At 60.9% G+C, this 115,343-nt stretch carries 84 protein-coding genes (2 of these 84 cut by a window edge); 34 read left to right on the top strand and 50 right to left on the bottom strand.

Annotation, left to right across the window (positions count from 1 at the left end):
- The 3 genes from BMZ66_RS18200 to BMZ66_RS18190 form a co-directional block, all read right to left on the bottom strand.
- Positions 1-585 carry the beginning of a T9SS type A sorting domain-containing protein gene (locus BMZ66_RS18200; protein ID WP_092676922.1) on the bottom strand. The gene continues 3,663 nt to the left of window position 1, outside the view, so only the first 585 of its 4,248 coding nucleotides appear in the window; its start codon is at positions 583-585; its stop codon lies off the left edge, out of view.
- 112 nt (positions 586-697) lie between these two features.
- On the bottom strand, positions 698-2,041 hold the full coding sequence (locus tag BMZ66_RS26140; protein ID WP_234795151.1) for a DNA/RNA non-specific endonuclease: 1,344 nt from the start codon (positions 2,039-2,041) through the stop codon (positions 698-700).
- A 469-nt stretch (positions 2,042-2,510) separates the two neighbouring features.
- Positions 2,511-5,438: a glycoside hydrolase family 2 protein gene (locus BMZ66_RS18190; RefSeq protein ID WP_092677132.1), complete on the bottom strand. Its 2,928-nt coding sequence runs from the start codon at positions 5,436-5,438 to the stop codon at positions 2,511-2,513.
- Between the two features lie 517 nt (positions 5,439-5,955).
- On the opposite strand from BMZ66_RS18190, the gene BMZ66_RS18185 reads away from it, so the two are divergent.
- The 3 genes from BMZ66_RS18185 to BMZ66_RS18175 all read left to right on the top strand — a co-directional run bounded on the left by BMZ66_RS18185 (position 5,956) and on the right by BMZ66_RS18175 (position 9,780).
- A complete protein-coding gene (locus tag BMZ66_RS18185; RefSeq protein ID WP_092676920.1) occupies positions 5,956-7,293 on the top strand; it encodes a rhamnogalacturonan acetylesterase in 1,338 nt (445 codons plus the stop codon).
- A gap of 345 nt (positions 7,294-7,638) precedes the next feature.
- Positions 7,639-8,580 (top strand): glycoside hydrolase family 43 protein, encoded by a 942-nt coding sequence (locus tag BMZ66_RS18180; protein ID WP_092676918.1) that lies wholly within the window; start codon positions 7,639-7,641, stop codon positions 8,578-8,580.
- A gap of 156 nt (positions 8,581-8,736) precedes the next feature.
- Positions 8,737-9,780: a glycoside hydrolase family protein gene (locus BMZ66_RS18175; RefSeq protein WP_143080274.1), complete on the top strand. Its 1,044-nt coding sequence runs from the start codon at positions 8,737-8,739 to the stop codon at positions 9,778-9,780.
- 324 nt (positions 9,781-10,104) lie between these two features.
- On the opposite strand, the gene BMZ66_RS18170 is transcribed toward BMZ66_RS18175, so the two are convergent.
- From BMZ66_RS18170 to rhaT, 10 genes are all read right to left on the bottom strand, one after another.
- Positions 10,105-12,984 (bottom strand): glycoside hydrolase family 2 protein, encoded by a 2,880-nt coding sequence (locus BMZ66_RS18170; protein WP_092676916.1) that lies wholly within the window; start codon positions 12,982-12,984, stop codon positions 10,105-10,107.
- 360 nt (positions 12,985-13,344) lie between these two features.
- On the bottom strand, positions 13,345-14,346 hold the full coding sequence (mgrA, locus tag BMZ66_RS18165) for an L-glyceraldehyde 3-phosphate reductase (protein ID WP_092676914.1): 1,002 nt from the start codon (positions 14,344-14,346) through the stop codon (positions 13,345-13,347).
- Positions 14,347-14,405: 59 nt separating this feature from the next.
- Complete coding sequence (locus BMZ66_RS18160) at positions 14,406-15,212, bottom strand: rhamnogalacturonan acetylesterase (protein ID WP_092676912.1); 807 nt, start codon at positions 15,210-15,212, stop codon at positions 14,406-14,408.
- A 235-nt stretch (positions 15,213-15,447) separates the two neighbouring features.
- Positions 15,448-16,221 carry a rhamnogalacturonan acetylesterase gene (locus BMZ66_RS18155; protein ID WP_092676909.1) on the bottom strand — a complete coding sequence of 258 codons (774 nt, stop codon included), beginning with the start codon at positions 16,219-16,221 and terminating at the stop codon, positions 15,448-15,450.
- A gap of 462 nt (positions 16,222-16,683) precedes the next feature.
- Positions 16,684-18,603, bottom strand: coding sequence for a RagB/SusD family nutrient uptake outer membrane protein (locus BMZ66_RS18150; protein WP_092676907.1), 1,920 nt, complete (start codon positions 18,601-18,603; stop codon positions 16,684-16,686).
- A 33-nt stretch (positions 18,604-18,636) separates the two neighbouring features.
- Positions 18,637-21,804: a SusC/RagA family TonB-linked outer membrane protein gene (locus tag BMZ66_RS18145; protein ID WP_092676905.1), complete on the bottom strand. Its 3,168-nt coding sequence runs from the start codon at positions 21,802-21,804 to the stop codon at positions 18,637-18,639.
- A gap of 342 nt (positions 21,805-22,146) precedes the next feature.
- Positions 22,147-24,165 (bottom strand): rhamnogalacturonan lyase, encoded by a 2,019-nt coding sequence (locus BMZ66_RS18140; protein WP_304608024.1) that lies wholly within the window; start codon positions 24,163-24,165, stop codon positions 22,147-22,149.
- A gap of 176 nt (positions 24,166-24,341) precedes the next feature.
- Complete coding sequence (locus tag BMZ66_RS18135; RefSeq protein ID WP_092676903.1) at positions 24,342-25,859, bottom strand: RagB/SusD family nutrient uptake outer membrane protein; 1,518 nt, start codon at positions 25,857-25,859, stop codon at positions 24,342-24,344.
- A gap of 29 nt (positions 25,860-25,888) precedes the next feature.
- Positions 25,889-29,005, bottom strand: coding sequence for a SusC/RagA family TonB-linked outer membrane protein (locus tag BMZ66_RS18130; protein WP_092676901.1), 3,117 nt, complete (start codon positions 29,003-29,005; stop codon positions 25,889-25,891).
- Between the two features lie 405 nt (positions 29,006-29,410).
- Positions 29,411-30,493: an L-rhamnose/proton symporter RhaT gene (gene rhaT, locus BMZ66_RS18125; protein ID WP_092676899.1), complete on the bottom strand. Its 1,083-nt coding sequence runs from the start codon at positions 30,491-30,493 to the stop codon at positions 29,411-29,413.
- Positions 30,494-30,951: 458 nt separating this feature from the next.
- Between rhaT and BMZ66_RS18120 the strand changes: the two genes are divergently transcribed.
- The 7 genes from BMZ66_RS18120 (at position 30,952) to BMZ66_RS18090 (ending at position 40,548) form a co-directional block, all read left to right on the top strand.
- Complete coding sequence (locus BMZ66_RS18120) at positions 30,952-33,060, top strand: bifunctional aldolase/short-chain dehydrogenase (RefSeq protein ID WP_092676897.1); 2,109 nt, start codon at positions 30,952-30,954, stop codon at positions 33,058-33,060.
- A gap of 332 nt (positions 33,061-33,392) precedes the next feature.
- Entirely contained in the window at positions 33,393-34,421 is a 1,029-nt protein-coding gene (locus BMZ66_RS18115; RefSeq protein WP_234795150.1) for a GntR family transcriptional regulator, read from the top strand.
- A gap of 442 nt (positions 34,422-34,863) precedes the next feature.
- The gene (locus tag BMZ66_RS18110) at positions 34,864-36,144 is read left to right on the top strand and encodes a sugar isomerase (protein ID WP_092676895.1); all 1,281 of its coding nucleotides are present in this window, start codon (positions 34,864-34,866) and stop codon (positions 36,142-36,144) included.
- Positions 36,141-37,526 (top strand): FGGY-family carbohydrate kinase, encoded by a 1,386-nt coding sequence (locus BMZ66_RS18105; protein ID WP_092676893.1) that lies wholly within the window; start codon positions 36,141-36,143, stop codon positions 37,524-37,526. The genes BMZ66_RS18110 and BMZ66_RS18105 overlap by 4 nt, the downstream gene beginning before the upstream one ends.
- 318 nt (positions 37,527-37,844) lie before the next feature.
- Positions 37,845-38,585 carry a (Fe-S)-binding protein gene (locus tag BMZ66_RS18100; protein WP_092676891.1) on the top strand — a complete coding sequence of 247 codons (741 nt, stop codon included), beginning with the start codon at positions 37,845-37,847 and terminating at the stop codon, positions 38,583-38,585.
- Entirely contained in the window at positions 38,582-39,982 is a 1,401-nt protein-coding gene (locus BMZ66_RS18095) for a lactate utilization protein B (protein ID WP_092676889.1), read from the top strand. The genes BMZ66_RS18100 and BMZ66_RS18095 overlap by 4 nt, the downstream gene beginning before the upstream one ends.
- On the top strand, positions 39,979-40,548 hold the full coding sequence (locus BMZ66_RS18090; RefSeq protein ID WP_234795149.1) for a LutC/YkgG family protein: 570 nt from the start codon (positions 39,979-39,981) through the stop codon (positions 40,546-40,548). Before BMZ66_RS18095 ends, BMZ66_RS18090 begins: the two co-directional genes overlap by 4 nt.
- 697 nt (positions 40,549-41,245) lie before the next feature.
- Here the strand turns inward: BMZ66_RS18090 and rhaM are convergent.
- The 3 genes from rhaM to BMZ66_RS18075 form a co-directional block, all read right to left on the bottom strand.
- A complete protein-coding gene (gene rhaM / locus BMZ66_RS18085) occupies positions 41,246-41,560 on the bottom strand; it encodes an L-rhamnose mutarotase (RefSeq protein WP_092676885.1) in 315 nt (104 codons plus the stop codon).
- Between the two features lie 8 nt (positions 41,561-41,568).
- Positions 41,569-44,427 carry a glycosyl hydrolase gene (locus tag BMZ66_RS18080; RefSeq protein ID WP_092676883.1) on the bottom strand — a complete coding sequence of 953 codons (2,859 nt, stop codon included), beginning with the start codon at positions 44,425-44,427 and terminating at the stop codon, positions 41,569-41,571.
- 177 nt (positions 44,428-44,604) lie between these two features.
- Positions 44,605-45,738, bottom strand: coding sequence for a glycoside hydrolase family 88/105 protein (locus tag BMZ66_RS18075; protein WP_092676881.1), 1,134 nt, complete (start codon positions 45,736-45,738; stop codon positions 44,605-44,607).
- A 454-nt stretch (positions 45,739-46,192) separates the two neighbouring features.
- Here BMZ66_RS18075 and BMZ66_RS18070 point away from each other — a divergent pair, with 454 nt between their 5' ends.
- The 7 genes from BMZ66_RS18070 (at position 46,193) to BMZ66_RS18040 (ending at position 55,409) form a co-directional block, all read left to right on the top strand.
- Entirely contained in the window at positions 46,193-46,681 is a 489-nt protein-coding gene (locus BMZ66_RS18070) for a hypothetical protein (RefSeq protein ID WP_092676879.1), read from the top strand.
- Positions 46,682-46,914: 233 nt separating this feature from the next.
- On the top strand, positions 46,915-47,856 hold the full coding sequence (locus BMZ66_RS18065) for a DUF8832 domain-containing protein (RefSeq protein WP_092676877.1): 942 nt from the start codon (positions 46,915-46,917) through the stop codon (positions 47,854-47,856).
- Between the two features lie 149 nt (positions 47,857-48,005).
- The gene (locus tag BMZ66_RS18060) at positions 48,006-48,809 is read left to right on the top strand and encodes a DUF305 domain-containing protein (protein ID WP_177204794.1); all 804 of its coding nucleotides are present in this window, start codon (positions 48,006-48,008) and stop codon (positions 48,807-48,809) included.
- Between the two features lie 243 nt (positions 48,810-49,052).
- Positions 49,053-50,249, top strand: coding sequence for a TolC family protein (locus tag BMZ66_RS18055; protein ID WP_177204793.1), 1,197 nt, complete (start codon positions 49,053-49,055; stop codon positions 50,247-50,249).
- Positions 50,249-50,854 carry a hypothetical protein gene (locus tag BMZ66_RS18050; RefSeq protein WP_092676871.1) on the top strand — a complete coding sequence of 202 codons (606 nt, stop codon included), beginning with the start codon at positions 50,249-50,251 and terminating at the stop codon, positions 50,852-50,854. Before BMZ66_RS18055 ends, BMZ66_RS18050 begins: the two co-directional genes overlap by 1 nt.
- Positions 50,838-51,983 (top strand): efflux RND transporter periplasmic adaptor subunit, encoded by a 1,146-nt coding sequence (locus BMZ66_RS18045; RefSeq protein WP_092676869.1) that lies wholly within the window; start codon positions 50,838-50,840, stop codon positions 51,981-51,983. Before BMZ66_RS18050 ends, BMZ66_RS18045 begins: the two co-directional genes overlap by 17 nt.
- Positions 51,984-52,190: 207 nt before the next feature.
- Positions 52,191-55,409: an efflux RND transporter permease subunit gene (locus tag BMZ66_RS18040; protein ID WP_092676867.1), complete on the top strand. Its 3,219-nt coding sequence runs from the start codon at positions 52,191-52,193 to the stop codon at positions 55,407-55,409.
- Between the two features lie 124 nt (positions 55,410-55,533).
- Here the strand turns inward: BMZ66_RS18040 and BMZ66_RS18035 are convergent, their stop codons facing one another.
- The 8 genes from BMZ66_RS18035 to BMZ66_RS18000 form a co-directional block, all read right to left on the bottom strand.
- Positions 55,534-56,550, bottom strand: a complete 1,017-nt coding sequence (locus BMZ66_RS18035) for a YeiH family protein (RefSeq protein WP_439645766.1) — start codon at positions 56,548-56,550, stop codon at positions 55,534-55,536.
- A 166-nt stretch (positions 56,551-56,716) separates the two neighbouring features.
- Positions 56,717-57,628 (bottom strand): LysR substrate-binding domain-containing protein, encoded by a 912-nt coding sequence (locus BMZ66_RS18030; protein WP_092676864.1) that lies wholly within the window; start codon positions 57,626-57,628, stop codon positions 56,717-56,719.
- Between the two features lie 61 nt (positions 57,629-57,689).
- Positions 57,690-58,097 (bottom strand): response regulator, encoded by a 408-nt coding sequence (locus tag BMZ66_RS18025; RefSeq protein WP_092676861.1) that lies wholly within the window; start codon positions 58,095-58,097, stop codon positions 57,690-57,692.
- 50 nt (positions 58,098-58,147) lie between these two features.
- Entirely contained in the window at positions 58,148-59,866 is a 1,719-nt protein-coding gene (locus tag BMZ66_RS18020; protein ID WP_092676859.1) for a PAS domain-containing sensor histidine kinase, read from the bottom strand.
- 4 nt (positions 59,867-59,870) lie between these two features.
- Complete coding sequence (locus BMZ66_RS18015; protein WP_234795147.1) at positions 59,871-60,221, bottom strand: circadian clock KaiB family protein; 351 nt, start codon at positions 60,219-60,221, stop codon at positions 59,871-59,873.
- Between the two features lie 9 nt (positions 60,222-60,230).
- Complete coding sequence (locus tag BMZ66_RS18010; RefSeq protein ID WP_092676857.1) at positions 60,231-60,533, bottom strand: circadian clock KaiB family protein; 303 nt, start codon at positions 60,531-60,533, stop codon at positions 60,231-60,233.
- Between the two features lie 47 nt (positions 60,534-60,580).
- Positions 60,581-62,290, bottom strand: a complete 1,710-nt coding sequence (gene kaiC, locus BMZ66_RS18005) for a circadian clock protein KaiC (RefSeq protein WP_234795146.1) — start codon at positions 62,288-62,290, stop codon at positions 60,581-60,583.
- A 239-nt stretch (positions 62,291-62,529) separates the two neighbouring features.
- Positions 62,530-62,754: a DUF1153 domain-containing protein gene (locus BMZ66_RS18000; protein WP_092676853.1), complete on the bottom strand. Its 225-nt coding sequence runs from the start codon at positions 62,752-62,754 to the stop codon at positions 62,530-62,532.
- 422 nt (positions 62,755-63,176) lie between these two features.
- On the opposite strand from BMZ66_RS18000, the gene BMZ66_RS17995 reads away from it, so the two are divergent.
- Together BMZ66_RS17995 and fbaA are read left to right on the top strand one after the other, a co-directional pair.
- Positions 63,177-63,677, top strand: a complete 501-nt coding sequence (locus BMZ66_RS17995) for a hypothetical protein (RefSeq protein ID WP_092676851.1) — start codon at positions 63,177-63,179, stop codon at positions 63,675-63,677.
- Between the two features lie 263 nt (positions 63,678-63,940).
- On the top strand, positions 63,941-65,023 hold the full coding sequence (gene fbaA / locus BMZ66_RS17990) for a class II fructose-bisphosphate aldolase (protein ID WP_092676848.1): 1,083 nt from the start codon (positions 63,941-63,943) through the stop codon (positions 65,021-65,023).
- A 101-nt stretch (positions 65,024-65,124) separates the two neighbouring features.
- Here the strand turns inward: fbaA and BMZ66_RS17985 are convergent, their stop codons facing one another.
- The 8 genes from BMZ66_RS17985 to BMZ66_RS17950 form a co-directional block, all read right to left on the bottom strand.
- Entirely contained in the window at positions 65,125-66,624 is a 1,500-nt protein-coding gene (locus BMZ66_RS17985) for a L,D-transpeptidase scaffold domain-containing protein (RefSeq protein ID WP_092676846.1), read from the bottom strand.
- 367 nt (positions 66,625-66,991) lie between these two features.
- The gene (locus BMZ66_RS17980; protein WP_143080273.1) at positions 66,992-67,651 is read right to left on the bottom strand and encodes a hypothetical protein; all 660 of its coding nucleotides are present in this window, start codon (positions 67,649-67,651) and stop codon (positions 66,992-66,994) included.
- Between the two features lie 133 nt (positions 67,652-67,784).
- A complete protein-coding gene (locus tag BMZ66_RS17975; RefSeq protein ID WP_092676842.1) occupies positions 67,785-69,278 on the bottom strand; it encodes a coiled-coil domain-containing protein in 1,494 nt (497 codons plus the stop codon).
- Positions 69,279-69,356: 78 nt separating this feature from the next.
- A complete protein-coding gene (locus BMZ66_RS17970; RefSeq protein WP_143080272.1) occupies positions 69,357-70,499 on the bottom strand; it encodes a hypothetical protein in 1,143 nt (380 codons plus the stop codon).
- Positions 70,456-73,863 carry an acetate and sugar kinases/Hsc70/actin family protein gene (locus tag BMZ66_RS17965; RefSeq protein ID WP_092676838.1) on the bottom strand — a complete coding sequence of 1,136 codons (3,408 nt, stop codon included), beginning with the start codon at positions 73,861-73,863 and terminating at the stop codon, positions 70,456-70,458. The genes BMZ66_RS17970 and BMZ66_RS17965 overlap by 44 nt, the downstream gene beginning before the upstream one ends.
- 186 nt (positions 73,864-74,049) lie before the next feature.
- Complete coding sequence (locus tag BMZ66_RS17960; RefSeq protein ID WP_092676836.1) at positions 74,050-75,531, bottom strand: hypothetical protein; 1,482 nt, start codon at positions 75,529-75,531, stop codon at positions 74,050-74,052.
- Positions 75,532-75,689: 158 nt separating this feature from the next.
- Entirely contained in the window at positions 75,690-76,100 is a 411-nt protein-coding gene (locus tag BMZ66_RS17955) for a hypothetical protein (protein ID WP_092676834.1), read from the bottom strand.
- Positions 76,101-76,118: 18 nt separating this feature from the next.
- Positions 76,119-77,387, bottom strand: a complete 1,269-nt coding sequence (locus BMZ66_RS17950; protein WP_092676832.1) for a hypothetical protein — start codon at positions 77,385-77,387, stop codon at positions 76,119-76,121.
- Positions 77,388-77,658: 271 nt separating this feature from the next.
- Between BMZ66_RS17950 and BMZ66_RS17945 the strand changes: the two genes are divergently transcribed.
- The 4 genes from BMZ66_RS17945 to BMZ66_RS17930 all read left to right on the top strand — a co-directional run bounded on the left by BMZ66_RS17945 (position 77,659) and on the right by BMZ66_RS17930 (position 80,881).
- Positions 77,659-78,759 carry a porin gene (locus BMZ66_RS17945; protein WP_177204791.1) on the top strand — a complete coding sequence of 367 codons (1,101 nt, stop codon included), beginning with the start codon at positions 77,659-77,661 and terminating at the stop codon, positions 78,757-78,759.
- 102 nt (positions 78,760-78,861) lie between these two features.
- Positions 78,862-79,251: a hypothetical protein gene (locus tag BMZ66_RS17940; RefSeq protein WP_092676828.1), complete on the top strand. Its 390-nt coding sequence runs from the start codon at positions 78,862-78,864 to the stop codon at positions 79,249-79,251.
- Positions 79,252-79,448: 197 nt separating this feature from the next.
- The gene (locus tag BMZ66_RS17935) at positions 79,449-80,465 is read left to right on the top strand and encodes an NAD(P)/FAD-dependent oxidoreductase (RefSeq protein WP_092676826.1); all 1,017 of its coding nucleotides are present in this window, start codon (positions 79,449-79,451) and stop codon (positions 80,463-80,465) included.
- Positions 80,466-80,554: 89 nt separating this feature from the next.
- Entirely contained in the window at positions 80,555-80,881 is a 327-nt protein-coding gene (locus BMZ66_RS17930; protein ID WP_092676824.1) for a 2Fe-2S iron-sulfur cluster-binding protein, read from the top strand.
- A 101-nt stretch (positions 80,882-80,982) separates the two neighbouring features.
- On the opposite strand, the gene BMZ66_RS17925 is transcribed toward BMZ66_RS17930, so the two are convergent.
- Entirely contained in the window at positions 80,983-81,915 is a 933-nt protein-coding gene (locus BMZ66_RS17925; protein WP_143080271.1) for a DUF4440 domain-containing protein, read from the bottom strand.
- Between the two features lie 160 nt (positions 81,916-82,075).
- Here BMZ66_RS17925 and BMZ66_RS17920 point away from each other — a divergent pair, with 160 nt between their 5' ends.
- A complete protein-coding gene (locus BMZ66_RS17920; RefSeq protein WP_092676820.1) occupies positions 82,076-82,588 on the top strand; it encodes a KdsC family phosphatase in 513 nt (170 codons plus the stop codon).
- 55 nt (positions 82,589-82,643) lie between these two features.
- Here BMZ66_RS17920 and BMZ66_RS17915 read toward each other — a convergent pair whose 3' ends face one another.
- Positions 82,644-83,291: a LuxR C-terminal-related transcriptional regulator gene (locus BMZ66_RS17915; protein ID WP_092676818.1), complete on the bottom strand. Its 648-nt coding sequence runs from the start codon at positions 83,289-83,291 to the stop codon at positions 82,644-82,646.
- Between the two features lie 258 nt (positions 83,292-83,549).
- Here BMZ66_RS17915 and BMZ66_RS17910 point away from each other — a divergent pair, with 258 nt between their 5' ends.
- Positions 83,550-84,206 (top strand): response regulator, encoded by a 657-nt coding sequence (locus BMZ66_RS17910; RefSeq protein ID WP_092676816.1) that lies wholly within the window; start codon positions 83,550-83,552, stop codon positions 84,204-84,206.
- 63 nt (positions 84,207-84,269) lie between these two features.
- Here the strand turns inward: BMZ66_RS17910 and BMZ66_RS17905 are convergent, their stop codons facing one another.
- Entirely contained in the window at positions 84,270-84,962 is a 693-nt protein-coding gene (locus tag BMZ66_RS17905; RefSeq protein ID WP_177204790.1) for a DUF1345 domain-containing protein, read from the bottom strand.
- A 101-nt stretch (positions 84,963-85,063) separates the two neighbouring features.
- Here BMZ66_RS17905 and BMZ66_RS17900 point away from each other — a divergent pair, with 101 nt between their 5' ends.
- Positions 85,064-86,554 carry a nicotinate phosphoribosyltransferase gene (locus BMZ66_RS17900; protein WP_092676812.1) on the top strand — a complete coding sequence of 497 codons (1,491 nt, stop codon included), beginning with the start codon at positions 85,064-85,066 and terminating at the stop codon, positions 86,552-86,554.
- Between the two features lie 27 nt (positions 86,555-86,581).
- Positions 86,582-87,034 (top strand): hypothetical protein, encoded by a 453-nt coding sequence (locus BMZ66_RS17895; RefSeq protein ID WP_092676810.1) that lies wholly within the window; start codon positions 86,582-86,584, stop codon positions 87,032-87,034.
- Here BMZ66_RS17895 and BMZ66_RS17890 read toward each other — a convergent pair.
- The 11 genes from BMZ66_RS17890 to BMZ66_RS17840 form a co-directional block, all read right to left on the bottom strand.
- Positions 87,031-88,128: an AIR synthase-related protein gene (locus tag BMZ66_RS17890; protein WP_092676808.1), complete on the bottom strand. Its 1,098-nt coding sequence runs from the start codon at positions 88,126-88,128 to the stop codon at positions 87,031-87,033. The two genes, BMZ66_RS17895 and BMZ66_RS17890, sit on opposite strands and share 4 nt — an antisense overlap.
- Before the next feature lie 236 nt (positions 88,129-88,364).
- On the bottom strand, positions 88,365-89,867 hold the full coding sequence (gene purF / locus BMZ66_RS17885) for an amidophosphoribosyltransferase (protein ID WP_092676806.1): 1,503 nt from the start codon (positions 89,865-89,867) through the stop codon (positions 88,365-88,367).
- Positions 89,868-89,943: 76 nt separating this feature from the next.
- Positions 89,944-90,651, bottom strand: a complete 708-nt coding sequence (purN, locus tag BMZ66_RS17880) for a phosphoribosylglycinamide formyltransferase (protein WP_092677120.1) — start codon at positions 90,649-90,651, stop codon at positions 89,944-89,946.
- Positions 90,652-90,668: 17 nt separating this feature from the next.
- Positions 90,669-91,958, bottom strand: a complete 1,290-nt coding sequence (purD, locus tag BMZ66_RS17875; protein ID WP_177204789.1) for a phosphoribosylamine--glycine ligase — start codon at positions 91,956-91,958, stop codon at positions 90,669-90,671.
- Between the two features lie 30 nt (positions 91,959-91,988).
- Entirely contained in the window at positions 91,989-92,375 is a 387-nt protein-coding gene (locus tag BMZ66_RS17870) for a nuclear transport factor 2 family protein (RefSeq protein ID WP_234795145.1), read from the bottom strand.
- Positions 92,376-92,384: 9 nt separating this feature from the next.
- Positions 92,385-93,803: a phosphoribosylaminoimidazolesuccinocarboxamide synthase gene (locus tag BMZ66_RS17865; protein WP_092676800.1), complete on the bottom strand. Its 1,419-nt coding sequence runs from the start codon at positions 93,801-93,803 to the stop codon at positions 92,385-92,387.
- Positions 93,804-93,840: 37 nt separating this feature from the next.
- On the bottom strand, positions 93,841-94,698 hold the full coding sequence (locus tag BMZ66_RS17860) for a phosphoribosylformylglycinamidine synthase subunit PurQ (RefSeq protein ID WP_214607026.1): 858 nt from the start codon (positions 94,696-94,698) through the stop codon (positions 93,841-93,843).
- A 119-nt stretch (positions 94,699-94,817) separates the two neighbouring features.
- Positions 94,818-97,904, bottom strand: a complete 3,087-nt coding sequence (locus tag BMZ66_RS17855; protein WP_234795144.1) for a phosphoribosylformylglycinamidine synthase subunit PurL — start codon at positions 97,902-97,904, stop codon at positions 94,818-94,820.
- A gap of 120 nt (positions 97,905-98,024) precedes the next feature.
- On the bottom strand, positions 98,025-98,654 hold the full coding sequence (gene pyrE / locus BMZ66_RS17850; protein WP_092676793.1) for an orotate phosphoribosyltransferase: 630 nt from the start codon (positions 98,652-98,654) through the stop codon (positions 98,025-98,027).
- Between the two features lie 50 nt (positions 98,655-98,704).
- Positions 98,705-99,484: an orotidine-5'-phosphate decarboxylase gene (gene pyrF / locus BMZ66_RS17845; protein ID WP_092676790.1), complete on the bottom strand. Its 780-nt coding sequence runs from the start codon at positions 99,482-99,484 to the stop codon at positions 98,705-98,707.
- Positions 99,485-99,524: 40 nt separating this feature from the next.
- Positions 99,525-100,334, bottom strand: a complete 810-nt coding sequence (locus BMZ66_RS17840) for a dihydroorotate dehydrogenase (protein WP_177204788.1) — start codon at positions 100,332-100,334, stop codon at positions 99,525-99,527.
- A gap of 216 nt (positions 100,335-100,550) precedes the next feature.
- Here BMZ66_RS17840 and BMZ66_RS25215 point away from each other — a divergent pair, with 216 nt between their 5' ends.
- On the top strand, positions 100,551-101,021 hold the full coding sequence (locus tag BMZ66_RS25215) for a hypothetical protein (protein WP_143080270.1): 471 nt from the start codon (positions 100,551-100,553) through the stop codon (positions 101,019-101,021).
- Between the two features lie 48 nt (positions 101,022-101,069).
- Here BMZ66_RS25215 and BMZ66_RS17835 read toward each other — a convergent pair whose 3' ends face one another.
- Both BMZ66_RS17835 and BMZ66_RS17830 read right to left on the bottom strand, forming a co-directional pair.
- Positions 101,070-101,951 carry a DNA/RNA non-specific endonuclease gene (locus BMZ66_RS17835; protein WP_092676786.1) on the bottom strand — a complete coding sequence of 294 codons (882 nt, stop codon included), beginning with the start codon at positions 101,949-101,951 and terminating at the stop codon, positions 101,070-101,072.
- A gap of 310 nt (positions 101,952-102,261) precedes the next feature.
- Positions 102,262-104,505, bottom strand: a complete 2,244-nt coding sequence (locus BMZ66_RS17830; protein ID WP_143080269.1) for a T9SS type A sorting domain-containing protein — start codon at positions 104,503-104,505, stop codon at positions 102,262-102,264.
- Positions 104,506-104,862: 357 nt separating this feature from the next.
- Here BMZ66_RS17830 and BMZ66_RS17825 point away from each other — a divergent pair, with 357 nt between their 5' ends.
- From BMZ66_RS17825 to BMZ66_RS17815, 3 genes are all read left to right on the top strand, one after another.
- Complete coding sequence (locus BMZ66_RS17825) at positions 104,863-106,221, top strand: sigma-54-dependent transcriptional regulator (RefSeq protein WP_092676781.1); 1,359 nt, start codon at positions 104,863-104,865, stop codon at positions 106,219-106,221.
- A gap of 72 nt (positions 106,222-106,293) precedes the next feature.
- The gene (locus BMZ66_RS17820) at positions 106,294-109,188 is read left to right on the top strand and encodes a PAS domain-containing hybrid sensor histidine kinase/response regulator (RefSeq protein WP_092676779.1); all 2,895 of its coding nucleotides are present in this window, start codon (positions 106,294-106,296) and stop codon (positions 109,186-109,188) included.
- 3 nt (positions 109,189-109,191) lie between these two features.
- Complete coding sequence (locus BMZ66_RS17815; protein WP_092676777.1) at positions 109,192-110,271, top strand: flavin-containing monooxygenase; 1,080 nt, start codon at positions 109,192-109,194, stop codon at positions 110,269-110,271.
- A gap of 286 nt (positions 110,272-110,557) precedes the next feature.
- Here the strand turns inward: BMZ66_RS17815 and BMZ66_RS17810 are convergent, their stop codons facing one another.
- The gene (locus tag BMZ66_RS17810; RefSeq protein WP_092676775.1) at positions 110,558-110,944 is read right to left on the bottom strand and encodes a T9SS type A sorting domain-containing protein; all 387 of its coding nucleotides are present in this window, start codon (positions 110,942-110,944) and stop codon (positions 110,558-110,560) included.
- A 162-nt stretch (positions 110,945-111,106) separates the two neighbouring features.
- Here BMZ66_RS17810 and BMZ66_RS17805 point away from each other — a divergent pair, with 162 nt between their 5' ends.
- The 3 genes from BMZ66_RS17805 to BMZ66_RS17795 all read left to right on the top strand — a co-directional run bounded on the left by BMZ66_RS17805 (position 111,107) and on the right by BMZ66_RS17795 (position 114,359).
- Positions 111,107-112,237 carry an NAD(P)/FAD-dependent oxidoreductase gene (locus BMZ66_RS17805; RefSeq protein WP_234795143.1) on the top strand — a complete coding sequence of 377 codons (1,131 nt, stop codon included), beginning with the start codon at positions 111,107-111,109 and terminating at the stop codon, positions 112,235-112,237.
- Between the two features lie 213 nt (positions 112,238-112,450).
- Complete coding sequence (locus BMZ66_RS17800; RefSeq protein WP_092676773.1) at positions 112,451-113,647, top strand: type III polyketide synthase; 1,197 nt, start codon at positions 112,451-112,453, stop codon at positions 113,645-113,647.
- Positions 113,648-113,657: 10 nt separating this feature from the next.
- A complete protein-coding gene (locus tag BMZ66_RS17795; RefSeq protein ID WP_092676771.1) occupies positions 113,658-114,359 on the top strand; it encodes a methyltransferase domain-containing protein in 702 nt (233 codons plus the stop codon).
- Positions 114,360-114,602: 243 nt separating this feature from the next.
- Here BMZ66_RS17795 and BMZ66_RS17790 read toward each other — a convergent pair whose 3' ends face one another.
- Positions 114,603-115,343, bottom strand: the 3' portion of a protein-coding gene (locus BMZ66_RS17790) for a histone deacetylase family protein (RefSeq protein ID WP_092676769.1). Its footprint extends 162 nt past the window's final position; the window shows 741 of its 903 coding nt (coding positions 163-903); the start codon falls outside the window, past its right edge; it ends in the stop codon at positions 114,603-114,605.

The following is a 115,343-nucleotide window of genomic DNA, read 5'->3' as shown; positions in this document are numbered from 1 at the left end:
CGATTCGCCGCTCTGGTAGCTCCACCGCAGGTAGTAAATAGCATCTGGCGCAAGGTTCACGCCCAGGATTGCCACTTGCTTAGTAGTTGAAACGGGGGGATAGTGGTAGGTACTGGTTCCGGCGTCAAACCGCTCGTCGCCATTTGGCTGCGAAGTCCAAGTCGTGCCATCGAGGCCCGTAAAAAACTTCCAATCGTAAGGCCGTGTGTTAGTGCGGTATTTTTCTACCGCAAATTGAATTTCTAAGTCTTGGATGACCGCGCCCGTTGTATTCTGAATAGCCAGCAGAATGTGGCGGGGCGGCATGTAGGTACCACTAGCCAGAAAGCCAATGGCGCGGTCAGTAGAACCAGTAGCCGCCGCAAAGTTGTAGGTGCCACCAGCAGTGAAATTGTTGCCGTTTGCCACGACCGTGGTGGTGGTGTAATTAGTGCTGAAGTTGTAGGCTGGCGCCGCTTCGCTGGAAAAGACAAAGCCTGCTGGCACAGTGGCCGTGGCGGTGGTGCCTATCGCATCGAAGGTTTGGGTGTAAGTACCCGTCGTCAGCTTAACCGGGGTTTGCGCCCAAGCCTGCTGCCCGCCCATGAAGAGTAGAAAAATCAGGAGAGCTGACCAATTCCTGAAACCCGAATTTTTATTATAAAAAACTGCCATACAGACGTTTGTATCGATTCAAAAAAGAGAGGCAAGAAAGAGTCTAGTTGGTCGGACCGGTGTCCGTGCGCGCTTCAATGGCGGCCTGCACTTCCAGGGGCAGGTTCGAAAGCAGGTCGTAGCCGGTGCTGGCCTCAATGGCATCGACGCTGGTGCGGTAGACGCCCCAGTTCGTGTTGAGGGTGTTGATGTTGGGCATGTCCACGGCAATGACGCGGGTGTTGCTCGTGACGCGGGCCACGTCGTTGTCGCCCACGGGCAGAATGACAATCACCTTCCAGGTGCGGTTGGGCACCGTGACACGGCCCTGGTCGAGGGTGTTGGTGACGCCGCCGTTGCTGCCGGTGCCGCCCACGCCGTAGCTGCCGGCAATGATATAAACCTCGTTGTTGGGCAGGAAAGTGCGGGTGTAATTTTCCAGGTTGCCCCAGGTAACCTGGTTGTTCTGAGGCGCCTGGGGCATCATGTTGGTCATGTAGAACGTGGCCGAGTTGTTTTCCAGGCTCGACGTGCGGTCAGCCGAGGGGCACAAGTGGCCGCGGTCGAAACCCGAGCCCGAATAGCTGGTTTGAGTCACCTGATACCAGCCGGCGGGCAGTTGCGGGTCGGGCCGGAAGTCGTCCTGGCGGTCGATGCCATTGCGGTCGCCGATGTCGAGGTGCCAGCTCACCCAGTTGGGAATGCCGCGGTCGCGGTGGTAGCTCATTACGTACTGGGGCTTCACCAGCAGGTAGTTGGTGGGGTAGCTGATGTCGGTGATGGCGCCACTGGGGTTGCCAAGGGCCATGTTGTCGTTGTCGACGGAGGGCTGTGCCACGCCGAAGTCGACCACCGAGAAGTCGTCGATGTTCAGCCGCGCAGCCCCGCCCGAGGTCTTGCGAATCTCGAACTTGACGTTGCCCGAAATATTAACGGTGAAGGACGTGGCCTGCAGCACGTTGGTGGTGGTGAGCACCGTGTTGCCCACCTTGGTCCACTTATCGCAGTTGCAGGAGGCGGCCTGTGCCCATAGCTCCCAGCTGCTGCTGGCATCGGTGCCGAAAATGGCGTGCTGCACCGTGACGGTGGAAGCGCCATTGGGCAGGAAAAACTCCATGGTGAGCTTGCCGTTTTGCTGCAGGCGGGCGGACTGGGCGCCGTTTTTGCGGTCGGCGGGGCTGCTGCCCAGTACGGCGTCGGTAAAGGTCCAGCTGCCAGTGCCGAGGGCTACCGTGCCAGCCGGGTAATTGGGTTTGCTGCCGGTGTCAAACGACTCTTGCGTGGTGGTCGCCGCCGGGGCAACTGCAACTAAGGAACTGGGGCTACCATCACCGGCGCGGGCCGGCTGGAAAGCCAGGCTTGAAAGCAGTAATAATGACCGAAGCGAACTACGTAAGTATTTGGGCATAAACCAGCAATAAGAAGAAAGTACAAACAGGCTCCCGATTAATAAATCCTTGACCTTGGAACAGTGCTATCCCAAAGTTAGAATGCTGGCACTACGCAATTGTTATGTACAATGGTTCCTTATAAGCCGAACTTGTTAAAGTTTAATATGCAATTCTATCGGAATGCTATGCTGAAGTCCAGCGCTAAGCCTGTTTGAGGAGAGTGTATAGAGGTTACCCCGGGTGGCTCGACCTTGCTCAATTAACCCTTGTAAAGCTTTATTTTCTAGCCAAATAGAGGAGGTTATCGGGATAGTGCCGCACAGCCGAGCATCCTGCCGCGTGGCCGCACGTATGAGCTCCTCCCCTACGCGAGCAGCTGCGTCGAGCTCTGCCCCATGGGCAGAGTTCTCCTGTGTTAACAATTGGTTACCCCTAACGGCGCGGACGACGAGGCGCCAAGTGTGGCGACTCTACACCGTTCAGTATTTAGTTTGCTTTGCTGGCAGCTGGCTTCTCGTACACTTCTACCTCCACCAAGCCGAGGGTGCCGGGCAGGCCGGCCTGGTCGGTGACGGGCGCGCCCGGTTTGGCGGCATCCAGCTCCGTGATGTTGAAGGCATCTTTGGCCTGGGTGGCGCCCACCAACTCGATGCGCAGCGTTTGGCCGGTGCGCGGGGCAAAGGTGGCCGTGTAATAGCCCAGGCTGCGCTCGGTGGTGCCCCGGAAAACCTCCTGGCCATCTACCAAGATGCGGATGGGGTACGTGCTGTTGCGCCAGCCGGTCAGCTTCATGGCTACTTCGCCGATGCTGGCGGGGCGGGCCAGGGCGTACTCTATCCAGGGGCCGGCCGGCTGGCGGGCGCTCACCCAGCTTGTGAGCTCGTTGTCGTCGAAGCTCAGGGCCGCGGCGGCGGGGTTGGAGTTCGCCGTCACGCTTTTTATCGGAACTGCCACCCGCGACACCCGGAATGCCGGGCCCGCGGGCGTAGGGCCGCGCCCCAAACTTACCGGCAAATCGGTACCGGGCAGTTGGGCGGCCAAGCCGTGCTGCACCGCCACGGGCTGCGACCTCAGGCTGACAGTAGCGGTTTTCAAGCCGGCTGCAGTGGCTTTAAGGGTGATTTTGCCCGCCTTGGTGGTGGTGCGAATGAGCACGCGGTTTACGCCGCCTTCTACGGGCAGGCTCTTGGCCAGAATGTAGTTGTTGGGACCCTGGGCCAAGCCCCCGCGCCATTCGGCTGGCCCGCTGAGGCTGAAATTGACCATGTTGAGCGCCGTGGGACAGCGCCGGCCCTGGGCATCCACGGCCTCTACCTGCACCAGGGCTAGGTCGGTACCGTCGGCCCGCAGGCCAGTGGGGCTGGTAATGGGCGTGAGGCGCAGGGCCACGGGGGGCCCAGTGGTTTGGTGCTCGGCTTCGCTGGCTGGCTGGCCCGTCGCATTGTAGCTCACGGCCCGCAGGGTGCCGGGCTGCCAGGCCACGTTCTTGAACGTAAACATAAAACGGTGGCTTTGCTGGCCCAAGCCTAGTGACTTGCCATTGAGAAACAGCTCTACCCGCTCGCCGTTCGACACCACCGTCACGTCCTTGGCCACGCCCGGCTGGTAGTTCCAGTGGCCGATGACGTGGGTGCGGGCCCGCTCGGGGTCCACCCAGCCGTCCCACATTACCTGGTGGGCGTAGAAGCCATCTTTGGCAATGCGCAGGGCGTCGACCTCGCCGCTGCGGCGGTAGTTTTCCTCGCCGCGGTAGTGGGTGTTGGTATCCGAAAACACGATGTTGACGCCGCCCGCGCTGCTGCGGGTGCCGGTGCCGGGCCGCTCGCGCCAGTATTCGTACCAACGGACGACGTTTTCGCGGGCGTGGGTGTCCTGGTTGCGGTTGTACTCGGCGGCGGGGGCGTTTTTGTAGCGCGGGCCGGCGCCGTCCTTGTGGAAGGGCGGCGACAGCTCGTCCCAGTACTTGCGCAGGCCTTCGTCGCGCGAGTACTCCATAGCCCAGAGCGGCTTGCCGGCGCTTTTGTTGATGTAGAGCATCTCACCGCCGTACTCGGCTTGGGCAATGTCGAGCATTTCGCGCGAGCCAATGGCCCGGCCGCCGTGGGGGTCGTATTGGTTGCGAATGTCCTTGAGCTCCTGCATGTGGGCGGCGCTGATGCTCTCGTTGCCGCCCTCGTAAAACAGAATGCTCGGGTTGTTGCGGTTGTAGATAATGGCGTCGCGCATAAGGGCCAGGCGCTGGTCCCAGCGGGGGCCGGTCACGTCTTTTTCGGCGTCGCCGGCGGGCATGGCCTGGGGCAGGCCCACCCGGTCGCAGCTCTCAATGTCCTGTTTCCAGGGCGTCACGTGCATCCAGCGCACCAGGTTGGCGTTGCTGCTCACCATGAGGCCGTTGCTGAAATCCGAGAGCCAGGCCGGTACGCCCAGGCCCACGGCGGGCCACTCGTTGCTGGTGCGTTGGGCGTAGCCGTGCACCTGCATCACCCGGTCGTTGAGTTTGATGTGGCCGTTGGCAAATTCGGTTTTGCGGAAACCGGTGCGGATTTGCACTTCGTCCGTCACCTTATTATCAATCAGCAGGCGGGTCCGGACGGTGTACAAGTAGCCGTAGCCCCAACTCCAGAAATTGAGTCCGGTGAGCCGGGCGCGGGCCTGCACCGTCTTGGTTTCGCCGGGAGCCAGGGTGGTTTCGAGCCCGCGCATGGTGCCGATGATTTTGCCGTTCTTATCGGCCACTGTGGCTTCGTAGGCGAAGGTTTGGGCAGCGGAACCGTCGTTTCGCACCTGCGATTCGGCTGTTATTGTCGCCTCGCCGGCGGCCACATCGAAGTCCTGAGCATACACATACACGCCGGTGGTGCCCAGTCCCGCAAACAGCGGCAGCGTCTGGTGCAGCGGACTGGTGACGTGCAGGTACACGTTTTTGGGAATACCGCCGTAGTTGGCGTTGAAGTTGCGGTTGCTCCACTGGTAGCCTTGGCCGCTGGCCGCTTCCTTGTAGTCCCAGTCGTTGTCGATGCGCACGGCCAGCACGTTTTCTGCCGGCGCCGGGCGCAGATGCTGGGTTATATCGAAGCCGAAAGCCATCACTCCGTTTTCGTGCTTGCCAATGAGCTGGCCGTTCACGTAAAAATCGCCGGCCTGCCGGATGCCTTCAAACTCCAAAAATACCTTCTGGCCCTGGCTGGCAGCGGGCAGCCGGAAGCGCTTGCGGTACCAGGCAATGCCCGTGCTCAGGTCCTTGATGTCTTTTTGGAAGGCTTCGTCCTCGTTCCAGGCGTAGGGCAGCGTTACGGTCTTCCATTTGGCATCGTCGAAACCAATGGCCTCCGCGCCGGGTGCATCGCCCACCAGCACCTCCCAGCCGGGGTTGAAATTGTATTTCATCCGCGGCGGGGCCGGACTGGCTGCCATGGCGGTGGCGGCAAGGACCCACAACGCGAATAGGCCAAGCGCCCGCACACATAGGAAGTGGTGGCAAGCAGCGTGGCAGCGCAATTTGAGAGTTTGGAGCAGCGGCATATGTGGACAGGTGGGTGGATATTGAGCAGGGGTGGTCGGCAGGCGGCGCGGGGGAACCTCACCCCCTGACCCCCTCTCCAAAAAAGAGGGGGCACCGGCCCGTGAGGACGACTCCATTGCTAAATCCGCCAGGAGCATTTCCGGTGCCCCCTCTTTTTTGGAGAGGGGGTCAGGGGGTGAGGTTCCCCCGCCAGGAGTTGCCCCCACGCCCCTTGACCATCTCAAGCCCACTCAGTAAAAGAAAACGCCAAGCCTAGACTCACTCTCCTGCACTCTTCCGGGCTGCCGGCCATGGCACCGCGCAGCCCTGTAGCCCCTAGGTCGCGCCCCGGGCATGACAGTGCAGGAAAGCCCAACCCTAGGCGGCCGGTACTTTTAGCCCACCGGTCCTTCCCATCTATTCAGTTTTATGAAAAGGCTTTTTCTCGCGCCGGTTTTGGTTGGTGCGCTCCTGCGCGCGGCCCCGGCCACCGCGCAGGCCCTCAGCACCTCGTTTAAGTTCGACTTTGGCCCCGGCAAAGCGGCGCCCGGCTACCGGCAGGTGATGCCCACCGCCACCTACAGCGCCGCCATGGGCTACGGCTTCGATTTTGAAACCTCAGTTTCGGGCCGAGACCACGGCGGCAAGGACGCGCTGAAAGGCGACTTCGTGACCAGCGACAAGCCGTTCTACTTCTCCGTGGATTTGCCCGAGGGCAACTACAACGTGACCGTGACCCTGGGCGACCTGAAAGGCCCCTCCTCCACCAGCCTGCGAGCCGAATCGCGCCGGCTGCTGCTGCAAAAAACTGAAACCGCCCCTAGTAAATTCGTTACCCACACCTTCACCGTCAACGTTAAAAGCCGCCAGATTTCGCCCACCGCCACAGTACAGCTCAAGCCCCGTGAACTCACCAAGCTCGACTGGGACGACAAGCTCACGCTGGAATTCAACGGCTCGCGCACCTGCCTGGCTGCGCTGGAAATAACCCCCGCCCCTGCTTCCACCGTAACCGTGTTTTTGTCCGGCAACTCCACGGTGGTAAACCAGGAAGACGAACCCTGGGCGTCGTGGGGCCAGATGATTCCGCGCTTCTTCAAGCCCGGCGTGGCCGTGGCCAACCACGCCGAATCGGGCCTAAGCCTGGGCAGCTTCCTGGGCTCGAAACGACTGGAAAAGGTGCTGAGCGTAATGAAGCCCGGCGACTACCTCTTCGTAGAGTTCGGCCACAACGACCAGAAGGAGAAAGGTGAGAACGACGGTCCCTGGAAATCCTACACCGAGCGGCTGCGGCTGTTTGTGCAGGAAACCAAAAAGAAAGGCGGCATTCCGGTCATCGTCACTTCCACTAGCCGCCGCTCGTTCGGGGCCGCTGGCAAGATTGAAAATAGCCTCGGCGACTACCCCGCCGCCGCCCGCAAAGTGGCCCAGGAAGAAGGCGTGGCCCTAATTGACCTCAACGCCATGACCACGCAGCTCTACGAAGCCATCGGCCCCGAAGAGTCGAAGAAAGCTTTCGTGCACTACCTGGCCAACACCTACCCCGGCCAAACCCAGGACCTGGCCGACAACACCCACTTTAACCCCTACGGCGCCTTTGAGATTGCCAAGTGCGTGGTGGAAGGCATCAAAGCCAACAAGCTGGGGCTGGTGAAGTTTCTGCGCAACGACTTGCCGGCGTTTGACCCCGCCAAGCCTGACGCCCTGGCCAGCTGGCAGTGGCCCGACAGCCCCCGCAGCACAGTGGTGAAGCCGGATGGGAATTAACGTGTGGACGTTTTGCTATTGAGGCGGCCATGCTGGATGGCTCGTCATGCTGAGCGGAGTCGAACCGCAGGTCGCTTTAGGCAAGCATCTCGCTCGGAGTAGTAATCCAACCGCCTGTCATGCTGAGCTTGCGAAGCATCTTATCGCCGCTGAACGAATCGTTGTGGCGTGAGAAGATGCTTCGCAAGCTCAGCATGACAGACGATTGACTGGGTTTACTGCTGCACGCGAGATGCATCGGCTACGCTCGGCTTGACGTGCTTTCTTCAACATGGCCGTTCAAATTATGACCGCATTTTGCGCACCGCTCCTTGAAAAAGGCATAACCCGTTTACCTCAACCTCAATGAAATCCCTCCTATTCCTCGCTGCGCTCAGCTTAGCAACTGCCACCACCCACGCACAGGCCCCGCTGAAAAAGAACGAAGCCCTTGTTTTCTGCTACTTCAAAGGCAACGGCCAAGACGGCCTGCACCTGGCCAGCAGCCGCGACGGCTACACCTGGACGGCTCTGAAAGGCGACAGCACGTTCCTGCGCCCCACCGTGGCCAAGGACAAGCTCATGCGCGACCCCTGCATCATTCGCGGGCAGGACGGGCTGTTTCACATGGTCTGGACGGTGAGCTGGCAGGACAAGGGCATTGGCTACGCCAGCTCCAAAGACCTCATCAACTGGTCGGAGCAGCAGTTTTTGCCCGTGATGCAGCAGGAAGCCGGCGCCCGCAACTGCTGGGCCCCGGAAATCACCTACGACCCCAGCACCAAAACCTACCTCATTTACTGGGCCACCACCATCACCGGCAAGTTTCCGGAAACCCAGAGCACTGCTGACGCCGGCTACAACCACCGCATCTACTCGACCACGACCAAGGACTTCAAAACCTACACCCTAACCACGCTGCTCTACGAGCCGGGCTTCAATGTAATTGACTCCAGCATTCAGCCCGACGGCAAGCGGTTTGTGATGTTTCTGAAGGACGAAACCCGCGAGCCGGCCCAGAAAAATCTGCGCGTGGCGTTCAGCGACCAGCTTACCGGGCCGTATGGCAAGGCCTCGGCCCCCATCACCGGCAACTACTGGGCCGAGGGCCCGGCCCCCGTTAAGCTCGGCAAGGAGTGGCTGGTGTGTTTCGACAAGTACCGTGACCACAAATACGGCCTCATAAAATCGACGGACCTCGTGAACTGGACTGATATTTCCGACCAGCTCACCGTGCCCAAAGGACTGCGCCACGGCACGGTGTTCCGCGTGTCGGCCAAAGAGCTGAAGCTGCTGGAGCAGCAGTAACCGCCCATGAAACTGGATGAAACCAGAGAGAACAGAGTGGAGCTCGGCCGTCATGTCGAGCGCAGCCGAGACATCTCGCGTGAGGTAGTAATCTAATCGTTTCAACGATGCGAGCGAGATGTCTCGGCTGCGCTCGACATGACCGTTCTGTAATTAATGAAACCCCTCTACATTTTTCTGTGCTTCGCCCTGTTGGCAACTTCTACCCAAGTCGTAGCCCAAAAATCAATTGCCACTGCTCAAGCTGCAAAAGCTTCCCGAGCAGTTAAGCCCGCGCCCAAGCCGTTGTTTCGCGACCCCATATTTGATGGCGCAGCCGACCCGGTCATTATCTGGAACAAGCAGGTTGGGAAGTGGTGGATGTTCTACACCAACCGCCGGGCCACCGATACCACTGCTACCGGGGTCACGTGGGTGCACGGCACCCGCATCGGCATCGCCGAATCGGCGGACGGCGGCACCACCTGGCAATACCGCGACACGGCCAACATAGCCTACCGCCCCCACCCCGGCTACACCCACTGGGCCCCGGATATTGTGGAGGACAAGGGCACCTACCACATGTTCCTGACCTACGTGCCCGGCACGTTCAACGACTGGAACCACCCGCGCGTCATCGTCCAGCTTAGCAGCTCCGATTTGCGGAATTGGCGCTACGTGCAAACCCTGCCCCTGGTCACCGACAAAGTGATTGATGCCAGCGTGTTCCGGCTGCCCGACGGCACCTGGCGCCTGTGGTACAACAACGAGCGGGACCACAAATCCATCTACTACGCCGACAGCCCCGACCTGCAGCGATGGACCGACCACGGCCAAGCCCTGAACGAGCGCGGCGAAGGCCCCAAAGTCTTCCGCTGGCACAACCAGTACTGGATGATTATCGACAAGTGGCAGGGCCTGGCCGTGTACCACTCCACCGACCTCCAACACTGGCAGCCCCAGCCCGAACGCCTGCTCGAAGCCCCCGGCAAAGGGCCGGACGACCAGGCCATCGGCGGCCACCCCGACGTGGTGGTGAGCGGCAACCGCGCTTTCCTGTTCTACTTCACGCATCCCGGCCGTAGCAAAGCCAGCCCCGCGCCGGCTAACAGCATTGTCGCTAAGCGCAGCGTGATTCAGGTGGTGGAGTTGGAGTTTAAGGACGGTAAGCTGACATGTGACCGGGACAAACTGACGTTTGTGCGGCTGCTCCGGCCGTGAAGAGCCGCACGCGGGGGAACCTCACCCCCGGCCCCTCTCCAAAAGAGAGGGGAGCCTGACGCCTGTCATTGCGAGCGTAGCGCGGCAATCCGTCCTGACAAAACCAGACACTTCACTGAAACGACAAGCCCTACCGGGTACGACCCCGGCACTGCGCAGTGCCGGGGTCGTACCCGGTAGGGCTTGTCGCATTATAAACTTCGTCGCTGAGACCAGGACGGATTGCTTCGTCGTGCCTCCTCGCAATGACAAAGGCGCTACCGTGGCTCCCCTTTCTTTTGGAGAGGGGTCGGGGGTGAGGTTCCCCCGTGTGAGGCCCCGCCCCTAGAACAAATCGTCCTTCACCGGCGCGGTATAAGGCTGCGGCTTGCTATCGGCCGGGGCCAGGCCGAAGTAGAAGAACAGCGTGCGCTTCATTGGCGCGCCGCTCAGGTGGTTGGTTTCGCTGTCGGGGCCCAGGTTCTTGGGGTTGTTGTCGATGTTCAGGCCCAGCTTGGTGCCGATGGGCGGGATGGCGTCGAGGAAGGAAATATCGCCGTTGGGCAGGCCGGGCGCGGGCTTGATACCGGACAAACCGTAGAAGTTGAACCGGCGAATGAATAAGCCTTTATCGGGGCTGGCGATGAGGAACTTGCCCTCCACGGTGTTCATCTCCATCCAGGCAATGTCGGCGAAGTAGCCTTTGAACTCGGGGTAAATCCAGGGGGCGGCGGCCGTGTGGGTGTTGTTGTTGGCATTTTCCCACACGTTGGTGCTCACGCCCTGCAGGCGGTTTTTCCACACGCGGTACGGGCCCTGGCCCAGCCACTTGGCCCCAATCACGAAGTTCTCGGGGTAAGTGAAGCTGATGCCGGCAAAGGCATGGTCGCCGCTGAGGGCGTATTCGTACTCCATGCGCAGCCAGCCGTTGCCGTGCATTTTCCAGCGCACGGCCTTCAGGTCGCCGGTGTAGCTGGCTTCGATTACCTCGCCGTCGGCCTCGGTGCGGTGCTGCAGGCCGGTGAATTTGGAAGTACCGGCCACCAGCACGGGGCCGTTGGTGAAGGAAAGGCGGTCGCCGTTGTTGCCGGTCACGGCCATGATGCGGCCATTGGTTTTGCTGAACGTAACGGTGATGTTGCTGGCTTTCACCGTCAGGGCAGTGTCGATTTCTGTGACTTCAACGGCCTTGGTGTCCTTGGCCTGCAGGGCCAGCACGCCGTCGAGCAGTTTGGCGTTGCTGCCGGTTTTCCAGGTCCATTTATACACCAGGTTCTTAAATGGGTCGTAGGCCGAAAGCACCAGGGCATCGTAGTTTTTCCAGTCTTTGGGCAGCTCCAGCTTCAGCTTGCCGACGGCCAGCGGGGCCACGGCAGGGCTTTTGATGCGGCTTTTCTTGCCCGTGATGCTGCCCGCAAACGGGTCGTTGGGCTTACGGTAGTTCACCAGCTCCCACTGAAAAAAGCACTGGTTGAGGTTGGTGTGGTGGTAGCGGTTTTCCACGTCCACGCTGCCGTTGAACTTGGCGGGCAACTCCTTCAGACGGATTTTTATCGGTGAGAAAATCTCCCGAATGGCGTAGAAGCTCCCCTCCTTCTCGCGGTGCGGGCCAACCACGCCGTCGGGCGCGTTCACGGCGTTCACATCGATGATGTTGTTCTGATCGGTGCGCACAATGCCCTCATCCACCAGGGCCCACAGGAAGCCGCCGGCCGAGCGCTGGGCCTTCCAGTGCAGTTCCCACAGGTCGGCCAGGCCGGCCCCGCCCCCGCCGTCGTCCTGGCTGTGCAGGAATTCGGTGGGCATGTAAATGAGCGAGTCGGCCAGGATTTTCTGGGTGCTGTAGAAGTTCTCGTAGTGGTTGGTGTCGATGCCGTTGTGCTCGTTGCCGGGCTTGTGGTGGGCGTGAATCACGGGCCGGTTCGAGAAGTCGTAGCGGCCATAGTCGTCGTCCAGCTCCTTGTTGGTGCCGCCTTCGTTGCCGTTGCTCCAGAAGATGATGCTGGGGTGGTTCTGGTCTTTGAGCACCATTTCGCGCACCAACGGCTCGCCGGCCTTGGTGCTGTAGGCCGTTTGCCAGCCGGCCAGCTCGTCGAGCACGTACAGGCCCAGCGAGTCGCAGAGCTGAAGAAACTTGGCGTCGGGCGGGTAGTGCGACATGCGCACGGCGTTCATGTTCATCTCCTTAATCAACTTCACATCGGCCAGGTGGATGGAGTCGTTGAGGGTGCGGCCGGTTTCGGGCCACCAGCTGTGGCGGTTGGTGCCTTTCAGTTTCACCTGCGTGCCGTTCACGTAAACGCCCTTGCCACGCCGGATTTCGATGGTGCGGAAGCCGAACTGCTCGGTGGTCTGGTACTGGGTTTCGGAGCCGTTGCGCAGCGTGAGGCGGGTGCGGTAGAGGTTGGGCGTTTCGGCCGTCCACTGGCGCGGGTTGCGGAGCGTAGTGGCCAAGCGCACCACGGTATCATTGGCCGCCACCTCGGCGCGGGCGGTTCTCACCACCTGGCCGGTGGCGTCGAGAATATCGGCCTGCACTTGCCCGGCCTGGCGCAGGTTGCGCACGTTGGCGCGCACCGCAAACGAGCCGTTGGCCTTGGCATCAATGCCCACATTCTCCAAAAACTGCTGCGGGTAAGACTGCAGATACACCGGCCGGAAAATGCCGCCAAACACCCAGTAGTCGGCTAGGCGCTCGGCGTTGTTCACGGTGGGCTCGGCCGACATCTTGCTCACTTTCACTTCGAGCACATTGGGCGCATCGTATTTCAGCTTGTCGGTGATGTCGTACTTGAAGCGGTAGAACGCGCCCTGGTGCACGGCCCCGGCCACCTGCCCGTTCACCTTCACTTCGGTGTCGGTCATCGAGCCTTCAAATACGATTTCGATGCGGCGCCCGCGCCAGCTGGCCGGCACCGTGAAGCTGTGCTTGTAAAGCCCCTGCTCGTCGGCGAAGCGGAAGTTCTTGCCGTAGGTTTTGTAGTCGCGGCCGTAGTTGTAGAGGCCAAAACCTTCCTGCTCCCAACACGAGGGCACGGCAATAGTGGTCCAGTAGCCGCTTTTGCGCCCGCCGGTGCAGTAAAAATCCCACTTCACGGTCCGGCGGTTGTCGGTACCGGAGAGGTACTGGATTTGCTTTTGGGTAGCCGGCTGCTGGGCTTTGGCGGCCAATGGCAACAGCAGAACCAGGCTTAACAGGAAAGAGCAGAATGTTTTAGCAAGCATAAGACGGTAGTGAGTGGACCTCGCGGTGGCCCGCTCGGTGCACCGAAGAAACCAGCTGCTAGCAGTCCCGGCTTCCTGTACCTTCCTGCCATTTGGCTTTTGGTGGGTTTCGCTTGGGCTTTTGCTGTTGGGGGATGGAACGTCATGCAGAGCGCAGCGAAGCATCTCGCGTGTGGTGGCAAACCCAATCGCCTGTCATGCTGACGAAGGAAGCATCTTATCCCCGCAAAACGAATCGTTGAGACGTGAGAAGGTGCTTCGCAAGCTCAGCATGACAGACGGGGCGAGCGAGATGCTTCGCTGCGCTTTGCATGACGTTCTTCCCGCAGCACAACCTGCATAACTAGACTTTCAAATTTTCTACATCGCCTCCGGCTGCAGAATCCCCTCTATTAACCCCAGCTCCTCAACGCTAAAACTGATATTACCCAAGCAGCCCAGCGAATCGGTAAGCTGCTCGGGGCGGCTGGCACCGATGAGCACGGAAGTAACCCGCTCGTCTTTGAGCAGCCAGGCCAGCGCCATTTGAGCCAGGCTCTGGCTGCGGGCCTGGGCCACCTCATTCAGGCGGCGCACCTGGTCGAGGCGCTCGGGCGTGAGCTGGCTTTCCTGCAAGAAGCCCACGCCTTTGGCCACACGCGAATCGGCGGGAATGCCGTGCAGGTACTTGTCGGTGAGCAGGCCCTGGGCCAGCGGCGAAAACGGGATGCAGCCCACGCCTTCTTCCTCCAACAAGTCGAGCAGGCCGCCTTCCACCCAACGCTCAAACATCGAGTATTTGGGCTGATGAATGAGGCAGGGCGTGCCAAGCTCGCGCAGCAGGCGGAAGGCCTCGCGGGCCTCGGCAGGCTGGTAGTTCGACAGGCCTACGTACAGGGCCTTGCCCTGGCGCACCACATGGTCGAGGGCGGCCATGGTTTCGGCCAGGGGCGTGTCGGGGTCGGGGCGGTGGTGGTAGAAAATGTCGACGTATTCCAGGCCCATGCGCTTCAGGCTCTGGTCGAGGCTGGAGACGAGGTATTTGCGGGAGCCCCATTCGCCGTACGGGCCGGGCCACATGAGGTAGCCGGCTTTGGTGGAGATAATCAGCTCGTCGCGGTAGCTGGCAAAGTCTTCGCGCAGGACCCGGCCAAAGTTGGTTTCAGCCGAGCCGGGCGGCGGGCCGTAGTTGTTGGCCAAATCGAAGTGGGTAACGCCGCTGTCGAAGGCCCGGTGCAGGGTGCGGCGCCCGGTGGCCAGCACGTCGACCTCGCCGAAGTTGTGCCACAAACCCAGCGACAGAGCCGGCAGCTTTAGCCCGCTGCGGCCGCAGCGGCGGTAGGGCATATCGTGGTAGCGGGCGGCATTGGGCAGGTAGTGCATGGGCTGTGGAGCAAAAGGAGTGGCGGCCGGAGCGCCCGCCGCGTTTTGGAAAGCCGAGATTAAGACTTTTTGCGCAAATACCCACGCAGCTTCAGCTTCTTGTTGGACCTGATTCCCTTGGCCACGGCCTTGGCGTTGAGCCGGGCCCCGGCCTCGATGGTGTGGGTGTGGTCGGTGGTGTTGAAATAGGTGCTCCGCACCAGAGCCTCCCCGTCCTGGTCGTACTGGTCGGCCACGCGCTGGTTGAGGTCGATGAAGTAAGCGTCGCCTTGTTTAGCGGCTTCGGCGGCCCATTTGGTGTAGCCGTTGGTGGCGCGGGTCACCTTGCCGCCCTGCCAGGAGTTGCGCGGAATGGGCGAGCACACCACCGGCGTGGCGTTTTTGGCTCGGGTGTCGGCAATGAATTTGCGCAGGTACCAGCCGTAGGTGTGCACCACTTCCTGCTTTTTCAAGATGGGGTTGTACACTTCCTGGCTTTCCTCGCCGTTGCCCTTGATGGTGCCGCGGGCGCGGGCGGTATCGGCCAGGGGCCCGTCGTCGTTGTGCCCAAACTGCATGATAACGAAGTCGCCGGGCTGGATTCTGGCCTCCACGGCGTCCCACAGCCCGCGGGTTTGAAAGGTGCGGCTGCTGGTGCCGCCCAAGGCGTGGTTTTCGATGTGGATGCGGGTGGTATCGAAGCTGGCAGGCAGGAAATTGCCCCAGCCCCAGAGGCCGCCGTCGCCCTTGCCCTTGCCATTTTTCACGGTCGAGTCGCCGATGAGAAAGAGCGTGGGCTTGCGCTGGGCCTGGGGCATCCGCATACAGGCCGAGCCCAGCACCACCAGCAGCAAGCCGAGGACTAAATTGATTTTAGTTGATTTCATAATTTATTCAGAACGGCTGTAGAGACGCCATACTTGGCGTCTCGGCGTTGAACGAGTTGGCTGAATGACATTTTTAGTTACACCGCACCTGCAAACGTAGCGCGGACTTTTAGTCCGCGAACCGCTTGGCCGAGAAGAGTCGCGGACTAAAAGTCCGCGCTACGCGGTGCTTACTTCCTATTCATTTCAACGGCGCGGTATCGGAGACGCAAAATTTTGCGTCTCTACATCCGTTCTATTTTTTCAGGTACTTCTTGAGAGCGATTTTTCGGTTGCTTTTAATGCCGTCGACTACCGATTCGGCGTTGACGCGGGCGCCGGCTTCGTTGGTGTGGGTGTGGTCGCCGGGGAAGAAGTTCCTTACCTCCTCGGGGCCCAGCTTGTCGTATTTCAGGGCCGTGAGTTCGTTGAGGTTGATGAAGGCCACGCCCTCCTGCTGGGCTACTTCGGCGGCCCACTTGCCGAAGTCGCTGCTGGCCCGAATTACCTTGCCGTCCTTCCACTCGTTGCGCGGAATCATGGAAGCTACAATGGGCGTGGCGCCCTTGGCCCGGGCTTCGCGTATGAATTTGCGCAGGTACCAGCCGTAGGTGTTCACAGTTTCGGGGCGGCCGTCGGGCCATACCAGGGCCTTGGTTTCGGGGCCGGTGCCGCGCAGCACGCCGCGGCGGCCGGCCTTGCTGGTGTCAGGCGCGCTGCCCTCGTTGTGGCCGAATTGCATGATGAGGAAGTCGCCGGGCCGGAGGGCGGCCACCGTCTTGTCCCAACGCCCCTCGCTGATGAAGGTGCGGGTGCTGCGGCCAGCCATGGCATTGTTCTGCACTCGCAGGCGCGTGGTGTCGAAGTGCGCAGCAATGACATTGCCCCAGCCCATTTGGGGGGCATTGGTGTTGCGCACCGTGGAGTCGCCGATGAGGAAGAGCGTGGGGCGCGGCCGTGGCTTAGCGAAGCCCAGCAGCAGGAAAAGCAGGCTGGCTGCAGCGAAGTAGTAGAGGGGTTTGGCGAGCATAAATGCGAAGGAGATTTCGGCAGCAGCGCGGGGCAGGAAGTTTCGGGAGCTGCTTCAGCACCCAAATGTTGGCTGTAAAGCAAGCTGACGTGTCCTGCACCTACCTGTAGCTGGAGAATCAGGTTTTCGGAGGCCTGTTATTGCCGTGCGGGGCAGGCAATAAAAAAGGAGTGCGCCACTGGCGCACTCCTTTTGCGAATCAACAGTTTTGTTAAGCCCGAGTCTATAAAATATAGACGGTCATGCTGAGCTTGTCGAAGCATCTCGCTCGCTTCGTCTAAAAATCGCCTGTCATGCTGAGCTTGCGAAGCATCTTATCCCCACCGAACGAGTCGTTAAAACGTGAGAAGATGCTTCGCAAGCTCAGCATGACAGGCGATTGGTTTACTCCCCATGCAAGACGCCTCGGCTGCGCTCGGCAGGCTGCGCTCGGCTTGACTGTTCGAGAGGAAATACTACCGCCTAATACCCAGGATTCTGCTCCGACTGGCGCTGCTCGTTAGTAAGCGGCTGGCCGTTGCGGAAAATGCGCTCCAGGTGCGTTTGCGGAATGGGGCGCAGCTTGTGGATGGGCCGAATGGCGGCGGCGTCAGGGTTGAAGTAGGGCGCGCGCACCAACAGGGTTTCGGTGCGGGCCAGGTCTTCCCAGCGGTGCAGCTCGCCGAGCAGCTCGCGGGTGCGCTCGTTCAGGATGAAGTGAACGAACCGGTCCTGCGTCGAGGTCACCGAGGGCGGGTACATCTCCTTGGGGTCGTTGGTCGAGAAGTTGGCCATGGTGGCCGTGAGCGCCGGTAGCGTGCTGGTCACGTCGCCGCGGGTGCCGCCTTCGAAGCGGTAGTTCACGTTGGGGCGCACCTCGCCGGCTTTGTAGGCGGCGCGGGCCCGCAGGATGTTCACGTACTGCAGGGCTTTGGTGTAGTCGCCCTTGCGGCCGTAGGCTTCGGCGGCAATGAGGTAAGTCTCCGCGAAGCGGGCCAGGATGCCATCTTTGGTGCCGGCCTCTTCGGCCACGCTGGGGCGGAAGGGGTCGATGTACTTCACCAGTTGTGGGAATTTATTGCGCAGGCCCACGTCGGCGGTGGGGCTAAAGCCGGGCACTACGTTGCCAGCGGCGTTGCGCACGTAGCGGGCAAAAATTCTGTAGCGGGTCCGGTTGATGGTGGCTTGCGGCACGGGGTTCTGGGGAGTGTTTACTACCACGAAGAAGGCCGTGTCGCCGACCGCGAACTTGCGCTGGCCCACCTGGGCGGGCGTGGGGGCATTGGCGGCGGTCCAGGTCTCGATGTTGCCGGCGTTATTCGCAATCCAGGCCGTCTTCATCATCTTGTAGAAGCGCGAGTCGTTGCGCCGGTCGAAGATGTCCATGGCGTAGTTGGTGGGCATGATGCGGCGGAAAGGCCGGTCGTTGAGCAAGTCGCGGGTCATGCCGGGCTCGGTGTCGTACTGCAAGGTGAAGTACGAGTGCACCCGGTTGCCGAAGCGGCCGGCCAGCGCCACCACGTTGTTAAACTGCGAAGAGAAGATGATTTCGCGACTGGTTTGGGCGGCCACGCTGTTGGCGTAGCTCGAAATGTCAAACAGGCGTGCGTAGTCGTTTTCCAGCACGTAGCGGCCGCCGGTTATCACTTGGTCGGCGTAGAAGGCGGCACTGTCGATGTCGGTGGGGCGCTGGCCGCGCTGGTCGGCCACGGCGCTGCCGCGGGTCAGGTAGGCTTTAGCCAGGTAGTGCTGGGCCGCGCCCTGGGTGGCCCGGCCAAACTCTGCCGTGGTGGGGGCCAGGTTGGTGGCCGCAAACCGCAGGTCGGAGATGATGGCGCGGTACACGTCGGGCACGGGAGCGCGGGTGTACTCCAGCTGCACGCCCTCGGAGGGCTGCAGCACCAGCGGAATGGCGCCGTATTGCTGCACCAGCTGGAAGTAGTAGTAGGCCCGCAGGAAGCGAAGCTCGGCCACGCGCTGGGTTTTCTGGGCATCGGTGCGCAGCGTGGTGGTGCCCTGAATGCCGGGAATGCGGGCAATGCCGATGTTGCAGCGGTTGATGCCATCGTAGTTGGCCGTCCACACCCCGTCCACAAAGCCGTCGGAAGGGTTCAGGCGGGCATCATAAATATTCCACCAGTAAACATTTATTTGGTCGGCGTGGGTCATTTCGTCCACGCCGAAGTTGAACATGGCGTAGGAATGCTCGTTGGCGAATTTGTAGCGGGTCTGCTCGTAGCCGGCTTTCACCAGGTCTTCCAGGCCCTGCTCGGTGTTGAAGTAGTCGTTGGTTAGCGTGGCCACCTGCTCTTCTTCGAGGAAATCCTTGCAGGAGCTCAGGCCCAGGCCCATCCCCAGAAGGGAGAGGAAGCCGGCCACGCGAAGGGTGCGATTAATGTTCATGTCGTTCGGCGATAAAAAGTCCTGATTCCTGAATTAAAAACCTAAGCGCAAGCCCACCACCAAGCTCTTGGTGCCCAGGTTGCGGGCCTGGGCCAGCTCGCCTGAAGTAGAACCGATGTCAGTAGCCTCGGGGTCGAGGCCTCTGAACTTGGTGAACAGAAAGGGATTCACGGCATTCACGTACACGTTCAGGTTGTTGGCGTAGAATTTCGAGCTGATGGCCTGCGGAATGGTATAGCTCAGCGAGATGTTGCGCACCCGCACAAAGCTGCCGCTCTGGAAGGGGTAGCCGCTGTTGTTCTTGGCCGCATCCTGCCCAATGGCGGGACGGGGGAATTCGTTGTTGGGGTTGGTGGGCGTCCAGTAGTCCACGGCCAGGCCGGGGTAGCGGCCGCCCAGGCCCGGGGAGTAGCCGGTGGCCAGCAGCTGGCCCACGCGGGCATACACCAGGGCGCTCAGCTCGAAGCCTTTGTAGGAAACGGTGTTGTTGATGCTGCCGCTCCACTTGGGGCGGTTCGAGCCCAGCACCACGAAGTCGTTGGCGTTAATCACCTTGTCGCCGTTCTGGTCCACCACCCGGATTTCGCCGGGACGGGCGCCGTATTCGGCAGCCAGGGTGGCTTGGTCGGCCTGCCAAATGCCGTTGTTCTGGTAGTTGTAGTACACGCCCAGCGGCTGCCCGATAAACCAGCGGTTGCCGATGTCGTCCTGCGTGCCCGAGGCCAGCTTCACAAATTCCTCCTTGTTGCGGGTGAAGATAAAGTCCGAGCTCCAGCGGAAGTTGGAAGCGGTTTCGACGTTGATGGTGGTCAGGCTCACTTCCACGCCGCGGTTGCGGGTTTCGCCAATGTTCTGCAGAATGCTCACCACGCCGCTCACGGCCGGCAGCGCGCGGGGCAGCAGCAGGTCGGTGGTGTTGGCTTGGTACACTTCTACCGAGCCGCTGAGGCGGTTTTTGAAGAAGCCGAAGTCCAGGCCGGCGTTGAGGGTGGTGGTGCGCTCCCACTTTAGGTTGGGGTTGGGAATACCGCCGAGGGTGTTGGGCAGGGTGCCGGGCGTGGGCGAGTAGCCGTAGGCCGGCGTTTCGTTCCAGGCGTAGGGCGACTGCTGCAGGGTGCCGCCGGTGGTGTAGGGGTCTACCGATGCCTGGCCCACGGTGCCGTAGCCGCCGCGCAGCTTAAACTCGGTCACAGCTGCCACGTTGCGCAGGAAATTCTCCTGCTGCACTTTCCAGGCCACGGCCACCGAGGGGAAGAAGCTCCACTTGTTGCCGGGGGCCAGCACCGAGGCGCCGTCGGCGCGGCCAGTGGCCGTGAGCACGTAGCGGTCGAGGAAGCTGTAGTTGATGCGGCCCATCCACGACATGAGTTGCCGCTGCGAAAAGCCGGTTCCGAAGTTGTTGGCCGCCGCGCGGTAGGTCGAGCCCAGGTTGTACCACTTCTGGCTGTCGTAGGGCAGGTTGAGCGCGCTGATGGAAGAGCTTTCGCCCCGGTCCTGCTGCACGCTTTGCAGCGCCGTGAGGCCGATGCTGTGCTTCTCGCTGAGCTGCTTGTCGTAGAACAGCAGGTTCTCGACCACGTAGGTAAAGTTCTGGCTCTGGTCGTACTGCCCAAAGGACACCGAGTTTACGCCGCCCGCGTCGCGGGCAATGGCCCGGGCCGACTGGAACTGGCCGGTGCGGCCGTTGCGGAAGTCGGGGCCCACGTTGAGGCGGTAGCGCAGGCCCTCAATCGGCAGCTTCACTTCAGCATACAGGCTGCCGAAGAAGCGTGTGGTGCGGCGCTCGTTAAACGCGTTGTCAACTTCGCGCAGCGGGTTGAAGATAAGCGGGTCGCCGCCGGGGTTGGTAATAAACGAACCGTCCGGGGCGTAGGGCACGGCGTAGGGAATCTGGCCGGCGGCGCGGCCGTACACGTCGGGCCCGTAGTTCTGAATGGCCAGGCTGGCGTTGGTAGAAGCGCCCAGCGTCACGATGCTGTTCACGTTGTAGTCCAGGGTGACGCGGGCGTTGTAGCGCGAGAAGTCCTGCCCGGGCTGGATGCCGCCCTGCTTCAGGTAGCCCACCGACATGGAAGCGCGCACCTTGTCGGTGCCGCCGCTGGCGCTGAGCTGGTGATTTTGGACGATGCCCGTGCGCAGGGCCAGCTTCTGCCAGTCGGTGGTGCGCACCTTGCTGGGGTCGTAAATCGGAATTTCGGTTACGCTGGCGCCGAAGCGGGCGCGCTCTTCGGCGGTGGTGGGGCGGGTGGCCACCACGCGGTTGGGGCGGTCTACCCACTGGTAGCCGTCGGCAATGCCCTCCCAGGCGTTGGGGTCGCGCGAGCCGAAGAGGGTGAAGTCGCGGGCGGGGTCGGCGTAGAGGGGCGCGTAGGTGCCGTTGGTACGGTTGGCCTCGCGCTGCACCTCCAGAAAGCCGGCGCCGTCGAACAGGTCCAGCGTGCGCGAGGCGCGGTCGGCGCTCACGTAGGTGTTGTAGTTGAGGCTAAACTTGCCGGCCTGGCCGCGCTTGGTGGTCACGATGAGCACGCCGTTGGCACCGCGTGAGCCATAGATGGCCGTGGCTGAGGCGTCCTTCAAAATCTCGACCGACTGAATGTCCTGGGGGTTAAAGTCGTTCAGGCCCGTGCCCTGGGCCAGCGGAATGCCGTCGACCACGTACAGCGGCTCGTTGGAGGCCCGCACCGAGCGGTTGCCCCGGATGCGGATGGCCGGCACCTCGCCGGGCCGGAAGTTGCCGCCGGCCACGTCGACGCCCGCCGCCCGGCCCTGCAGGGCCTGGGTGACGTTTTGGGTGGTCACCTGCTGAATCTGGCCTTCCGAAACCGACGACAGGGCTCCGGTCACGTCGCTCTTTTTCTGAGTGCCGTAGCCCACTACCACTACTTCGCCCAAGGCTTTGGCATCGGTGCTCAGCACAATGGATACTTCCGAGCGGCCGTCAATCGGCACTTCCTGCGTGGCGTAGCCCACAAAGGAGAACACCAGCGTGCCCTGGCGGTTGGGCACGTTCAGCGTAAAAGCTCCATCGCCACCCGAAGCCGTGCCCACCGTGGTGCCCTTGAGCAACACCGTAACGCCGGGCAGGGGCCCGTCGCTGGAGGTAACCTTGCCGGACACTGCCTGGGCCATTGCCGCAGGCGCCAGCAGCAGCAGCCACGCCACGGCCGAAAGCTGCCGAATCAAGCCATAAAACTTTTGCATGATACTAAGGAGTTTGGTGAGAAAAACGAAGGGCCAAACGAGGCCTGCGCAGACCTTGAAAGCGATGCTGAGGGTGAAATTATCGGAATCGTTTGCGGGCACCTCCCTGTGCTCTCCTGATTTTTACACAAATCACCCCTGCCTTCTTACCATAGCTCCGCACGCAGCAAAGCCCGGCCCTCCCCTACTGCGGGCGAGCCGGGCTTAGCCGGGCCGTGGAGCCGGAGCTGAGCGTTGAGTAGCCGCGCAACCAATTAAAACTGCCCGCGCAACGCGGCAAAGCAGCCTTTTGCGGCGCGGCCCTTGTGTGGTGTACTGCACCTACCTGCGCCGGGCGTGGGCTCAGTTCACTTTCGGGCTGGCTCCGCTCCCTTTCATGCCCTCGCCCAAGAAAAAGCCGGGGTGCGGGGGCTGGTTGTAGCCGGCGTTTTCGCGGGCCACGCCCAGGCGGTAGCTGCGGTCCTGCATCAAGGTCACAAAGCGGTGCGTGGTGGCGATGGTGGTGCTCACAATCAGCAGCTCTTGGTTGTTGGCGTTGCGCCAGATTACTTCCTCGCGCCAGTCGCCCAGCAGGTCGGCGCTGAGGGAGGGCGTGGCTTTGGTGCCATTGCACGAGGCCGCGCCAAGGGGCTTACCGTCGAGCAGGGTGCTGAGCTGGCCGGCCTGGTAGTCCCACTTCTCAATGCGCGTGTCGTTGAGCAGCTCGCGCAGCAAGTCGCCGTCCCACCACAAGCCGAAGTTGACGGAGCGCGGCGCGGGGCCAATTTTCTCGCCCTTGGCCGAGAGCAAGCCTAGCTCCGGCGGGTTGGCCCACACCTCGGCGCCGGGGTAGCGCGGGTCGATGTCGGCGGCCATGCCCCGGCCCACGTCCGTGCCCGGCAGCCCCGAGAAGAGGATTTTGCCGGTGCGGGCGTCGAACATGGCCACGCCCGGGCCGTTTTCGTGGCCGGGCACTTTGTCTTCGTTTTCGTGCACGCCCCACACTTCCAGGCCGGGGTTGGCGGGGTCGAGGTCGGTCACGTGCAGGGCGTCGCCGTGGCGCAGGCCGGTGCTGTAGAGGCCGGTGCCGTTGTCGTCGACCACCATGGCGCCGTAGATGATTTCGTCGCGGCCGTCGCCGTCCACGTCGTTCACACTCAAGCCGTGGTTGCCCATGCCCGAAAAAGGGTTTTTGTCGTCTTTGGAGTCGAACACCCAGCGCGAAGTGAGCTTGCCGCCGCGCCAGTCCCAGGCGGCCAGCACGGTGCGGCCGTAGTAGCCGCGGCACATCACCACGCTGGGGCGCTGCCCGTCGAGGTAGGCCACGGCGGCCACGAAGCGGTCGGCGCGGTTGCCGTGGCTGTCGTTGCCGCCATTGCCGCCGATGCCGCCCCAGCCGCCCAGGTCGCCGCGACCGGGCAGGTAGGCGGTGGTGGCGAGCACGCCGCCGGTTTGGCCATTGAAGACGGTGAAATACTCCGGCCCGGCCAGCACGCGGCCGTACTTGCTGTCGCGAGGCGAGGCCACGCTGGGCGCGTCGGTGGGCACGGTGAGAGTGCGGTAGTCCTTGCTGGCATCGCCGATGACTTTGCCGCGGCCGTCCACGGTGCCGTCGGCGGTTTTGCAGGCCACTTCGGCTTTGCCATCGCCGTCGAGGTCATACACCATAAACTGGGTGTAGTGCGCCCCGGCGCGAATGTTCTTGCCCAAATTGATGCGCCACAGGCGGGTGCCGTCGAGGCGGTAGGCGTCGAGCAGCACCGGCCCGGTAATGCCGGCCGAGCCATTATCACGGGCATTGGTGGGCTCCCACTTTAGCACAATCTCATAAGTGCCGTCGCCGTCGAGGTCGGCCACGGAGGCGTCGTTGGCGGTGTAGGTGTAGGCGCTGGTTTCGGTGCCGCTGCTCACGGTGCCGCCCGCGGGCTGCTGCAGTGGTATTCGCAGCAGACCGTCGTTCCACACCTTGGCAGTGGCGGAGGGGTCTTTGGGGGCGGCTTTGCTACCGGCCAGGCGCACGGAGTACGTGGCCTGAGGGGCCTGAGCGGCGGTTTCGTCCAGCCAGTTGGTGCCGACAGCCAGGGGTTTGGGGTTCAGTTTTACGGGTGTGGTCTTGCCGGTTTGCCGATACACGTCGAAGGCGGCGGCGGGCGCATCGGACAGCAGCAAACGCCAGCTGACGAACACCTTGCCATCGGGCCGGGCCAGGGCTACCACGCCGCGGCCCAGGCGCTCGGGCTGGGCGGTTGGTGAGGCTTGGGTGGGTTCGGCGGGCGGAGCAGACGCTAGTAGTGCGCTTAGCATCAGGGCGGCCAGCGGCAGGCTGACGCGCCAGCTAAGGCTGCGCCGTGCTGCTGGTGGTGTAGAAACGGTAAAGCTCATATCAGGAATCTGGGCCGGTCCGACCGCCCTAGGCGGTCCGACCGGTTGTCGGTGGTAGCATTCGCGCTATTTGGCTGGTGGTGCTTCAACCGGTCGGACCGCCTAGGGCGGTCGGACCGGCGGGCGGTTAAAAACAACGGGCAGCTTTTATCAAGCTGCCCGTTGAAAAATTTAGCCTAGTTGTAACCGGGGTTCTGCTGCCAGAAGCCGGGGTTGATGCGGAGCTCCACCAGCGGAATTGGGAAGAGCAGGTCGTGGTCGTCGAGTTGGCGGAAAGTTGGCGAAACGGTTTCGCGCTTGTACTGCGTCATCACCGACAGGGCCGTGCCCGTGCGCACCAAGTCGAACCAGCGGATACCTTCGGCGGCAAACTCGTACTTGCGCTCTTTCAGAATAGCCGCAATGAAGGCGGCTTTTGAAGCGGTTTCGGGCGAGGTGGCGGTGTAGGCCGCGATGCCCGAGCGGGTCCGAATCTGGTTCACGAGCGTGAGAGCCAGCGGCGGCACCGAGCCGCTTTCCTCGGTCAGTACCTCGGCATACATCAGCATCACGTCTTCGAAGCGGATGATGTGGAAGTTGTTGGAGTAGTCGCGGTTGTTCTGGGGAGCGGTGGTGCCTTTCTCCAAGAACTTGGTGAACTGCGCCCGAGTCACGGTAATCACACCGGAAGTCGGGTTCACGTGCACGGTGTCGAGGGTGGCGCGGCGGCGCAGGTCCCGAATGGGCCAGTTGCGGCCCAGGAAGGCCGGGCTGGGCGTGATATCGGTCTGGCTGGGCGGGAAGGGCGACCAGAACGGGGGAAACACGCTGCCCTGGTCCCAGGGAATGGTGCTGCCCAGGCCAACCCCACCCGAAGCATACTGAATTTCAAACACCGAAAAGCGGTTGTCATTCACGGTTCTGAAGATATCGGCGAAGTTGGCGGCCATAGAGAAAGTACCCGGGCTGGCGGCGGCGTACACTTCCATGAGCTGCTGTTTGGCCAAGGGCAGGGCGCTGGCATCGCGCAGCGGGAACCCGTACATGGTCAGGTACACGCGGGCCAGCATGGCCTTGGCGGCCCATTTGGTGGCCCGGCCTTTTTCGAGGGTACTGTAGGAGGCCGGCAGGTTTTCGGCGGCAAACTTCAGGTCTTCCACAATGAATTTATAGACGTCGGCAATAGGTGCGCGCGGGATAATTTTCGACTCCTGAATGCCGAGCACTTTGTCGGCGATGGGCACCGGGCCCCAGTAGCGCACCAGGTCGAGGTAGGCGTAGGCGCGCAGGAACCGGGCTTCGCCCTTGAACTGGTTGACGCGGGCGAAGGTGAAGGGCTGAATTTTTTCCAGCAGAATGTTCGAACGATACACTACTTCGAACAGGTCGGTCCAGGTGGCTTGGAGCTGGCCCAGCTGTGAGGTAACCGTGTAGTTGCTGATGTCGCTGAAGTCGCGCTGCACCGTCTGAATCTGGGCATTGATATTGTCGGAGCGAAACTCCGACATGTTCCAGTTCGAGCTTTGCGGGAACGAGAGGCAGCCGTTGTAAATGGCCATTACGCCTTGGTTTACCTGCGCCTCGGTCTTGTAAAATTCGTCGGCCGTGTTGTTGGCCACGGGCGGGATGTAGAGTTCTTTTTCGCTGCAAGCCGAAGTAAGAAGCGAGCCCAGGCCCAACGCGGCGGAGTACGCCAGCAATTTTAGTGCTTTCATCAAAGTAATAATTAGAGGGTGGGGCGCGCTTAAATCGACAGGTTGAAGCCGAGGGTGTAGGTGCGGGCCTGGGGGTAGCTGCCGTTGTCGAAGCCGCCGGGTTGCAGTGCCTCCGGCGAGAAGCCGCCGGTGTAGTTGTGCCAGATGTAGGCATTTTCCAGGGCCAGGTACACGCGGGCGCCGGAGTAGAAGCGCTTCTTGGGCAGGGTGTAGCCCAGGGTGATGTTCTTCACGCGAACGTAGTCGGAGCTATACAGCCAGCGCGAGTCGAAGTACGCGCCGGTGGTGGCGCCGATGGCCGGCGTCATGCCGTCGCCGGGGTTGGCTTCGGAGCGCCAGCGGTTGTTCCAGTTAGTGGAGTGGTTGTAGAGGTAGCCCATGCCCGGCCGGTCGATGGAGCGGCCAATGACGGAGTATAGGTCGCCGCCCTGCTGGGCGTTCACCAGCACGTTCAAATCGAAGTTTTTGTAAACGAAGTTGTTGGTCACGCCGAAGATGAACTTGGGCTGGGGGTTGCCCAGGATGGTGCGGTCGTCGTTGTTGATGATGCCGTCGCCGTTCACGTCGCGGTACTGGGTGTCGCCCACGCGGCTGTTAGTCATTCGGGGGTTCGCATCCAGCTCGGCCTGGGTCTTGTACACGCCAATGGCTTCGTAGAGGTAGAAGGAGTTGATGGGCACGCCCACTTGCAGCAGGCTGGTCAGGCCCATGAAGCCGCCGGGCACGGGGGTGTCGTCGGTGCCGAGCTTCAGCACCTTGTTGTCGTTGTAGGAAGCGTTAAAGGAAGTGTTCCACTGGAAGGCGCCCACGAGGTTGCGGGAGTTGAGGCCCAGCTCGACGCCCACGTTGCGCACGTTGCCGATGTTCTGCAAGCTGCGGGTGAAGCCGGTGATGGACGACACCGGCACGGTGTAGAGCAGGTCGGTGGTGTTCTTGATGTAGTAGTCGGCCGTCACCTGCAGGCGGTTGCCGAGCATGCCGAAGTCCAGGCCGTAGTTGTAGCTGGCCGTTTGCTCCCAGCCCAGCACGTCGTTCTGGAAATTACCGGGGCTGTAGCCGGTGGTGGGGGTGCCGTTGCCTAAGGGGTAGTTGTTTACGCCCAGGGTGGCAAACTGCGAGTTGCTGGGAATGCGGTTGTTGCCGGTGACGCCCCAGCTGGCCCGGAATTTCAGGTCGCTGATGGCCGTTACGCCCTGCATAAAGTTCTCGCCCGACACGCGCCAGCCCACCGACACGGCCGGGAAGTAGCCAAACGGGCGGTTGCTGCCAAACTTAGACGAGCCGTCGCGGCGCAAGCTGGCCGACAGCAGGTACTTCTCCTTGTAATCGTACTGCGCCCGGGTGAAGTAGGACAGCAGCATGTCCTTCACGGGCACGGCAATGTTGTTTTGGTTGGTGGTGGAGTTGCCACGGTCGAAGAGGTAAGTCCAGTCGTTGGGCAGCTGGGTGTTTTCCTGCTGCGACCGGTCTTCCTGGGTGCGCTCGACGGAGTAGCCTAGGATGGCGCTCAGGTTGTGGTCGCCGAAGCGGCGGGTGTAGTTCAGCACGCTCTGAAAGAGGTAGCGCGTGTTAAAGGTCTGGTAGTAGCGCGAGCGGCTCAGGGCGCCGTCGTTGGCGGCGTTGAACCAGTTGCGGTCGGTGTTGGTGGGGAAAAACTGCTGGTCTTGGTAGTAGCCGTTGTCCATGGCGCCCAGCAGCTGCATTTGCAGGCCTTTATATAGGTCCACGTTCAGGCCCATGTTGGCGTTGAGGCGGGTGCGGGTGCCGTTCACCTCGCTGCGCTCCAGCACCGCCACCGGGCTGATGTAGTTGCCCGAGTAGTTATAGGTGCGGAAGGGCTGGGCGCCCACGTACACGCCGGCATCTTTGGGACCCACGGGAGGCATCTGGGCGGCGTTGAGGGCCTGCCCGCCGGTGCCGTCTACGCGGCCCAGGCTGGCCCACTCCATGCTGGGGGCCAGGGTCATAAATAGCTTGATGCCTTTGCTAATCTGGGCATCGAAGTTGGCCCGCAGCGTGGCCCGCTTCAGGTTGGTGCCGATGATGATGCCCTCCTGGTCGAGGTACGAGCCGTTGATGTTGTAGGTCACGTTGTCGGTCCCGCCCGACGCGCCGATGGTGTACTGCTGCATGCGGGCGCGGCGAAAGAGGGCATCCTGCCAGTCGGTGTAGGCCAGGCTGTCTTGGCCGTACTGCCACTTGGGGTCGTGGGTGTAGCGAATTACGTTGGCTGCGCTTGGCGCCACGCCGTTCACGGTCAGGCGTTGGAGGCGCGTGGCCCGCGTGTCTTCGATGCGGTTGGCGGGGTTCTGGCGCAGCCAGTCTTCGTCGATGCCCTCTTTGCGCATCTGTATCCACTCTTCGGCCGACTGCACCTGCAGCTTGCTTTCCACGTTTTGCAAGCCCGCAAAGCCCGAGAAGTTGAGCTTGGCAGGGCCCTTGCGGCCGCGCTTGGTGGTCACGAGCACCACGCCGTTGGAGCCGCGCGAGCCGTAGATAGCGGCCGAAGCAGCATCTTTCAGTACCTCAATGTTAGCAACGTCGGTGGGGTTGATGCCGCGCAGGTTGTCCACGGGCACACCATCTACTACATACAATGGCTCGTTGGAAGCGTTGATGGAGGCCCCGCCCCGCACCCGAATCTGCAGCTCGGCGCCCGGCTCGCCCGAGGGCGTTTGCACGTACACGCCGGGCATCTGGCCCACCAGCGCATTCTCGATGCGGTTGACGGGCCGCTCCTCTATCTCCTTGGCCGTGACGCTGGCAATGGCACCGGTTACATTGGAGGCCTTCTGGGTGCCGTAGCCTACCACCACCACTTCTTCCAGGGCTTTCTGGTCGGTCACGAGCACCACGTTCACCGTGGATTGACCGGTGAGGGCCACTTCCTGGGTCGTGTAGCCCACGAAGGAAAAGACCAGCGTGCCGCCCGTTGCCGGAACCTCTAGGGAGTAAGAACCATCGGCGCCGGTGCCAGTGCCGTTGGAGGTGCCTTTAAGCAGCACAGTCACGCCGGGCAGCGACTCTTTGGTGTCAGCAGTGGTGACCTTGCCGCTCACCGTGCGGCCCTGGGCCCACACCGCCGAGGCATGAAAGCCCGCCAGCAGCAGTAACAGGCATGTTAGTTGGTAAATTTTGTGTTTCATAATAAAAAAGGACTGTGTGCAAGTAGGTGGGGATGTTGAGCACGAGCTGCGGTGAGCGAGGCCCTAGCTTCTCATCAAAACTATTGGAATCGATTGCGTACACATACCTGTGCTTACCTGCATTTTTAAAATAATCTATCTTTTATTCCTATTCACCTAAAACGGTAATAAAGGTGCTGATGGCATAATGCGGAGGGTTTCGAGGCAGTTTGATGCTACCTCCCTCCTGCCCGGTTTTGTGTACTTATTAATTGGCGAGCGGCGCTCAGCTGCCGAGCTACACAGCGTTCGCTACCACGACCCAAGTGGAATGCCCGGGCCTAAAAAAAGGCAGGCACTACCGGACCCCAGAGTCCAATAGTGCCTGCCCATTTGCTTCGCGAAACCTCGTTTGCCGGCGCTTTTCTACTCCGTGGCGCTCACCGAAGCTTGCACGTCGGTGCCAGGCTTTTCGGAGCCCAGGTAATTGCCGTAGCCCACAATAACGGTGGACAGCACCACTGCCATAATCCCCACCGACACCGTGCGCATGGTGAGCTTATTGGCACCCTTCCACTCGTGCAGGTACAGGCCCCAGAAGCTGCTGAAGGCAATGATGAAGGCCATGTGCAGTGTCCAGCCCGAGAACTTGTAAGCGCCCATCTGGCTGTCGCCCATGCCGTAGAAGAAGAACTGCAGATACCACGTAAAACCGGCCAGCGCGCAGAAAATAACGTTGCGCAGCGCCGGAAACGACGGGTTCAGGTAGTCGGTGTAAGTCTTGTTTTTGATGTTGAGGTAGATGCACCACACCGCGTTGGTGGTGAGGCCGCCGAGCAGAATCACCACCAGAATGGCGTTGTTGGCAAAGAGCTCACTGGTGCCGGTGCGGGCGGCAATCTCAGCAATGGGCTGGCCGGCCGTGAGGCCAAACGACATGCAGGCACTCATAACGCCCGAGAAAATGGCCACGAAAATCCCCTTCTTCAGGTCGAACTCCGCAATGGCTTCCTTTTTCTGCTCGCTCGACAGGGACTTTTCTTTCATGAAGCCTGCCAGGCCGCACACCAGAATGCCCATCACGCACACCACCAGCCCCATCATTATCACCTGGCCAGAGGCCGAGCGAATCAGCTCCGGAAAGGTGCCCAGCCACAGCGGCGGCACCACCGTGCCAAACACCGCGCACAACCCCAGCGTGACGGCCATCCCCAAAGACAAGCCCAAATACCGCATGGCCAAGCCAAACGTGAGGCCGCCAAAGCCCCAAAGCACGCCCCACACATAAGTCCAGAGCAGCGTGGTGGTATCGGCCTGGGCTATCACGCCAAACAGATTTTGCACCGTGAGCGAACCCATGATGATGGGCGCAAACACCCACGACACAATGCCGCCCACCAGCCAGTAGCTCTCCCAGGCCCAGCCGTTGATTTTCTTGTAGGGCAAGTAAAAACTGCCGGAGGCGAAGCCGCCCAGCGCGTGAAGGATAACTCCCCAGATGACAGCCATAGTGTTTCGGTAAGGTTTAAGGCAAAGCTGCCGGGTTGCGCTACGCGAACCCTCCTGTGCTCTCCTGAGCACTAAATAACGCGGTATGCGGCGGGTATGTGCGGAGGGGGAATATTGGGGGTTGAAATACTGATGTGCGGTATTGTAGCGCGGCACCTCACCCCCTGACCCCCTCTCCAAAAAAGAGGGGGCACCGGATATGCTTCTTGCGCCGCCGTGGCTCCCCTCTTTTTTGGAGAGGGGCTGGGGGTGAGGTTCCCCAGGCGAGATGCTTTACTGCACCCTGCGATGCCCCAACCCAGCACCCTAATTTCCCTTACTTTTCACCCAACATCTCACCTAACATATTTTTTATAAGCAAGCAGGAGAGTGCAGGAGGTTGCCCCGCCCCTACCCCAACACCTTTGTAAAAAAGCAACACTATCCCGTTTCCTGGTTACCGAAACAGAAGCACTATTATGGAAAAAACCCTCACTTTCCAGCACGTCAGCTACCTCTGGGACGAGGCAAAGGCACTGGAGCTCGGCAGCGACGAAGTAGCCCTGTTCCTCTACCGTTCTAATCTACTAGGTGCCGACCTGCGCCTGACCAACTATGCCGGCGGCAACACTTCCTGCAAAATCACCGAAACCGACCCCGTCACCGGCCAGCCCGCCGAAGTAATGTGGGTGAAAGGCTCGGGTGGCGACATCGGCACGCTCACCAAAGCCGGCTGCGCCAACCTCTACGTGGAGAAGCTGCACCAGCTTAAGAACCGCTACCGCGGCCTGGCCCACGAAGACGAGATGGTGGCCCTGTTCGAGTACTGCCTTTTCGACCCCAAGTGCGCCACGCCTTCCATCGATACGCCGCTGCACGGCCTGCTGCCCTTCAAGCACATCGACCACCTGCACCCCGACGCCCTCATTGCCATTGCGGCCAGCGCCGACGGCGAGCAGATTATGAAAGAAATCTGGGGCGACAGCATGGCCTGGCTGCCCTGGCAGAAGCCGGGCTTCGACCTGGGCCTGCAGCTCGAGAAAGTAGTGGCCGAAAACCCCGGCCTGCGCGGCGTCATCCTCGGCGGCCACGGCCTGTTCACCTGGGGCGACACCAGCTACGAATCATACATCAACACATTGGAGGTGATTGAGCAGGCCGCAGCCTACCTCGAAGCCAACTATGGCAAGAAGCGCCCCGTGCTTGGCGGCGTGCAGCGCGAGCAAACCCTCGACGGCGAGGCCCGCCGCAAAGCTGCCGCCGCGGTAATGCCGGTGCTGCGCGGCCTGGCCTCGGGCCACCGCCGCATGCTGGGCCACTACACTGACGACGCCCGCGTGCTCGAGTTTGTAAACTCGCACGACCTGGCCCGCTTGGCCGCCAAGGGCACCTCCTGCCCCGACCACTTCCTGCGCACCAAAATCCGCCCGCTGGTGCTCGACCCCGACACCATGCAAGGCGACGCCAAGAGCGTGAAAGCCTATCTCGAAGGCCAGTTTGAGGACTACCGGGCCGACTACGCGGCCTACTACGAGCGCAGCAAGCATGCCAACTCGCCCGCCATTCGCGACCCCAACCCGGTTATCATTCTGTGGCCCGGCGTGGGCATGTTTGCTTTCGCCAAAGACAAGCAGACCGCCCGCGTGGCCGCCGAATTTTACACCAACGCCATCAATGTGATGAAGGGCGCCGAGGCCGTGAGCACCTACCAGGGCCTGCCCGAGCAGGAAGCATTTAACATTGAGTACTGGCTGCTGGAAGAAGCCAAGCTGCAGCGCATGGCCCCGCCCAAAGCCCTCTCGGGCAAGGTGGCCTACGTGACCGGCGGCACCGGCGGCATTGGCAAAGCCATCTGCGAGGAGCTGCTGAAATTCGGCGCCTGCGTGGTGGCCGTGGACCGCGACCGCCTGGAAGAAACTCAGGACGAGCTGCGCAAGAAATTCGGCAAAGACAGCGCCCTGACCGCGCCCATCAACGTGACCGATGCCGACAGCATCGCGGAGTCGCTGCGCCAGTCGGTGCTACAGTTTGGCGGTGTCGACATCGTGGTAAACTGCGCCGGCCTGAGCATCAGCAAGCCGCTGGCCGACACCACGCAGGCCGACTGGGACATCCTCAATGATGTGCTGGTGAAGGGCCAGTTCCTGGTGAGCCAGTGCGCCGTGGAAATCATGCGCCAGCAAGCCCTGGGCGGCGACATTGTGAACATCGCCAGCAAAAACGGCCTCGTGGCCGGCCCCAACAACGTGGCCTACGGCACGGCCAAAGCCGCGCAGCTGCACATGAGCCGCCTGCTGGCCGCCGAGCTCGGCGCCGACAAAATCCGCGTAAACACCGTGAACCCCGACGCCGTGCTCCGCGGCTCCAAAATCTGGGAAGGCGACTGGGCCGCCGGCCGCGCCAAGGCCTACGGCATTTCGGTTGAAGAGCTGCCCCAGCACTACGCCAAGCGCACGCTGCTAGGCGAAGAGCTGCTGGCCGAAGACATTGCCAAGGCCGTGCGCGTATTTGTGGATGGCTCTCTGAGCAAGAGCACCGGTAACGTGCTCAATGTGGACGGCGGCGTGGCCATGGCTTTTGTGCGGTAGCTACTTGCTGACAGGCCGTTATCAAGAAAACCATCAGGCCACGGAACGTCATGCAGAGCGGAGCGAAGCATCTCGCTCGGAGCAGTAATCCTATCAATTGGGTTACTACCCCGAGCGAGATGCTTCGCTCCGCTCTGCATGACGTTCCGCTCCAAATGATGGTCTTTTCCCAAACCACCACCCCAAAAATTTATGCCCTTGCAAATGCCCTAAGCAGCGTCAAAAAAGCTACATTTGACGCAGCCTCTTCTATCACCTTTTCGGAAGGCAATTGCGTCACGCACTTACGAGCGGTTGTTCAACCCCGCTCTTAAAGCCTCAGCAACCCTGATATGCCCACCACCGCCGGGATGTACCAACTCCAACTAAAGCCCCTTGATAAAACCCCGAAGTACAAGCAGATTGTGCAGTCGGTCATCATGGATATTGAGCGCGGCGTCCTGAAGAATGGCGACCACCTCCCCAGCATCAGCGAGCTGAGCGTGGAGCACTACCTGGCCCGCGACACCGTAGAAAAAGCCTACCGCGAGCTGCGCGAGCGCGGCTTCATCACGTCGGTGCAGGGCAAGGGGTACTACGTAGAAAGCAACGACACCTCGAAGCTGAAGATTTTGCTGGTTTTCAACAAGCTCAGCTCCTACAAAAAAATCATCTACTACGCCTTCCTCGAGGCCCTCGGCGACAGCGCCACCGTCGACCTGCAGATTCACCACTACAACGTGAACTTGTTCCAGGAAATCATCGAGAAGAACCTCGGCAAGTATAACTACTACGTGGTGATGCCGCACTTTACCCTCGACACCGACAAGGCGCAGTACCACGCTATTCTGAACACCATTCCCTCGCAGGAATTGGTGCTGCTCGACAAGGACATTCCCGAGCTGAAGCACGACTGCCTGCGCGTGTTTCAGGACTTCGACAAAGACATTTTCACGGCCCTGGAAAAGGCCGAAGACCTGCTCGAAAAATACTCCCGCCTGGTGCTGGTGCTCCCCTCCGATGCCAACCACCCCGAGGAGCTGCCCTGGGGTTTCCGCTCTTTCTGCCTCATGCGCAACAAGGAGTTTTCGGTGGTGGAAAACGCCATGAACGAAGTGGTGCAGGCCGGCACCGCCTACGTGGTAATCCGCGAAACCGACCTGGTGGAATTGGTGAAGAAAATCCGCCAAACCAGCTACCTGCTGGGCCGCGAAGTAGGCATCATTTCCTTCAATGAAACGCCACTGAAAGAGCTGCTGAACATGACGGTAATCACCACCGACTTCGAAGCCATGGGCCAGACCGCCGCCACTCTGCTGCTGGAGAAGCAGCGCGTGAAGGTGAAGAACCCATTTTATACGATTCGGCGGGGGTCGTTGTAAGGGATGGGAACCGCACCTACCGGGGAACCTCACCCCCCGGCCCCCTCTCCCGCGGAGAGGGGGAGCCTAACGCCATCTGTCATTGCGAGCGGAGCGAAGCAATCCGTCCTGTAAGAACCAACCCCTTGAATGAAACGACAAGCCTCAGTTCTGCGCAGAACCGAGGCTTTTTCACATTATAAACCTGGTCGCTGAGACCAGGACGGATTGCTTCGCTCCGCTCGCAATGACAAAAGCGCTGCCGTGGCTCCCCCTCTCCGCGGGAGAGGGGGCCGGGGGGTGAGGTTCCCCCGCGTGAGGCCCCCGCTCAGCAAAGCCTATGCCCCACGCACGAAGTTTTTCCCTTCAAACAGGAGACCCCAGAAGAGTTTCAATTACCACAAGCGGGTAATTTGCTCTCCATAAAACGCCGGCCAATTTTCCACAAATCCCGCCCTTGCGCATGTTCTCCGACCAACGCCTTGCCGACCTCAACCAGCCGCTGCTTGCCGAGCACCAGCTGCACTTCCAGCACCTTGCCGATTCGCCGCGCCTGCGCTACCAGGACGTGCAGGCCGTGGTGCAAAAGCTGATTGAATTTCAGGTGGCCATTCCGAGCTGGGCCCTGGGCACGGGCGGCACCCGCTTCGGCCGGTTTGCGCTGGGCGGCGAGCCCCGCACGCTGGAAGAAAAGATTGGCGACGTGGGCATTCTGCAGAGCCTAAACCGCTCTTCCAATTCCATTTCCCTGCACATTCCCTGGGACATTCCGCAGGACATTGCCGGCCTGCAGCAGCTCCTGAAGCAGCAGGGCCTGGTGATTGATTCGGTGAATTCCAACACCTTTCAGGACCAGAAAGACCAGCCCCAGTCCTACAAATTTGGCTCGCTCAGCCACACCGAAAAGGCCGTGCGCGAGCAGGCCATTCAGCACAACATCGACTGCGTGCGCTACGGCGAGCAGCTCGATGCCAAAACCCTGACCGTGTGGCTGGCCGATGGCTCCAACTTCCCCGGCCAGCAGCACCTGCGCCGCGCGTTTCTGCGCACGCAGGAGTCGCTGGCGGCCATCTACGAAGCCATGCCCACCGACTGGACCATGTTGGTGGAGTACAAGCCTTACGAGCCCAACTTCTACTCCATGGTGATTCCCGACTGGGGCACCTCACTGGCCCTGTGCCAGGCCATTGGGGCCAACGCGCAGGTGCTCGTCGACCTGGGCCACCACCTGCCCAACACCAACATCGAGCAGATTGTGGGCCGCCTGCGCCAGTTTGGCCGCCTGGGCGGTTTCCACTTCAACGGCTCCATGTACGGCGATGACGACCTGACCACCGGCAGCACCAAGCCCTTCCAACTCTTCCTCATCTTCAATGAGCTGGTGGACAGCGCCCTCGACCAGACCGTGCCCGCCGCAGCCGTGGCCTACATGATAGACGCCAGCCACAACGTAAAAGACCCGCTGGAAGACTTGCTGCAGTCCGTCGAGAACATTCTCTCGGCCTACGCCAAGGCCCTGCTCGTGGACCGCAATGCCCTGAACGAGGCCCAGGAAAGCAACGACGTGGTGCGCGCCGAGGAAATTCTGCGCGACGCCTTCCTCTCCGATGTGCGCCCGCTGGTGGCCGAAGCCTACCGCCAGAGCGGCGGCGCCCTCAACCCCATTGCGGCCTACCGCGCCGAGGGCGTGCGCGAGCAACTCATTCATCAGCGCGGCAAGCACAGCGTATCGACGGGGCTATGAAAAAGACGCTTAAAAAGTCGGTTTACGCCGTTTTCGACATCGGCAAGACCAATAAGAAGCTAATTCTATTCGACGAGAACCAGCAAATTATTGACGAGGAGCTGCACATGTGCACCGACGTGCTCGACGACGACGGCTTTCCCTGCGACCACCTCCCCCGCCTCACCGAGTGGGTGCAGGCCCATTGGTACCAGCTGCGCCACCACCCGCACTACACCGTGAAGGGTGTGAATTTCACCGCTTACGGCGCCAGCTTCGTGCACCTCGGGGCCGATGGCCAGCCCTTGCTGCCGCTATACAATTACCTCAAGCCGATACCAGAGGAAATCGAAGCCCGGTTCTACGCCGAGTTGGGGCAGTCGGTGGAGGAGTTTGCGGCCGACACTTGCTCGCCGCAGCTGGGCATGCTCAACTCGGGCCTGCAGCTTTACTGGCTGAAATATGCCAAGCCCGACCAATACGCCAAGATTCACACCTCGCTGCACCTGCCTAACTACCTTTCTTATCTGATTTCGGGCGAGAAGTTTAGCGACTATACGTCCGTGGGCTGCCACACCAACCTCTGGGACTATAAGCGCGGCGAATACCACGAGTGGGTGCGCCGCGAAGGCATCGACGAGAAGCTGGCGCCCCTCACCCGCGACTCCATCGCCTCGGTAGTCGATGGCATCATGGTAGGCGTGGGCCTGCACGACAGCACCGCCGCCGTGATGCCCTACCTGGCCGAAAACGACGAGCCGTTTGTGCTGATTTCGACCGGCACCTGGTCGGTCACCATCAACCCGTTCAACAGCCAGCCCCTCACGCCGGAGCTGCTGCGCCGCGACTGCCTCAGCTTCATGACGCCGCGCGGCGAGGCCACCCGCGCCGCGCGCGTGTTCCTGGGCCGCGAGCACGACTTCCAGGTCGAGCGCATCGCCGCCCACTTCCACGTGAAGCCGGACTTCTACCGCTCCATCGTGCTGGCCCGCCCCTACGACGAGACGTCGGCCGACTTCCGCCCCGGCTGCATGGCCGGCACCGGCCCCTTCCCCGACCAGCCCGCCGGCGAGTGGGACCTCTCTGGTTTCCGCACCGCCTCCGATGCCTACCAGCACCTCATGCACGGGCTGATTGCCATTCTGCTCGAATCCATTCACCTCGTGTGGCAGGGAGAGAAAGTCATCTTCGTCGATGGTGGCTTTGCCCGCAACCCGCTGTTTATGCAAACACTCAGTTGGAACTTCCCGAAAGCTGAAATCCGCACGCTGGAGGTTCCCCAGGCCACGGCGCTAGGCGCCCTGGTGCACCTGGAGCAAGGCGAGGCGCTGAAGAAAACGCAGCCGCTCTTTACTGATGATGACGACTTGCCACTAGTGGCTGCGCAGAGTCGGGCAGGTTAGACTTTAACATCAACATAAAACGTCAATACTGAACTAGAACGTCATGCAGAGCGAAGCGAAGCATCTCGCGTGAAACCTCACCCCCGGCCCCTCTCCAAAAGAGAGGGGAGCCTGACGTAATTAAACAGAACAGAAAATTCCCACTACGACGAGCAGTGAAATACTATTTTGGCTGTGCGGCCTTTTCTTATGCTGTGGCTCCCCTCTCCGCGGGAGTGGGGCCGGGGGTGAGGTTCCACGCGAGATGCTTCGGCTGCGCTCAGCATGACCGTTCAATGGGTAACCATTAGTCCTCGTTCAACCCACCAAGAACCAAGAATGAAAGTCGCCCTATTCGTCCCCTGCTACATCGACCAATTCTACCCCCAGGTAGCCGTGGCGACGCTGCAACTGCTGCAGAAGCTGGGCGTAGCGGCGCACTTCCCCGCGCAGCAAACCTGCTGCGGCCAGCCCCTGGCCAACAGCGGCTGTGAGCGCGAGGCCCTGCCCATCTACCGTCACTTCGTCGAAACCTTCAGCGACTACGACTACGTGGTGGCGCCCTCCGGCAGCTGCGTTTACCACGTGCGCAAGCACTTCGACAAGCTCGACCAAACCGCCGAGGTGCAGCACGTGCGCGCCGCGGCCTACGACCTGATTGACTTCATCACCAACGTGCTGGGCGTGACCGAGCTGCCCGGCGCCTTCCCTCACAAAGTAGGCCTGCACCTGAGCTGCCACGGCCAGCGCGGCCTGCACCAAGCCAACGAATCGGAGATGACGCCCGTGCGCGACGGCCAGCTGCGCCGCCTCCTGGCCTCGCTCGATGGCCTGGAGCTGACCGAGCTCACCCGCAACGACGAGTGCTGCGGCTTCGGCGGCACCTTCTGCGTGTCGGAAGCCGGCATCTCGGCTCGCATGGGCCAGGACCGAGTAGCCGACCATGTGCGCAACGGCACGCAGGTGCTCACCGGCAGCGACATGTCGTGCCTGATGCACCTCGAAGGCATTGTGCGCCGCGCCAACATGCCCATCAAGGTGATGCACGCCGCCGAAATTCTCAACGGACTTACGCCATGAACCACGCCATCCGCGCCGATAAGTTTTTGCTGGATGCCGACCGCACCACCTGGCACGACGAAACCCTTTGGTTTGTGCGCGAAAAGCGGGACCGCGCCGTGTACGCCGTACCCGAGTTTCAAGAGCTGCGCGAGCTGGCTTCCCAAATCAAAGACCACACCCTCAGTCGGCTCGACCTCTATTTGCAGGAGTTTGAAGCCGCCGCGCTGGCCAACGGCGTGCACGTGCACTGGGCTGCCGACGCGGCCGAGCACAACGCCATTATCCTGGAAATAGTGCGCCAGCAGGGCGCCACGCGGGTGGTCAAAAGCAAGTCCATGCTTACCGAGGAATGCCACCTCAACCCCTACCTCATCAAGCACGGCATTGAGGTGGTCGATACTGATTTGGGTGAGCGCATCATTCAGTTTCGCGACGAGGCTCCGAGCCACATTGTGCTGCCGGCCATTCACCTGAAAAAGGAAGACGTAGGCGACACGTTTCACACGCACCTCGGCACCGAAAAGGGCGAAAGTGACCCGCAGCGCCTTACCGAGGCGGCCCGCCAGCACCTGCGCGCCAAGTTTCTGGCCGGACAGGTGGCCATTTCGGGCGTCAACTTCGCGGTGGCCGAAACCGGGGCCGTGGTGGTGTGCACGAACGAAGGCAACGCCGACCTCGGCGTGAATCTAGCCAAAGTGCACATCGCGGCGATGGGCATCGAAAAGCTGATTCCGCGACTGTCGGACCTCGGCGTGTTTACGCGGCTGCTGGCCCGTAGCGCTACCGGGCAGCCGGTCACTACTTACACGTCGCACTTCACCAAACCCGCGCCGGGCCGGGAAATGCACATCGTCATCGTGGATAACGGGCGGACCCAACAGCTGGGCCGGCCCGATTTTCGGGCTTCGCTCAAGTGCATCCGCTGCGGGGCCTGCATGAACACCTGCCCGGTGTACCGGCGCAGCGGCGGCCACAGCTACGACTTCACGGTGCCGGGCCCCATCGGGGCCATTCTCTCGCCCAACATCGACATGAAGAAGCATAGCTCGCTGCCATTTGCCAGCACGCTCTGCGGCTCCTGCACCGATGTGTGCCCGGTGAAGATTGACATTCACACCCAGCTCTACAAGTGGCGGCAGGTGCTGGGCGAGGCTGATGAAATACCCGCTTCTAAAAAGTGGAGCATGAAGTTCATGGGCCGCCTGCTGGCCAGCCCCAAGGCCTTTGCCCTCAGCGGACAGTTTGCCCGCAAGGCCCTGCGCCTGCTGCCGCACGGCCTCACCCACGCCAACGCGTTCAATGCCTGGGCCGTGGCCCGCGAGCTGCCCGAGCCCCCCAAACAAAGCTTCCGCGAATGGTACCAACAGCAGCCGCAGCAGATTCAGCAGCCAGCGCAACCCAAGGTTACGGCATGAGCACTTCTTCGCGCGACCGCATTCTAGCCGCTACCCAGGCCAACAAGCCTGCCGAAACGCTGCTGCCCACCGTCCCTGACTTCGGCGGCGAGGCCACGCCCGAACGGTTTACGGCCGTGCTCACCAGCATCGGCGGCACGGTGGTCTGGCTCGATGGCTTGGCGCAGCTCGGTCCAACCCTGCAGCAGATTTTCCCGGATGCCCGCAACACGGCCTCTCCCCTATTCCCGGCCGCCATACCGGTTGATGCCCTCACACCCAACGACATCTTAGCCGACATCGACCTGGCCGTGCTGACCTGCGAAATAGGCGTGGCCGAAAACGGCGCCATCTGGCTGCCAGAAGCCAACATGCTCCACCGGGCACTGCCCACCATTACCCAGCACCTCGTGCTCGTGCTCGACCACCGGCGCATTGTGGCCACCATGCACCAAGCCTACGCCCAGTTGCCCAGCATGGGCGGCTATGGCAAGTTTGTGGCAGGCCCTTCCAAAACGGCCGATATTGAGCAGTCGCTGGTAATTGGGGCGCATGGGGCGCGGAGCTTGGTCGTGCTTCTGTATTGACACAGATAGTTTACTGCGGTTCCAAGAAGGTGTACAGCGTGTTCAGTAGCGCGAACTACAAAGTCCGCGCTACGAAAGGCGGCCCGTAGGTTGACCTGAGAAACGTTGTAGTATTCCAATCATCTGTCATGCTGAGCTTGCGAAGCATCTTTTCACGCCACAACGAATCGTTCAGCCCTGATAAGATGCTTCGCAAGCTCAGTATGACATATGAACCGACAGGCCCAAACACAAAAGAAGCGGCCCCCAAGGGAAGCCGCCTCTTCAACTTTATGTCCATAAAGTTTAAAATTTCATGTTCTGGCTGTTTTGCACGGCCATCAGTTACTGGTTCTAGACGGTGATGTTCACGTTTTCGTGTTACAGACCGTGGCGCGGTTAAAGTCTTAGGCCAAGCTGTTGTTGCACTCGTAGGTTGCTGATGAGAAGGCCACTATATACAATAGTTTCTCTTCTATTAGCATGGTGCGAGCATGCAATTGCTGGATTCAAAAAGGAGAAGAAAGTGACAACTCTGACATGATGCGCGGCAGAAATAGATGAAAGAGGACTCCCACCCAATCTTTTTCCATCCTGCTACGCATCAGTCAGGTTGTATTCATCACTCACAATACAAATCTGCTCTTTCTACTAGCGGAAACCCTCCCGCACCCTCCTGCTATCGGCCAAGAATTCTTAACTTTTTTTCTAACCGCGCTCAGTCCATGTGGAACACGCGCTGTAGCGGCTGCACCACCGGCGAATGGTCGGGGTTGGTGTCCATCAAATCAGCCATGTAGGCCCACCAGCGCTTCATAATTTCGGTGCTTGGCAGCTCGGCCGTGGTGTGGTCTTCGGTACGCTTCTGCACCGCAAACAGCACGCCGCTGGCGGCATCGAGGTAAATGGAGTAGTCGCGGATGCCCGCCTGCTGCAGGGCGGCCGTTAGCTCGGGCCAGATTTCGGTGTGGCGGCGCTGGTATTCCGCGGCCACGCCGGGCTTGAGCTTCATGGTGAAGGCTATTTCTTCCATCGTCTTCGTTATTGAACAGGTGCCCCCAGGGAAGCGGGCGTGAGCGTGACCGGACCCATGAGGCCGGAATCCTGGGGTTCCCACTTCTCGGCTGAGAAGAGGCCGTCGGCGCCGCGGTTTTCCTTGAGCTTGGCGTTCATGTTGGTGTTGTAGAAAATCTTCCACTCCTCCTTTTTCCGGTCCATGTCGGCAATGCGGTTGGCCATCAGGTTGCTCACCGTCACGGTGAGGGTATTGGTGGGCCGCAGCCGGGACTTGAGCAGAAACACCTGGTAGACCGGGCCGATGAGCGTGGCCACGGGCTGGCCATTGACCTGCACGCGGGCGCTTTGCCCCACCCGGCCGAGGTCGAGTAGCCAGCCCTCGCCGGTGCCCTGGGGCATGGCGAAGGTGGTGGTGTAGGTGGCCGTGCCCGAGAACTTCTTGCCGGCCTCGCCGGCCAGCTTGGTCCAGGAGGCCAGCTCGCGGGTTTGCAGCTTGGCGGGCAGCTCCGGGCCGCCCGACACGAAGGCCAGCTCCCAGGGGCCAGCCAGCGGCTGGGGCGCCGCCACGGGGTTCAGGTAGGTGTAGGCGGGCCCGGCAATGGCGCCCTCGTTGGTGTCGAGAATGCAGGTTTCGCCGGGCGCCAGTTGCAGGTACACTTCGGGCGTGCCTTGGGCCGAGGTGCGCACCGAAGCCATGCCGGTTTGCTCGGTCATGGGGTTGTAGAGGGCCACCGACTTGGTCGCCGTTTGCAGGGGCACCCAGCCTTTCATGGGCTTTTCGCCCCAGTTGGCCAGGAAGTAGTAGTGCCCCTTGGCGTGGCGGCGGCGCGTGAACTGCAGGCTGTTATCCACCAGGCTTTCGCGCTTCACGCCGGCCTGGGCCAGCAGCTGGCTTACATCGGAGCCGAGCAGCAGGCGGCCTTTGCCCATGGTGGCTTGCTGCACCCCGGCCTGTTTGGTGGCAGCAAACTTCACCTGCGCCATCAGCTTTTTAAAAGCCGCGCGGCGGGTAGCCAGGTTACCGAGTCCGGGCACATCGTCGGGCGCCTGGTTGTGCAGCACGATGGTAGCGCCGCTTTGCGCCAGCTTCAGCAGCTGCTCCAGGGTGGGCAGGGGCATGAGGTGGGCTTCGGGCACCAGTAGGGTTTGGTACACAGCGCCGCCGCTGGTGGTGAGGGTTTTGCCGGTGGCCTTCACCTGCTGCACCTGTTTGTCGGAGATGAAATCGTAGCCGTAGCCTTTGGCGAGCAGCATTTCGCTGGTGGCCGCAATGGGCATGCCCTTGAAGCCGTGCTCGATGCCGTCGAAGTGCTGCAGCAGCACCTTGCCGGGGCGGGTGTAGGCGTCGGCGGTGGGCAGGTAGAGCAGCACGTCGCTGCTGGGCTGGCCAGCCTGCATGAACGACTGGCACCGGGCCGCGTACTGGTTCAGCTTGCCAAAATCCGTCCAGAAAGGATTCTGGGGGTTGAACTCCACGGCGGCGTAGAACTGCCAGCCGGGCCACTTGGCGGCCTGCGGCGAGTAGGCCGTGCCGTGGTAAAACGTGTGGTTGACCCCGCCGAGCAGCATGCGGTCCAGCGCCTTCTTAACATCACTCAGCGAAGACAGAAAATGGTCGTTTTCCCAAGTGGCGGTTTCGGCCGCCGTCAGGGGTTTGCCGGTGACGTGCGCGGCCGACGACGCAAACTTGATGCGGGTGAGGTCTTCCCCTTCCGTTTCGGGGATGTCGGTGGCGGCGTACAAATCCAGGATGTTGGCCGGCGAGCCGTGGGCCTGATTGCGAATCAGGGCGTCGTGGGTTTTGGCCCAGGCACCCCAGGTCTTGGTGTAGTTTTCGAGCAGCAACTCCGAAATGGTTTCGCGATAGTCGGTGAGCACGCGCTTGTTCTCGTCGTCGGCAGCTTTGCCAAACAGGGCGGGCAGGTGCTGACGCAGGTCGTAGCCGCGCCGCTTCTGGAACTCGGCAAACATCTGGGGCGTCCAGTTGGCTTCGCCCTGCGCGTCGTCTACTTCGTAGGAGTCGTTGAAAAACGCGCGGATGGGCTTCACATTATAACCCTTGAACGCCTTGTCGAAGTACGCCAGGTAGTTATCGGTGGCCGTTTTGGAGAAGTGGTCGATAACGTCGCCCTCGCCGCCAGGGCCGGCTCGCTCCACCTGCTTGCCGTGCCCGCCCTGAAACAGCGCGTAGAGCGTCCAGGTACCCGCGGGAGCGGTCCAGCTCAGCTTGCCGTCGGCTCCTACTTTGCTGGTCAGGTCCACAGTTTGGCCTTTCTCGGAATAAGCTATCAGGGCTTGCAGGGGCAGAGGCTTCTCGTAGCGCACCTGGTCCAGGGCCAGGCTTTGCAGGTTCTTGTTGGTCGCAATCGGGTCAGAGAGCTGCTTGAGGTCCACCTTGCGGCCGATGGCGTTGATAATGGGCTTCTGCATGAAGCTCACGGGCTCTTTCAGGCTCTCACCGCCTTTCACCAAATAGGTGGTGTAGGTCACGTACTTCGAGGCGTCGGCGGGCGTTACCCACGGCCCGCCGAAGGGCCAGCCTGACGCCTGCGCTACATCAATGCCCAGGCCCAGCCGGCCGGCCTCGGTGAGGGTGTGCGTAAGCATGTCCATCCACTTTGGCGAGAGGAAATCGATGAACTGGCTTTCGGCCCCTTTGACGCCATAGATGGTCGTGATTTCCATGCCGCCCAGGCCCGCCTGCTGGTACTGCGTCAGCAGGTGGGTCAGGTCGGCTTTGTTCACGGCACTGCCCTGCCACCACCAGCGCGTCCAGGGCTTGTTTTGCTGGGTGATGGCGGGCCATTGGGGCGCCTGGGCTTGGGCCTGGGCGGATGCCAGGCTGAGAGCAGCTAGGAGAAGGAGGGCGAAAGGTCGTTTCATGGGAGTGCGAAGTCGGGAAACCTCACCCCCGGCCCCTCTCCCGCGGAGAGGGGAGCCACGGCGGCGCGGGTAAAGGATAATAAGGCTGTTTATTTAATCGTCAGGCTCCCCTCTCCGCGGGAGAGGGGCCGGGGGTGAGGTTCCACGCGAAAGAAGCTTGGCTGCGCCGGCTTCCAGCTATTTCAACTTATACATCTCACTCCCCGCCAGCAGGAAGCAGCCCAATCCATAATCCTCAAAGTCGGGCCGGGAAGTCAGATTCACTGGCTGACCGTCTTTCGGCTCTTTGCCAGTGCCTTGCACGTAGGCCAGCGAGCCGTCGCGCTGCACGCCTTCGTCTACCATGGCCTTCCAGGCTTTGGCGATGATGGGCTCGTACTGCTTCTTGTCGAGCAGGCCATTGTTGAGGCCCCAGGCCATGCCATACACAAACAGGGCGGTGCCGCTGAGCTCTTTACCGCCGAAGTTGGTGGGGTCGTGCAGGCTCACGTTCCAGTAGCCATCGGGGCGCTGCAGTGCAGGCAGAGCCTGTATCATGGCCATGTACATCTGCTCGTATTCGGCGCGGTGCGGGGCGTCTTTGGGCATGATGTCGAGCACTCGCACCAGGGCGGCTACCACCCAGCCGTTGCCGCGGCTCCAGTAGCAGTCTTCGCCGTTGGGCTCTTTGTAGGGGGGTACAAAGTCTTTGTCGCGCCACCAGAGCTTGTCTTCCGGGTTGTAGAGGCCGTTGGTGCCGTGCTTGGTTTTTGCGTAGTTATAGATGCGGTACATCTTGCCGTAGTAGGCCGTGTCCTTGGTCATTACGCCCAGTTTGGCGAAGACTGGCATGGCCATTTGCAGGGCGTCTATCCAGTTCCAGTCGTCCACCTTGTCGCTCTGCACCATGTTGTCGATGCTGGCTTTGATTTCGCGCAGGCGCTCCGGCTTGGGGTCGATTTGGTAGAGGTCAAGGTAGGTTTGGCCGGCGCACTGGTCATCGGCGTTGCGGTTGGTGGCGCCCCCGCGGATGCCCCACTGGTGCTTCTCGCCCCAGTCCACGGCATAGTCGTAGTAGCGCTTCTGCTTATCAGTCTGGTAGAGGGCCATTAGGCCTTCGTAGTACACGCCGCGGGTCCAGATGTGGCTGGGGCGGGTTTTGTTGGTCACGATTTCTTTGCCGGTGTCGGGCCACTTCTTCATGAAGTAGTCGTTGGTCCGGGTCATGGCCTTGAGCACGGTCTTTTTCTTGGGCAGCTTTTGCGCCTGCCCACTCAGCGCGGGCAGCAGCATTAGGGCGCAGAGGCCGGCTTTTAACACAGTTTTCAACATAGCGAGCAAAATGATGGGGATAACCCGGCTACTCCAGCATCCCGTTCGAAACGTGGCAGTTGCCTAGCTCTGCGGCATTCGGCACAGGCGCTGCAGGGAAAGAACAGGTGCAAGAAACCGCGCTGCACTACCCAAACTCTCCTGTACTCTTCGGTTTCGGGCCAATGGGGGCTGGCGGGTGCAGTTCGGCCCAAAGCACGCAGAAAGGACCGTACTCGAATTCTCAAGGCATAAAATTGCGCCGGAAGCGTGCATAATTACATCAAAGGCTGCCTTGGCTCCCACCTACGAAAGCACCCTGCTTAGCGCTAGCAGCTTATTCATAAGCAACTTCTGAGCTCAAATTGCTGTTACCTTTCCAGCGCTGGCAAACCTGCGGCGCCCTTTCTCAGTAGGGAAAGACTTCCCTGCTTTCGCGAGAGTGCTCTACTTTTGCAGCTGCTAAGCCCCTGTCATGTTCCGTAGCCTGTTCCCTTTCCGCCGTTTGCTGGCGTCGACCTTCCTGGTCGTCTTCGTCAACGTGCTGGCGGGCCAGTGCTGGTGCGCTACCCTAAAAGTGCCCCGGGCTACCAACGCGGCCCTAGCGCAGCAGGCACCTAAGAAGCCCGCGCATGCCGGCTGCCATGGCCACGGAGCCACGGCCAAAAAAGACCAGAGCAGCACCGCCCAGAACAAGACCAGCCACCAGCACAGCTCCAAAAAAGGAGGCCCGGACGACTGCTGCCGCGACAAGACGGCTTCCCTCCTGTCGTCGCTAACTACCCCCGCTGAAAAGCACCTCCTCAGCCCCGCTCCGGCCTTGCTGCCCGCGGCGACTGAGTTTCAGTTCCGGCCCCAGGCCGGCAAATGGAACCGCACGGCCACGGTGGCCCTGGTTCCGCCGCGGCACCTCAAGCCCAAAATCCCCGACATCCGCATCTTCATACAGTCGCTGACTGTTTGATTGGTCTGACGCGCTACGGCCCGCGCCGGCATGGCTTTGCTATGCCCGGCGCGGGCCGTTTCGTTTGTCCGTCGGGCCGGCTTAGCCGCCCTTTCCCCTTTCTCATTTTCCGGGTTTTCGTTTCGCTTAACGCCCTGCGTGCATGGCCGCGGCGGGCATTACGTTCCGGCGAGCGCCGCAGGCCCGAACTCCCACCAGCCTTGCGAGGACAGCATATCTAACACAATTCATTTATGAACCGCACTTCCATTTCAGCACTGGCTCTAGCCAGCATCCTCAGCTTCGCTAGCTGCTCTTCCGACTCCACTAGCAGCAGTGCTACTGATACCGTTGCCATGGCAACCGGCGCCGATGGCCTCGCCGACCACGCCGGCGGCCACACCTACGCCTGCCCCATGCACCCCGAAGTAACCAGCACCAAAGACGGCGAAGATTGCCCCAAGTGCGGCATGAAGCTGGTGCACAACGACGAGGTCAGCAACGGCAAGACCTACCAGATGAAGTTTGAGCCCCAGCCCGCGCAGCCCATGGCCGGACAAGCCACTACGCTGGCCTTTAGCCCACAGGAAGCCGGCAACGAAGCCGCTCCCGTGCCGCTGGCCGTGGTGCACGAGAAGAAAATCCACCTCATCATCGTGAGCAAGGACCTTTCGCAGTTCCACCACGAGCACCCCGAATTCACGGCTGAAGGCAACTACCGCGTGCCCTTCACCTTCCCGAAAGGCGGCGACTACGTGCTGTTTCAGGACTACACGCCAGCCGGCAGCGGACACCAGCTCGGCCGCCAGACCCTCACGGTGAAAGGCGCCGCCTACAAGCCCGTCAAGTTCAGCAAAGACCAGATGCAGTGGAGCGGCGACGGCTACCAGGCCACGCTGGCCTTCGACAAGCCCCTGAAAGTGGGCCAGCTGCTGGGCATGAAAATCAACATCAGCAAAGGCGGCCAGCCCGTGACCAACCTCGACAACTACCTCGGCGCCCTGGGCCACGTGGTGGTCATCAGCGAAGACACCGAGCGCTACCTGCACGTGCACCCCAACGACCAGGCCGACAAAGGCCCTGCCATCGGTTTCAACACCAACTTCGAAGCCCCCGGCCTGTACCGTGTTTTCTTACAGTTCAACCACGACGGCCAGATTCGCACCGGCAACTTCACCATCAACGTGGGCGCCTAAAGCAGTTTCCGGAATGGTCAGTGGCATAAGCTTTAGCTTGTGCGTTACGGGCAACGCACAAGCTAAAGCTTATGCTACTATCCGGGTACACGGACCTAGAAACTGCGCTAAGCCCTTTTTTACTCAACTTAACTCATCAATTCAACACCATGAAAATCACTTCTCTTTCCCTCGCCTTCCTCACCTCCGCCACCCTGCTGCTAAGCAGCTGCGGCAGCAATGACTCGGCCAGTACCGCTACCTCTGAAACCATGTCCGAACACGGCGACATGGACGGCATGGACCATGGAACCATGAACCACGACCACGACGCCACGGGCATGATGGGCATTATGCACGCCAGCATGGACAAGATGCAGGCCGAAAAAACAATCGGCAATACCGACCACGACTTCGCCCACCTCATGATGGCTCACCACCAGGGCGCGGTAGACATGTCGGAGCTGCAGCTGAAGGAAGGCAAAGACGCCACCCTGCGCGCCATGGCCGAGAAAATCATCGCCGACCAAAAGAAGGAAATCGCCACGCTGGAAACCTTTGCCACCCGCCTCGACGGCGCCCCCAGCAACTACAAGCCCACCGACGCCAACGACCCCTTCACCAGCAAGATGAAGAGCTCCATGGACGTCATGATGAAGGATATGCCCAAGCCCACCGGCAACACCGACCAGGACTTCGCCATGCTGATGATACCCCATCACCAGAGCGCCGTCGAGATGGCCAAAGCACAAATTGCCCACGGCCGCGACCCCAAGCTCAAGGAAATGGCCCAGCAGATGATAGCCGCGCAGCAAAAGGAAATCCAGCAGTTTCAGGCCTGGCAGGCTAAAAATGGCGGCAAGACCGATGCCAGTGCCGCTGTGTACGAGTGCCCCATGAACTGCGAAGGCAGCAAGAGCGACAAGCCCGGCAAGTGCCCGGTGTGCGGGATGAATTTGGAAAAGAAGGCGTAGCCTGACCGGCCAGACGTTGCGCCTCACCCCCGGCCCCTCTCCGCAGGAGAGGGGAGCCTGACGAATCAGAGTCGATAAAATGACTTCGGCGCGTCCTGTCAATAAAAACTCAAGTCAATGACTGCGAATAAACAAGCCAAGTGGCATGTTCGAATTTCTTGTAATCGTCAGGCTCCCCCTCTCTGTAGGAGAGGGGCCGTGCCCGGCAGGGGCCGGGGGGTGAGGCGCAACGTCTGGGCAGCCTTGTTATTCTTATTAACTTTCCCCGCCGCCGCCCAGCAGCCAACCATCATCCGCCTCGACAGCGCCGAGACGCAGGCCCTGCGCCAGCATCCCCGCCTGCGCCAGTCTGCCCAGGAAATCGAAGAACAGCGCGCCCTAAAACGTGGCAGCTTCTCCCCTACCAATCCCGACTTCCTGTTCTCCGCCCCCAACGGCAACCGGTGGGCGCCCGGCGTAGTGCAAACCATCGACTTTCCCACCGTGTACCGCCAGCAGGCCCGCAATGCCCAGGCCGGAATCGCCCTGGCCGAGCGCGGACTCGACGTGAACCGCGCCACCGTGCGCCGCGACGTGCGCCTGGCCTACCTAAATCTGCAAGTGGCTGAGGCGCAAGTCCGGCAGCTCACGTACCAGGATAGCCTGTTCCGGGTGCTGCAAGCAACCACCGAGCGCCTTTTCGCCGCCGGCGAAGTCACCTCGCTGCAGCGCATCAGCACCGCAGCCGAGGCGCGCCAGGTAAACAACCAGTTAACCCAAGCCACCGTCGACCGCCGCTCGGCCCAGCGCCGGCTCGGCTTGCTGCTGGGCCGCCCCAATGCCGACCTCACCACCGGCACCGACCTGCGCCAGACCGGCATCGAGCTGGCGCAAACGGGCACCGAGCTGCTCGGCAGCCTGCCTATCCTGGACAGTGCCGCAGTGGCCGGCAGCCCCACGCTGGCTTACTACGCTCAGAACGTAACACTCAGCCAGTCGGGCATCAGCCTGGTTCGGGCGCGGCGCACGCCGGCCCTCACGCTGGGCTACCAGAACCAGGGGGAGGCCGATTCGCCCTACCGCTACCGGCTGCAGTTTGGGGTATCGGTGCCGCTGTACTTCTGGACCTACCGCTCGCAGCTACAAGCCGCCACGGCCCGGGCGGGGGCGGCCCAGGCCCAGGCCCAGGTGCAACAGCTGGAGCTGGGCACCCAATACCAGCAGGCGCTGGCCGACACCCGGAAGTTCGCCACCTCGCTTACGTACTACGAACAAACCGGCCTGCCGCAGTCCACTGCCATTATCAGCCAGTCGCAGCGCCTGTTTCGGGCCGGCGAAATAAGCTACCTGGCCTTGATTCAAAGCCTGAACCAGGCCTTTACCATCCAAAACACTTACCTGACCACCATCCGCGACTACCGTCAGGCCATTGTTGAACTTAACTACCTGCGGGGACAATAATGAAAAATATTCTCCTGCTGCTCCTGGCGCTGCTGCTGGCCACCGGCGCCCGCGCCCACGATGGCGAAGACCACGGCGGCGAAGCCAAAGCCTCGGCCGGCGGCGTAGCCACCTCGTTTTCGGTGGCGGCGCTCTCCGAAAAATTTGAGCTACTGCTCCGCTTCGAGCCCCTCGAAAAAGGCCAGGACGCCGACCTGCGCCTCTTTATTTCCGACTACGCCACCAATGCCCCCATCAAGGGCGCCAAGCTCACCGTGAGCTGCCCGGAGGCCGCCAGCCTGAAGTTTGCAGTAAGCGAAAAGGCGCCCGGTATTTACTTGGTAGAGGGGACCTTCCCAGAGAACAAGAAATACAGCCTGGCCGTGAACGTAGTGGCCGGCGACCAGGCTGACCTGATGCTGCTAGCCGGCATCGAAGTAGGCAAGAAACTGCCGGTAGCCGCTGTAACTGAAGCGGCGCCTTCTCTTTTCTCTTCTTGGAAAAATGTTCTGTTGCTAGTCGGGGCCTTCGTGCTGGGCATCGCCCTCACAGCCGTGCTCATGCGCCGACGGCGCCCTGCTCCAATTGCTAACCCAACGCCCGCTGTTTATGAAAAGCACGCATAAATTTCTCGCTGCTACCGCCGCGCTGGGCCTCACGCTAACCGTGCTGCTGCCCCCGCCCGCAGCCCTCTGGGCGCACGACGGCGAAGACCACGGCGACGCCGCCAAGGCCAGCACCGGCACGGCCATGATAGACGCCGTGGCCCTGCCCAAGGAAAGCCAGTTTCTATTCGGCGTGCGCACGGCCCTGGCCGGCTACTCCGATACCTACAGCCGCGCTACCCTCTACGGTACCGTGACCTCAGCCGCGGGCGGAGAGGGCCGCGTTGTGGTGCCCCAAACCGGCCGCATCGTGAGCCTGACTGCCAAAGTAGGCCAGCCCGTGCGCGCCGGTCAGGTGCTGGCTGTGGTCGACCAAACCCTTGATGCCACCCAGCAAATCGGCCTTTCCACGGAGCGGGCCAACGCCCAGGCAGAGCTGCGCGCTGCCCAACAGGACTACGCTCGCCTGCAATCCATTGCCGACATCGCCGCCCGCAAAGACGTAATTGCCGCCGAGCTGCGCTTACGCCAGGCCCGCCAAAACGCCGCCATTCTCAACGGCCAGGCCGGCAACCGCCGCGTCAGCATCACCTCGCCCATCAGCGGCACCGTCGATGTGTTCAACCTCGCCGTAGGCCAGCAGGTGAGCCAGGGCGACGAGCTTTTCCGGGTGCTGAACCCCGGCAAGCTGCGCGTCGAAGCCCAGGTATTCGCCCAGGACCTAGCCAATATCACGCCCGACGCCACCTTCCAGGTAGAAGGCCTGCAGGGCCAGACCGGCAGCTCCCCAGCCCGCCTCGTGGTGTTCAGCAACACCGTGAACCCCGTGAACCAGGCCCGCCAGCTCGTGCTGGAACTCGACAACACCGCGGCTGACCTCTTTCGCGCCGGCCAGGCCGTGAACGTGCAGGTGCTGGGCCGCAACAGCGGCCCCAAGCAGCTGGTAGTCCCCACCTCCGCCGTCACCGACCTGAATGGCAAGCCCGTCGTTTTCGTGCACACCGAGCCAGAAATCTTCAAAATCCGCTACGTAAAACCGGGCTCGGCCACCGGCCAGCAAACCGTGCTGCTCGAAGGCGAGGTAAACGAAAACGACCGGGTGGTAACCGTGAGCACCTACCAGCTCAAATCCATTTACCTCAACCAATAAAACAACAAACTCCCCTCCTCAGCTGAGGAGGGGATGTTCGAGCCGCAAGGCTCGGACGGGGGTGGTTGAATTCGTTGAACGAAACCCGAACGACAATCACGCGAGTCGTCCATCCATCGTTCAACGAATCCAACCACCCCAGCCGGCGCGTCGCGCCAGCATCCCCTCCTTATCCAAGGAGGGGAGTGATGTTCAAATTTCGCGTCCATGCTCGATAAAATCATCCGCTTTGCCCTGCAAAACCGCCTGCTGATGCTGGCGTTTTCGCTGGCGCTGCTCATTGCCGGCACCTACACCGCCCGTCAGCTCCCCGTCGACGTGCTGCCCGACCTCGACCGGCCCCGCGTGACGGTGTTTCTGGAATCGGCCGGTATGGCCCCGGAGGAAGTGGAAGCCCTGGTGACGCTGCCCGTCGAAACGGCGCTCAACGGCGCTACGGGAGTCTCGGCCGTGCGCTCCAATTCTGCCATCGGCCTGGGCATGGTCTTCGTGGAATTCGATTACGGTACCGACATTTTCACCGCCCGCCAGATTGTAACCGAGAAGCTGCAAACTGTGAATGGCCAGTTGCCTACCGGCATCACGCCGGTGCTGGGGCCTATTTCCTCGGTGATGGGGCAGATTATGCTGGTAGGCTTGTCGGGTGAAAAGACCTCTGCCGCCGACCTGCGCACCCTCGCCAACTACACCGTTCGCCAGCGCCTCCTCAGCATCCCCGGCGTGGCGCAGGTCATCCCCATCGGCGGCGACAACCTGCAGTATCAAGTGCTGCTCGACATGCCTCGCCTCAACGCCGTGGGCCTGACTATCAGCCAGGCAGAAGACGCCCTACGCCGCTCCAACCTCAACACCACCGGCAATTTCTTCGACCTCAACGGCTCCGAGGTCCTCATCCGCAACCTTGGCCGCCTGCGCTCGGTCGAGGACATTGAAAACATCATTGTTGGCTACCGCGAGAACTCGCCCATCACCGTAAAGCAAGTGGCCAACGTGGAATTCGGCGCTCGTTTCAAGCGCGGCGATGGCAGCGTGAATGGCAAGCCGGCTGTCATCCTCAGCATTGAAAAGCAGCCCGGCACCACGACCGTGGGCCTTACCGAAGCCGTGGAAAAAGCCCTGGCCGAGCTCAAGCCCTCGCTCCCACCCGACGTGCAGGTGAACACCCGCCTCTTCAAGCAGGCCGATTTCATTGAGTCCTCGATTACCAACGTGGAGGAAGCCCTGCGCGACGGCGCCATTCTGGTCGTCATCGTTCTGTTCGCTTTCTTGCTGAACGTGCGCACCACGTTCATTTCCCTGGTAGCAATCCCGTTATCGCTGCTCGTCACGGCGCTGGTGTTTCGCTTCGCCGGCATCAGCATCAACACCATGACCCTCGGCGGCCTGGCCATTGCCATCGGCGAGCTGGTCGACGATGCCATTGTGGACGTGGAAAACGTATTCCGCCGCCTGCGCGAAAACCAGCTGTTGCCCCAGCCCAAGCCGGCCCTGCAAGTTGTTTACGCCGCTTCCTCCGAAGTGCGCAACTCCATAGTCTACGCCACCATCATCGTGGTGCTGGTATTCCTGCCGCTGTTTGCGCTGGAAGGCATGGAGGGTCGCATTTTCGCGCCGCTGGGCATTGCCTACATCACGAGCATCGTGGCCTCGCTGTTTGTGTCGCTCACCGTCACGCCGGTGCTGTGCTACTACCTGCTCCCCCGAATGAAGCAGATTCGCGAAGCCGAGCAGGAAGGCCGGCTCATCCGCTGGCTCAAGCGCAAAGACACCCGCCTGCTGAACTGGGGCCTGGGCCGCCCGAAGCTTATCCTGGCAGCCACCAGCCTGTTGTTTGTGCTGGCTGTAGCCATGGTGCCCTTCTTCGGCACTGAGTTTCTGCCGCCCTTCAACGAGGGCTCTCTCACCGTCAACTTCTCGGCCCCAGCCGGCACCTCGCTCGCCGAATCCAACAAGCTCGGCACCCTGGGCGAGCAGCAGATTCTGCAGCTCCCGGAAGTGGCCTACACCGCCCGCCGCACAGGCCGTGCCGAACTCGACGAGCACGCCGAATCAGTGAACAACTCCGAAATTGAAATCGCCCTGAAAAGCGAGGAAGAGCTGAAAAAAGCCGGCATCCCGCTCCGCACCCGCGACGAAATCCTAGCCGACCTGCGCCAGCGCCTGGCGCTGATTACCGGCGTGAACGTGAACATCGGCCAGCCCATCTCCCACCGCCTCGACCACCTCCTGAGCGGCGTGCGTGCCCAGGTCGCCATCAAGGTTTTCGGCAACGACCTGCTGGAACTGCGTCGCTACGCCAACGAAATCCGCGATGCGGCTGGCACGGTCTCCGGCGTCGTCGACCTGCAGGTGGAAAAGCAAGTTCAGATTCCGCAGCTGCTGGTGCGACCGCGCGACGCAGCCCTGCGCGCCTACGGCCTCGAGCGCGGCCAGGTAGTTCAGACCCTAGAAACACTCTTCCAGGGCGAGGTAGTGTCCCAGATGCTCGACGGCCAAAAGCGGTTCGACCTCATCGTGAAGCTGCCCGAAGACCAGCGCAACGACGTGGCCACCATCGCCCAAACCCGTATCGAAACGCCCACCGGCGCCCTCATCCCCGTGAGCCAGGTGGCCGACGTGAGCTACGAACCCGGCCCCAACACCATCAATCACGAAAACACCCAGCGCCGCATCACGGTGTCGCTCAACGTAGCTGGTCGCGACCTCGGCAGCACCGTGCAGGAAGTGCAGCAGCGCATTCAGCAGCAGGTGAAACTGCCGGCCGGCTACTACCTCACCTACGGCGGGCAGTTTGAGAGCCAGCAGTCGGCGTCTCAAAAGATTCTCTGGCTCAGCCTGTTTTCCCTGGCCGGCATCTTTCTGGTGCTCTACTCCCACTTCAAGTCCACGCTCATGGTGGGCCAGATTATGCTTAACATCCCCTTGGCCCTCATCGGCTCAGTGGTGGCAGTGCTGCTCACGGGCGGCACGTTCAGCATTGCCTCGCTGGTGGGATTCATTACTCTCACCGGCATTGCTTCGCGCAATGGCATCATGATGATTTCGCACTACATCCACCTCGTGCAGCACGAGGGAGAGAAGTTTGGCAAGGAGATGATAATCCGCGGCTCGCTCGAACGCCTGGTGCCCGTGCTGATGACGGCGCTCGTAGCCGCCCTGGCCCTGGTGCCCCTCACGCTGGCCAAGGATGCGCCCGGCAAGGAAATTCTCTACCCGGTGGCCACCGTCATTCTCGGCGGCCTGCTCTCCTCCACCTTCCTCGACATCATCGTGACCCCGGTCGTGTTCTGGCTGGTTGGCGAGAAGGCGCTGGCGCAGTACCAGCGCGGCCAAAGCGAAGTAAGCCTCGACGCGCATCCGCAGGAGTTGGATGCCCAGCCCCTCACCCCACCTTCGGATTTGAATCCGATTCAGCCAGCGGTTTGATAAGCCAATCAGGCACAGTATAACAGGTTAGAACGATGTAGAGACGCATAATTGCGTCTCGTCGTCCGCGCCGTTTGGATGTCGTTTTAGCCATCGTTCAACGACGAGACGCAAATATGCGTCTCTACACCGCCTGCAAAATCACATAAAGCGACGCACTGGAAATCACCACCCACAGCAGCACCCCCAGCAAAAACGGCCGGGCCCCAACTGCCTTCAGCACCGTGCCCGACAACCCAGCCCCAATAAAGAACAACGTCACCGTGAGGCCAATTTTGGCCAAAGCCACCAGCACCGGTCCCAGCGGCTTGGCTGCAGGCACAAAGGTGTTGATAAGCATGGCCGCGATGAAGCCAAAGATGAAATAGGGAATCTTGATTTTCACGCCCTTCTGCTTGAAAATCGAGGCCGTGCCAATGGATACCGGGATAATCCAGAGGGCACGGGCCAGCTTCACGGTTGTGGCCACCTGCAGGGCCTGGTCGCCGTAAGCCGTGGCGGCCCCCACCACCGAGGAAGTATCGTGAATGGCAATGGCGCACCACAAGCCAAACTGGTTCTGCGTCATGGCCAGGGCGTGGCCCAGCACGGGAAACGCAAACAGAGCCACAGCATTGAGTACGAATACCGTGCCCAGCGCCACCGACATCTCTTCGTCTTTGGCCCGCAGTACCGGCCCCACGGCCGCAATGGCGCTGCCCCCACAAATGGCGGTGCCGCACGATATCAGATGGGTAACATGGCGGCCAAGCCCCAGCCAGCGCCCCGCGAAATATCCTAGCACCAAGGTGCCCAGAATGGAAGCGATGGTAAACATTATCCCCTCCCGGCCGGCCTGCACGGCCGCGTGCGCATTCATGCCAAAGCCTAGCCCCACCACCGAATACTGAAGCAGCTTAGGCGTCAATTTTTTGGTAAAAGTGCCGAAAGGGTTGCCCACAGTTTGAGCCAGTACCAGCCCAAGCGCCAGCGCAATTGGTGGCGAAGCCCAAGGCGTGAGGCAGTAAATTAAAATCAGACCAAAGACTACCTGCCGCAGGGCAACTGTCTGCCCAAATACCTCATGAGTAGTATGGAAATGGCGAAAAACACCAGTCTCTTCTGCAGCCGCAGAAGCATCCGTAGGTTTCGTTGGCGCCACGGTCCGGCTCGCCTTAGCTGCTGGCAATTGCTCACTTGCCGCAGGCTTGGACTTAGGCGAATCTAAAACGGGATGAGGCATTGCGTAGGGGTGTTTTCCTGCCACAAATTTACGGCCCTTCCCTGCCGCTGGGTAATGTCAAAATGTTATCGGCAATTACTTTTGGTTATGCAACTGGCTTCAATTGAGCGTGCGCGAAGTTGAGAAACCGTTGCGCCGGCCGCGACAGCGGCTGTCCCTGTACCCACAAGGCCTCAAATTGCCGGGGCAGGTGCAACTCCGCTATCGGCACTATTTCCAGCAGCCCACCGGACAGTTCCCGGTCCAGGGCGCGCCGCGAAACAAACCCCAGTGCCTCGGGCGCAGCCTCCAGATAAGCCTTGATGGCTTCGGTGTTGTCGAAGTAGAACGCTACGGGCAAGCTGCTGAGCTTGATTTTGAGCGAGCGCAGGGCAAATTCCAGAACTTCCAGCGTGCCGGAACCCCGCTCGCGCAGCACCAGCGGGCGGGCCAGCGCCTCAGCCAGCGGCATGGGCCGGGTGGGCGGCCCGGCAGCAGTTGCGCCGCGCACAGCCACCAACTCATCGGTCAGCAGCAGCTCGTAGTGCAGGTCGCGGCTTTTCGAGCGGCCCTCCACAAAACCCAAGTCCAGCTCGCCGCGCAGCAGCGCTTCGGCAATGTGCTCGGAATTGGCATTGAGCAGGGTGAGCTGCACCTTGGGGTGGCGGGCCTGAAAGGCCGGCAGCAGGCCCGGCAACACGTATTGGGCCAGGGTGGTGCTAGCCCCCAGGCGTAGACGGCCGGCAGCTTCTTCGGGGTCGCTCAGGGCGTGGAGCTGGTCTTCCAGCTGCTGGTGCGACTGCGCCACGGTTTCGGCGTGCGCCAGCAGCAGGCGCCCGGCTTCGGTGAGGGCCACGCGGTTGCCGCGGCGCTCCAGCAGCCGCTGCCCGTACTGACGCTCCAGTTCCCGAATGTGCTTGGTGACGGCCGGCTGCGTCACAAACAGGCTTTGAGCTGCTTTGGTGAAGCTCAGGTGCTGCGCCACGGCCTGAAACACGCGAAGACGGAAGTCGGACATGGTCGCAAGGTAAACACCGGCGTTGTGCCGCCCGGCCTCGGTTGCGGCGCGGGTCGTTGTGCTAACCGCTGAAGTGGCTTTCCAGCACCTGGTTCAGCTTTGCCTCTGTCAGGGGCTTATTCAAAAAGCTGGCGATGTCCAGCCTCTCGACGCGTTCCACGTCCTGGGGGTGCAAGGAAGTGGTAAGCATCACAATAACAATGGATTCCTTCTGCGTGAGGGGCAGTTTGTCGTAGGCTTCCAGAAAGGCAAATCCATCCATCACCGGCATCTTCACATCCAGCAGGATAAGGGCGGGGCACTCGTTGCTCACGCGGTGGCAGTTCTGCAGCAGCAAGTCCAGGGCCTCCTGGCCGTTGAGCGCAACCATTACTTGGCTCGAAAAACCAAGGCGCTTTAGCAGCAGCTGGTTGAGGTAGTTGGTGGTGGGGTCGTCATCGACCAGCAGGACGCACGAAAGGCTTTGCATAGGAGTCAGGCGGTACAAGTCCCCCCTGAACGGGGACAAATCTGGCGCGGTTACAAGCTAAAGTAAACCATAAAGGTTGAGCCTACCCCGAGCTCCGATTGCACCTCAATGCGCCCGCCAGCATTTTCCATCATCTTCTTGACCATGTAAAGGCCAATGCCTGAGCCCTCCACGTGGTCGTGGAAGCGCTGAAACATACCGAAGAGCTTTTGCTCATTTGCAGCGTCCAGGCCCAAGCCGTTGTCCCGAACTTCCAGCACCGCAAACTCGTCCTCGGTGCGGGCCAGCAGGCGCACCTGCGGCACCCGGTCGGGGCAGCAGTACTTGAGGGCATTGCTGAGCAGGTTGAACACCACCGAGCGCAGGTTTTTTTCAGAAAACAGCACCGTGGGCGCCGCCGCCACGTCTACTTCCAGCTGGGCCCCGGTGGCCTGGATGAGCGGGTCCAGGTCGAGGCACACATCCTGAATGACGGCCGCCAAATCCACGGCTTCGCTGGGCTGGCCGTGCTCCTTTTGCAGCTTGCTCACGTTGGTGAGGTGCTCAATGGTGCGCTTAAACCGGTTCACGGAGTCCTGCATCAGCTCCAAAATGGGCTGCACGGGCTCAATCTGCACGGTTTCGGCGGGCAGTTCCAGTAGCAGGGCGTTCAGCAAGCCCTCAATGTTGGAGATGGGCGCCTTAAGGTCGTGCGAGGCCGTGTAAATGAAGTTGTCGAGGTCAACGTTGGCGCGGGTGAGCTGCTCGTTGTTGTCGCGCAGCTGCCGTTGTCCCTGGTCGATGCGTTCCAGCGCCAAGCGGTGTTCGTGAATGTCGGTGTACGTGCCTATCCACTGAATAATCTCGCCCTGCTCGTTGCGCGAGGGCAGAGCCCGGCCCAGCATCCAGCGGTACTCGCCCTCGGCGTTGCGAATGCGGCACTCTACCTCATAGGGCTGGCCAGTGCTCAGGCTTTGGTGCCACAGCGCCAGCGTGGGGGCGGCGTCGGCCGGGTGCAGCCGCTCGCGCCAGGAGCGTCCGGCCGGTGGGCCCTGCCCCTGCTGCCGGCCGATGTAGTCGTACCAGCGGCGGTTGCGGTAGGTGTGCACGCCCTCGGCGTTGGTGGTCCAGGCAATCTGCGAAATGCCTTCTAGCAGGCGGCTGGCTTCGGCAGCGGCCCGTTCCCCTACCAGGCGGGCCGCTTCTTCGCGCTTCAATTCCTCAGTTTTTAGGTCGAGCAGGGCATTCTGCTGCTCCACCTGGGCCTGAATGGCTGAGATTTCGCGCTGCGCCGACAAGTCCGTTACAATCACGGCCAGGGCCGGCGTGTCGTTGAAAGCCAGCACGTTCATCGACACCGAAAACGGCACCAGCGCCCCGTCTTTGGTTTGCAGCGGCAACTCGCCCTTGCTCTTGCCCTTCCACCCTTTCTGCACCAGTCGAGCCCAGTAGTCTTTGAACGCCGGCGGCACAAACTCATCAATTTCACTTCCCATTACCTCGCCTAGGGCCCGGCCCAGCAGGCCGGCCAGGCAGGCGTTGCAGTACAGCACCGTGGCGTCTTCGCTCAACAGCAAGGCGCCCTCGTTCATCTGTTCGATGAGGGTGCGGTAGCCTTGGTCGGCCCCTTGCAGCGTAAAAATGCGCGGGCCTTCGGCGCTTTGCACCGCCAGGGCATCCACGGCCCCGGTCCGGATGGCGTTTATCAGGTCTTGGGCTTCTTCGAGCTGGTAGCGCAGCTCTTCATTCTCCCGAGCCAGGTCGGCGGCAGTAGGCTGTGCTTCACTCATGGCTTTACTCCAGCGCAAACCGGTCGGTGGCCAGCGGCGGCGGTACCACCCCCAGGGCTTTCAGCACCCGCTCGCGGTCCGAGAAGTCGCCCACCATGCGGCGCACTAGGCCCGGGCGCATTTTGATGAGGGTGGGCACGCCAATCAGGTCTTTCTCTTGGGCCAGCTCGGGCTGCTGGTACACGTCAATAATCAGCAGCTCGTAGCGGCCTTTCAGGTGCTGCTCGCAGATGTCTTTGATGTTGCGCACGGCGCGCGTCGAGTTAGGCGTGGCGCCCGTAATGTATAAATGCAGCAGATATTCGGGGCCAATGGGTTCCTCAGAAGCGTCCATGGGGTCCAGTAGTGGTTCCATCAGACTCTTCTATTTAGTAATGAGCGGGCGCACATCCAGCCCCACCAGCACCCGCTCTTCGTTCGAGAGGTCGCCAATGATTTTGCGAATGGGCTCGGGCACTTTGCGCACCAGGGTTGGAATGGCCAGAATCTGGTCGCCTTCGGCCAGCTGGGGATTCACCAGCAGGTCGATGACCTCAATTTTATAGCGGCCTTTGAGGTGCAGCTCGCAGTGTTTTTTCAGGTTGGCTAGCGCCGTTACAGATTTGGGGGTCTGGCCGGCTACGTACAAGCGCAACTCCCAGGTTTCTTCGTCGTTTTCTTCAGCCATGGAGAGAGTGTAAGAAGCGAGAGCCAACGGCATCTCGGGTATACGTACTACTTGTTGTTTTCGCCGGCTGATGGCGCGTTATATCGGGGTGGGTTGGCGGCGGCAATGCGCTCATTGCCGCTCGACAAGGTTTGCTGACGGTTCTGCTCCTCGGTGTTGATTTGCCGCAGCTCTTCCTCCACCGACTCAAACTCGGTGCGCAGGTTGGCAATGTTGGCTTCGAGCACGCGGCGGCGGCGTTCCAGCTCGCGGTCGCGGCGGTCGGTTTCCTGCTGGGCGGCCAGGGCCTGGGCGTGCTGCTGCAGCTGTTGGGTGAGGCGGCTGGCGCCGGTCACGATGCCGGTGGGGCCCACCACCACGTCGAGCAGCTCGACGCCGCGCTCGGTCACCACAAACTCGCGCACTTGGTTGGAATGCGCCATGCCGCGCGACTTCAGAATGCTCAGGCCGCGGTTGCGCTCGCCAATGCCTTCCAGGTCGCGCACGCTAATCCAGGTATCCACCAGCGACGACACGCCTTCTTCGGTCATCTCGCTCTGGTTGTACCGGGTGTTAATCAGGGCCGTGAACAGGGCCGTGATGTTGTTTACTTTCAGGTAGTCAATCAAGCGGGTAAGCATGCTGCGCACCTCGTTGATGTTGCCCACCGAAATCAGGTTGCTGATGGGGTCAATCACCACGGCCGAAGGCTTGAACTCGCGTACCAGCCGGTGAATGGTCACCAGGTGCCGCTCCAGTCCGTTCACCGTTGGCCGCGAGGCTTCAATGCGAAGCAGGCCCTGCTCAATAAGCGGCTGCAGGTCGATGCCCACCGAGCGCATGTTGCGAATCAGCTGCTGCGGCGATTCTTCGAATACGAACATGAGGCAGCGCTTGCCCTGCTTGCACACTTCCTGGGCAAAAGCAGCGCCCAGCGTGGTTTTAGCCGTGCCGGCCGTGCCGGTTATCAGCACGCTGCTGCCGTGGTAAAAGCCGCGGCGGCCAAACATCTCGTCGAGGGCCGGAACGCCGGACGAATCCACCTCGTCCGATACCTCGTGGTCGAGGCGTAGCGAGGTTACGGGCAGCACGGCAATGCCGTCTTCGCTGATGAGGTAGGGGTATTCGTTGGTACCGTGGGTGCTGCCGCGGTATTTTACAATGCGCAGGCGGCGGGTGGTAATCTGGTCGATAACGCGGTTGTCGAGCAGAATTACGCAGTCCGATACGTACTCTTCCAGGCCCTGGCGCGTGAGCGTGCCGTCGCCGCGCTCCGCAGTAATGACGGTGGTCACGCCTTTGTCTTTAAGCCAACGGAACAGCCGGCGAATCTCGGACCGGAGCACAGCTTGGTTGGGAAAGCCCGAAAACAGCGCCTCAATAGTGTCGAGCACCACACGCTTGGCCCCGATGGAGTCGATGGCGTGGCCCAGGCGAATAAACAGGCCTTCGAGGTCGTACTCGCCGGTTTCCTCAATCTCGGACCGGTCAACGTGCACGTGGTCGACGCGCAGCATCTTGCGGGCCTGCAAATCCTTGAGGTCGAAGCCCAGCGAAGCCACGTTGGCGGCCAGCTCGTCGCCGGTTTCCTCAAAAGCCATGAGCACGCCCGGCTCGTTATAATCCTGGATGCCGCGAACCAGAAACTCAATGCCCATCAGGGTTTTGCCGCAACCGGCGCTGCCGCAAATCAGCGTGGGCCGTCCCTTTGGCAAGCCGCCTTCGGTGATTTCGTCGAGCCCTTCAATACCGGTTGGGGCCTTGGGCAATTGAGGCAATGAGGAGGCAACAGACGAGCTATACTCTTGCATGTAATGAGAGGTAGATTATGCCAAAGTTAAACCTTGGTAACGCACATTAATTCGTAATTGCGGAGCTTGTCGGGTAGCACACCAGCACTTAAACGCAACGCTGATATAGCGCAATACGCTGTACGAATTGCGGTTATCCCTAAATTTTTACTGGTTTGGAGAAAGGCGCAGAGCCCGGGTGCCTGCTTGAAACTAGTCAACGGGCGTTAGCGGGTGCCGGTTTCAAAGTCGAGCCAGCCGGCACGGTGCTGCTCCATTTCGTCGGCGCTGATGCCGTAGGCGGCACAGGCTTCCTGGGCACTCATCAGCCCTTGGTCTACGGCGTTGAGCACGGCCCATATCTTCACCTTGCGGTCAGCTTGCAAGCTGGCGGCATCGGCCGAATCAGGACGGCCATCGGTATCGAAGAAGTCGGATGGGGAATGGCTCATAAACACCGCAAGGTAGCCATTTGCGGGTTAAGAGAACATGAAAATTTTACTGAACAACAAATTCGCACTTTCCGGGCCGCCGTGTGCCGTTCTCAGAAGCCCTGCCCCTGCCTGCTTGGAATTTCCTGTTTTATCCGCACTGTATCGAATCCCCTTTATATATTTCTGATGGCCGCAAACCAGGCTCAACTGCGGGGCCTTCGCTACAGCACATTTCCTTGATGGGGAGCCAACCGCCACTAAGCAGGTTTTTAAGGCCGGCTATCGAGTTGCCCGATGCCTCATCCTCTTACCGTTCCACCTTTGATTGCTTATTAATCCTAGCCATATGCTAATACATTAGTTTTGTTGAATTATTCACGCTAACTTCCGCCAGCCATTCGTCCCGGTTAATGCACGTCCTTTTTTAAATCCTCCTTGTTGTGGCTTTCACCAACGTCCTTCGCACCCAAAGCTCGCGCCTCGCGCTCTCCAAGATTGACGACGCGCCGCGCCTCCGCAACCACTCCTTCTCGAACGGTTTGGGCCAAACCCTAACGGCCTTCGACGCCGCAGTGTCGACCAACCCCTTAAGCCCCGCCACCGACAGCCGACAGGCGGCCACTACCACTATAAGCACACGTGGGTTTGACCGCGAAACGGGCGGGCAGTTCACCCTGGGCCAGAACGACCCCAACCCCTATTTTGCCGAAACCACGATTCCGTTTACCCTGGTCAATGGCGGCGATGTGCGGCTCGACTTATTCGACCTGCTGGGCCGCAAAATGGCCAGCATTCCGCGCCCGGGCATGAGCGCCGGCGCGCACACCATCCACTTAAACCTGAGCGGCCTGGGCCTGGCGGCTGGCGACTACTCCTACCAGCTGCAGGTAGTTAACAGCCGCGGGGTATTCCGGCAGTGCAAAATGATGACGGCCGGCTAAAAATAAGAGAGAGTGCGGGAGAGGTGAGTGAAGCCCGAGGTCGACCGCTGCAACGGTCGGCCTCACTTCGTTTAAAAGCCACAGGAAGCGGCGCAACGCGCCTAAAAAAGGCAGGCACGGGGCTGAAAAGCGGCTCGTTGGCCCGAAGCCTTTCAGGTTAGGCAGCGCCGACCGTACTTTGCTGCCCAGTACCCGGCTAGGGTCGTTCTTTCTGAGCTATTTTCTTTTCCCACCACCGCGGCGCTGCCGCATAACTACTTTTTATGGCTGACCAAACCCTTACCGGCCTGCGGGCGGGCGTCCTGCACGGCGACGAAGTCCAGAGCTTGTTCCAACACGCCAAGGCCAACGCCTTTGCCCTCCCGGCCGTGAACGTGACCGGCACCAACACCGTGAACGCCGTGCTGGAAACCGCCAAGGCCGTGAACTCGCCGGTGATGATTCAGTTTTCGAACGGTGGCGCGCAGTTTTTCGCGGGCAAGTCGGTGAGCAACGACAACCAGCGCGCCAGCATTGCTGGCGCCATTTCGGGCGCTCAGCACGTGCATCTTATGGCTGAGCTCTACGACGTGCCCGTGGTGCTGCACACCGACCACGCCGCCAAAAAGCTCCTCCCCTGGATTGACGGCCTGCTCGAAGCCGGCGAGAAATACTATGCGCAGCACGGCCAGCCGCTCTACAGCTCGCACATGCTCGACCTCTCGGAAGAGCCTATTGAGGAAAACATCGAAATCTGCAAGCGCTACCTCGAGCGCATGGCCAAAATCGGCATGACACTCGAAATCGAGCTCGGCGTAACCGGCGGCGAGGAAGACGGCGTCGACAACACCGACGTGGATTCAAGCAAGCTCTACACCCAGCCTTCGGAAGTGGCCTACGCCTACAAGGAGCTGAGCGAAGTGAGCCCGCGCTTCACCATCGCGGCTGCTTTTGGCAATGTGCACGGCGTGTACAAGCCCGGCAACGTGAAGCTGCAGCCCAAAATCCTGATGAACTCGCAGCAATACGTGCAGGAGCATTTCGGCACCGGCCCCCAGCCCATCGACTTCGTGTTTCACGGCGGCTCGGGCTCCAGCCAGGAGGAAATCCGTGAGGCCCTCAGCTACGGCGCTATCAAGATGAACATCGACACCGACATGCAATGGGCCCTCTGGGAAGGCATTAAGGATTACTACGTGAAGAACGAAGGCTTCCTGCAAGGCCAGATTGGCAACCCCAGCGGCGCCGACTCGCCCAACAAGAAGTACTACGACCCCCGTGTGTGGCTGCGCAAAGGCGAAGAAACCTTCGTAACGCGCCTCAAGCAGGCTTTCGAAGACCTGAACTGCATCAACCGCCGGTACTAGCTTACCCAAGGTTGTAAACGGCAATTTCCCGCCGCTTAGCCCAGCAAAAAGCCCTGACGCCAATGGATGGCGTCAGGGCTTTTTGCTGCTATTTCAATTGGTTAGCGCTGGGCCAACATGGGCATCAGGGGCGTGAGCGTGGTGGGCATTACATCGTTCCAGGCGTGGGCCAGTGCTTTGTCGCGGCCGTAGATGTCGGGCAGCTGGCGGAGCTGGTCGCCGTCGGCTTCGCAGGTTAGGTAGCGAACCAGCAGCGTAACCGGGGCTTGCAGGCCAATAGCTTTGGTGCGGCCGCTGTCTATGCTGTTTTGCAGGTCGTTGACCCGGCTGGCGGCGTTTTTGCCGTCGCGCTCCAGCAGGAAGCGGGCCAGTGCCACCGGCTTCTCTACCCGGATGCAGCCGTGGCTCAGGGCGCGGGCGTTGGCCTGGAAGGCTTTTTTGGCAGGTGTGTCGTGCATGTACACGGAATACGGGTTGGCGAAGCGGAATACTACCTCCCCCAGGGCGTTGTCTTCGGAAGGCGCCTGGCGAATTTGGTACGGAAACGCTTCAGGGGTCACCGCGTTCCAATCCACGCGGTAAGGGTTTACGCGCTTGCCGGCGGCGTTGTAAAGCTCAAAGCCACGGTCGTCCAAGAAGCCAGGGTCGCGGCGGAGCTTGGGGAGCATTTCGTTGGCGGCAATGCTCTGCGGCACGCGCCATTCGGGGGCCGCCTGCATGAAGGTGACGCGGCTATACAATTCGGGCGTGGGGGTAATGGCCTTGCCCACTATTACGCGGTGGCTGGCCGCCACCTTGGCACCGCGCACCACCTGCAACGTGTACGAAGGAATGTTTACGGCCAGGTACAGTGAGTCGGCGCCGGGCTCCCAACGCAGGCGCTCCAGGTTGATGGCAACGGGCTGCGCCACGCGCTTGGCGGCGGCACTGTCGGTGTCGAGCAGGCGCTGCCAGGCCCGGAGCAGACGTACATAGCTGCGGGAAGCGGGCTGGGCTTCGAGCAGGGCTTCGGCAAAGCGGCCGCTATGTAGGGCGTATTGCAAGTGGGCCACTCCGTCGAAGGCAGCCGCGATGGTGGAGGCAGTCGGGCGAAGGTCGGAGCTGGTAATGCGGCCCTCGTGCAAGTGCTGGGTAAAGCGCAACAGGGCAGCGCTGAGCTGGTGTTCGGCCCGCACCCGGCGCGCGGGCGCTTGGTCGTCAGATATGGAAAGCGAATCGAACAGGGCCACCAGCTCCGTAGCCTGGTACTCGGCCGGCTTGAGGCCGTAGCGAGCTGCCGACACAAGTAGCGTCACCCCAGCCTGGGCTTCTGGGGTCACGCCCTCAGTCCGGGTCCACACGGGGGCAAAGCCGGCGCGGGCATAAAAGTCTGCTACCTTTTTGGTGCTTGCCGAGTCTTCGCCACCAACTTCTTTGGGAAGCTGCCGGAGCAGGGCCGCAACTACCCGGTCGGAAGGCGGCAAACCCGCCGCCCGGCCTGCATGAGCACTCAGTACCAAGGCGAGTGCCACCAAGCTCACCCGATACAAACGAGCTACGCCGGCCAAGTTTTTAGGAAAACTTTCAGCTACGGGCAGACATGAAGTAAAAGGGGATTTCATAGCAGCAGGGCGGAAAAGAATAATTTGGCATTGATTATTTACCAAAATTATTCACCCATAAAGTGGCCTGCTGCCCTTCTAGGTCAGTGAACTGCCACGCTCGGTGAACGAGGCATTTTTACGGGTATCCGGCACACCGTTCAGCCTTGACTTCGAGAGGCCACGCGTCCGAAAAAGGCCTCTACAATGCAGGAAACAAGTTTTTCTATATAGTCGGCACGCCCTTACTAGTACAACTTTCCCCCATAATCAGGAAGTAATCCCGTGTGCTTTTGCTGTCTTTTCACACATCTTGTGCACGAGTTTCCACAGCACACCGGTTTGCAGCCCTTCTCAGAAATTCCTTTTTGATATTGGTCCTCAGCCTCTACTTTCCAATTGAGCCAATTTTGGGCTGCACCTGAATAATAAACCGCTTGTTCAGGCCTTCTTGCGCCCCCGTGTAGCGGCCCGCCCCGCGGAAGCCGCTACCGGCCGCCACCACCTCCAGGTTGCCCGGAAAGCGCAGCCCGGCCTGCTCCCACAGCCGAATCACGGCCAGGGCGCGGCTGTAGCTCAGCTGCCGCACGGCTGGGCCGTCGAGGTTGCGCGGGTCGGAAGCGGGAAAACGGAGGTCCTTGGCGGCCCGCCCCTCTACCACAATGAGGTACTGCACGTTGTCGTCGGTTTCGAGGGCTTTCATCTGACTCAGCAGAAAGCGGCCGGCTTTTATCAGCGGGGCCTGGGCTTCGGCGGGCAGCACGGCGCTTTGCGAGACAAACGTAACCGGGAAGTTCAGCTCGTAGCGCTTATAGCGCTCGTTGTACACGAAATAGTCACTTTCCAGCCGCTTGAGGGCCGCTTTTATCTCATCGAGCTTGCGCTTCTCCTGCACCTGCACCTTGAGGTCGTAGATGAGCTTGTCGTTGTCGCGCTGCTTGTCTTTGAAAAGCTTGTAGCTCAGCACGAACATGACGAGCATGGTCAGGAACAAGGCCGTCATTAGGTCCACGTAACTGGGCCAGAAGAAGTCCCTGCTCTCTTTCATATCACTGATTTAGACGGATTTTACTGATTTCACAGATTATTTGCTTTGGCTAACGCACCTGGCAAAAGTCGTTTGGCTCCCCCTCTCCTGCGGAGAGGGGGCCGGGGGGTGAGGCGCTACGGTCGCGCAATTCTTATTTCTTCCCCAGCACCGTCCGCTGAAACCAGTTGGGTTTGGTCAGCTCTTCAAGCACCTTATTTGTGCGGTCTACCTGATGCAACAGCTGCTGTTGCAGCTGGGCATCAGCCAGCAGGCGGGCTTCCATGCGCTGCATGGCCTGGGCAGCCAAGGCGGCCTGGCGCTCCTGCAACACGTTGAGTTGCTGCTGCTGGGCCGGCAGTTGCGTGAATGGATTTAGGTACTCCGTTATTTTCTGGTAAACGTTGTTGCTGTTCAGCTCGCGGAAGTGGCGCTGCCATTGCTCGTGCGCTTCGGTAGCTTCCTGCTGCAGCTCCTGCAGGCGGCCATCGAGCTGCTCGTCCATGCGGTGAACGCCTTCGCTCACGCCTTGGCGAATCTGGGCGCCCAGGTCGGCCAGCAGCTTGCCGTGCTGACTGAAAAACGCCACTTGCTGGCGCAGGGCGTCGTCGTGCTGCTGCAGGTATTGGGGCACGCTGGCGAGGCCCTGCTCCAAGGCAGTGAGGCGGTTGAGCAGCGCGCCAATGGTCTGGGCCGCTTCGTTGCTGTGCGTTACGGTGGTGTTTAGGGCATGCTGGTAGCCTAGGAATTTCTCGAAGGTCTGGGCACTCTCGTCTACCCTATCGAATACCTTAATGGTAGCATTGGCCAGTTCCGAATAGCCAATCTTTTCCAGCTGCTCCAGGAAGCGCTTTTGCACGCTCACGTTCTCCGTGATGCTGGCAATGAGCGGCGTAAACTCGTGGATTTTGCTGAAAAAGTCGTTCTGAATCTGGCTGAAGAACTCGGCATTGAAGGTGTCGAGCACCGATTTCAGGTTGGCCATGCCCGCCTGCATGTCGGAGTTCAGCTTGGGCAGCAGGGCCTTTTGCAGGTAGGTGTAGTAGGCGTTTATGTTGCGGTCGCGCTGGGCCCGGGCCTGCTTCAGCAACTGATTGCCAGCCAGCGTGAAGGCCAAGCCGAACAAGCTGCCTATCATGGCGATGAGCACACCGCCGAGAAAGTGCTGCACGTCGTTGTTGCTGAATGAGGTGTCCAGCGCCGGGTCGGCCGCCACCTCCGCAAACGGGTTGCCTACCAGCGAAACCAAGCCCAGGATGGCGCCTGTGAAGGTGCCTAGCAAACCCAGGTAGAGGGGCGTCGCAATCTGGGCCTGTATCTCCTCGTCCAGGGCTTCGGCGTGGCGTTCCGAGATATCTTTTAGAATGCCGAAGTCGGCCGCCGCCCCGCGGTTGTTTTGCAGGTACTCGTTGGTATCAGCAATGATTTGCGCAAACTCCGGCGAGGCATCACGGGTGATGAGGGCATCGTACTGGACGGCGAAGTTCTTCTCCGGATTGGCAGCGGTGTAGGTTATCGGCTGTACGGCCACGGCACCCGCAGGCGGATACATGGCCGCTACCCGGTCGGTCAGCTGGCGGTTGCGCCAGAACACTACGGCCTGCCACGCTACCAGTGCCAGTATTAAGGCAATTTCAATAAAGAGCATAGGGGCTTCGTCAAATAATGGCCGAAGTTACTGCGGCAGTACCGGCATCGTACCAAGTGCGGCGAAGCACGCCAAGGGTTAGCTCAGCGCAATCACTGCTTTCTCCACCACGTGCCAGGCGCCGTCGGTTTTCTCGAGCTTGCCCGCCGTCAGGTTCTTGATGGTGGTGAACTGCTCAGTGGGCGGTAGCTCAAACGCGAAAAACTCCTTCAGCTCCCGCACGCCGTTGCCGATAATGCGCGACTGGTCGGCCTGGGGGCTAAAGGAGAACTGGGCCGTAGTAGCATCGGCGTGTGCCAGGGTAATGAGCAAGGGCATCTGCGGCAGCGGATTGGGGCTGAGCTTGCGGTGCTCGATGCTGGGCACGTCCGGAGCGGGCGCGTAGTAGTGAATTGGCCCAGCAGTGGCTGATGCGGCAGCCTCTTCCAAGGCCATCAGGGACTCGACGCGGGCATCTCGGTCAATGGTCACCTCATCGGCAGTGGCGTCAATTAGTTCGTGGATGGAAGGCGGCTCAGGGGCGCTCCACTCAATGGTTTGGCCGGTTTCCAGAGGCTCGCCGGGGGTGGGCGGCACAGGGGGCTGAGTAGGATTCATAGCAGGACGGGGTGCAGCCGGTGGCCAAGCCGAAGAACGGCTGACCGGCTGGTTAGGCTTTGGTTTAGGTTTTTGTTTTCCGCTTGTTCCGGCAGATTTGGGCGTTGGATTTGGAACCGACGGCGGTGGCGGGCTTTGCACGCTGCGCAACGACTGCACCACCGGCGCCTTGGGCACGTTTTCGGCCCGCTTGCGCGCCGGCTCGGGCTGAGGTTCCGGTATTGGAGCCGGCCCGACTGGCTTCACAAAATTGCCACTGCCACTGTTACTGTTTCTAGTAGGCACTTGGTGCGTCAGCCGCTCCGGCTTAGCCGACGAGCGCGCCCACATGCGGGCACCCAACACACCCAATGCAATGCCTCCCAGCACGCCGAGTATCCAGGGCCAGTTGGAGGCCGGCGCGGGAACTGGGGCGCTGGGTGCCGGCGCCAAACTAGTGTCTGGCACCGGCGTAGAATCTTCCTGCACTGGCGAGCTTGTCAGGGGCGTTTCGCGTAGCGAATCGGCCGAGGGCTGCGCGTAGGCCACCGGCCCGCTGCCCAAAGCCAGCAAGAGCAGCAGTGCTCCCAGCCCAATGCGGCTAGTGGAGCGGCTGCGCATCATGAAGCACCTTGGATAGCTCATAGAGTGCGTTTTTGAATGGCAGGAAGAACAGCGTTTCGGGAATGGTGTCGCCGTCGCGCAGCACATCGGCATACTGCTGCCGGTAAAGGTTAAACGAATCGCCGAGGTGGCGTTCCAGGGTGCCCATTACCAGGCCGGGGTCGTTTTTCACGCCCAGGTCGGCTTGCAGGCGCTTCATTTCCGGGTCTTCGAGCAACAGCTTGAGGCAGGCGCGAGCGTTGGTCAGCACGGCTTGCTTGATTTCGTCGGTCACACCCGAGGCTTCGAGGTGGTGCTCGCCTTTATCGGCTTGCGGGGTCTCCGGGTCGGGCATGATGCCGATGGGGCGCACCAGGGGTGGGTCCTGCGGAATCTGGCCCGTGGCGAGCACGCCGCCATTGGCCGTGGTTTGCTTGGGGTCGTCGGCGAGCTTGATGCGGAAGTCCGTCGGCACGGTCTGGCCGGTAGCTTTTTCCATAATCAGGCGGGCCAGCTTCTCCACTGGCTGCAGGTTGGAGCCCGCCGCCAGCAGGCGCACATAGAGGCTGCCGCGGCCCGTGAAGCAGAGGTAGCGCGGCAGTTGCTCGCCGTTGGCTACTACTACTTGCGCCACGTGGTAAATCAGCGAACCGAAGTGCAGGTAGAACAGCACGCGCAGGTGCTCGGCCCGCAGCATGGTTTGACTAAACCCCAATAACTTATCATAGTTAAAAAAGTAATCAGCAACGTCTTGTGAGCTAAAGTTGTCGCTACCGTCAGCAAAATATATAAACTCCCGAGCACGACGTGCTTCCTTAGATAGCACTGCTTTACTGACGCTTTCTATGCCGAAGCGGACCAGGCCATTGTCTTTGCTACCCTGAACCTCTGCACCCCCATCTCCCCAAATATCCCTTCCTGCAAAACGAAAAGAGGTACTAAGTGCAGGCTTTCGGTCTGCATATAACATTACATCAGTTGTACCACCTCCAATATCAATGAAAGCAGCATTTTCGCCAGGCCCAAGACTTACAATATTGCGCTTTGTCAGATAGTAGTAAGGTGCTGTGGACTCAACCATGCATGGCATTGAGGCTGATGTATGGAATATGTCTTGATACAGAGTATCCCAATCACGCTGATACAAGTTGCGTTGGTATGTCGAGAAGCTCAATGGTGCAAACCAGGTAACCTGCGTATTTGCTAGGTTGCCTCCGTTCATCGCTGCTTTCGTACGGCATAGTAAAAGAATCTCGTGAAAGAAAGCCTGTACACGATGCCTACCGACTTGACTCAATGAGCTACTCCATTTCAGATTGGTGCGATAACCTGAGAGCTTTGCCTCCTCGGTCATTATTGCAAAACCAATGTTTACGTTACCAAGCACCTTAAGCTCTTCATTAGCGAACCCTTGTGATTCTGAAGTTGCTGTGCGGGTGGGAAAAGAGTATGGCGAACTATCTTGGCCAAGAATTGGCGGCACGAATTCGCGCTCTTGGTACTGTTGCCAACGCTTGATTTGCACGAAGTTGGCCGGGTCGTCGTCGATTCCGCGGTACAGGCGCTCGTAGGCGGTGCGGTCGGGCTCGTTGGTCGACTTTTTCAGCAGCGCGACAGGCGTGTCGGTCAGGCCGAAGCTGAACGGTTTGGGTTCCTGACCGGGGCTGTCCTGCATGGCCACGTGGGTGTTCGTGGTGCCGAAGTCAATGGCAAAACGGTACTCCTTGGTACCCTGCCGCACCTCGGGCCAGCGCGGAATGATGAGGGCCGAACCCGCGGCCGGAGCCGGGTTGATTACTTCCAGATAATCGAAATGAGTGCCACGCACCTCGTAGTAGGTGCTGCCCTCGTCCTGACTGGTTTTGGGGGTGCGCTCGTAGCGGGTGGCGCTCTGGCCGGTGCCAGTTTCGCCCAAAGCTCGGCCGTCGACCCAAAATTTCAGGTCGACTTTCTTGGTCACCATGCTCGGGTCGATGTTGTTGGCATCGACGAGCATCACTTTGTAGAAGTCGTTGTACTGCGGCGCGTCCATCACCTTCACGAAGGGGAACACCGACAGCGCCACGTTGGTCACCAGCAGGCGGCCAATATTGTCGCCCTGCGGATTGGCGTAGTAGGCCCGCTCATAGTCCACAAATTCGCCGCTGCTCACGGGCACCCGCAACTTCACCCGCACACAAGCCGGGTCGAGCTCGATGCTCAGATGCTCGGCCAAATCCTGGGGCGTGAAGTAATCGAAATACGTTGTTTTGATGGGCAGCAGCGGCCAGGTGCTGGGCTTAAAGCCGGGCGAGATTTTCAGGTACCCGCAGTGGAACCGTGCCTCATCTACCTCATAAGGTACGGTGAGCAGGGTTTCCTCCAGCAAGTCGTTTACCGTGAGGTACGGATAAGGCAATTCCGGCCCGGGCAGGGTCCGCTCCTTCAGTGGGCGAGCGTCGGCTGCGGGCACAATGGCGCCGCTGTCAGCAAACATTGTTTCGTTGAAATAGCGCTTGCCTACGGCTTTCAAGCCAGGGCGCAGCACGATGGGCAACGGCCCAGCAACGCCTGCGCGGCTGGGCCGGATGAACAGGTCGGAGTTGCGCACGGTGCCCTCGTCGGGGCGCACGCGCAGCAGCACGCCGGCCACGTCAATCTGGTTATTAGTGGCATCGGTGAGCACCGGGAAGTTGCCGAGGTTAGCACCGCCTTCCATGGCCCACTTCTGCAGAATGCCGCGGTCGAGGGTGTCGCGCACCAGCGGGGCCAAGGCCATCAAGGCCGGGTCGCCCACAAACTGCTGGTAAACGAAGTCGCGGAACGCCGCCTCGCGGTTGCCCAGCGACACGTACTGGTTATCGAAATAATACCCACCGCCCTGGGGCCGCTGCACTGGCAGCGCTTTCACATTGGGCGCCGGGAAGAACAGCGTGAGCGGCGAGGTACCGCCAATGAGCTGGGGCACGCCGTTGGCACCGGGGAAGTAGATGAGGTGCATCTCGGTCAGCTTCGCGAAGCGGCCGTCGAGGTACAAACTCAACACATCGGCCAGGGGCCGGGTGGCGGGGTTGGCGCGCAGGCGGGCCAGTTCCTCGTCCTTGTGCCAGGCCCGGATTTGCAGGCGCTGGCTGGCCAGCTTTCGCTGGTGGTAGTTGAACACCATTTCCCACACGTCCCAGAAGTGGCTCACCAGCTGGTGGTACACCGAATCCTGGTTACTGCCGCCCTGGCCCACAAAGCGCAAAGCCGTCTCGACCAAGTGCATGCGGGCAAACGGAGACGGAATGGACACTGCCACCTTGGCGGCGCGGCCGCCTTGCGGGTCCATCAGCCGCTCCACCTCGTGGGGACCAATCTTACCAGTCGGGCCCCAGCCCTCGTGGGTGCTGGAACCGGTATCGTGCAAACGAAGGATTTTAGCCATGTGTATTGTTGAGAGAGGCGCGGCCGGCAGAACCTCACCCCCGGCCTCTCTCCCGTGGAGAGGGGAGCCGAAAAGGTTGGTATTAGCAGCGAATGTCCTCTACTGTTCCTTTAAAAGAATTTATCGATGTTAAAACGTCAGGCTCCCCTCTCCGCGGGAGAGGGGCCGGGGGTGAGGTTTCGCCGGCTATGAATACTGCAGCTTCTTATTCAGAATCTCGCCCGTAGCTTCTTCAAAAGCCTTTACCACCCAGCGCAACGCCTCGTTCTCCGTGGGGTTGTTCAGCGTGGCTTTACCTACGGCCTTGGTCAGCTCGTCGCGGAAGTAGCCCGGGGTAATGCCTTTGTTGAAGATGCCGGTTTCGACCGTTTTATCCGCCACCATTTTGTTGAAGTCCATCTCCTCGGCGCGGATGGCGGTGTAGCGGCGCTGGTTCACGCCCAGCTCGCGTATCCACTCGTTGTAGTCGCCGAAGAAGTCGTTCAGCTCGCGCAGGGCGCGGTTGTTGCGCAGTTGGGCCGAGAGGTTGCCGGCTTCGTAATAGGGCGCTTTGGCGTCGTCGGGGGTGTGCTTTAGGAAGTAGCGGGCGAAGTAATGCAGCTGAATCAGCGGGCGGGCTACTTCCTGGCGCAGGTCGCTGGGCAATTGGCCGAAGTCTACTTCGGGGGCGTCGGCCTTCAAGCCATACTCGTGGTAGAGGGGCTGGCCTGCGTCGAGCTGATTGTCGGGCACTTCCATGAAGTGCTGAACAGAGAGGGCGCCCAGCATCTCCAGCAAGTGGGCCTGGTTGCGCTGCTCGGCGCGGCCGGGGTGGTTGGCCAGGGGCTGGCCTGGCTGGTCGCCGAGGTAGTACATGGCTTCCAGGCCCTGCAGGTTGTCGGCGTAGTACGAGAGGGCCGTTTTGGTCTTTGTAATGAAGGTGTTGGAGTCGATGAAATCCTGGCCGGCGGCTTTTTCATCCTGCGAAGGCTCCTGCAGCTTGAAGTAAGGCAGCATTACCAGGGCGCCGGCTTTCATGCGGCGGCGCACCTCGGGGTGGGCCAGCGCAGAATTGGAATCGCGCAGGTTTTTCACCAGCAGCGGGAAACCCGCCGCGCCAGTACCGCCGAAAATCGAGCTAATGAAAAAGGCGCGGTCGCCGTCCTGCAGGCTCTGGGCGAGGTAGCGCATCTCCTTAGACTGCACCACGGCGTTGAGCACCACCGAGCCCACGTTAGGCGAGCCGCGGAAACCCACGTCAAGATTGGCCGCGAGGCTGTCTTGCGTGAATAGCAAATCGACCAACCCCTGCGTTTCCACCGAGAGGTCATTGTATTTGAGGTAGTCGCGGAAGGGTTGGCTGATGCCGCCGAAGTCGTACACAAACGAGTCGCGCAGTTCCTCGCCGCCCCCGCTAGTATTCAGGTTGGCCAGCGTGTTCATGGGCTGGCTGAAGAAGCCTTCTTTTTCCTTCTGGCCGTCGCCGTACAGGGCTTCGTGAATGCGGGCGTAGCGCTTGAGCAGCGCCACGGTGCGGGTCACGTCGCCGTTTTGGGTGTCAGGGTCGATGAGGACGGGAACTATCTGGTCGCAATTGGGAATGCGCACGCCTGAGGCCAGCAGCATGGTGAGCGAGCGCAGCACGCGGGCCCCAGTGCCGCCCACGGCGAAGATGAAAAGTTTAGGCATTATTTTGTTCTGACGTAAGAACCTCACCCCCGGCCCCTCTCCAAAAGAGAGGGGAGCCACGGCGGCACGGTTGTTTCTGTAGATAATATTAAATTTCTCACCTGAAAATCGTCAGGCTCCCCTCTCTTTTGGAGAGGGGCCGGGGGTGAGGTCCCTGCTTAAAACGGCCCCACAAACGGCGTAGTGCGCGCATAGGTACTCCAGCGCTTCAATAGCACCGAAAACAGCAGGAACCACAGGGCGGCCACTAGCATGTTCACCACCATGAAGTACCCGAGGTAGCTGCTCGATTCAGCGCCGTGGCTTTTGCTCAGCGAGTTAGCCAGAAACGTGCCCAGGCCGGCGGCCAGCGCCAGCGTCAACACCCAGTGCGTGGTGCGGAACATGCCCGTGCGCAGGGCCGAATTGAAAACGTAGTAAAACAACACAACCAACAGCAGGGCCACCCCGAGCGTGCTCCACCCCACAAGCGAAAACAAGTCAGTCTTATACAAGCCGAAGTCGGCGGGGCGCTGGCTTTGAAAGATTGAAATCAGAGCCGAGTACAGGCTGGTGAAGAAGGTTTGCATAGAAAAGCAAGCGGGTTGTTAGTCTTTTTTGAGTGGAAGCTGAACCGTAAATACGGGCGGTAGCGGAGTTGGGTACGATTGGCGCACGCCGGCCAGAATCTGGTCGAGGCCGAAGGTGCGCGGCGCCGGCGTGTTGTCGTTGGTGGTCGACCAGGCGGCAACCCATTCCGGCGTTTCCGGGGCGGGCAGGGCCAGGCTAAGGGTGGCCGTGGCGCTGGCCAGCTTGCTCACCCGCAGCCGCATCACGTGGGTGTAGGGTGCTAGCACTGGCTGGCCGCTCTGCTCCTCATCGGTGAGCGGACGCACCGAGTTGGCTACCAGCGAGGCCTGGCCGTTGGGCAGGCGCACCTGCATATGTTGGGCCAAAAATGCGGGTTTCTGCCACGCGGCGGGCAATTCCCTTAAATTTACACCTACCGAAAAGTCCACGGGGCCATCGGAAGGGTTCAGCGTCAGGCCGTTGTTTTCGGCGTACACGGTGCCGCCACTGGGCTTTAACTTCGGGTCGGTGAGCTTGGTAAGCAAGGGCGCGAAGGCAGGCGTGTCGGTTTTCAGGCCGAAGAAGGCTTGCTGAGCCGGTGCATTCTTAAATACCTCGGCCGTATAGCGGGCCACCAGCGCGGGCGGGCCAATCACCCACACGTAGTAGGGCACCTTCTCACCGTTCAGCGTGCGCTTGGTCATGGGCGTTTTCACGGCCGGGTGGTAGGTGCCGTAGAAGCGCGAAGCTTCGCCAAACACGGCCACGGCCAGCTGCTTCTGGCTGACCGGCGCAATGGACGTACGAATTAGGTTGGGCAGCTGCGAGAAGTCCGACTTGCGGGCTGGGCCATAGATGAAGTCGGAAATCACTACGCTCACCTGTTGCGTGGCCTGCGGCATGTTGAGAATACCTTCCAGCATTTGCGGCAGCTCGGTACCGAGGGCAGCTTGGTTCACTTCGCCCTGCACCACGTCGCGCAGCTGCTGAAACGGTACGGCCCGCGGCGCGGCGTTTTCGCACAGGTAGTACTTGCGCTCGGCTATTGCCCCGCTCACCTGGGTTTCGGTGATGAGCGCGCCAATGCGCTGCTGAAATTCTGTAGCCGGCTTGTCGGCGCCGCCACGGGGCACAAACCCCTTCATGCCGCCCGAATATTCCAAAAATACATTTACCCGCAGCGGAGCAACTTCGGCCGCAGTTGGGGTTGTAGCAGCGGTCTTGGCCCCCTTGGCCGGGCTGCCCGTTTTGGTGTCGTCGGGTTCTGAGCTGCAGCTGCCCAGCAGTGAAATTGCTCCAAAAAACACTCCAGCAAGTCGGAAACAACGAAAAAGACGCGAAGCGGGCGGCCCCACGGAAACGGATATCGGCATAGGTAAAGCGCTAGGCAAGGTTTTGGCACGAAGTATAGGCATTACGCAGCGAAATGCCCCGCGGCCGAAAACCAAAGCGGGTAAACGCAACAGCGGCGCGGCTGGTACGCAGAACGCCGGTCTGGAAGCAAAATTTTGCAGTGTCGAGCTTTAATAAGCCCTGCAATGCTAAGGAATGGCCCTTCCGAAGCCACCTTTGCCCGCAATGAAGCACCTTTTTACCTTACTGCTCGTGGCCGCCAGCGCCGCGGCTCGCGCCCAAACCGCGTCTCCGTCCGACTCTACCCAAACAGCGACCGCCAGCCCGCTCACTTTCTATGGTAACCTAGACGCCTATTATGGCTACGAGTTCGGGAACTACGGCAGCACCGTGCGCCCTCCTTTCTTGTACTCCCACAATCGCCAAAACGAGTTCACCGTGAACCAGGCTTTGGTGGGCGTACGCTACGACAACGGCATAGTGCGCGGCGCCATTGGCCTGCACGCCGGCACCTACGTAGAAGCCAACTACGCCGACGAAGAGCTCACGCTGCGCCACCTCTACGAAGCCTACGCCGGGTTTCGCCCCTTCAAAAAGGCCTGGCTCGATGTCGGCATTTTCACTTCTCACATCGGGTTCGAATCGGCCATTAGCAAGGAAAACTGGACGCTGACCCGCTCCCTCATGGCCGAAAATTCGCCCTACTACGAAGCCGGCGCCCGCTTCACCTACGAAGTCGACCCGAAGCTGACGCTGACGGCGGTGGTGCTAAACGGCTGGCAAAACATCCGCGAAACCAATGAGAAAAAGGCCCTGGGCACCCAGATTCAATGGAAGCCCACGGCCAAGCTGCTCATCAACAGCAGCACATTTTTTGGTGTGGAAGGCCCTACCGGCGCGCCTCAGTACCACCGTTACTTTCACAATTTTTACCTCACCTACGCCCTTACCAGCCGCCTGAGCGTCGCGGGAGTATTTGATGTGGGCAAGCAGGCAACGGCCGTGTATGGGAAATTTGATACCTGGCACACGGGCGCGGCGTTCTTACGCTACCAACTGGCCGATAAATGGTTTAGTACCGCCCGAGCCGAATACTACGTGGCCGAGCGGGGCGTAATTATTAACAACGACATCCCTTTTTTCGGCAGCCCCAACTTCCGAGCCGGTGGAGGGTCCGTCAACCTCGACTATGCGCCCGCTACCAATGTGCTGCTGCGCCTTGAGGGCCGCTACCTCCGGGGCCAGGACGCCGAGTTCCGGCAAGTCGGAGACCCGGCGGCAAGCAACTACGGCAACCTCACTTCCAGCATCGCCATTTCATTTTAGCCCGGGCAGCTAGCACTGCAACCTTGCTAGGTAGTAATATTGTAGCGTCAAAGAGCCTTACGTATTTATCCAGGCTCGTGCTGCTATGTTATCACTGCCTTTATGCGTCTTATTGCTTTCCGCCCCGAATACCAGCTTACTGTAGAAGATGAGAAAAACCGCCTTTTTTACCAGAATTTCGGGCAAATGCAGCAAGCAACCTGCCTGCCCGATTACGTAGATGATTGGAAAGCCGCGCTTTCGGAAGTAACCCCCGGATTCAGTATTTTAAGCGACATGCAGGTGGTGAACCAAGTAAGCCAAGACCTGCGGTCTAAGTTTCAGGCCGTGGAGCAGCTTATTGTGCAGCGTGGCGTGAGCATGGTGGCCGAAGTGCACGTGCCTGGCCTGCCCACCCGCCGCTCCTGCGACGAAATCACCACGGGCCAGGTAATGCCGGTGCGGCAGTTTCTCAATATTTGGGATGCTGCCCAGTTTCTGGACGACTTGTAGCCCCGGCTAAGGCAACGGGCGTTGCTCATCCCTTTTCCTGTAGATATCCTGGTTTCGGCCAACGTTTTGGGGCGGCGCGCTGTTATAAACCGGGCCGCCGTTGGCAGCCCCGGCCGCGGACCGTACCTTTGCCAAACGGCTTCCTTCGGGTTGCGGTCGCTTTTCACCAAGCGCTTATTCAGGCACTTATTGCTATTATGCCCAACGTAATTTCCACGGATATCTGCATCATCGGGGCCGGCCCGGTTGGTTTGTTTGCAGTTTTTGAAGCCGGATTGCTCAAGCTCCGCTGCCACGTCGTCGACGCCCTGCCCCAGCCCGGGGGCCAGCTTTCCGAGATTTACCCCAAAAAGCCGATTTACGACATTCCGGGCTTCCCCGAAATCCTGGCCGGTGACCTCGTGGATAACCTCATGAAGCAAATTGAGCCCTTCCACCCCACCTTCACGCTCGGCGAGCGGGTGGAGCGGTTTGCCAAGCTCGACGATGGCTCCTTCCAACTCTACACCACGGACGGCACCGAAATTCACTGCAAAGCCGTGGCCATTGCCGGCGGCCTGGGCTCGTTTGAGCCGCGCAAGCCCGCCGTCGAAAACCTCGAACAGTTTGAGGGCGGCAGAGGCGTGCACTACATGGTGCGCGACCCTGAGTATTTCCGCGACCAGAAAATCGTCATCGCCGGCGGCGGCGACTCGGCCCTGGACTGGACCAACTTCCTGGCCAACGTGGCCGCCGACGTGACCCTGGTGCACCGCGGCACCACCTTCCGCGGCGCCGCCGACTCGGCCGAGAAAGTGAAGAACCTTGCTGACGCTGGTAAAATCAAGCTCGTGCTGTCCAGCAACGTGACGCACCTGCACGGCAACGGCAAGCTGGCCGAGGTCACCATCACCGGCAACGACGGCACGGCTTCCACCGTGCCGCTCGACCACTTCATCCCACTCTTTGGCCTCACGCCCAAGCTCGGTCCCATCGGCGAGTGGGGCCTGGAGCTAACCGATGACGCCATTGTGGTCGACACGCTAGACTACAGCACTTCCCTTCCCGGCGTGTATGCCATCGGCGACATCAACACGTACCCGGGCAAGCTCAAGCTCATTCTTTGCGGCTTCCACGAGGCCGCGCTCATGTGCCAGGGCGCGTTCAAATACATTTACCCTGACAAGAAGTACACCCTCAAGTACACTACGGTGAACGGGGCGCCTTCCATGTAAAAAGTTAAGAGTTAGGAGTTGAGGGTTAAAAGTTGCAAGCACTACGACTTTTAACCCTCAACTCCTAACGCTTAACTCATAATCTATTTATGACCGAAGACATACGCATCTACGTCGAGGAAGCCCCCGGCCAACGCACCGAGCACATCGGCCCCACCGACATGGGCCTGAGCCTGATGGAGCTGCTCAAAGCCAGCGGCTACAACATCATGGCTACTTGCGGCGGCATGGCCCTGTGCGCCACTTGCCACGTGGAAGTGCTGGCGGGCCCCGCCCTCCCCGAGCCCAGCGACGACGAGCTCGACATGCTCGAAACCCTGCCCGTGGTACACACCGGCAGCCGCCTCAGCTGCCAGATTCGCCTCACGCCCCGCACCGACGGACTGGTAGTGCGCCTGGCGGCCACCGGCGCTTAGGGCGCTCAACACTACCACTGCTGCAAACAACGAAAAGCCCCCGTCTGACTGTAGACGGGGGCTTTTCGTTGTTTGCAGCTTAGCTGATGCTTGCCGTTAAACTAGTTGGAAGGCGTGGTAGGCAACTGCCCCGATGCGGGGGCCTTATCGGGTGCTGGAGCCGCTACGGCATCCTGGGAGCCGGGGGTAAAGTTGAACACCTCCAGCACTACGCGCCAGCCGTCGACGGCTTCGCGGCGCCACACGCGCAGGTAGCTGCCGTTTTCTTCGGGGTGCTTGGTGCCGGCGGGCCGGGTCAGGTTGCCCACCACGTAGCCCAGGTCGCCGGAGGCGGCCAAGTATCCGGTCACGGGCGTAAAGAGGTAGCTGCCGTCCAGGTTTTTCATGTTGGCGGCGGCGGCGGCGCCTTGCATCATCGACAAGCCTGGGCGGTAGAGGCGGGCTTCGGAGCTCAGGTATTGCTGGTAAGTGGCGCCGGGCTTGAGCTGCTGGGCAATGGCAAACCTTCGGTCGATGTCAATCACAACATTCGAGGGCGCCGTGCTCGGGGTAGCGGCTGCGGGCAACAGGTGCGGCTGGGGCACGGTGGTCACCTTTGCAGGAGCGGTGCCAATGCGCTCAATGCCCATGTCTACCACAAACTTCCACTTGCCGTCGGGCTGCTTGCGCCACACGGTCACATACTCGCCAGAGGCGTTGGGTTGGTTGTTTTTATAGGACGTCCAGGGGCCGGTAGTATAGCCCAAGTCGCCTGCCTGCGCCGCATCGGCCAGCACCGGGTACCAAGACAGATAGTTGCCCGCCTGCGAAGGGCGCGCTTTCCACACCTCTTGTGCATTGGCCCATTTGCCTTCATTAGTTACTAGGCCCGTGGGCGCGCTATTCGCCAAAAAAGCAACTCCCGTTCCTGCTTGCGCAGACTGTGCAGCAAAAGCTGTTTCGGCAGCTATTATGGCTTCCCGCGCGGCTTGCGCATGCCCAACAAAAGGCACTAACAGGGCCATAATCGCCCCCATAGCCAACTGATTCTTCATAAGATACAAGGGTTATAGTTTATCTATGCTAAGATACGCTCTCCGGGATAATTATAATTAGAATCCAATTTTCAATTCTCTATTCGTGCCCTTTTTGCAGTAGAATTAACATAGGCCATTTTTTTCTTCTACTCTATCTTTGCTGTTTCTTCTTGCTTTTATGAAACTAGCTGAACTCACTGCCCGTGCCCGCCGCATCCGCCTCGTACTCACCGATTGCGACGGCGTCCTGACCGATGGCGGGGTGTATTACTCGGAGCGCGGCGAGGAAATGAAGCGCTTCAACATTCGCGATGGCATGGGCGTGGTGCGCCTGCGTGAGCACGGCATTGCCAGTGGCATCATCACCGGGGAAGTGTCGCCCTCGGTGCGCACCCGCGCCGCCAAGCTTCAAATTGAGGAGCTTCATTTGGGCATCAAAGACAAGACGGCCTGCCTGCAGGAAATTCTGGACCGCACCGGCTTGCAGGCCGATGAAATTGCCTTCATCGGGGACGACACCAACGACATTGAAATCCTCAGCCGCGTGGGCTTTTCCGCCTGCCCCGGCGACGCCACTTCTTTTGCCCGCGCCGTAGCCGACTTTCATTGCCAAACGCCGGGCGGGCACGGCTGCTTCCGCGAGCTGGCCGAGTTCATTATTGCAGCCCAGTTGGGCAACGGCCACTCGTAGTAAGGTTGCCTTCATGGGAGTGCCCTGCCCTTTTCCGGGTTGTTCGCCGGACGGGCTATTCCGGTAGCAAGCCCTGGCGGGCGGCGAGCTTGATGAGGGCGGCAGTGTTCTTGGCCTGGGTTTTGGCGATGATGTTCTGGCGGTGCGTCTCGATGGTGCGCTTGCTGGTGAAGAGCTTGGTGGCAATTTCGGCGTTGGTCATGCCTTGGGCCACCAGGCCCAGCACTTCTATTTCGCGCTTGCTCAGCCCCAATGCTGCGCGGGCAGCGTCGCTGGCGCCCGGGTTGCTCACAAAAAGCCGGCCCAGCAGCGCCACACCAATGGCTGAGCACAAAAACTGCCGGCCCGCGGCCACGGTCGAAAGCCCGTACACCAACTCGGCGGGCATAATATTTTTTAGCACATAGCCGTGCGCGCCCAGGTCGAAGCTGCGCGCCACGTAATGCTCATTGGTGAGTTCGCCGCGGACCAGCACGCGCAGCTGCGGGTATTGTTCGCGCAGGGCGGGAAGCAGGGCAAACACGTCGGGCCCTGGCAAGCTGAGGTCGAGCAGCACCACCGTAGGCGCTGCATTGGTGAGCTGGGCCAGCAGCTCTTCGCCGGTGCCGGCGTCGCCTACTACCCCTACGCCCGCCGCTTCCATGTCCTTACGTAGCGCCTCGCGAGTGGGAGAATGGCCATCGGTGAGGAATAAGCGAATCATACAACGGAATGGCGGACAGAGATGTTAGAAGATATTAATTTATCGGTTCGAAGCAGGGGAACCAGCTTGAACCAACCCGAAATTACAAGCGGCGGAAACCTCCTCTGGAGACTTTGCTATAAAAGCCGTATAAATCCCTGTCCAGACAGAGCGAACGGTCACTCTTATCGTAGAAATACGTACTAGGGTTTCCTGTATACCCAAGCAAGTACACCTTTGTCTTCCCCAATCGATTTGACATCCCTTTCTCTCCCAGCTATGACCCGCATCCTGCTTGCTGACGACCATACCATTCTACGCGACGGCATCCGGGCGCTACTCTCGGCAGATGCCGACCTCGACGTAGTGGGCGAAGCCAGCAACGGGACCGAAGTGCTGGCCATTCTCGAAACTACGCAGGTTGATGTGGTGCTGATGGACGTGCAGATGCCCGTTCTCGACGGATTTGCGACCGTGCCCGAGCTGCGCCAACGCTTTCCGGAAGTGAAAGTGCTGGTGCTAACCATGCTCGACCACGAAAATTACGTGTCGCGCATGTTTGAGGCCGGCGCCATGGGATATGTGCTTAAAAATGCGGCCATTAGCGAAATAACCTACGCCATTCGAACGGTGGCAGCCGGCAACTCGTTTCTGTGCACGGAAATCGGCCTTAGCATGCTCTACAAGGCGGTAAATCGGACGTCCACCATCCACCCTGAGGAAAATGGCGCGCCCGTGGGCGCTGAGCTCACGGCCCGCGAGCTGGAGGTGCTCAAGCTCATTGCCGAAGGCATGACCAACGGTGAAATATCCGACAAGCTCTTCACGAGCAAGCGCACCATCGAGACGCACCGCCAGAACATCATCGCCAAAACCCAGGCCAAGAACACCGCCGCCCTCATCAAGCTCGCCGTGAGCCGGGGCCTGATTTCTTAAAGTGGTAAATACGTAAAAGTGCGTCGCGGCAGTATTTTTATCCTGTTCGGGAAGGGCCGCCTGTTAAAGTAACCCGCTAAGGGCACTGATGCTCAGGGCGACAATGGCCATGTTGAAGCCGAACGAAATGATGGCGTGCAACAGGGCGGTGCGCCGCTGCCGTTTGCCCGAAATAGCGACATCGGCCGTTTGGGCGGTCATTCCGATGGTGAAGGCAAAGTAGGCAAAGTCCCAGTAGTCGGGCTCGGGGTCGTTGCCGGGGAAGTCCAGGCCGCCGACATCGGCACCATCGGCCCCGCTGGTGTCGTAGTAAATATGGGCGTAATGCAGGGTAAACACGGTATGCACCAGCAGCCACGATTCCAGCACGGCCGCGATGCCAAGCGCTACGTGTCGGGAAAGAAAGCCGCCTGTGGGCGACCTCCCCGTTCCCAGCAGGGCCACCACCCCCATCAGGCTGGCCAGGGCCGCCACTAGCACAAAGACGAAGGCCACTATCCGGCTGAGGTCTTCGCTATTGGCCACCTTGCGGATGCTGGCGGCATCGGCCGTGAACATGGCTGCTGCAATAAGCAACAACGTAACCGCCGCGTAAACGTCCCAAGCCGCGAGGCTGCGGCTAATGGCATCGATGCCTCCAGGGGCCAGGCTCCAGGCAACCCCACCCAAGGCAAGGCCAAGCAGCAGCCGCGACGTTGCCGAAAGCTGGCCGGCGCGGTGCACATAGCGAAAGAAGGCGGAAGGAGGCAGCGGCACGAACTGCAAGGTAACGGCAACTTCCCAACGGCTGCACCGCCTCGTTACTTTTCCCGGGGTTTTCTTTGCGGCGCAAGCTCCTGCTATTTGCCATTCCCTGTATGAATTCCGCTCCCCTTTCCGGCCTCTACGCGCCATCGCTCGCCCTCGTTACCGACTTGTATCAGCTTACCATGGCCTACGGCTACTGGCAGCAGGGCATGCAAGACCGGGAGGCGGTGTTTCACCTTTACTTCCGCAAAGCGCCTTTCCAAGGCGGCTACGCGGTGGCAGCCGGCCTGGCCCTGGCCGTGGACTGGGTTGAGAACCTGCATTTCTCGGAAGACGACCTGGCTTATCTGGGCAGCCTGCGCGGCAGCAAAGGCGGCGTCATGTTCCCCGCTGATTTCCTGGAATACCTGCGGGGCCTGAAATTCACTTGTGACATTGACGCCGTGCCCGAGGGTACCGTGGTGTTTGGCAACGAGCCCATTATGCGGGTGCGCGGGCCGCTACTGCAGGCCCAGCTGCTGGAAACGGCCTTGCTCACGCTTATCAACTTTCAAACGCTGGTAGCCACTAAGGCTGCCCGCATCCGCGAAGCTGCCGGTCCCGGCGACCAAATTCTGGAGTTCGGCCTGCGCCGGGCCCAGGGCTTTGATGGCGGCCTGGGCGCCAGCCGCGCCGCCTTCCTCGGCGGCGGCGACGCCACCAGCAACCTGCTGGCCGGGCAGCGCTACGGCATTCCGGTGCGCGGCACCCACGCCCACAGCTGGGTGCAGGCCTTCGGCGATGAAACGCAGGCGTTTTCGGCCTACGCGCAGGCCTTCCCCGACGACTCGGTGTTTCTGGTCGATACCTACGACACCATCGAGGGTGTGCGCCGCGCTATTCACGTAGCCCGCGAGATGCGCGCCAACGGCCACGAGCTGGCCGGCATCCGCCTCGATTCCGGCGACCTGGCCTACTTGAGTCGGGAAGCGCGGGCCGTGCTCGACGAGGCCGGGTTCACGGAAACGCGCATCGTGGCCAGCAACGACCTGGAGGAAAACCTCATCACCAGCCTCAAGCAGCAAGGCGCCCGCATCGATACCTGGGGCGTGGGCACGCAGCTCGTCACGGCCTATAACCAAGCGGCCCTCGGCGGTGTGTACAAGCTGGCCGCCCTGCGCAAGGCCGACGACTCAGGCTGGGATTTCACCCTGAAGCTCTCGGAGCAGGTAGCCAAAACCAGCATTCCGGGCATTCTGCAGGTGCGCCGCTATCTCAACGAGTACGGCAAGCCCCGCGCCGACATGCTATACAACACCGCTGAGCCCCTCCCCGACCAGCTCACCATGGTCGACCCGCTCGACGCCACCCGCCGCCTGCTCGTCAAGCCCGAAACCAAGTTCCGCGAGCTGCTGGAGCCGGTTTTCAGCAAAGGCCAGCGCGTGCTTGAGTTACCTTCTCTCACCGAAAGCCGCGCCCACGCCCAGCGCGAGGTACAAAGCCTGGACCCGAGCATCCGCCGCTTCCTCAACCCGCATACGTACCCTGTGGGGCTGGAAAAGACGCTGTATGACTACCGCACGGAGCTGATTCTGGAGAAGCGGCCGGTGCGCGGGGCGTAAGAAGAATTTTTATTGAGGCTGTGCATCATGAACCATCTGCTGTCTACTGATATTAGCATTGGTAATGCTGCCCTATTTCGGATTTCATCTTTAATCCATACCCCGAACGGCGGCTACGGTCTGGTAGAGAGAACCTCCCTTATTTTAGGATGTATCCAGTTGGAAGATGTCAATGATGTTGAAGTTGCCGGCGTCACTTCTTCGGCCCTACTCATTGCTGCCCAAAAATTTTCTGAGATGGCAAAGGAAGAAGTGGTGACCAGAAAAGAGTATATCCTTCCATTGGGCAGCAACTTCGATAACTATTGTGTCAAGGTGCACCAAAATGGGTTATTTACATTATCATTTGATGTTTTTGATAACTATGGAAATGAAAGTATCCTAAGTGACCACCAAGTTCCATTAGAATATTTCGCGCTGCTATGCGAGTGTTATTCTTATTTTGTGCAAAAAATCAAATTACTACACGCTACCCATTAAGCATATCTCAATTCCCCTGTGCCCACGCGCAGCATTACGCCGCTTTCAGCCGTAAGATAACCGGCCACCTGCGCATCATATCCACTTTGCTGCAGTGAAGCCACTACCGCAGCGGCGGAAGTTTCTTCTGTCACAATCAGCATGCCGGTGCCCATGTTCCAGTAGAGGTAGGCAGTTTCAGAACTGAGGTCACCGATTTCGCAGAGGCGCTGCATGGCGGGCAGGGGCTCAAATAGGTTGTCAAGCACCGCGCCGAGGCCATTTTTGAGCACGCGCTGGAAGTTATCGGCCACGCCGCCGCCGGTGATGTGGGCCACGCCGTGCAGCGGCAGGCCGGCATCGAGCAGGGTGGCTACGCCGGGGGCGTAGATGAGGGAGGGCGCGAGCATGGCCTCGCCCCAGGTGGCGTATTGGTCGGCGTCGGTGCCGTCGTAGGGGGCTTCGTGCCAGTTCTCGCCGAAGAGGCGCTCCAGGGTTTTGCGGGCCAAGGAGTAGCCGTTGGAGCGGAACGAGGGCGAGCGCAGGGCCACTACTACGTGGCCGGCCTGGGCGGTTTTGCCGCTCAGGGGCTGGGCCAGGCTGGGGTGCAGTACGCCAATGGCCGTGGAGCACCAGTTGAAGTTCATTTTAGCGCCGGGCCAGCCACCGATGCGGTTGCCCAGCTCGGCGATTTCGCCGCCGGTGATGGCCAGTTGGGCGAAGTTGGCGGCGTCGTGCAGGCCGCGCATCATCTCATCTACCACGCCGTAGTCGAGGTGGTTCACGTCGATGATGTTGGAGAGGTTGGTGGGCACGAAGCCGGCGGCGATGAGGTCGTCGGCTGTCATGGCGATAAGGTCGTAGCCAAGGGTATCGTACTTGTTCAGGCGCTCGGCCACTTCGATTTTGGTCCCAATGCCGTCGGAGCTGATGCCGAGGCGCTCGGCGCCGAAACGAATTTCATTGGAGAAACCGCCGTCGAGGTCCTGGGCAGGCTCGCCAGGTTTGCCGGTGCGGTTGGCGAAGGTCTTTTTCGACCAATTGTAGGCGTTGCGCGAGGCGGCGTTGCCTTCTTCGATGGAATAGCCGGCGGGGTTGGCGGAGGAAGCGGACATGGATAATGGAACGACAACTCCCCCCTTGGATAAGGAGGGGATGTTCGCGCTTCAGCGCGAACGGGGGTGGTTGGATTCGTTGAACGACTCGCGAGCGGGCTTTTGGCAGTTGGGCGGGGGTCGGGCGGGTGTCGTTCAACGACTTCAACCACCCCCGTTCGCGCCTCTTCGGCGCTCACATCCCCTCCTCATCTGAGGAGGGGAGTCTTTTTGTTCTGCCTTTCAAACTACACGGCCTAGTGCTCCGTGGGCTCGGGTGCTTTGGCGCTTACGGACAGGTTTTTCTTGCCTTTTTCGGGGCGGTGGCTGGCGCGCTCTTCCTGCACATGGCGCAGGTAGTGGGTCACATCGCCCGTTGGGTACTTACCCGAGAAACAGGCGAAGCAGCTGCCGCCGTGGCCTTTTTCTTCGGAAAACAGCTCCTGCAAATCATCCAAATCCTGGTAAATAACTCGGTCGGCTTCGATGTAGCGGCAGATTTCGTCTTCGGTGTAGTTGGCGGCAATCAACTCAGTGCTCATGGCCATGTCGATGCCGTAGATGCAGGGCGAAACGATGGGCGGGGCGCTGGAGATGAAATAGACTTCCGTGGCACCAGCGTCGCGCAGCAGGCGCACGATGCGGCGCGAGGTGGTGCCGCGCACAATGCTGTCGTCGACCACCGCTATTTTTTTCCCTTCCACAAACTCGCGGATGGGGTTCAGTTTCTTCTTCACCACGTCCTCACGCCCGGCCTGGGTAGCCACGATGAACGAGCGGCCCATGTGATTGTTTTTCACCAGCGCGCGGCGGTAGGGCACGCCAATGGCCTCGGCCAGCCCGGAAGCGGCGAAGTAGCCGGACGAAGGCACGTCAATCACCATGTCGGGCTTGAGACCGGCATCGGCCACTTTGCGGGCCAGGCGCTTGCCGAGGCGCACCCGCTCGCGGGCCACCAGTCGGCCGTGAATGGTGGAGTCTTCGCGGGCAAAATAGATTTGCTCGAAGGCGCAGAAATTTTTCGGCAGCTCGTACGGGTTCTTATAGTGAACCTGGTAGTTGTTGTCGATGAATATGGCTTGTCCCGGGCCTACGTTTTCCACGAACTCAAAACCCAGGAAATCGAAGCAAGTGCTTTCCGAGGCAAACGCGTAAATCGGCCCACCGGCTGAATCGCGGCGGCCCAGCACCAGCGGCCGGATGGCCAGCGGGTCGGTGAAGGCCAGCAGGCCGTGCCCGGCTATCAGGGTGATGGTGGCGTAGGCACCCTTAACCAGCTCCTGGGTGGTTTCCACGGCGTCGAAAATGTCGACTACCGAGAGGTGGTCGAGGTCTTTCACGCGCAGCTCCGAGGCGAAGGTGTACATGATAAGCTCGAGGTCGTTGGTGGTTTTGGGCAGCACGTGGTACTTGTCGTGCAGGCGCTTGGCCACGTCGCGGAAGTTGATGACGTTGCCGTTGTGCACCATCGCCAAACCAAACGGGTAGCTGGTGGTGAAAGGCTGGGCGAGGTTCGAGTCGTTGGCGCCCTGCGTGGTGTAGCGCACGTGGCCGATGCCGCTGTTGCCCTTCAGCTTCTTCAGGTGCTTCTTTTTAAACACGTCATTGACTAGTCCCTGCCCCTTGTGCAGGTGAAACGACAAGCCGTCGAACGTGGCAATGCCAGCCGCGTCCTGCCCCCGGTGCTGCAGGGCGGTGAGGCCCACCACCATGTCGGCAACAACGTCATCGGGGCCATGAAAACCTACTATTCCACACATATCATTTGGGGTTTTTTCGGGTCAAATAAGAACGTCATGTCGAGCGCAGCCGAGACATCTCGCGTGCTTAAACTCTTTAGTTTTCCGAGCGAGATGTCTCGGCTGCGCTCGACATGACGTTCTGTTTGGTTTTAATTAATTCGGCCAGCGTTTGCGCGTAAAGCTGGTGCTCCACGGCAAGGCCACGGCGCTCGACTTCGGCCAAGGTTTCGGCCCCGCGCAAGTCCACCGATTCCTGGGCGAGAATGGGCCCGGTATCAAGGCCCTCGTCAACCAGATGTACGGTGATTTTGGTTTCGGTTAGTTTGTTGTCAAAAGCCCATTCATAGGCGTGCAAGCCCTGGTGCTGGTGGGTGTCGGCGGGGTGAATGTTTAGAATGCGCCCCGCGAACGGCTGAATAAACGCTGGCGATAAAATCCGCATGTACCCCGCTAGCACCACAAAGTCGGGTTGGTACTGCTGCAGCAGCACAGCGGCTTCTGCATCAAACGCTTCCCGCTTGCGGCCCTGGCTGGGCAAGGAAGCTACTGGACACCCCTGCGCAGCGGCAAGTTCCAGGCCGGGCGCTTCGGGTTTGTTGCTGAACACTACAGCTACTTCGGCCAGGTCTTTCAGAATTCCGGTTTGGGTGGCCTGCACCAACGAGAGCATGTTGGAGCCGCGGCCTGAAAGCAGAATGGCCAGGCGCGCTTTGCGGTTTCCCTCACCGAGCGTCTCCGCGCTCGCGTCTCCCAAGTAATGGGGAGCGTGACGATTCTCTTGTGCGGGGGTGGAAATGCTCATGACCAAGTTTTCAATATTCAATTTACGGCGCTCGCGGTTAATACTGGCTCCGGACGTTGGGCAATGTCGGTGCGGAAATAGGCGTCCTGAAACGTGACCTGGGCGCAGGCTTCGTAGGCGCGGGCGGTGGCGGTTTCTAAATCGGGGCCGTGAGCGGTAAGCACCAGCACCCGGCCGCCGTTGGTGACCAGTTGGCCGTGGGCGTCCTGGCGGGTGGCGCCATGATAAGCGCGGGTGTGGGCCGGCAGGTTCTGCAAGCCCGTTATCGGGAAACCGGTGGGGAACTTAGGCGCCGGGTAGCCACCTGAGGCCAGCACCACGCCCACGAAAGCGCCGGGGCGCTGCCGCACGGTTTGCTTTGCCAGCGTGCCGCTCAGCGTAGCCTCAATTAAGTCAAGCAGGCTGCTGTCCAGGGCGGGCAGCAGCACTTCAGCTTCGGGGTCGCCGAGGCGCACGTTGTACTCCAGCAGCTTGGGGCCGCTAGGCGTGAGCATAATGCCGAAGTAGAGGAAGCCGTGAAACGCAAACTGCTCGTTTTGCAGCCCGCGCAGCGTCGGGTCCACTATGTCGCGGCGGATGGCGGCCAGCACGTTGTCGTTGGCGAAGGGCACGGGGCAGTAGGCGCCCATGCCGCCGGTGTTGGGGCCTTGGTCGCCGGCCAGCAGCTGCTTGTGGTCTTGCGACGTGGCCAGCATCTTGATTTCGCGGCCATCGGTGAGGCCAATGATGCTGATTTCGGGGCCGGTCAGCTTTTCTTCCAGCAGGAAGGAAAACCAGCCCGTGAACTGCGTTTGCAGCTCGTCGAGGGCGGCTTCTGCTTCTTCCAGCGACGAGCATACGTACACGCCTTTTCCCGCAGCGAGGCCGTCGTACTTCACCACTACGTGCCCGCCTAGCTCGGCAGCTTTGGTGCGAGCGGCGTCGATGTTGTCGCTGCGGAATTGCCAGGCCAACGCCGTGGCCACTCCGTGGCGGCGCATGAAATCCTTGCTCCACACCTTGGAGCTTTCCAGCCGGGCCGCAGCGCGGGTCGGGCCAAAAACCTTGATGTCGGAACCAGCAAAAAAGTCGGTGATGCCCGCGGCCAGCGGCGCCTCCGGACCAACCACAATCAGCTTGGCGTTGTGCGCTTGGGCAAAGGTTTGTACCGCCTCAAAATCCAGCGGATTGACTTCGGGGTGGCTGTTGGGGATGCCGGCGTTGCCGGGCAGCACGTGAACCGTGGCCCCGTCGCGGGTCAGCTTTTCGGCCAGGGCGTGCTCGCGGGCGCCGGAGCCGAGGAGAAGAAGAGTTTTGGAGTCAGTCAAGGGAATAAAAACTTAGGCGGGCGGTGGTTCTTAGCTGATGTCTTCGATGGAAATGATTTTGCCGTCGGCGAATCGAAAAACAGATTTGCCCTGCAAGTGCAGCGTATCGCCAGCCTTCAATCCGTTGGGGAAATCAACGGCCGCAACCCCAGTGTAGTCAATAGCTACTTCTACTCGGTTGGCGGCCACTTGCCAGTCGGTTGCGCGCTGCTCTCGCTGGGAGAAATAGTGGCTGGCTTGCTCGGCTTGGCGGCGGAATTCTTCTTTGCCGGTCGTGGTCAAGTTGACTTCCCCGTGGGAAATATTCCTGAACACAACCCCGTCGTGCAAGGGTGCCAGCATCCCGCCTACATCGAAGCGGTTGTAGGCTTCGATGTAGGCGGTAACTAATTCCTTGAACGCGGCTGTTTCCATCATTTTTAGGTTCTACAACACCCGGAATTCAGCGTCGGCCGCCCGCAGCTTGGCTTTGGCAGCTTTGATGTCCTGGCTCAGGCGCTCGCGCAAGCGGGGGATGTTTAGAGCCCGTAGCGCGGCCTGAGCAGCATTGTCCGGCCGCACCACCGTCAGACTGGGCGTGCCGCTGGGCATGATTACCGACGAATTCAGGTTCATGGCCAATTCGGCGTAGTCCTGCCACGGCGGGCAGCTAATAACGGGCACATTCACGTTGGCCGCCAGCGCACCGCCGAGGCCGTTCGACAGGCCAGCTACGGCGATGATGACGCCCGGCTCCAAGCTGTTGTTCCAGATATCGGCCAGGCCGGCAATTACCTCACCGTTTTGGTAGGCCGAAGTAACGCGCAACTGGGTGAAAACGTCGTAGCCTTCGAACTGCTGGCGAATTTTCTCGCAGTGTTCCTTATCGGCGGGCGAGCCCATCACGATGTTCACCCAGGCGTCTTTCAACATACCGGCCTTCACGAGGTTGGCCAGCAAACGGGCGCGGGCATCGTGGCGGCCAGAACCGGGGAAGTCGGCCGCGGCGGTTTCGGCGGTGGGCAGGGCCTCGCCGGTAATGCGCTGGTAGATGTCGAGGTAGCGGCGGCTGGCTTCCTGGGCGACTTCCGGCGTGAGGGCGCGGGGGTACTGGCCGTCCTTTTTGTTGGCGATGAGCCACTGGCGGACGTACTCCTTGTCCATCTGCTCGGCCGTCTCGGGGTTCTTGGCGTAGTCATCAGCCGACCAGAAACGCGAAGAATCAGGCGTATGCATCTCATCGATGAGAATCAGCTGGCCGTTCAGCAAGCCAAACTCATACTTGGTATCGACCAGAATGATGCCTTTTTCGGCCAGCAGGCGCGAGCCCACCGCAAACAGCATCTGGGCTTTCACGGCCATCTGGTCGTACAGCTCCTTGCTCACCCAGCCTTCGCTCACCAGGTTTTCAGGGGTGATTTCGCGGTCTGATTCTTCCTTGGTGGTCGGCGTGACAATGGCGTGGGGGAAAGACTCGTGCTTGGTCATGCCATCGGGCACGGTTACGCCCGAGAACGTACGCTGGCCGGCTTGGTAGCCGCGCCACATCGAGCCGGTCAGGTACTGGCGCACAACCATTTCCACTTTAATGGGCTCGGCCTCTTTCACCAGCATAGCGTTGGCATCGACGAGCTTAAGCACGTGGTTGGGGATGATGTGCGCCGTCTTTTCAAACCAGAAGTTCGCCAGGCCATTCAGCACCGCTCCTTTGTGCGGAATGGCCGTTTCCAGCACACTGTCGAAAGCCGAGAGGCGGTCCGTCACGATAATGAGGCGGTCGCCGCTGGGGGCGCGGAGGCTGTCGCGAACCTTGCCGCGGTGCAGGAGAGGGAGTTGGGGAGAAGCGAATTGAGTGAGCGTGTTCATTAGCAACTTTTAAGGAGGCTAGTTCCGAATAACGAGACTAGTTCCGAGTGGCAAACTCCGCGGCGGGAGCGGCCGTGGTACGCGTGTGGGCGATGTGCTCCACGATATTTTTGAAAATCTGAAGGCCCTCCCCTTCCTCGGTGGCGCCGGGGTTTTGGCGGCGGCGGCGCGCCCAGTCGGGGTGGTTGTAGGCCGATAAGAACGCCTCCGGGTGCGGCATCAGTCCAAACACCTGGCCAGTGGGGTCGGTGAGGCCGGCGCAGTTTAGGGCGGCGCCGTTGGGGTTGAAAGGGTACACGCCGGTGCCGTCGCCGTTAGCGTCGAGGTAGCTCAGGCAGTTGAGGCCCGCGGCTTCGATGCGCTGCTGTATGGCGGCATCCGGAATCACGAGGCGTCCTTCGCCGTGGCGCACGGGCACTTCCAGCGTGTCTATGCCTTTGAGGAAAGGCGTGTTGGACTTGGGGTTCACGCGCAGCGTTACCCACCGGTCTTCGTAGCGGCCGCTGGCGTTGTGGGTCAGCGTGACTTCGGGCGTCACCTCGCCGCCTAGGTTGGGCAGCAGGCCCAGCTTCACCAGCACCTGAAAGCCGTTGCAGATGCCCAGCACGAACTTACCGGCGGCGATGAACTGCTTGATGTCGTCGAGCAGCGTGCGGCCGTTGGCGCCGGTCTGGCGGTAGCGCAGCTTGTTGGCCAGCACCACGCCCGAGCCTAGGTCATCGCCAAAGGAGAAGCCCCCTGGGAAGTTCAGCGTGTCGAAATCGTGGATGCTAACCTGCCCGTGCAGCACCTGGTTGAGGTGCACAATGGTGGGCTCGGCGCCGGCCATGCGGTAAGCAGCGGCGAACTCCTCTTCGCAGTTGATGCCAAAGCCAGTCAGAATCAAGGCTTGCACAGCGCCAACCCGTTTGGGTTCGCCACCTTGTGCCTCAATTTGAACTTTATGTGCTACCCGAGTGGCATCTTGTACCATCTCAAAAGGCTTTTGGGCCGGAGGAAATGAATCTTGTGCCATTACAGTGAAGTTGAATTTGAGGTATTAGCCATGTTGCTCACGCCGAGCAGCTGATTTACAGGGCCGTTGGTCCATATACTCCGTAGCACATCGGAGTCGGCCGAAATAACCTCGCGGCTGCCGTGGCGAACCACCAGGCGGGCCTCTTTGGTGACAATGCCCAGGCGGGTAGCGCGGCTGCCTAGTAGCTGCTCGAACGCCACGACGTCCTCCGGCGCCACGGTGGCGAGGAAGCGGGAGTGCGATTCGGAGAACAGCTGGACGGGCAGCGGCAAGCCACTTTCGGGCAAGGCTATGCTGGCGCCGCAGTTGTAGCCAAAGGTGCATTCGGCCAGCGCCACGGCGAGGCCGCCGTCGCTCAGGTCGTGGCAGGACTGAATCAGGTGCTGGTCGTTGGCCTGGCCCACGAGGGTGTACAGCGCCTTGGCTTTCTCGAAATCAACCTTGGGCACGTTGGCGCCCAGTTGGCCGTGCAGGGCGTAGAACTCGGAGCCGCCCAGCTCGTCGTGGGTTTCGCCGAGGAGGTACACCACGTCGTCAGCCTGCTTGAAGTCGGAGGTTACGGCGCGGCGCACGTCCTCCATTTTGGCGGTCATGGAGTAGAGCACGGTGGGTGGCACCGAAATCTTCACGCCATCGGCCTTGAAGTCGTTTTTCATGCTGTCCTTGCCGCTGGTGAGCGGAATGCAGTAGGCAGCCGTGGCGTCGCGCAAGGCTTCGCACATGCGCACGAGCTTGGCCAGCTTTTGCTTGCCATCGGGGTTGCTGACGGGGTCATACACCGAATCGGGCACGCAGAAGTTGTCGTTCACCGACCAGAAAATCCCGTCGCCGGGCGTCAGGTTGGGGAGCTTCCCTCCTACTGCGATAATCTGCCGCACGGCCTCATCAAACGCGCCGGCCGACATGTGGTAAGCGTCCAAATCGCCGTAGCGCGGCAGAATGCCGTTGCTCACGGCCACGCCTTCCCAGCTCTCAAAATTGAACCGCACCACGGCCGCGTCCTGCGGCGCCTGGCCGGTGGCGCCCATCAAAGGCTTCACAATGGTCCGGCCCTTCACCTCGTGGTCGTACTGGCGAATAATCGACTCGCGGGAGCAGATATTGAGCGAGCCTAGCAACTGGCCCAACGTAGCGGTGTAGTCCGTAGTGGCCGGAATCTCCGGTTCGGCAGCGGCCGGCTTGGTCCACTCAGCTTCCAGAACTTTGCGTGGCACGCCCTCGTGCAGGAACTCCATGTTCAGACGGGCCACCGGCTCGCCATCGAAGCGCACGTCCAGGAAACCGTCGGCAGTGAAGTGGCCGATGTCCGTCAATTCTACTTCCATCTCCTGGCCTAACGCCAGCAGCTCGGTCATTTTGCCGGGCTCCACCACCAGCGTAAACCGCTCTTGCGACTCGCTCACGAAAATCTCCCAGGGCCGAAGTCCAGGGTACTTCAACGGCACGCGTTCCAGTTCAACAACCGCGCCGCCGCTGATGCCTGCCAGCTCGCCCACTGAGGAGGAAAGGCCGCCCGCGCCGTTGTCAGTACTGCACTTGAGCAGGCCGCGGCGCGAGGCTAGCATCAGGAAATCCATCGCCAGCTTTTGGGTGATGGGCGAGCCGATTTGCACGGCCGTGGCCGGGGCCGTTTCGTCTAGCTCAATTGAGGAAAACGTGGCGCCGTGGATGCCGTCCTTGCCCACCCGGCCACCGGCCATGATGATGCGGTCACCGGAATCGATAATTTTCTCCCAGGAGTCTTTGCCCGCGAATTGCATGGGCATTACGGCGCCGGTGCCGCAGTATACCAGCGGCTTGCCGGCGTACCGGTCGTCGAACACAATGGCGCCGTTCACCGTGGGCACGCCCGACTTATTGCCGCCGTCCTCAATGCCCTTGCGCACGCCTTCCAGAATGCGGCGCGGGTGCAGCTGGCCAGTCAGCAGTGGCCCGTCGTACTGCGGGTTGCCGAAGCAGAGCACGTTGGTATTAAACAGTAGCTGCGCGCCGCCAATGCCCGTGGCCAAGGGGTCGCGGTTGTTGCCCAAAATGCCCGTGATGGCCCCGCCATAAGGGTCGATGGCCGAGGGCGAGTTGTGCGTTTCCACCTTCCACACAAACAGCGAATCAGCGTTGATGCGCACGGCGCCGGCATTGTCGGAAAACACCTTCACCAACCAGTCGTTGCCATTGGCGCGGAGTTGGCGGTCGACTTCGGAGGTGGCGTCTTTGATGTAGGTTTTGAATAGCGAATCGACCTGCTTCTTCTCGCCCGTTTCCAGGTCTTTGTAGTTGATGAGAGCCGAAAATTCCTTGTGCTTGCAGTGCTCCGACCACGTCTGGGCGATGATTTCCAGCTCGCAGTCCGTGGGGTCAGCGGGCAGGCCGGCGGCCTGGCGCTCGGCCTGGGTTTCGGGTGCGGCGAAGTAGTCGCGCACGGCCCGCATTTCCTCCAGGTTCAGCGCGTAGATGTTCTCTTTCGAGAGCTGCACCAATTCGGCGTCGCTGCGACCGGTCAACGTCACAATTTCGGTGATGGCTTCAGCGCCGCCGCCGGGGCGCGGCGTGTAGTCGCGGATGCCCTCGGCCACGCGGCCTACTTCCAACCAGTTGATGAGCTTGTTGCCGAGCAGCTCTTCCGCGATGCGGCGGAGGTCGTCGGCGGGCAGGTCGTTTTCGAGCAGGTAGAGGCGCTTGCTGAAAATGTGCTGGGTGTGTGTGTCGAGCGGCTCGTTCAGCAGGTCGGCCAGCGCATTTTGGGCGGAGGTGCCTTCGTCGTCGGTCACGCCGGGGCGCCGGGCTACCAGGATGTAGGTGGCGAAGCCGTCGGCCGCGGTGAGCTCATTCAGGCGCACGTCGTGCAGCACCGGGTCGGCGAGGCAGCGGGAGGCGAAGTCGCTCAGCTGTGTTTCGCTGAGTGGGTAGCGCACTGTGTAGAGGGCGGCACTGCGCACGCGCCCCGTGGCCAAGCCCAGGTGGCGAGCGGCGGCTTCGGCTACGCGCTGGCCGTCGCCGTCGTGCTGGCCGGGTTTCAGCGTGAGCTGGATGGTGTGGGTGGTATCGGACATTAATGATATCAGAACGTCAGTAAGGAACGTCATGCAGAGCGCAGCGAAGCATCTCGCTCGGGGTAGTAATTCAATCGTTCGAACATCACTGATTAGTAGTGGCACGCGAGATGCTTCGCTGCGCTCTGCATGACGTTCTTGTTAACTCTCCTTTCAAAACGCTTTCTCCGGCCGACTGCCTGGTTTTACTACCGGCTCGCCCGCGGCGCAGAGCGGGCAGGCTTCCGGGGCAAAGGTCGCTGCAGTTACTGAAAGCAGCGCGAAATGCGGGAAATCGAGCCCACCTTTTCCGCCGGTGCGGTCAATCAGGGAAGCTACGGCCAAGACTTCGGCGCCCAGTTCACGCAGCACGCGAGCTACTTCCAGGGTGCTTTTGCCGGTGGTCACCACGTCTTCGGCGATGATGATTTTTTCGCCCGGCGTCACCGTGAAGCCGCGGCGTAGGGTCATCTGTCCATCGGCGTCGCGCTCCGTGAAAATGCCGGGCACGCCCAGCTGCCGGGCTAGCTCGTAGCCTATCACCACGCCGCCCATGGCGGGGCCTACCACCACGTCGGGTTGTAAGCCCGCGGCTTGGATTTGACCCGCCAAGGCCGCAGCGGCTGGCGCAGCCAAATCGGGTCGGCGCAGGAAGCGGGCGCACTGCACATAAGTATCCGAGTGCAAGCCCGACGACAGCCGGAAATGCCCGCGCAAAAGGGCGTCTTCCTGGCGAAACTGCTGCTCCAGCAATTCGGCATCAAGGGCAATGGGCAAAAGAGAATTTTCGGAGGTTAAGGTCATTGGTTGCAGAAAATCTAAAATGCAAAAAGCCGCGGTTAAGCGGCTTTTCTTTAGGCATGGTTCGGGCTTGTCACGGTCCGGAATTGGTTGATTTGCTCCATCAATTCGCGAGCAGCGGTTCCGGCGTTTTTGGCCTGCCAGATACCCCGCGAGGAATTTATTAGCAGGCCGCTGCCATCGGTGCGGAGGCCGGCGCGCAGCGTGGCCGATAAGTCGCCGCCCTGCGCTCCTATGCCCGGCACCAGGAACCACTGTTCCGGGCACGCGACCCGCAGTTTGACCACCGTATCTGGCTCCGAGGCGCCCACCACCAGGCCAATGGTCGCTTCGGTCAGCTCTTCGTCCATGAGGCGGGCCAGGCGGGCGGCCCAGTCGCTGATGGAGCCGCCGCGGGTCATGGCCGCATCTTGCAGGCCGTGCTGGGGTTTGTTGGAGGTTTTGGCCAGGGAAAACACCATCTTGCCGGGGCGGGCAAAGGGCCGAATGGTGTCGTCGCCCATGTAGGGGTTCACCGTCACGGCATCGGCCCCAATGATGTCGTAGGCAAAGCGGGCGTACTGCTCGGCAGTGCTGGAGATGTCACCGAATTTACCATCCAGAATCACGGGGATTTCGGAAGGGATGCGGCGCACGGTTTTTTCAAGTAAGGCAACTCCGTTTTCGCGGCTCAGAAAGAAGGCAAGGTTGGGTTTGAAAGCAGCGGCATACTCCGAGGTCTCGGTCACGACTTCGTGCAGGCGGCGGATGACAGTCGCATCGTCGCCCACGGGGTCGAGGCCCACGCATACTAAGGAATTGAGGGTCTGAACGCGGGTGAGGAGCTTTTGCATCGGGACGGTGGGAATGGTGGATGAAAAAGAAGGTGTCAGGTTAGCGCGTCACGGTCGATTTGAGAGCAACTTCCGACGCCAACCGTGCCGAGAGTCCCGGCGACAGCCATTCGCCGCTGGCCACTTGCACCGCATTGGCGCCGACGCGCAGATAATCTTCCACGTCGCGCAGCGTAAAAATGCCACCTGTTCCGAAGATGGGCAACTGCAGCTTTTCATCGTGGGCCAGCTCCCACACGCAACGCAGGGCCAGCGGCCGCAACGCTTCGCCGGAAAGCCCGCCTACCAGCGGCGCATCGGCGGCGTTGGCGGGCAGGTGCAGCACTTTCAAGGTATTGGTGGCGGCCAGCGCGGTGGCACCGCCTTCCTGCGCGCCCAAGGCCAGGCCCCGGATGTGGTCGGGCCACGGTGGCAGCTTCACGATGACGGCAGCGTCGTCGCGCAGTTCGTTGCGCACCGCTTCGGTGGCTTCGCGCACGTAGCGGGCGGTTATGTCGGGGCCCGCGCCGGAATGCGGGGCCGTGATGTACACTTCTAGTCCGGCCAGTTGGTCGCCGGCTTCGCGCTGCAGGTAGCGCGCAATTTTGCGGAAGCCCGGCACGCCGGGCGCCGTGATGCTCACGAATACCGGCACGCCAAAACGGCGCAGGCGCGGCAGGTGCTCTTGCACCAGCCCCTCGGCCCCTTCGGTGCGGAGGTCGGTGCGGTTGAGCAGGGTTTGGTCGGCTACTTGCAGGATGCCTTCGTCGCCGGGCAGGCCCGGGCGAGGCTCCATGGTCACGGTTTTGGTGAAAATCGCGCCCAGGTGCTCGTAGCCAGGCCCGTCGAGCTCCCAAGGAGCCGTGGCCAAACACACGGAGTTCTGTAACGTAATGGCGCCAAGTTTCATATATTCTTATTGATTAGCAGTTGTTCGTTGTCAGGGGTGGTTTGGTGACCGGCTAACTTCTTCAAGTTAGCACAGCGGACAAAGAGTTGATGGTTGAGAGTTATCAGCCTTGATTCGGGCAGCCGCCCAACCAAATAATAACGACTGACAACCAGCAGCTGACAGCTAAAATTAAATTTGGGCGTTAAAAAAGAGTTGAGATTAGTGAAGTCAACTGACCCATTTGGACATAAAAAAACCGTCTCGAAATCACGAAACGGCGGCGGGGCAACAATCAGAAAAAACAAGCTGAAAATCGGACAAACCGACGGCGAACAAGACCTTCCGGTCTCGCTGCGGGGCTGCAGTAAGCAGCCCGCACTTCATCAACTGGTGTTTGGGTTGAAGCACGATGCAAAATTACGGAATCATTTCGCCGACCAAATCCCAGGTAATGTTAAGTTTTTATCGGGCTTTTTTTTCGACTTATTTTCAATCTTCATTTTCTGCGATTGGAAAGAGATAGCCGAGATTTATGGTATGTATAGTGCTGTAAATCTTTTTTCAACAAAATTTAGCGCTTGCACTGCCTTTAACCAAAACCGTAACTTTGGCTGTTTATTCCGAGATAAAAGCAGCGCTTGCGTCCGGACACAAAAAAGCCCGTGATACTCAATTGAGTACCGCGGGCTTTTTTGCTTTGCGCTAGGCAGCAACTCAGCTGGTGGGGCCGTTGTCGACGCGTGCTTCGATGACGTCCTGCACGGCCGTGGACACGGCCGAGAGAATGTTGTAGCCCGTGGCCGACTCAATGGCATTGACCGACGTGCGGTAAGTTCCCCAGTCCGTGTTCAGCGCGTTGTCGTTGGGGGTGTTGATGGCAATGATGCGCGTGCTGGTCGTTACGCGGCTGGCGTCGGACGAGCCTTCGGGCAGCACCACCACTACCTTCCAGCAGCGGTTGGGCACGGTTACGCGGCCGGCGTCGATGGTGGTTTTGTAACCGGCCGAGCCTGTGCCCCCCGTGCCGTAGCTGCCGCAGATGATGTACAGCTCGTTGCCTTGGTTGATGAGGGTGCGGCAGTAGTTCTCTAAGCCGGCCCAGGTGCGCTGGTTGTTCTGGGGTGCCTGGGGCATCATGTTGGTCATGAGAAACGTGGCTGAGTTGTCGGCCACGGAGCCGGTGCGGTCGGCTGAAGGGCACTCGTGCCCCCGGTCGAAGCCCGAGCCGGTGTAGCTGCTGCTCGTGACGCGGTACCAGCCGCTGGGCAGCGTAGCATCGGCGGCGAAATTGTCTTGGCGGGCGGTGCTGCCTACCCAGGCGCTGCTCAGGTGCCAGCTTACCCAGTTGGCTTTGCCCTTGTCGCGGTTGTACGACAGGGCGTACTGCGACTTGCTCATGAGGTAGTTGCTGGGGTAGGCGGTATTGGTGGTGGCGCCGCTGGGGTTGCCCATGGCCAGGTGGCTGTCGCGGGTAGCGTCTTGGATTGCCACTGAGGGAATGGGGGCGGCAGCGGGGGTTAATTCCTGTTTTGAACACGCGGTGGCCAAAGCCACAAGCAGCACCAGGCTGCTGATTCGGGTAATAGCAAGCTTCATAGATGGGAACAGGAAAAAGTGGGAGTGAATGGTGCCGACAAAATTCCTTGGCAGGAGTTGCCTCACCACTACCGCAGTGTTACGCATACATTATTACTAGTCTTGTCAAAATACCCCTAATAAATTGCATGTTTTTAAATAAACACGTACTTAAATTTAATAAATTATATTATTAAGCACCTTACCTTTCCCTTAAGCCTCTACCATCTTGACCTTCTGTTCCGGGTCGAGGGAGTGTTGCGGTTACACCACAAAAAAGCCCTGCTGGCAATGCCAGCAGGGCTTTCGTTTGCAGAAAAATTAAGGTGACCTAGTGGTTGCCGATTACTAGGCGTTGCGTGGCAACGGCCTGGCCGGAGGCGTCGCGCAGCACCATATGGTAGAGGCCAGGAGCCAGCGCAGGCAGCTGCAGGTGTGCTGCGGCTTCGGTGGCGGCTTGCTGACTCACCAGTTGGCCCAGCTGCGAGTAGGTAAGCACCGTGCCGCCAGCTGCCAGGTTGGGGCAGCGCACCATCACAGCAGCAGCTTCGGTGGCAGGGTTCGGGTACACTTCCAGGCGCGGAGCAGCCGCAGTCTGCGGCCCCACGGCCACCGATATCACCGACGAGTAAACCTGGGTGCCGTCCACATCAACCTGGCGCAGGCGGTAGTAGAGCATGGTCACGCCCTGGGCGCCGGCTTCGGTGTCGCGCAGCTTATAGGTTTTGGCGCTGGAGGTGTTGCCAGCGGCCTCGATTCGGCCTACGGCCCGAAACTCTGCTTCGCGACCGGTGGAGCGCTCCACTACAAAGTGGCTGCTGTTTCGTTCGGTGGCGGTGGCCCAGCTGAGGTCGGCGGCGCCGTTGGCCCAGCGGCCAGCAAAGGCGGTGAGCTCCACGGGCAGCGGCCCGGCTATGGTGGGCAGGCCCCCGCTGCGGTCGTTGGCGAAGGCGTTGTGAATGGGAATGTTGACCAGGCCCGTCACGCCGCCGGCTACGCCAAACTGCACCGAGGCAAAGTTCTGGGTAGTGAGAAACGACAGCTCCTGCCGGCCATCGGGCAGCAAAGTGAGGGAGAGCAGCGAGCTGCCCGATGCGCTTTCCAGCAGGTTGCCGGCGGCATCGTACGTGGTAAGGGTGATTTTGTCCAGCAGCGCGAGGTCGAGCAGGTTGGAACCGCCACCAATAACGACACCGGCGCGGTTGCCGGCTAGGCCCACGTTAACACCACTGGTACTTGGGCCGTTGAGGTCCAGCTTCAGCTCCACGTTTGCAAGCACGGAGAGGGGCACCGTCACCACGGCCACCGTGTTGGGGTCGTTGTCGGCGGCACCGGCCGGGTTGGTTACACCGCAGCTCAGCACGCACAACACCGAGTTGTTTTTCACTTCCCAGTGCCCGGCCGTTTGGCTGGGGTCGAAGTTGGACAATACTTCCGTGGTGGCTGCAAATGCTTTGGGCTCGACTCCAAAACCGTAATAGATTTCCAGGTTATCGAGCACCGATAGCAGGCCCACACGCTCAATCTTTACTTCGTTGAAATTGAAATTGGTGGGAAAGCTTACCTGCGTTTTGCCATCGGGCAGCAGCCGCAGCTCCAATATGCCCGCTCCGGTTTGGGATTCCTGCAGTACGCCGTTGAGGTAGGTGCTGATGCGCAAGCCCGAGAGCACGCTGGCATCGAGCAGGCCGCCGCTCCCAATCACAAAGCCAGCGTAGTAACCAGCCGGGGCCGGCTGTGCGCCCTCCAGCTTCACGGACAAGGCCGAGGGGCAGAGAACAGTAGCCAGGCTGTTGAAGCTGGCGTAGTTGCTCAGGTTGCCGTCGACGGCATTGCCGGGATTGGCCACCCCGGCGTTGGCGCATACACTCACTGTCCCTACCCCGCCGGTGCCCGTGCCGTAGTAAGGAGCCAGCGCACTTCCGGAGCCTGTGAACCGAGATATTAGTCCGCGCGATGGTTGCTGCACCAGCGAGGGCACCGCGTAAGCATAATATACCCGCAGCTTATAAGATACGCCCACTACGCCCCCCACCACAATGTCGACGCGGTCGAAGGCTTTGCTGGCGATGAACTCCAGCTGGGTGGGCCGTTCGCCGCCCAGGGCCAAGCTCCGGGCTACGGCAGCCGACACCACTTCGGATTCCTGCAGCGTTCCGGCTTTGAAGGTACGTAGGGTGATTACGCCCAGGGCGTTCAGGTTCAGCAGATTTTGGTTGGTGGCCACGTTGCTCACCAGCACCCCGGCCCGGTCGCCGGGCTTGCCGCCGGTAGAGCTGCGGTTCAGCTCCAGATGCAGCTGCACCGAGGAAAGAATTCCTATGCCCGAGTTGATGGTTGCGTAGTTGGTCAGGTCGGCATCGGCAGCCCGGTTGTGGTTTTGAACACCCGACTCAGAAATTATTACTCCAAGTACCCGTATTGCATCGTAGCGGTCGGGCGTAGAGGCATGCCCGTCGTTGGAGTAGATAGGTGCGGCCCTGGCCACCCCGATTCCCGCCGAGAGGGCAGCAACCGTGAGCAGGCAAGCCCAAAGGCGAGCAAATGATGAACAGCTAACAGTAAAGATTTGCATAACGAACAAAAAAGTTTTGAGTTTTTGGCGCGGAGCCTCGTCCGTGCATGCAATTGAGTGGCCATCACGTGCTTCTTTATCTCGTTAGTTAAGAATCAGGAACATAGGTTTGTCAAGACAAAGTTGAGCTGTCCCATTTTGGGATTTTGTTCCAAAAACTAGAATTTCACCTAGAATTTGACGAAATCCAAGCATCCTGGAGTTACGTATGTGCCTTATTTTCCCAGTATTTTTTATAAAAGGGACCCTTTATGCCTAATTTTGTAATATAATATTTCCAATGCCTATCGAACGCTACGGTTCAGCTTAAGCTATTATTATTCGTTTACCAAGAGGCTTCCACCTCGTTCATCTACCATGACGTCGGTTCTACCCTTTAAAATCTTTGTTGTTGAGGACAACGCGTGGTACGGGGAGCTGCTGATGCACCGCCTGGGCCAGAACCCCAACCACAGCGTGCAGCGTTTCTCCACGGCTCGTGCCTGCCTGGACCAGCTAAGTGAGCTGCCCGATTTTATTACGCTCGATTATTCGCTGCCCGATGCCAAGGGCGAGCAAGTGCTACGGAAGATTCGCGAGCGGCTGCCCAACACGGAGGTGCTTGTGATTTCGGGCCAGGAAGACGTGGGCACGGCCGTGAGCATGCTGCGCCAAGGCGCCTACGACTACCTGGTGAAAGACGAACACACCCTCGACCGCCTGTGGAACATAGTGGGCAAGGTGGAGCAGCAGGTGCGCCTGCGGCACGACAACAACCAGCTGCGCAAGCACATCGGCAACCGCTTTGGCCGCGAGCAGGCCATCCTGGGCGAGCATTCTTCGGTGCAGCTGGTGCACACGCTCATTGCCAAGGCCGCCCGCACCACCATCACGGTGAGCGTGAGCGGCGAAACCGGCACCGGCAAGGAGCTGGTGGCCAAAGCCATTCACTTTCAATCGAGCCGGGCCGGGCAGCCGTTTGTGGCTGTTAACATGGCCGCTATCCCGCGCGAGCTGGTGGAGAGCGAGCTGTTTGGGCACGAAAAAGGCGCTTTCACCGGGGCTGTCGCCCGCCGGGTGGGCCGCCTGGAGGAAGCCAACGGCGGCACGCTCTTTCTGGATGAGATAGCCGACCTCGACCTGAGTTTGCAAGCCAAGCTGCTGCGCGTGCTGCAAGAGCGCGAGGTGACGCGCGTGGGGGGCAACCAAGCGGTGGAATTTGATGTGCGCCTGATTGTGGCCACGCACCGCGACCTGCTGGCTGAGGTTGAGGCCGGCCGCTTCCGCGAAGACTTGTACTACCGCCTACTGGGCCTTCCCATTGTGCTGCCGCCCCTGCGCCAGCGCGGCAACGACGTGCTGCTGCTGGCCGAGGCGTTTGTGCGCAACTTTTGCGCCCTCAACAACCTGCCGCTGCGTCAGTTCACGACGGAGGCCTGCGACCGGCTCCTGGCCCACCCATTTCCGGGCAACGTGCGCGAGTTGAAGGCGGTAGTAGAACTGGCCACCGTGCTGGCCGACGGCGAGCAGATTCAGGCCGAAGACCTGCCGCTGCGTGCGGGCCGGGCCCCTGAAGACCCCACCCGCCAGCTGTCGCTGCGCGACCAGACCACGGCCATCGTGCAAAACTGCCTCGACGAGATGGGGGGCGATGTGCTGGCCGTGGCGGCACGCCTGCGCATTGGCAAGTCCACGGTATACCGCATGATTCAGCAGAGGGAAGTTCACATCGGCTAGTATCGTTAAGATGTGAGTATTACAGTGTTTATTTGTTACTAGCTCTTCTCTTCTACCGCTTCGCTTTCCCCCATGATGCGCTTCTCTCGTGTTCCCCGCCTGGCCCGCCGGGCGGCCATGCCGGCTATACGCCGGGTAGCCGAACGAGCGGCTCGCCAAGCGCATGCCCTCTCCCTGCTGTCGCCAGCAAATACTGAGCCGCCATCGGAGCAGAACCTGGCCGATAAGGTGCCCCTTATTCTCTTCAACTACAACCTGCGCCGCCGCCAGCTAACGCAGTGCAACCAGCATTGCCAGACCGTGCTGGGCTACAGCAGCCAGGAGCTTGTGGCCATGGGCGCGTCGCTGGGCTGCCTGCTGCACCCCACTTCCCGGCAGCAGCTTCAGCGCGACGACCTTGAAGGGCTGCTCGCAGCCGGGCAGGGCCTTAGCTGGGACTGCCGCTTGCGCCACCGCGACGGCACTTGGCGGTGGCTGCGCATTCGCCTGCGGGCCAGCGCACCCACGCCCGATGGGCAGGTGCTGGAAATGCTGGGCAGCGCCGAAGACGTGACGCGGCACCGCGCCGCTGTGGAGGAGCTGCGCCAAAGCCGGCACCTGCTACGCCAAGTACTCGACCTGGTGCCGAACCTCATTTTTATTTATGACCTGAGCAAGAAGCGCAACACCTACTCGAACCGCCTCAGCGAGCAGGTGCTGGGCTACACCAGCGAGGAGCTGCTGGCGTTTTCCGAAGATGCTCTCCTGCCCGGCCTGGTGCCGCCCCCGGCGCTGGAGCAGCTGCGCGAACACTTTGCCCAGGTGGCCCAGCTGCCCGGCGGCGAACCCCTGACGCTGGAGTTCAGTGTGCGCCACCGCGACGGCAGCCTGCGCTGGCTGCGCAGCACGCACGCCCCGTTTGCCCGCGACGCGAGTGGGCAAGTCACCAGCATTATTGGCGTTGCCGAGAACATTACCGAACGGCGCGCGTCGGAGGAGCGCAGCCAGGCGGCCACGGCACACCTGGCCGAGCAGCACCGCCTGTTCCGGCAGGTGATTGATGCGCTGCCGCACCCCGTTTACTTAAAAGACGGCGAGGGCAACTACTTACTGGCCAACAAAGCCATGGCGGCCCTCTACGGCCTCACACCCGATGAGCTGGTGCTGCACGGCACAGGCCAGGCCCCCGCCATGACCACCGCCGAAGCCGACCGCTACCGCACCCAGGACCAGCAGGTGCTGGCCACCGGGCAAGACCTGACCCTGCAGGAGTCCTACACCTACCCCGACGGCCAGGTGGCGTGGTTCAGCAGCGTGAAGCGGCTTTTTGTGCGGGCCGACGGCACGGCCCAGGTGCTGGGCGTCGACAGCAACATCACGGAGCTCAAGCAAGCCCAGCAGGCCTTGGAAGCCGCCATAGCCGCCGCCGAGGTCGACGCGCAGGCCAAGCAGGATTTTTTGGCCAACATGAGCCACGAAATCCGCACGCCGCTGCACGGCATTCTGGGCCTGACCGGGGTGCTGTCGAAAACCACGCTCAGCCGCAGCCAGCACGACTACCTGCGCCTGCTGGGCGAGTCGGCCGACCACCTGCTCATGGTGCTCAACGACGTGCTGACCACTGCCCGCCTCGGCGCCGGCAAGCTAAGCCCCGAAACCTCGCCCTTCGACCCCAAAGAGCTGCTCATGGGCTGCGCGGCCCTGTTGCGGCCCCGCGCTCACGAAAAAGGGCTGCGCCTGCGCGTGGCCAAGCCCACCAAGCTGCCCCCGGTGCTCGGCGATGCCCACCGCCTGCGCCAGGTATTGCTCAACCTGGTCAGCAACGCCATCAAGTTCACCGAAACGGGCGAAGTGCTGCTGCGCTGCCGCAAGGTGGCGCCGCCCCGGTCCCGGACCGAGCCGGCGGGCACGGTGTGGCTGCAATTCACCGTCACCGACACCGGCGTGGGCATGACGCCGGCCACCCTCGAAAAAGTATTTGAGCCGTTTGCGCAGGCCGCCGCCAGCACCGACCGCGAATACGGCGGCACGGGCCTGGGCCTGAGCATCTCGGAGGGCCTGGTCCGGCTGATGGGGGGCGTGCTGCAAGTGAGCAGCGAAATAGGGCAAGGCAGCACCTTTGCCTTCACGCTAGCCTTCCCGCCCGTGCCAGCCGCCATTTCGCCCGGCCCCCTGCACACAGCCCACACCCCCGTAGACACCACCGGCGGGCGCATTCTGCTGGTGGAAGACAACCTGGTGAACAGCCTGCTGGCCGAAACCGTGCTCCGCAACTGGGGGTGGCAGGTGACCACGGCCGCCAACGGCCCGGCCGCCATTCAGCTCTTCGAGCACCGCCCGTTCGACCTGGTGCTCATGGACATTCAGATGCCCGGCATGGACGGCGAAACGGCCGCGCGCTTCCTGCGCCAGCACCCCGAGCCCGCCCGCGCAGCTACGCCCATCATTGCGCTCACGGCCCGCGCCCAGGCTGGCGAAGCCGAGCGACTGCAAGCGGCCGGTTTTGACGGCTATCTTGCCAAACCCTACCGCGAACAGCAGCTGCTCGACACCATGCAGGACGTGCTGACCCGCCAGCAGGTACTTGCCGAACCCACGCCCCTTTATACTACCACGCCGAACATGCCTTCTGCAAAACCTCTCTACGACCTGAGCAACGTGCGCCAACTGGTGCGGCAGGACGAAAAAATTGTGCGCCGCCTGGCCTGGGCTTTCATTGAAACCACGCCCGCCATTCTCACCGCCCTCGACGAAGCCCTGACCCGTGGCAACTGGGAAGAAGTGGGCGACGCCGCACACCACCTCAAAAGCTCCCTCGACGGCCTGGGCGTGGAAAGCCTGCGCCTTGTTATCCGTGAAATAGAAAACTACGGCGCCAAGCCGCCCACCCCTAGCCACGCGGCTCAGCAAGTGGCCCTGGTGCGCGCCACCACCGAACAGGTAATGGCCGACCTGCGCACGGAATTTCCCGAGGAGCAACAACAGTAGCGCATGGCCTCACCCGACCCGACTGCGCCTGCGCTTATCAGCACCAACACGGTTGTGATTGGGGCGGGGCAGGCGGGGCTAGCCGCAGCGTACTACCTGCAGCAGCACAACGTCGACTTCCGGATTCTGGACGCTGCGCCCGCTGCTGGTGCTGCCTGGGCGGCCCGCTACGATTCGCTGCGCCTGTTTTCGCCGGCCTGGGCCAGCGGGCTGCCGGGCCGGCCCTGGCCTGGCCCGGGCCGGCGCTATCCCACCCGCGACGAAACCATTGCCTACCTGCGCGACTACGCCGCGCATTTCAACTTTCCGCTCGAAACCAACCGCCGCGTAACCCGCCTAGCCGCCGCGCCCGTTGGCGGCTACGTGGTAGAAACCGCTGCGGGCCAGGCCTATGCCGCCCAGCGCGTGATTGTAGCCACTGGCCCCTACACCGCGCCCAAGGTGCCGGCCTGGGCGGCGCAGCTGCCCGCCGCCGTGCTGCAGCTGCACAGCCGCGACTACCAACGCCCGGCCCAGGTGCCGGGCAGCGGACCACTAGCGGTGGTGGGCAGTGGCAATTCGGCCCTGCAAATAGCGGCCGACCTGGCCACTACGGGCCGCCCGGTGTTTGTTGCCTTCGATGAAAGAACCCCGGCCATGCCCAATAATGAGGTAATGTGGGCCTTTCTGGTCAGCACTGGGATGTTGGGCATCTCGCGGCACTCGGCGCTGGGCCGCCGCATGTTCAACAGCCCCGAGCCGGTGGTGAGCGGCGATTTGGCCAAGCTGCGGCGCTGGGCCAACGCCCAGTTTATTGGGCGAGCCGAGGCGGCGATGCCTTCGGGCGCCATTCGGGGCCGGCGGGCGGCGACGCCCCCGCTCGAAGCCGTGGTGTGGGCCACCGGCTACCGCCCCGATTATGATTGGATAGACCTGCCCATTCTTGCCGCCGATGGCAGCCCGCAGCACCATCGAGGCATCACCACCGCGCCGGGCGTGGCGTTTTTAGGCCTTAACTGGCTGGACAGCCGCCGCTCGGCCCTGCTCAACGGTGCCGGCCCCGATGCCCGCCGCGTGGTAGAGGCCCTGCTCGCAATGCCGTAATCTTATTGAAACCCCGGCACGCTTTTAGCGGTTGAATAGGTACATTGCTGCTCCCCGCAAGGAGTTACTTTTTATCCACCCGCCTTTTCTCTAGTCTTATGTTTATTTTCATGCTCGGCCTCTTAGCGGTCACCGTCTTTCTTGCTCTCAACACGGTATCAAACGTAAAAGAAATGCTGGCCCCCGTGCCGGTTCGCGTGAAGTAGTTTCTTCCGTTTTTGCCCATAAAAAAAGCCGCTTTACAGCGGCTTTTTTTATGCGTTCTAAACTGAGGAATGTGCGTGCACTAGCGAATTACCAGTTTGCACATTTGGCTGGTGTTGTCGGCTTCCAGGCGTACGTAGTACAGGCCGTTGGCAAATTTGCTGAGGTCAAGCATTTTGGTGTACCGGTCGTTCATCTCGGTAAGCGTTTCGCGGTACATCACCGAGCCGATAACGTTCAACACGCTCAGCTCTACTTTCTTGCCTTGCAGGTTATTGATGGTCAGGTGCACAATGCCCGTAGTGGGGTTGGGGTACACCAGCAGCGTGCGGTCGTCGCCCGGCTTGGTTTGCTGGCCGGGACCGGTGCTGGTAGCTGCTGCCGCGGCTGGCAGCGGGTTTATCCAAGGCCCAACGCTGAGGCTCAGACAAGCAAATAATAACAGAGATAAAAGTAACCGTTGCATCATAGTACTAATTAGTGGGCGGCAGAAACAAGCGCAGGGCGCTAAGACTTAACGAGTGCGACCAATTTTAGTTGGCAAAGGTACAACTGCGATTGCAGCAGGCCTAAGGTATATACTAAAAGCACGATAAATTACGGCTGCTTCCTTTCTATCGTTCTCATTCTTTTGACCCAAAAAGTGCACATCTTACTTATCGGGGGAGGCCTGGCTGGCCTGGCCGCAGCCCTGGACCTGGCGGACCGCGGGCACCAGGTGGCCGTGGTGGAGCGCAAGCGCTACCCGTTTCATAAAGTGTGCGGCGAATACGTGAGCAACGAGGTGCTGCCCTACCTGCGCCGCCTGCACGCCGACCCTGCCGCGCTGGCCCCGGCCGCCATTAGCAAGTTTATGCTGACCTCGCCGGGCGGGCGCCGCCTCACGGCCACCCTGGACCTGGGCGGCTTCGGCGTGAGCCGCTATTCTCTGGACAACTTTTTGTACCGGCTGGCCGAGGCCCGGGGCGTCACGTTCTACTTGCAAAACACCGTGACCGACGTAGCTTATGACCCCGCCACCGACCAGCACCGCGTGGCCCTGGCCGATGGCCGCGAGCTGACGGCCCGCGTAGTGCTGGGCACCTACGGCAAGCGCGCCAACCTCGACCGGCAGCTGCAGCGCTCGTTTTTCACGCAGCGCTCGCCCTACCTCGGCGTGAAGTACCATCTGCGCCTGCCCGGCTTCCCGCGCGACCTGATTGCGCTGCACAACTTCGCCGATGGCTACGCCGGCATCTCGGCCATTGAGGAAGACAAGCTGTGCTTTTGCTACCTCTCCTCGCGCCAAAACCTGAAGCGCCACCGCACCATTCCGGCCATGGAGCAGGCGGTGCTGGCCCAAAATCCGCACCTGCGCGAGATTCTGGCTTCGGCCGAAATGCTGTACCCGCAGCCCGAAGTCATTAATGAGATTTCCTTCGCGCCCAAGCAGCCCGTGGAACAGCACGTGCTGATGTGCGGCGACGCGGCGGGGCTTATAACTCCGCTGTGCGGCAACGGCATGGCCATGGCCTTGCACGGGGCGGCGCTGGCGGCCAGCGCGGCCCACGACTTTTTGAGTGGCAAAACCACGCGGACCGAGATGGAAACGGCCTATTCCCGGGCCTGGCACGCGCAGTTTGGGGCGCGGCTGCGGGTGGGCCGGGCAGTGCAGCGGCTGTTCGGCGGGCCGGTGCTTAGCGAGGTGGTAGTGGGTGGGTTGCGGTACTGGCCTGGGGCTGTGAAGGCCCTGATGAGCCGCACGCACGGCCAGGAGTTTTAAGGGGCCGCACAGCAGGGCAGAGCACGCTGGGCCACCCTTTGAAAGGGGCTGGCAACCCCAACGCCAGAATCTTATTGTCGTGATTTCACCTAAGCAAAGCGTAAAAACGTTTGTTATACCGTAAGTAATGGGCCTGATGAACCCGCCCTGCGTACATTCATCAGCCGAGATACTCGACTATTGACCAAATCTGAAATCGTAATTACTCCCGGAATGCCGAGTTATTTAGGTGCCATCGGCACTGCTAACCCCGTCCACCGCATCGCCCAGCCGCAAATTGCCGACTTCATGGCAAGGGCCCTGGCTTTTGGCGATAACGACGCGCGCAAGCTGCGGGCGCTGTACCGGGTGTCGGGGATAGAGCACCGCTACTCGGTGTTGCCCGACTACGGCCAGGCCAATGGCGACTACACGTTTTTCCCTAATACTCCGGATTTAGAGCCCTTTCCGAGCGTGGGCCAGCGCATGGCGGTGTACCGCCGCGAAGCCCTGCCGCTGGCCACCGAGGCCGTGCGCGACTGCCTGCGCCAGGTGCCCGACGTGGCCCCGGCCAGCATCACCCACCTTGTCACGGTGAGCTGCACGGGCATGTACGCTCCGGGCCTCGACATTGAGCTAGTGAAAGCCCTGGGGCTGCGCCCCGACGTGCGCCGCACCTGCGTGAATTTCATGGGCTGCTACGCGGCGGTGAATGCCGTGAAGCTGGCCGACGCTTTTTGCCTGGCCGATGCCAACGCCCGCGTGCTCATTGTGAGCGTGGAGCTGTGCACCATCCATTTCCAGAAAAGCCCCGAGGAAGACCACCTCATCAGCAACGCGCTGTTTGGCGACGGCGCGGCCGCTTGCCTGGTGCAGGCCGAGCCCCTACCCAACGGTGCCCCCAGCTTGGCCCTGCAAGCCTTTCATTGCGGCCTGGAGCCCGATGGGCACGACGACATGGCCTGGCACATCAATGACTTTGGGTTTGAGATGACGCTGTCGAGCTACGTGCCGAAGCTGATTCAGCGCGGCATCGGCCGCCTCACCGCCGACCTGTTGAGCAACCTGCCGGTGCAGCTGGCCGACATCCGGCACTTTGCCATTCACCCGGGGGGCCGCAAAATTCTCGAAACCATTGAAACCGAGCTGGGCCTGACCCACGAGGACAACCGCCACGCCTACCGGGTGCTGCGCGACTACGGCAACATGTCGTCGGCCACGGTGCTCTATGTGCTGCGTGATATACTGGCCAACGCCTCCCCTGCCGACCACGGCGCGCCGGTGCTCAGCTTCGCGTTTGGCCCCGGCCTGACCATAGAGGCCATGCTGTTGCAATTAACAGTTAGCAATGAACAATTAGCAATTGACCGTTCAGAAGAAGCGAACGAGCCAGAAGGCGTGCTCATCGAAGCGGCCCTGGCTGTTAAATGATAATTGTTAGATGTTAAATGAAAGAGCTTCCGGCCCTGAGTTGATGGACGACCTGACGTTGGCCACCGATGCCCTGCGCCAGAACCTCGACGAGCTCGAAACCATCAACACCTGGCTGGGCGGCTACGCCCCGGTGCTGGATGCGCTGCAGCGCTTGAAACCTCATTTTCCGCAAGGTCAGGCTCTTCGTCTGGCCGACCTGGGCAGCGGCGGCGGCGATACCCTGCGCCACGTGGCCCGCTGGACCCGCAAAAACAGGGTTGCAGTGGAGTTGACAGGCATTGATGCCAACCAATTCATGCTGGACTACGCCGCCGCCAAAAGCCGGGAATACCCGGAAATCAGCTACCGGCAATTCGATATTTTCTCGTCGGAATTTCAGGCGCAGCCCTACGACATTCTCACCTGCAGCCTGTTTTGCCACCACTTCACCGATGATGAGCTGGTGACGCTGCTGCGCCAATGGCAACAGCAGGCGCAAGTAGCCGTGGTCATCAACGACCTGCACCGGCACTGGCTGGCTTATCACAGCATTAAGTGGCTGACGCGGCTGCTGGGCGGCTCTTACCTGGTGCGTCACGACGCGCCGCTGTCGGTAGCGCGGGCGTTTCGGCGGCACGACTGGGTGGCGCTGTTGGCCCGGGCCGGCATCACGCGGTATGCGTTGCGGTGGCGCTGGGCCTTCCGCTGGCAAGTCGTGCTTTTTAGCTAAGCAAGGCTACACTATTGCAAGTTACTGAACCTCAAACTCCCCTCCTCAGCTGAGGAGGGGACGTTGCCGCGCAAGCGGCAACTGGGGTGGTTGGCTCGTTGAACGACTTGCGGCCGCATCGTTCGGGTGTCGTTGGCTACGCCGACCTTCGGTTCAACGAATCCAACCACCCCCGTTCGCGCTGAAGCGCGAACATCCCCTCCTTATCCAAGGAGGGGAGTTTTCGTTCTTAATTAAACAGCTCTAGTAAAGCCCGGCGGCGACACGAAAGGTATTGGCGTGGGCTTCCACAATGTCGGCGATGCGCTCGGAGTAGCCGCCGCCCATGCACACCACTACTGGCAGATGGTGGCGGTGGCAGAGGCCGAGCACAAGCTCGTCGCGCTGGCGGCAGCCGTCGCGGGTGAGGGCCAGGTGGCCTAGCTTGTCGGTGGCCAGCACGTCGACGCCGGAGAGGTAGAACACGAAGTCGGGCTGCACCTCGTCGAGTAGGCGCGGCAGGGTGTGGCCTAGCAGCTGCAGGTAATGGGCGTCGTCGGTACCGTCGGGCAGGGGCAGGTCGAGGTCGGAGGTTTCTTTGCGGGCAGGGTAGTTGCGGGCGCCGTGCATGGAAAACGTGAACACCCGCGGGTCGTGCTGAAAGATGGCGGCCGTGCCGTTGCCTTGGTGCACGTCGAGGTCGACGATGAGCACTTTTTTTACCGTGGGCACGTGCGCCAGCAGCCAGGCCGCCGCGGCTGCTTGGTCGTTGAGCAGACAAAACCCTTCGCCGCGCGCCCGAAAAGCGTGGTGCGTGCCGCCTGCAATATTGAAGGCTACCCCGTGCACCCGCGCCAGCCGCGCTGCCTCGATGGTGCCGCCCAGAATGGTGATTTCGCGCTCAAACAAGGCTTCCGACCACGGAAAGCCGGTGGCCCGCTCCTCCTGCCGCGTCAGCTGGCCCAGGCGCAGCCGCTCGTAGTATTCGGCATCGTGCACGAGCAA

It is taken from the genome of Hymenobacter arizonensis (assembly GCF_900115775.1).
Taxonomy (GTDB): Bacteria; Bacteroidota; Bacteroidia; order Cytophagales; family Hymenobacteraceae; genus Hymenobacter; species Hymenobacter arizonensis.
This window is presented reverse-complemented; position numbering and strand designations above follow the sequence as displayed.

What these genes read in the sequence shown, in the direction of transcription:
- BMZ66_RS17820 (WP_092676779.1), top strand. Translation starts at nt 106,294, where the DNA reads ATGATGCGCTTCTCTCGTGTTCCCCGCCTGGCCCGCCGGGCGGCCATG.
- BMZ66_RS18070 (WP_092676879.1), top strand. Translation starts at nt 46,193, where the DNA reads ATGTTCCGTAGCCTGTTCCCTTTCCGCCGTTTGCTGGCGTCGACCTTC.
- BMZ66_RS17855 (WP_234795144.1), bottom strand. Translation starts at nt 97,904, where the DNA reads ATGACGTTCCTTACTGACGTTCTGATATCATTAATGTCCGATACCACC.
- BMZ66_RS17830 (WP_143080269.1), bottom strand. Translation starts at nt 104,505, where the DNA reads ATGCAAATCTTTACTGTTAGCTGTTCATCATTTGCTCGCCTTTGGGCT.
- BMZ66_RS18130 (WP_092676901.1), bottom strand. Translation starts at nt 29,005, where the DNA reads ATGAAACACAAAATTTACCAACTAACATGCCTGTTACTGCTGCTGGCG.
- BMZ66_RS18105 (WP_092676893.1), top strand. Translation starts at nt 36,141, where the DNA reads ATGAAAAAGACGCTTAAAAAGTCGGTTTACGCCGTTTTCGACATCGGC.
- BMZ66_RS17930 (WP_092676824.1), top strand. Translation starts at nt 80,555, where the DNA reads ATGACCGAAGACATACGCATCTACGTCGAGGAAGCCCCCGGCCAACGC.
- BMZ66_RS17800 (WP_092676773.1), top strand. Translation starts at nt 112,451, where the DNA reads ATGCCGAGTTATTTAGGTGCCATCGGCACTGCTAACCCCGTCCACCGC.
- BMZ66_RS18020 (WP_092676859.1), bottom strand. Translation starts at nt 59,866, where the DNA reads ATGAGTGAAGCACAGCCTACTGCCGCCGACCTGGCTCGGGAGAATGAA.
- BMZ66_RS18015 (WP_234795147.1), bottom strand. Translation starts at nt 60,221, where the DNA reads ATGGAACCACTACTGGACCCCATGGACGCTTCTGAGGAACCCATTGGC.
- BMZ66_RS17980 (WP_143080273.1), bottom strand. Translation starts at nt 67,651, where the DNA reads ATGAAAGAGAGCAGGGACTTCTTCTGGCCCAGTTACGTGGACCTAATG.
- rhaT (WP_092676899.1), bottom strand. Translation starts at nt 30,493, where the DNA reads ATGGCTGTCATCTGGGGAGTTATCCTTCACGCGCTGGGCGGCTTCGCC.
- BMZ66_RS17815 (WP_092676777.1), top strand. Translation starts at nt 109,192, where the DNA reads ATGGCCTCACCCGACCCGACTGCGCCTGCGCTTATCAGCACCAACACG.
- BMZ66_RS18065 (WP_092676877.1), top strand. Translation starts at nt 46,915, where the DNA reads ATGAACCGCACTTCCATTTCAGCACTGGCTCTAGCCAGCATCCTCAGC.
- BMZ66_RS18110 (WP_092676895.1), top strand. Translation starts at nt 34,864, where the DNA reads ATGTTCTCCGACCAACGCCTTGCCGACCTCAACCAGCCGCTGCTTGCC.
- BMZ66_RS18155 (WP_092676909.1), bottom strand. Translation starts at nt 16,221, where the DNA reads ATGCTCGCCAAACCCCTCTACTACTTCGCTGCAGCCAGCCTGCTTTTC.
- BMZ66_RS17910 (WP_092676816.1), top strand. Translation starts at nt 83,550, where the DNA reads ATGACCCGCATCCTGCTTGCTGACGACCATACCATTCTACGCGACGGC.
- BMZ66_RS18045 (WP_092676869.1), top strand. Translation starts at nt 50,838, where the DNA reads ATGAAAAGCACGCATAAATTTCTCGCTGCTACCGCCGCGCTGGGCCTC.
- BMZ66_RS17935 (WP_092676826.1), top strand. Translation starts at nt 79,449, where the DNA reads ATGCCCAACGTAATTTCCACGGATATCTGCATCATCGGGGCCGGCCCG.
- BMZ66_RS17870 (WP_234795145.1), bottom strand. Translation starts at nt 92,375, where the DNA reads ATGATGGAAACAGCCGCGTTCAAGGAATTAGTTACCGCCTACATCGAA.
- BMZ66_RS18135 (WP_092676903.1), bottom strand. Translation starts at nt 25,859, where the DNA reads ATGAAAGCACTAAAATTGCTGGCGTACTCCGCCGCGTTGGGCCTGGGC.
- BMZ66_RS18075 (WP_092676881.1), bottom strand. Translation starts at nt 45,738, where the DNA reads ATGTTGAAAACTGTGTTAAAAGCCGGCCTCTGCGCCCTAATGCTGCTG.
- BMZ66_RS17975 (WP_092676842.1), bottom strand. Translation starts at nt 69,278, where the DNA reads ATGCTCTTTATTGAAATTGCCTTAATACTGGCACTGGTAGCGTGGCAG.
- BMZ66_RS18095 (WP_092676889.1), top strand. Translation starts at nt 38,582, where the DNA reads ATGAACCACGCCATCCGCGCCGATAAGTTTTTGCTGGATGCCGACCGC.
- BMZ66_RS18060 (WP_177204794.1), top strand. Translation starts at nt 48,006, where the DNA reads ATGAAAATCACTTCTCTTTCCCTCGCCTTCCTCACCTCCGCCACCCTG.
- BMZ66_RS18100 (WP_092676891.1), top strand. Translation starts at nt 37,845, where the DNA reads ATGAAAGTCGCCCTATTCGTCCCCTGCTACATCGACCAATTCTACCCC.
- fbaA (WP_092676848.1), top strand. Translation starts at nt 63,941, where the DNA reads ATGGCTGACCAAACCCTTACCGGCCTGCGGGCGGGCGTCCTGCACGGC.
- BMZ66_RS18025 (WP_092676861.1), bottom strand. Translation starts at nt 58,097, where the DNA reads ATGCAAAGCCTTTCGTGCGTCCTGCTGGTCGATGACGACCCCACCACC.
- BMZ66_RS17810 (WP_092676775.1), bottom strand. Translation starts at nt 110,944, where the DNA reads ATGATGCAACGGTTACTTTTATCTCTGTTATTATTTGCTTGTCTGAGC.
- BMZ66_RS17795 (WP_092676771.1), top strand. Translation starts at nt 113,658, where the DNA reads ATGTTAAATGAAAGAGCTTCCGGCCCTGAGTTGATGGACGACCTGACG.
- BMZ66_RS17865 (WP_092676800.1), bottom strand. Translation starts at nt 93,803, where the DNA reads ATGAACACGCTCACTCAATTCGCTTCTCCCCAACTCCCTCTCCTGCAC.
- BMZ66_RS17940 (WP_092676828.1), top strand. Translation starts at nt 78,862, where the DNA reads ATGCGTCTTATTGCTTTCCGCCCCGAATACCAGCTTACTGTAGAAGAT.
- BMZ66_RS18040 (WP_092676867.1), top strand. Translation starts at nt 52,191, where the DNA reads ATGCTCGATAAAATCATCCGCTTTGCCCTGCAAAACCGCCTGCTGATG.
- BMZ66_RS17985 (WP_092676846.1), bottom strand. Translation starts at nt 66,624, where the DNA reads ATGAAATCCCCTTTTACTTCATGTCTGCCCGTAGCTGAAAGTTTTCCT.
- BMZ66_RS17945 (WP_177204791.1), top strand. Translation starts at nt 77,659, where the DNA reads ATGAAGCACCTTTTTACCTTACTGCTCGTGGCCGCCAGCGCCGCGGCT.
- BMZ66_RS18180 (WP_092676918.1), top strand. Translation starts at nt 7,639, where the DNA reads ATGAAATCCCTCCTATTCCTCGCTGCGCTCAGCTTAGCAACTGCCACC.
- BMZ66_RS18120 (WP_092676897.1), top strand. Translation starts at nt 30,952, where the DNA reads ATGGAAAAAACCCTCACTTTCCAGCACGTCAGCTACCTCTGGGACGAG.
- BMZ66_RS17960 (WP_092676836.1), bottom strand. Translation starts at nt 75,531, where the DNA reads ATGCCTAAACTTTTCATCTTCGCCGTGGGCGGCACTGGGGCCCGCGTG.
- BMZ66_RS18160 (WP_092676912.1), bottom strand. Translation starts at nt 15,212, where the DNA reads ATGAAATCAACTAAAATCAATTTAGTCCTCGGCTTGCTGCTGGTGGTG.
- BMZ66_RS17825 (WP_092676781.1), top strand. Translation starts at nt 104,863, where the DNA reads ATGACGTCGGTTCTACCCTTTAAAATCTTTGTTGTTGAGGACAACGCG.
- BMZ66_RS18140 (WP_304608024.1), bottom strand. Translation starts at nt 24,165, where the DNA reads ATGAGCTTTACCGTTTCTACACCACCAGCAGCACGGCGCAGCCTTAGC.
- pyrF (WP_092676790.1), bottom strand. Translation starts at nt 99,484, where the DNA reads ATGCAAAAGCTCCTCACCCGCGTTCAGACCCTCAATTCCTTAGTATGC.
- rhaM (WP_092676885.1), bottom strand. Translation starts at nt 41,560, where the DNA reads ATGGAAGAAATAGCCTTCACCATGAAGCTCAAGCCCGGCGTGGCCGCG.
- BMZ66_RS18145 (WP_092676905.1), bottom strand. Translation starts at nt 21,804, where the DNA reads ATGCAAAAGTTTTATGGCTTGATTCGGCAGCTTTCGGCCGTGGCGTGG.
- BMZ66_RS17970 (WP_143080272.1), bottom strand. Translation starts at nt 70,499, where the DNA reads ATGAGCTATCCAAGGTGCTTCATGATGCGCAGCCGCTCCACTAGCCGC.
- purN (WP_092677120.1), bottom strand. Translation starts at nt 90,651, where the DNA reads ATGAGCATTTCCACCCCCGCACAAGAGAATCGTCACGCTCCCCATTAC.
- BMZ66_RS18150 (WP_092676907.1), bottom strand. Translation starts at nt 18,603, where the DNA reads ATGAACATTAATCGCACCCTTCGCGTGGCCGGCTTCCTCTCCCTTCTG.
- BMZ66_RS18090 (WP_234795149.1), top strand. Translation starts at nt 39,979, where the DNA reads ATGAGCACTTCTTCGCGCGACCGCATTCTAGCCGCTACCCAGGCCAAC.
- BMZ66_RS17835 (WP_092676786.1), bottom strand. Translation starts at nt 101,951, where the DNA reads ATGAAGCTTGCTATTACCCGAATCAGCAGCCTGGTGCTGCTTGTGGCT.
- BMZ66_RS17890 (WP_092676808.1), bottom strand. Translation starts at nt 88,128, where the DNA reads ATGTCCGCTTCCTCCGCCAACCCCGCCGGCTATTCCATCGAAGAAGGC.
- BMZ66_RS26140 (WP_234795151.1), bottom strand. Translation starts at nt 2,041, where the DNA reads ATGCCCAAATACTTACGTAGTTCGCTTCGGTCATTATTACTGCTTTCA.
- BMZ66_RS17915 (WP_092676818.1), bottom strand. Translation starts at nt 83,291, where the DNA reads ATGATTCGCTTATTCCTCACCGATGGCCATTCTCCCACTCGCGAGGCG.
- BMZ66_RS18115 (WP_234795150.1), top strand. Translation starts at nt 33,393, where the DNA reads ATGCCCACCACCGCCGGGATGTACCAACTCCAACTAAAGCCCCTTGAT.
- BMZ66_RS17920 (WP_092676820.1), top strand. Translation starts at nt 82,076, where the DNA reads ATGAAACTAGCTGAACTCACTGCCCGTGCCCGCCGCATCCGCCTCGTA.
- BMZ66_RS18030 (WP_092676864.1), bottom strand. Translation starts at nt 57,628, where the DNA reads ATGTCCGACTTCCGTCTTCGCGTGTTTCAGGCCGTGGCGCAGCACCTG.
- BMZ66_RS17925 (WP_143080271.1), bottom strand. Translation starts at nt 81,915, where the DNA reads ATGAAGAATCAGTTGGCTATGGGGGCGATTATGGCCCTGTTAGTGCCT.
- BMZ66_RS18000 (WP_092676853.1), bottom strand. Translation starts at nt 62,754, where the DNA reads ATGAGCCATTCCCCATCCGACTTCTTCGATACCGATGGCCGTCCTGAT.
- mgrA (WP_092676914.1), bottom strand. Translation starts at nt 14,346, where the DNA reads ATGCACTACCTGCCCAATGCCGCCCGCTACCACGATATGCCCTACCGC.
- BMZ66_RS18170 (WP_092676916.1), bottom strand. Translation starts at nt 12,984, where the DNA reads ATGCTTGCTAAAACATTCTGCTCTTTCCTGTTAAGCCTGGTTCTGCTG.
- pyrE (WP_092676793.1), bottom strand. Translation starts at nt 98,654, where the DNA reads ATGACCTTAACCTCCGAAAATTCTCTTTTGCCCATTGCCCTTGATGCC.
- BMZ66_RS18050 (WP_092676871.1), top strand. Translation starts at nt 50,249, where the DNA reads ATGAAAAATATTCTCCTGCTGCTCCTGGCGCTGCTGCTGGCCACCGGC.
- BMZ66_RS18185 (WP_092676920.1), top strand. Translation starts at nt 5,956, where the DNA reads ATGAAAAGGCTTTTTCTCGCGCCGGTTTTGGTTGGTGCGCTCCTGCGC.
- purF (WP_092676806.1), bottom strand. Translation starts at nt 89,867, where the DNA reads ATGTGTGGAATAGTAGGTTTTCATGGCCCCGATGACGTTGTTGCCGAC.
- BMZ66_RS18175 (WP_143080274.1), top strand. Translation starts at nt 8,737, where the DNA reads ATGAAACCCCTCTACATTTTTCTGTGCTTCGCCCTGTTGGCAACTTCT.
- BMZ66_RS17955 (WP_092676834.1), bottom strand. Translation starts at nt 76,100, where the DNA reads ATGCAAACCTTCTTCACCAGCCTGTACTCGGCTCTGATTTCAATCTTT.
- BMZ66_RS18080 (WP_092676883.1), bottom strand. Translation starts at nt 44,427, where the DNA reads ATGAAACGACCTTTCGCCCTCCTTCTCCTAGCTGCTCTCAGCCTGGCA.
- BMZ66_RS18190 (WP_092677132.1), bottom strand. Translation starts at nt 5,438, where the DNA reads ATGGCAGCCAGTCCGGCCCCGCCGCGGATGAAATACAATTTCAACCCC.
- BMZ66_RS17965 (WP_092676838.1), bottom strand. Translation starts at nt 73,863, where the DNA reads ATGGCTAAAATCCTTCGTTTGCACGATACCGGTTCCAGCACCCACGAG.
- BMZ66_RS17895 (WP_092676810.1), top strand. Translation starts at nt 86,582, where the DNA reads ATGAACCATCTGCTGTCTACTGATATTAGCATTGGTAATGCTGCCCTA.
- BMZ66_RS18010 (WP_092676857.1), bottom strand. Translation starts at nt 60,533, where the DNA reads ATGGCTGAAGAAAACGACGAAGAAACCTGGGAGTTGCGCTTGTACGTA.
- BMZ66_RS17900 (WP_092676812.1), top strand. Translation starts at nt 85,064, where the DNA reads ATGAATTCCGCTCCCCTTTCCGGCCTCTACGCGCCATCGCTCGCCCTC.